Annotated in this window: 100 protein-coding genes, 3 pseudogenes, 1 riboswitch and 1 other annotated feature (2 of these 105 cut by a window edge); of the genes and pseudogenes, 90 read left to right on the top strand and 13 right to left on the bottom strand. The window is 47.9% G+C overall.

Annotated features, from left to right (window positions below):
- The 4 genes from cobD to WMO65_RS09035 all read left to right on the top strand — a co-directional run.
- Positions 1 to 693 carry the 3' portion of a threonine-phosphate decarboxylase CobD gene (cobD, locus tag WMO65_RS09050; RefSeq protein ID WP_148392750.1) on the top strand. 363 nt of this gene lie to the left of the window's left edge, so the window shows 693 of its 1,056 coding nt (coding positions 364-1,056); the start codon falls outside the window, past its left edge; the stop codon is at positions 691 to 693.
- Between the two features lie 38 nt (positions 694 to 731).
- A complete protein-coding gene (locus tag WMO65_RS09045) occupies positions 732 to 2,240 on the top strand; it encodes a cobyric acid synthase (RefSeq protein ID WP_148392749.1) in 1,509 nt (502 codons plus the stop codon).
- Positions 2,241 to 2,395: 155 nt separating this feature from the next.
- Positions 2,396 to 3,046, top strand: coding sequence for a precorrin-8X methylmutase (locus WMO65_RS09040; RefSeq protein WP_054351244.1), 651 nt, complete (start codon positions 2,396 to 2,398; stop codon positions 3,044 to 3,046).
- A gap of 100 nt (positions 3,047 to 3,146) precedes the next feature.
- On the top strand, positions 3,147 to 4,691 hold the full coding sequence (locus WMO65_RS09035; protein ID WP_225305303.1) for an NADase-type glycan-binding domain-containing protein: 1,545 nt from the start codon (positions 3,147 to 3,149) through the stop codon (positions 4,689 to 4,691).
- A gap of 94 nt (positions 4,692 to 4,785) precedes the next feature.
- Here WMO65_RS09035 and WMO65_RS09030 read toward each other — a convergent pair whose 3' ends face one another.
- From WMO65_RS09030 to WMO65_RS09010, 5 genes and pseudogenes are all read right to left on the bottom strand, one after another.
- A complete protein-coding gene (locus WMO65_RS09030) occupies positions 4,786 to 5,574 on the bottom strand; it encodes a sirohydrochlorin cobaltochelatase (RefSeq protein WP_225305384.1) in 789 nt (262 codons plus the stop codon).
- Positions 5,575 to 5,847: 273 nt separating this feature from the next.
- Positions 5,848 to 6,450, bottom strand: a pseudogene (locus WMO65_RS09025) (energy-coupling factor ABC transporter ATP-binding protein); the annotation flags it as partial.
- Positions 6,447 to 7,223, bottom strand: coding sequence for a cobalt ECF transporter T component CbiQ (cbiQ, locus tag WMO65_RS09020; protein ID WP_033141808.1), 777 nt, complete (start codon positions 7,221 to 7,223; stop codon positions 6,447 to 6,449). The gene cbiQ and the pseudogene WMO65_RS09025, both read right to left, overlap by 4 nt.
- Positions 7,224 to 7,252: 29 nt before the next feature.
- A complete protein-coding gene (locus WMO65_RS09015; RefSeq protein ID WP_033141807.1) occupies positions 7,253 to 7,552 on the bottom strand; it encodes an energy-coupling factor ABC transporter substrate-binding protein in 300 nt (99 codons plus the stop codon).
- 1 nt (position 7,553) lies between these two features.
- Positions 7,554 to 8,300 (bottom strand): energy-coupling factor ABC transporter permease, encoded by a 747-nt coding sequence (locus WMO65_RS09010; RefSeq protein WP_033141806.1) that lies wholly within the window; start codon positions 8,298 to 8,300, stop codon positions 7,554 to 7,556.
- Between the two features lie 198 nt (positions 8,301 to 8,498).
- A riboswitch (cobalamin riboswitch) is annotated at positions 8,499 to 8,679 on the bottom strand.
- Positions 8,680 to 8,912: 233 nt separating this feature from the next.
- Between WMO65_RS09010 and hemA the strand changes: the two genes are divergently transcribed.
- From hemA to rnhA, 8 genes and pseudogenes are all read left to right on the top strand, one after another.
- Positions 8,913 to 10,142, top strand: a complete 1,230-nt coding sequence (gene hemA / locus WMO65_RS09005) for a glutamyl-tRNA reductase (protein ID WP_033141805.1) — start codon at positions 8,913 to 8,915, stop codon at positions 10,140 to 10,142.
- Complete coding sequence (locus tag WMO65_RS09000; protein WP_103732053.1) at positions 10,132 to 10,608, top strand: precorrin-2 dehydrogenase/sirohydrochlorin ferrochelatase family protein; 477 nt, start codon at positions 10,132 to 10,134, stop codon at positions 10,606 to 10,608. Before hemA ends, WMO65_RS09000 begins: the two co-directional genes overlap by 11 nt.
- A pseudogene (gene hemC, locus WMO65_RS08995) lies at positions 10,605 to 11,468 on the top strand (hydroxymethylbilane synthase); the annotation flags it as partial. The gene WMO65_RS09000 and the pseudogene hemC, both read left to right, overlap by 4 nt.
- A gap of 30 nt (positions 11,469 to 11,498) precedes the next feature.
- The gene (cobA, locus tag WMO65_RS08990) at positions 11,499 to 13,040 is read left to right on the top strand and encodes a uroporphyrinogen-III C-methyltransferase (RefSeq protein ID WP_243128822.1); all 1,542 of its coding nucleotides are present in this window, start codon (positions 11,499 to 11,501) and stop codon (positions 13,038 to 13,040) included.
- A gap of 25 nt (positions 13,041 to 13,065) precedes the next feature.
- Positions 13,066 to 14,049 carry a porphobilinogen synthase gene (gene hemB, locus WMO65_RS08985; RefSeq protein ID WP_081960389.1) on the top strand — a complete coding sequence of 328 codons (984 nt, stop codon included), beginning with the start codon at positions 13,066 to 13,068 and terminating at the stop codon, positions 14,047 to 14,049.
- A complete protein-coding gene (gene hemL / locus WMO65_RS08980) occupies positions 14,049 to 15,326 on the top strand; it encodes a glutamate-1-semialdehyde 2,1-aminomutase (protein WP_033141802.1) in 1,278 nt (425 codons plus the stop codon). Before hemB ends, hemL begins: the two co-directional genes overlap by 1 nt.
- Before the next feature lie 62 nt (positions 15,327 to 15,388).
- Entirely contained in the window at positions 15,389 to 17,101 is a 1,713-nt protein-coding gene (locus tag WMO65_RS08975) for a MutS-related protein (RefSeq protein WP_148392746.1), read from the top strand.
- Positions 17,091 to 17,564 (top strand): ribonuclease HI, encoded by a 474-nt coding sequence (rnhA, locus tag WMO65_RS08970; protein ID WP_033141800.1) that lies wholly within the window; start codon positions 17,091 to 17,093, stop codon positions 17,562 to 17,564. Before WMO65_RS08975 ends, rnhA begins: the two co-directional genes overlap by 11 nt.
- A gap of 73 nt (positions 17,565 to 17,637) precedes the next feature.
- Here the strand turns inward: rnhA and WMO65_RS08965 are convergent, their stop codons facing one another.
- Both WMO65_RS08965 and WMO65_RS08960 read right to left on the bottom strand, forming a co-directional pair.
- A complete protein-coding gene (locus tag WMO65_RS08965) occupies positions 17,638 to 19,062 on the bottom strand; it encodes an MFS transporter (RefSeq protein WP_033141851.1) in 1,425 nt (474 codons plus the stop codon).
- 267 nt (positions 19,063 to 19,329) lie between these two features.
- The gene (locus WMO65_RS08960) at positions 19,330 to 20,250 is read right to left on the bottom strand and encodes an AraC family transcriptional regulator (RefSeq protein ID WP_148392745.1); all 921 of its coding nucleotides are present in this window, start codon (positions 20,248 to 20,250) and stop codon (positions 19,330 to 19,332) included.
- A gap of 137 nt (positions 20,251 to 20,387) precedes the next feature.
- Between WMO65_RS08960 and WMO65_RS08955 the strand changes: the two genes are divergently transcribed.
- The 5 genes from WMO65_RS08955 (at position 20,388) to WMO65_RS08935 (ending at position 26,411) form a co-directional block, all read left to right on the top strand.
- Positions 20,388 to 21,017, top strand: coding sequence for a YczE/YyaS/YitT family protein (locus WMO65_RS08955; protein WP_103732857.1), 630 nt, complete (start codon positions 20,388 to 20,390; stop codon positions 21,015 to 21,017).
- A gap of 87 nt (positions 21,018 to 21,104) precedes the next feature.
- Positions 21,105 to 23,744, top strand: a complete 2,640-nt coding sequence (gene alaS / locus WMO65_RS08950) for an alanine--tRNA ligase (RefSeq protein ID WP_103732858.1) — start codon at positions 21,105 to 21,107, stop codon at positions 23,742 to 23,744.
- A 145-nt stretch (positions 23,745 to 23,889) separates the two neighbouring features.
- Positions 23,890 to 24,066, top strand: a complete 177-nt coding sequence (gene rpsU, locus WMO65_RS08945; protein ID WP_004222305.1) for a 30S ribosomal protein S21 — start codon at positions 23,890 to 23,892, stop codon at positions 24,064 to 24,066.
- Between the two features lie 75 nt (positions 24,067 to 24,141).
- Entirely contained in the window at positions 24,142 to 25,677 is a 1,536-nt protein-coding gene (cls, locus tag WMO65_RS08940) for a cardiolipin synthase (protein ID WP_033141796.1), read from the top strand.
- A 137-nt stretch (positions 25,678 to 25,814) separates the two neighbouring features.
- Entirely contained in the window at positions 25,815 to 26,411 is a 597-nt protein-coding gene (locus WMO65_RS08935; RefSeq protein WP_181014550.1) for a putative ABC transporter permease, read from the top strand.
- Between the two features lie 164 nt (positions 26,412 to 26,575).
- Here the strand turns inward: WMO65_RS08935 and WMO65_RS08930 are convergent, their stop codons facing one another.
- The gene (locus tag WMO65_RS08930; RefSeq protein ID WP_052099523.1) at positions 26,576 to 26,887 is read right to left on the bottom strand and encodes a hypothetical protein; all 312 of its coding nucleotides are present in this window, start codon (positions 26,885 to 26,887) and stop codon (positions 26,576 to 26,578) included.
- A 176-nt stretch (positions 26,888 to 27,063) separates the two neighbouring features.
- Positions 27,064 to 27,888 carry a GNAT family N-acetyltransferase gene (locus WMO65_RS08925; protein WP_148392744.1) on the bottom strand — a complete coding sequence of 275 codons (825 nt, stop codon included), beginning with the start codon at positions 27,886 to 27,888 and terminating at the stop codon, positions 27,064 to 27,066.
- A gap of 701 nt (positions 27,889 to 28,589) precedes the next feature.
- On the opposite strand from WMO65_RS08925, the gene WMO65_RS08920 reads away from it, so the two are divergent.
- Both WMO65_RS08920 and WMO65_RS08915 read left to right on the top strand, forming a co-directional pair.
- Entirely contained in the window at positions 28,590 to 29,033 is a 444-nt protein-coding gene (locus WMO65_RS08920; RefSeq protein ID WP_148392743.1) for a hypothetical protein, read from the top strand.
- 94 nt (positions 29,034 to 29,127) lie between these two features.
- The gene (locus tag WMO65_RS08915) at positions 29,128 to 29,259 is read left to right on the top strand and encodes a hypothetical protein (RefSeq protein WP_256157745.1); all 132 of its coding nucleotides are present in this window, start codon (positions 29,128 to 29,130) and stop codon (positions 29,257 to 29,259) included.
- 197 nt (positions 29,260 to 29,456) lie between these two features.
- Here the strand turns inward: WMO65_RS08915 and WMO65_RS08910 are convergent, their stop codons facing one another.
- A complete protein-coding gene (locus WMO65_RS08910; RefSeq protein ID WP_148392742.1) occupies positions 29,457 to 29,711 on the bottom strand; it encodes a helix-turn-helix domain-containing protein in 255 nt (84 codons plus the stop codon).
- Between the two features lie 224 nt (positions 29,712 to 29,935).
- Positions 29,936 to 31,261 (bottom strand): annotated as a pseudogene (locus tag WMO65_RS08905) (IS1380 family transposase).
- 245 nt (positions 31,262 to 31,506) lie between these two features.
- Here WMO65_RS08905 and WMO65_RS08900 point away from each other — a divergent pair.
- The 4 genes from WMO65_RS08900 to WMO65_RS08885 all read left to right on the top strand — a co-directional run bounded on the left by WMO65_RS08900 (position 31,507) and on the right by WMO65_RS08885 (position 34,980).
- Complete coding sequence (locus WMO65_RS08900) at positions 31,507 to 31,989, top strand: hypothetical protein (RefSeq protein ID WP_148392741.1); 483 nt, start codon at positions 31,507 to 31,509, stop codon at positions 31,987 to 31,989.
- Positions 31,990 to 32,143: 154 nt separating this feature from the next.
- On the top strand, positions 32,144 to 32,356 hold the full coding sequence (locus tag WMO65_RS08895) for a hypothetical protein (protein ID WP_148392740.1): 213 nt from the start codon (positions 32,144 to 32,146) through the stop codon (positions 32,354 to 32,356).
- 252 nt (positions 32,357 to 32,608) lie between these two features.
- On the top strand, positions 32,609 to 34,072 hold the full coding sequence (locus tag WMO65_RS08890) for a papain-like cysteine protease family protein (protein ID WP_148392739.1): 1,464 nt from the start codon (positions 32,609 to 32,611) through the stop codon (positions 34,070 to 34,072).
- Positions 34,073 to 34,083: 11 nt separating this feature from the next.
- On the top strand, positions 34,084 to 34,980 hold the full coding sequence (locus WMO65_RS08885) for a hypothetical protein (RefSeq protein ID WP_148392738.1): 897 nt from the start codon (positions 34,084 to 34,086) through the stop codon (positions 34,978 to 34,980).
- Positions 34,981 to 35,331: 351 nt separating this feature from the next.
- Here WMO65_RS08885 and WMO65_RS08880 read toward each other — a convergent pair whose 3' ends face one another.
- On the bottom strand, positions 35,332 to 35,823 hold the full coding sequence (locus WMO65_RS08880) for a hypothetical protein (RefSeq protein ID WP_148392737.1): 492 nt from the start codon (positions 35,821 to 35,823) through the stop codon (positions 35,332 to 35,334).
- A 220-nt stretch (positions 35,824 to 36,043) separates the two neighbouring features.
- Here WMO65_RS08880 and WMO65_RS08875 point away from each other — a divergent pair, with 220 nt between their 5' ends.
- From WMO65_RS08875 to rpsA, 47 genes are all read left to right on the top strand, one after another.
- Complete coding sequence (locus tag WMO65_RS08875; RefSeq protein ID WP_033141793.1) at positions 36,044 to 37,207, top strand: D-alanyl-D-alanine carboxypeptidase family protein; 1,164 nt, start codon at positions 36,044 to 36,046, stop codon at positions 37,205 to 37,207.
- 189 nt (positions 37,208 to 37,396) lie between these two features.
- Entirely contained in the window at positions 37,397 to 38,755 is a 1,359-nt protein-coding gene (locus WMO65_RS08870) for an MATE family efflux transporter (protein WP_033141792.1), read from the top strand.
- Between the two features lie 67 nt (positions 38,756 to 38,822).
- Positions 38,823 to 39,674 (top strand): metallophosphoesterase, encoded by an 852-nt coding sequence (locus WMO65_RS08865; protein ID WP_033141791.1) that lies wholly within the window; start codon positions 38,823 to 38,825, stop codon positions 39,672 to 39,674.
- A 1-nt stretch (position 39,675) separates the two neighbouring features.
- On the top strand, positions 39,676 to 40,626 hold the full coding sequence (locus WMO65_RS08860; RefSeq protein WP_033141790.1) for an AAA family ATPase: 951 nt from the start codon (positions 39,676 to 39,678) through the stop codon (positions 40,624 to 40,626).
- The gene (locus tag WMO65_RS08855) at positions 40,623 to 41,747 is read left to right on the top strand and encodes a DUF58 domain-containing protein (protein WP_033141789.1); all 1,125 of its coding nucleotides are present in this window, start codon (positions 40,623 to 40,625) and stop codon (positions 41,745 to 41,747) included. Before WMO65_RS08860 ends, WMO65_RS08855 begins: the two co-directional genes overlap by 4 nt.
- Positions 41,744 to 42,952: a hypothetical protein gene (locus WMO65_RS08850; protein ID WP_103731099.1), complete on the top strand. Its 1,209-nt coding sequence runs from the start codon at positions 41,744 to 41,746 to the stop codon at positions 42,950 to 42,952. Before WMO65_RS08855 ends, WMO65_RS08850 begins: the two co-directional genes overlap by 4 nt.
- Before the next feature lie 122 nt (positions 42,953 to 43,074).
- Complete coding sequence (locus WMO65_RS08845) at positions 43,075 to 43,839, top strand: segregation and condensation protein A (RefSeq protein ID WP_033141787.1); 765 nt, start codon at positions 43,075 to 43,077, stop codon at positions 43,837 to 43,839.
- Complete coding sequence (scpB, locus tag WMO65_RS08840; protein WP_033141786.1) at positions 43,829 to 44,398, top strand: SMC-Scp complex subunit ScpB; 570 nt, start codon at positions 43,829 to 43,831, stop codon at positions 44,396 to 44,398. The genes WMO65_RS08845 and scpB overlap by 11 nt, the downstream gene beginning before the upstream one ends.
- Positions 44,399 to 44,413: 15 nt before the next feature.
- Positions 44,414 to 45,202: a zinc dependent phospholipase C family protein gene (locus WMO65_RS08835; protein WP_148392736.1), complete on the top strand. Its 789-nt coding sequence runs from the start codon at positions 44,414 to 44,416 to the stop codon at positions 45,200 to 45,202.
- 16 nt (positions 45,203 to 45,218) lie between these two features.
- Positions 45,219 to 46,460: an MFS transporter gene (locus WMO65_RS08830; protein ID WP_033141785.1), complete on the top strand. Its 1,242-nt coding sequence runs from the start codon at positions 45,219 to 45,221 to the stop codon at positions 46,458 to 46,460.
- 116 nt (positions 46,461 to 46,576) lie between these two features.
- On the top strand, positions 46,577 to 47,812 hold the full coding sequence (locus tag WMO65_RS08825; RefSeq protein ID WP_033141784.1) for a D-alanyl-D-alanine carboxypeptidase family protein: 1,236 nt from the start codon (positions 46,577 to 46,579) through the stop codon (positions 47,810 to 47,812).
- Between the two features lie 67 nt (positions 47,813 to 47,879).
- Complete coding sequence (locus WMO65_RS08820; protein WP_033141783.1) at positions 47,880 to 48,395, top strand: nitroreductase family protein; 516 nt, start codon at positions 47,880 to 47,882, stop codon at positions 48,393 to 48,395.
- A gap of 69 nt (positions 48,396 to 48,464) precedes the next feature.
- Positions 48,465 to 49,769, top strand: coding sequence for a 4Fe-4S dicluster domain-containing protein (locus tag WMO65_RS08815; protein WP_103731097.1), 1,305 nt, complete (start codon positions 48,465 to 48,467; stop codon positions 49,767 to 49,769).
- Between the two features lie 241 nt (positions 49,770 to 50,010).
- On the top strand, positions 50,011 to 50,463 hold the full coding sequence (locus WMO65_RS08810) for an Hsp20/alpha crystallin family protein (protein ID WP_081960386.1): 453 nt from the start codon (positions 50,011 to 50,013) through the stop codon (positions 50,461 to 50,463).
- Between the two features lie 144 nt (positions 50,464 to 50,607).
- Positions 50,608 to 51,393, top strand: a complete 786-nt coding sequence (locus WMO65_RS08805; protein WP_054351265.1) for an arginase family protein — start codon at positions 50,608 to 50,610, stop codon at positions 51,391 to 51,393.
- Between the two features lie 200 nt (positions 51,394 to 51,593).
- Entirely contained in the window at positions 51,594 to 58,979 is a 7,386-nt protein-coding gene (locus WMO65_RS08800) for a non-ribosomal peptide synthetase (protein ID WP_148392735.1), read from the top strand.
- Between the two features lie 20 nt (positions 58,980 to 58,999).
- The gene (locus WMO65_RS08795; protein WP_033141781.1) at positions 59,000 to 60,820 is read left to right on the top strand and encodes a histidine kinase N-terminal 7TM domain-containing protein; all 1,821 of its coding nucleotides are present in this window, start codon (positions 59,000 to 59,002) and stop codon (positions 60,818 to 60,820) included.
- A 29-nt stretch (positions 60,821 to 60,849) separates the two neighbouring features.
- Positions 60,850 to 62,364: an HD domain-containing response regulator gene (locus WMO65_RS08790; RefSeq protein WP_148392734.1), complete on the top strand. Its 1,515-nt coding sequence runs from the start codon at positions 60,850 to 60,852 to the stop codon at positions 62,362 to 62,364.
- A complete protein-coding gene (locus WMO65_RS08785) occupies positions 62,361 to 64,010 on the top strand; it encodes an AMP-binding protein (RefSeq protein WP_033141779.1) in 1,650 nt (549 codons plus the stop codon). Before WMO65_RS08790 ends, WMO65_RS08785 begins: the two co-directional genes overlap by 4 nt.
- Entirely contained in the window at positions 64,010 to 64,261 is a 252-nt protein-coding gene (locus WMO65_RS08780) for an acyl carrier protein (protein WP_033141778.1), read from the top strand. Before WMO65_RS08785 ends, WMO65_RS08780 begins: the two co-directional genes overlap by 1 nt.
- Before the next feature lie 57 nt (positions 64,262 to 64,318).
- Positions 64,319 to 65,185 carry an NAD(P)-dependent oxidoreductase gene (locus WMO65_RS08775; RefSeq protein ID WP_103731093.1) on the top strand — a complete coding sequence of 289 codons (867 nt, stop codon included), beginning with the start codon at positions 64,319 to 64,321 and terminating at the stop codon, positions 65,183 to 65,185.
- Entirely contained in the window at positions 65,172 to 65,525 is a 354-nt protein-coding gene (locus tag WMO65_RS08770; protein WP_103731092.1) for a hypothetical protein, read from the top strand. Before WMO65_RS08775 ends, WMO65_RS08770 begins: the two co-directional genes overlap by 14 nt.
- Positions 65,522 to 66,811: a vWA domain-containing protein gene (locus tag WMO65_RS08765; protein WP_148392733.1), complete on the top strand. Its 1,290-nt coding sequence runs from the start codon at positions 65,522 to 65,524 to the stop codon at positions 66,809 to 66,811. Before WMO65_RS08770 ends, WMO65_RS08765 begins: the two co-directional genes overlap by 4 nt.
- Positions 66,808 to 68,361 carry an ATP-binding protein gene (locus tag WMO65_RS08760; protein ID WP_148392732.1) on the top strand — a complete coding sequence of 518 codons (1,554 nt, stop codon included), beginning with the start codon at positions 66,808 to 66,810 and terminating at the stop codon, positions 68,359 to 68,361. Before WMO65_RS08765 ends, WMO65_RS08760 begins: the two co-directional genes overlap by 4 nt.
- Before the next feature lie 89 nt (positions 68,362 to 68,450).
- Positions 68,451 to 69,866: an alanine/glycine:cation symporter family protein gene (locus WMO65_RS08755; protein WP_033141844.1), complete on the top strand. Its 1,416-nt coding sequence runs from the start codon at positions 68,451 to 68,453 to the stop codon at positions 69,864 to 69,866.
- A gap of 413 nt (positions 69,867 to 70,279) precedes the next feature.
- Entirely contained in the window at positions 70,280 to 72,163 is a 1,884-nt protein-coding gene (gene cooS / locus WMO65_RS08750) for an anaerobic carbon-monoxide dehydrogenase catalytic subunit (protein WP_033141773.1), read from the top strand.
- A gap of 18 nt (positions 72,164 to 72,181) precedes the next feature.
- Positions 72,182 to 72,628, top strand: a complete 447-nt coding sequence (locus WMO65_RS08745) for a 4Fe-4S dicluster domain-containing protein (protein ID WP_033141772.1) — start codon at positions 72,182 to 72,184, stop codon at positions 72,626 to 72,628.
- A gap of 1 nt (position 72,629) precedes the next feature.
- A complete protein-coding gene (locus WMO65_RS08740) occupies positions 72,630 to 73,856 on the top strand; it encodes an NAD(P)/FAD-dependent oxidoreductase (RefSeq protein ID WP_103732855.1) in 1,227 nt (408 codons plus the stop codon).
- 454 nt (positions 73,857 to 74,310) lie between these two features.
- Positions 74,311 to 75,534, top strand: coding sequence for a tyrosine--tRNA ligase (tyrS, locus tag WMO65_RS08735; protein ID WP_148392731.1), 1,224 nt, complete (start codon positions 74,311 to 74,313; stop codon positions 75,532 to 75,534).
- A gap of 354 nt (positions 75,535 to 75,888) precedes the next feature.
- Positions 75,889 to 77,205: a hypothetical protein gene (locus WMO65_RS08730; RefSeq protein ID WP_033141769.1), complete on the top strand. Its 1,317-nt coding sequence runs from the start codon at positions 75,889 to 75,891 to the stop codon at positions 77,203 to 77,205.
- Between the two features lie 190 nt (positions 77,206 to 77,395).
- Complete coding sequence (locus tag WMO65_RS08725) at positions 77,396 to 77,977, top strand: hypothetical protein (protein ID WP_148392730.1); 582 nt, start codon at positions 77,396 to 77,398, stop codon at positions 77,975 to 77,977.
- A 239-nt stretch (positions 77,978 to 78,216) separates the two neighbouring features.
- Positions 78,217 to 78,505 (top strand) — a binding site (T-box leader).
- Positions 78,506 to 78,580: 75 nt separating this feature from the next.
- On the top strand, positions 78,581 to 80,047 hold the full coding sequence (gene trpE, locus WMO65_RS08720; protein ID WP_148392729.1) for an anthranilate synthase component I: 1,467 nt from the start codon (positions 78,581 to 78,583) through the stop codon (positions 80,045 to 80,047).
- The gene (locus tag WMO65_RS08715; protein WP_148392728.1) at positions 80,044 to 81,648 is read left to right on the top strand and encodes a bifunctional anthranilate synthase component II/anthranilate phosphoribosyltransferase; all 1,605 of its coding nucleotides are present in this window, start codon (positions 80,044 to 80,046) and stop codon (positions 81,646 to 81,648) included. The genes trpE and WMO65_RS08715 overlap by 4 nt, the downstream gene beginning before the upstream one ends.
- Before the next feature lie 16 nt (positions 81,649 to 81,664).
- A complete protein-coding gene (gene trpC / locus WMO65_RS08710; protein WP_033141767.1) occupies positions 81,665 to 82,462 on the top strand; it encodes an indole-3-glycerol phosphate synthase TrpC in 798 nt (265 codons plus the stop codon).
- The gene (locus tag WMO65_RS08705; RefSeq protein WP_052099519.1) at positions 82,452 to 83,111 is read left to right on the top strand and encodes a phosphoribosylanthranilate isomerase; all 660 of its coding nucleotides are present in this window, start codon (positions 82,452 to 82,454) and stop codon (positions 83,109 to 83,111) included. The genes trpC and WMO65_RS08705 overlap by 11 nt, the downstream gene beginning before the upstream one ends.
- Positions 83,112 to 83,171: 60 nt before the next feature.
- Positions 83,172 to 84,356 (top strand): tryptophan synthase subunit beta, encoded by a 1,185-nt coding sequence (gene trpB, locus WMO65_RS08700; RefSeq protein ID WP_033141766.1) that lies wholly within the window; start codon positions 83,172 to 83,174, stop codon positions 84,354 to 84,356.
- Positions 84,349 to 85,131 carry a tryptophan synthase subunit alpha gene (gene trpA, locus WMO65_RS08695; RefSeq protein WP_103732762.1) on the top strand — a complete coding sequence of 261 codons (783 nt, stop codon included), beginning with the start codon at positions 84,349 to 84,351 and terminating at the stop codon, positions 85,129 to 85,131. Before trpB ends, trpA begins: the two co-directional genes overlap by 8 nt.
- Before the next feature lie 298 nt (positions 85,132 to 85,429).
- Complete coding sequence (locus tag WMO65_RS08690; protein WP_033141764.1) at positions 85,430 to 86,866, top strand: acyl-CoA carboxylase subunit beta; 1,437 nt, start codon at positions 85,430 to 85,432, stop codon at positions 86,864 to 86,866.
- Positions 86,867 to 86,880: 14 nt separating this feature from the next.
- Positions 86,881 to 87,648: an OadG family transporter subunit gene (locus tag WMO65_RS08685; protein ID WP_033141763.1), complete on the top strand. Its 768-nt coding sequence runs from the start codon at positions 86,881 to 86,883 to the stop codon at positions 87,646 to 87,648.
- 18 nt (positions 87,649 to 87,666) lie between these two features.
- Positions 87,667 to 88,038: a biotin/lipoyl-binding carrier protein gene (locus WMO65_RS08680; RefSeq protein WP_033141762.1), complete on the top strand. Its 372-nt coding sequence runs from the start codon at positions 87,667 to 87,669 to the stop codon at positions 88,036 to 88,038.
- 116 nt (positions 88,039 to 88,154) lie between these two features.
- Positions 88,155 to 89,312: a sodium ion-translocating decarboxylase subunit beta gene (locus WMO65_RS08675; protein WP_033141761.1), complete on the top strand. Its 1,158-nt coding sequence runs from the start codon at positions 88,155 to 88,157 to the stop codon at positions 89,310 to 89,312.
- A gap of 41 nt (positions 89,313 to 89,353) precedes the next feature.
- On the top strand, positions 89,354 to 90,766 hold the full coding sequence (locus tag WMO65_RS08670; protein ID WP_033141760.1) for an oxaloacetate decarboxylase subunit alpha: 1,413 nt from the start codon (positions 89,354 to 89,356) through the stop codon (positions 90,764 to 90,766).
- Positions 90,767 to 90,933: 167 nt separating this feature from the next.
- Positions 90,934 to 91,857, top strand: coding sequence for a MurR/RpiR family transcriptional regulator (locus tag WMO65_RS08665; protein WP_033141759.1), 924 nt, complete (start codon positions 90,934 to 90,936; stop codon positions 91,855 to 91,857).
- A gap of 24 nt (positions 91,858 to 91,881) precedes the next feature.
- Positions 91,882 to 93,120, top strand: coding sequence for a BaiN/RdsA family NAD(P)/FAD-dependent oxidoreductase (locus tag WMO65_RS08660; protein WP_103732073.1), 1,239 nt, complete (start codon positions 91,882 to 91,884; stop codon positions 93,118 to 93,120).
- 21 nt (positions 93,121 to 93,141) lie between these two features.
- Positions 93,142 to 93,810: a (d)CMP kinase gene (gene cmk, locus WMO65_RS08655; RefSeq protein ID WP_054351280.1), complete on the top strand. Its 669-nt coding sequence runs from the start codon at positions 93,142 to 93,144 to the stop codon at positions 93,808 to 93,810.
- An 11-nt stretch (positions 93,811 to 93,821) separates the two neighbouring features.
- Positions 93,822 to 94,673, top strand: coding sequence for a 4-hydroxy-3-methylbut-2-enyl diphosphate reductase (gene ispH / locus WMO65_RS08650; RefSeq protein ID WP_033141756.1), 852 nt, complete (start codon positions 93,822 to 93,824; stop codon positions 94,671 to 94,673).
- Positions 94,654 to 95,748: a 30S ribosomal protein S1 gene (gene rpsA, locus WMO65_RS08645; protein ID WP_033141755.1), complete on the top strand. Its 1,095-nt coding sequence runs from the start codon at positions 94,654 to 94,656 to the stop codon at positions 95,746 to 95,748. Before ispH ends, rpsA begins: the two co-directional genes overlap by 20 nt.
- Positions 95,749 to 95,852: 104 nt before the next feature.
- On the opposite strand, the gene WMO65_RS08640 is transcribed toward rpsA, so the two are convergent.
- Positions 95,853 to 96,968 carry a ribonuclease H-like domain-containing protein gene (locus WMO65_RS08640; RefSeq protein ID WP_158587289.1) on the bottom strand — a complete coding sequence of 372 codons (1,116 nt, stop codon included), beginning with the start codon at positions 96,966 to 96,968 and terminating at the stop codon, positions 95,853 to 95,855.
- Positions 96,969 to 97,143: 175 nt separating this feature from the next.
- On the opposite strand from WMO65_RS08640, the gene WMO65_RS08635 reads away from it, so the two are divergent.
- The 20 genes from WMO65_RS08635 to WMO65_RS08540 form a co-directional block, all read left to right on the top strand.
- Entirely contained in the window at positions 97,144 to 98,043 is a 900-nt protein-coding gene (locus WMO65_RS08635; protein ID WP_033141754.1) for a putative ABC transporter permease, read from the top strand.
- A 38-nt stretch (positions 98,044 to 98,081) separates the two neighbouring features.
- Entirely contained in the window at positions 98,082 to 99,404 is a 1,323-nt protein-coding gene (rsxC, locus tag WMO65_RS08630) for an electron transport complex subunit RsxC (RefSeq protein ID WP_148392727.1), read from the top strand.
- A gap of 12 nt (positions 99,405 to 99,416) precedes the next feature.
- Positions 99,417 to 100,376, top strand: coding sequence for an RnfABCDGE type electron transport complex subunit D (locus tag WMO65_RS08625; protein ID WP_033141752.1), 960 nt, complete (start codon positions 99,417 to 99,419; stop codon positions 100,374 to 100,376).
- A complete protein-coding gene (locus WMO65_RS08620) occupies positions 100,373 to 100,987 on the top strand; it encodes an RnfABCDGE type electron transport complex subunit G (RefSeq protein WP_033141751.1) in 615 nt (204 codons plus the stop codon). The genes WMO65_RS08625 and WMO65_RS08620 overlap by 4 nt, the downstream gene beginning before the upstream one ends.
- Position 100,988: 1 nt before the next feature.
- Positions 100,989 to 101,690 (top strand): electron transport complex subunit RsxE, encoded by a 702-nt coding sequence (gene rsxE / locus WMO65_RS08615; RefSeq protein WP_033141750.1) that lies wholly within the window; start codon positions 100,989 to 100,991, stop codon positions 101,688 to 101,690.
- Positions 101,691 to 101,702: 12 nt separating this feature from the next.
- Positions 101,703 to 102,284 carry an electron transport complex protein RnfA gene (locus WMO65_RS08610; protein WP_033141749.1) on the top strand — a complete coding sequence of 194 codons (582 nt, stop codon included), beginning with the start codon at positions 101,703 to 101,705 and terminating at the stop codon, positions 102,282 to 102,284.
- Between the two features lie 13 nt (positions 102,285 to 102,297).
- Positions 102,298 to 103,086: an RnfABCDGE type electron transport complex subunit B gene (locus tag WMO65_RS08605; RefSeq protein WP_033141748.1), complete on the top strand. Its 789-nt coding sequence runs from the start codon at positions 102,298 to 102,300 to the stop codon at positions 103,084 to 103,086.
- Positions 103,086 to 104,099 carry an FAD:protein FMN transferase gene (locus WMO65_RS08600; protein ID WP_118593991.1) on the top strand — a complete coding sequence of 338 codons (1,014 nt, stop codon included), beginning with the start codon at positions 103,086 to 103,088 and terminating at the stop codon, positions 104,097 to 104,099. The genes WMO65_RS08605 and WMO65_RS08600 overlap by 1 nt, the downstream gene beginning before the upstream one ends.
- Before the next feature lie 101 nt (positions 104,100 to 104,200).
- Positions 104,201 to 104,572 carry a NusG domain II-containing protein gene (locus WMO65_RS08595; protein ID WP_186971070.1) on the top strand — a complete coding sequence of 124 codons (372 nt, stop codon included), beginning with the start codon at positions 104,201 to 104,203 and terminating at the stop codon, positions 104,570 to 104,572.
- Positions 104,573 to 104,633: 61 nt separating this feature from the next.
- On the top strand, positions 104,634 to 105,125 hold the full coding sequence (locus WMO65_RS08590; protein ID WP_033141838.1) for a Gx transporter family protein: 492 nt from the start codon (positions 104,634 to 104,636) through the stop codon (positions 105,123 to 105,125).
- A complete protein-coding gene (gene ruvA, locus WMO65_RS08585; RefSeq protein WP_054351287.1) occupies positions 105,122 to 105,739 on the top strand; it encodes a Holliday junction branch migration protein RuvA in 618 nt (205 codons plus the stop codon). Before WMO65_RS08590 ends, ruvA begins: the two co-directional genes overlap by 4 nt.
- A gap of 12 nt (positions 105,740 to 105,751) precedes the next feature.
- The gene (gene ruvB / locus WMO65_RS08580) at positions 105,752 to 106,756 is read left to right on the top strand and encodes a Holliday junction branch migration DNA helicase RuvB (protein ID WP_033141745.1); all 1,005 of its coding nucleotides are present in this window, start codon (positions 105,752 to 105,754) and stop codon (positions 106,754 to 106,756) included.
- Positions 106,757 to 106,878: 122 nt separating this feature from the next.
- Entirely contained in the window at positions 106,879 to 107,289 is a 411-nt protein-coding gene (locus tag WMO65_RS08575; RefSeq protein WP_033141744.1) for a cell division protein ZapA, read from the top strand.
- A gap of 102 nt (positions 107,290 to 107,391) precedes the next feature.
- Positions 107,392 to 109,605 carry a U32 family peptidase gene (locus WMO65_RS08570; RefSeq protein ID WP_148392726.1) on the top strand — a complete coding sequence of 738 codons (2,214 nt, stop codon included), beginning with the start codon at positions 107,392 to 107,394 and terminating at the stop codon, positions 109,603 to 109,605.
- An 8-nt stretch (positions 109,606 to 109,613) separates the two neighbouring features.
- The gene (locus WMO65_RS08565) at positions 109,614 to 111,005 is read left to right on the top strand and encodes an FtsW/RodA/SpoVE family cell cycle protein (protein WP_033141742.1); all 1,392 of its coding nucleotides are present in this window, start codon (positions 109,614 to 109,616) and stop codon (positions 111,003 to 111,005) included.
- Positions 110,917 to 112,413, top strand: a complete 1,497-nt coding sequence (locus tag WMO65_RS08560) for a peptidoglycan D,D-transpeptidase FtsI family protein (protein ID WP_148392725.1) — start codon at positions 110,917 to 110,919, stop codon at positions 112,411 to 112,413. Before WMO65_RS08565 ends, WMO65_RS08560 begins: the two co-directional genes overlap by 89 nt.
- Before the next feature lie 279 nt (positions 112,414 to 112,692).
- Positions 112,693 to 113,145, top strand: a complete 453-nt coding sequence (locus tag WMO65_RS08555) for an NUDIX hydrolase (RefSeq protein WP_033141740.1) — start codon at positions 112,693 to 112,695, stop codon at positions 113,143 to 113,145.
- A 118-nt stretch (positions 113,146 to 113,263) separates the two neighbouring features.
- Positions 113,264 to 114,790: a polyphosphate:AMP phosphotransferase gene (gene pap / locus WMO65_RS08550; protein ID WP_103732087.1), complete on the top strand. Its 1,527-nt coding sequence runs from the start codon at positions 113,264 to 113,266 to the stop codon at positions 114,788 to 114,790.
- Between the two features lie 60 nt (positions 114,791 to 114,850).
- Positions 114,851 to 115,189 carry a hypothetical protein gene (locus tag WMO65_RS08545; protein ID WP_033141738.1) on the top strand — a complete coding sequence of 113 codons (339 nt, stop codon included), beginning with the start codon at positions 114,851 to 114,853 and terminating at the stop codon, positions 115,187 to 115,189.
- 14 nt (positions 115,190 to 115,203) lie between these two features.
- Positions 115,204 to 115,343: the beginning of a hypothetical protein gene (locus tag WMO65_RS08540; protein ID WP_148392724.1), read on the top strand. Its footprint extends 904 nt past the window's final position; the window shows 140 of its 1,044 coding nt (coding positions 1-140); it begins with the start codon at positions 115,204 to 115,206; its stop codon lies beyond the right edge, outside the window.

Genomic DNA, 115,343 nt, shown 5'->3' with positions numbered 1-115,343 from the left:
TGCGGATTTTTGGTGGGAAGGGAGTTTTTGGAGTGCATCACAGAAGAACTGGATATGGTTTTTCTGTGCAACCCAAATAACCCTACCGGTGTGCTTATGGAGCAGGATTTTTTACAGGATGTGCTGCGCCGCTGTGAGAAATCCGGCTGTATCCTTATGCTGGATGAATGCTTTGTGGATTTTGTGGAACATCCAAATGTGCATACCATGAAGCCGTATTTGGCAGAGAGTGAAAATCTTTTTATACTCAAGGCATTTACAAAGCGCTATGCCATGGCAGGTGTCAGACTGGGATATGCCCTGTGCGCAGACAGAGAACTGCTTGAAAAAATGCGGATGGTGACCCAGCCGTGGAATGTGTCCATTCTGGCCCAGGAAGCCGGTATTGCGGCACTTTCAGAGCGGGAATATGTGGAGGAATCCATGAAAGCCATACACAGGGAGCGCATCTGGCTTTTGGATGGCATGAAGCGCCTGGGGTATCAGACCTATGCCTCAAGTGCCAATTACATATTTTTTAAAGGACCCGAAGACCTTTACCGGCAATGTCTGGAAAGAGGGATTTTAATCCGGGACTGCAGCAATTACTACGGACTTTCCAGGGGGTACTACAGGATTGCTGTAAGGCTCAGGGAAGAGAATACAAAACTCCTGCATGTGCTTGAAGAGATTCGGGCGCTGCAGGCAGTCTGAATAGAGAAATACACCGGGAGAAAGGAAGGGAACAGGAAATGGCAAAAGCAATAATGGTGCAGGGGACCATGTCCAATGCGGGGAAAAGTCTTCTGACGGCTGGCCTGTGCCGTATATTTAAACAGGACGGATACAAGGTGGCCCCTTTTAAATCGCAGAACATGGCACTCAACTCTTTTATAACAGAGGAGGGTCTGGAGATGGGCCGGGCGCAGGTGATGCAGGCTGAGGCAGCAGGAATCGCGCCCTCTGTCTACATGAATCCAATTTTGTTAAAACCCACCAATGAGACGGGCAGCCAGGTGATTGTAAACGGAGAGGTTCTGGGAACCATGAGCGCAAGGGAATATTTTGCCTACAAAAAGAACCTGATACCGGAAGTTAAGAAAGCTTATGACAAACTGGCATCGGAATATGATATTGTAGTGATCGAAGGCGCAGGCAGTCCTGCGGAGATCAACCTGAAACAGGAAGATATCGTAAATATGGGAATGGCGAAAATAGCAGAAGCGCCGGTGCTTTTGGTAGGCGATATTGACCGTGGCGGTGTGTTCGCACAGTTGATCGGCACGGTGATGCTTCTTGAGGAGGACGAGAAAGAAATCGTCAAGGGTATGATCATCAACAAGTTCCGGGGTGATAAGACCATTCTGGACCCGGGGATTGCAATGCTGGAAGAAAAGAGCGGCATTCCTGTGGTGGGTGTAGCCCCTTATCTGAACATTGAGGTGGAAGATGAAGACAGCCTGACAGAGCGGTTTGACGGGAAACAGGAAGTGGATCTGATCGATATTGCAGTGATCCGCACCCCGCGTATCTCCAACTTTACGGATTTTAATGCGCTGGAGGTGATTCCGGGCGTGTCTGTGCGTTATGTGAAAACCGTACGGGAGCTGAAAAATCCCGATATGATCGTGCTTCCGGGTTCTAAAAACACCATGGAGGATCTTCTCTGGCTGCGCCAGAACGGTCTGGAGGCTGCTGTCTTAAAAAAGGCGGCAGAGGGAAAAATCATTTTCGGTGTATGCGGCGGTTATCAGATGCTGGGAGAAACACTGTCTGATCCGGATCATGTGGAAGCAGGCGGACAGTTAAAGGGCATGGGGCTTCTTCCAATGGATACCATATTCCGGGGCGCCAAGACAAGGACCAGAGTGCAGGGAAGCTTTCCAAAGGTGGAAGGCGTATTAAAAGGCCTGACAGGCGTTAAGCTGGAGGGCTATGAAATCCATATGGGAGTGACAACCCTGAAAGAAGGAGCCAGCCCCTTTGTGAACATCACAGATACGGTGAAGGGCACATCCAAGGAGGACGGAGCCTGTGCAGGAAATGTCTATGGTTCTTATGTGCACGGTATTTTTGACAAAGAGGAAGTGGCCAGGAAGATAGTGGAAGCCATAGGGGAAATAAAAGGCCTGGATGTAAGCCAGATGACAGGTGTGGAATTTGCAGAGTTTAAGGAGACACAGTACGATATTCTGGCAAGTGAGCTGAGAAAGCATCTGGATATGAAAAAGATATATGAAATCCTGGAAGCCGGCATATAGAAAGGTAACAGTTCAGATAAGCTGAACTGTTACGCATCCAGCCATGAAAAATCGCTTCGCGATGGGCTGGATGCCTGCAGGCGCTACCTGTTCATACGGTCAGTGCAGTAAATGCGCAGACCTGTCTGAACTGTTATATAGAAAGGGCAGATGAGATGAAGACAGAATTAGAAAATGTAAAACCAAAAGAGATTGAAACAAGAAGCTTTGAGATTATTACAGAGGAGCTGGGAGACAGAAAACTGATTCCGGGTACAGAGCTGATCGTAAAACGCTGTATTCATACAAGCGCTGATTTTGATTATGCGGAGAATCTCTGCTTTTCCGAGCATGCAGTGGAGAAAGCCATCGATGCCATTAAGAATGGTGCCTGTATTGTGACAGATACACAGATGGCAAAAGCGGGCATTAACAAGAAAGCGCTGGCAAAGTACGGCGGGGAGGTTTTCTGTTTTATGTCTGATGAGGATGTGGCTTTTGCGGCAAAGAGCCAGGGGACGACACGTGCGGTGGCAAGTATGGACAAAGCCGCTTCCATGGGAAAGCCTCTTATATTCGCCATCGGAAATGCGCCCACAGCCCTGGTCCGTCTGTATGAACTGATCAGGGAGGGGAAAATTTCTCCATATCTCATAATAGGGGTTCCCGTAGGCTTTGTAAATGTGGTACAATCTAAGGAAATGATCATGGAAACAGAAGTTCCCTACATTGTGGCAAAGGGAAGAAAGGGCGGCAGCAACATCGCAGCCTGTATCTGCAATGCGCTTCTCTATATGATTGATAATGAGAGGGACTACTGGAAATAAAATTTCTGTTCACTCTGTGTTATGCAGCATAAACTGCGATACACAGAAAAGAGCACTGCAAAACACATCAGAGTGAAATGGCAGAAAGGGGAAGTATAATATGAAGTGTGAAAGATGCGGCCATGAGCTGGACAACGATGATTTATTCTGCTCAAAGTGCGGAAAAGCGGTGTTCGAGGAATACATGGATGAGGACGACATCTGGGAGTTTTATAAAAGCGACGAAGAGCTGAAGGCCATGAAGATGGAGGCTGCCGCAGCAGCGGATAAGGATACAGAGGATTCCGCTCACAGCGTTGCAGCAGCCGCGGCAGCAGGGTATGAAAAGACTGATAAAGTCTATGTTTCCGAGAATCAGAGGGAGGGGAATGGTTCCGGGAATGTGGATGCGAAAGCGGCAGATGCGGTAAAAGCAGATTATGATGCAGGTGCTAAAGCGGCAGACGTGGTACAAGCAGACTATGATGCAGATTCTAAAGCGGCAGACGTGGTACAAGCAGACTATGATGCAGATTCTAAAGCGGCAGATACGCCAAAAGCTGATTATGATGCAGATGTTAAAGCAGCGGATGCTGTAATAGCAGACCATAATATAGATGGCAGCGCAGCAGATTCCGAAAATACGGATCATGAGGAGACAGATTACAAAGCAGCGGACCCCGTAAGCACAGAGGATTCTGACGCAGAATACAGTGATGCAGATATTATGGATTCAGACTCTGCAGACACAGAGGAACTTCCTTTTGAAAATCTGGTCAGTCAGGCACAGAAATCTGCTGCGAACAAGCCAAAAAAAGAAAAACATCGGGGAGAGCCTGAGAATAAGAGTCCCATCTGGCTCATATCCGGTTGTATTTTGATCGTATGTCTTCTGATCGGCATTCTGTGGGGGGTGCGCACCATGCAGCAGATGGATGAGGAGAAGAAGGCATACTATGCCAAGATAGAGCCGGAAGACAAAACGTCCGGTGCGCAGGCGCAGAATACAGAGAATAAGCAGGATGCAGCCAACAAGGACACAGACAGCGGCGAAGAGGCAGATAAAGATGCCGGCAAGAAGGACAGCGGTGCTGCAGATGCTGACAAGAAAGATAAGGACAAAGAGCCGGAGAAGGAAGAAAAGCCTAAGGAAGAAAAAAAGGAAGAGAAGAAAGAGGAAAAGAAACAGGAATATTTTAAACAGGTGGATGCAGACAGCATTGACTTTTCAAAATTCCAGAAGGTTTCCATTGCATCCGCTGACCAGAATTCCCAGCAGTCCTCCGAAAAATATGATTACAGTGCAGCCAGCGCTGTGGATGGTGACACTGCTTCCTCCTGGCAGGAGGGAGAAGACGGACTGGGCGAAGGTACCGGCATCCGGCTGGATTTTGACAAAGCCCGCAAAGTGCGGTACATGGTGCTTTACCTGGGCAACTGGAGAAGTGAAAACATGTGGGAGGCAAATGCCAGACCCGCGTCCCTGACCATCAGCGTGGGCGATTCCCAGAAAAAGGATGTGGAGTTCTCTGATGAGATGAAAGCGTTCTGCCTGTCCTTTGATGAACCCGTGGAAGCTTCCTATGTATCCCTTTATATCAAAAGCGGATATGAAGGAGACAGATGGAATGACAACTGTATCTCCGAAGTTGAGATATATGAATAACAATATAAAAAGGCCATGGAGCAGAAGAGCAGCTTTCTGCTTCATGGCCTTTTTGGCAACAGCTCCGATGCCTGAATGGCTGTCGGAGACATATTTATCTGTCAATCGCACGGATGTGGTCAATAAAGAGACTGCGTATGCCTTCATATTCACCGAGACCTTTTAACACGGTCTTCACTTCATATCCCTCGTCTTTAAACTGGCTGTACCAGGATTCCGGGTCATCTCCTGCCATATCATTTTTCGCGTGGTCCCCTGCCACGATCATAAAGGGAGCCAGAACTACTTCCTTTGGCCGGTAAGCCTTCACCATTTTTTTCAGGCTTTCCATGGAAGGATAGGCTTCCACGGTCCCAAGGAAGAAATTGTGGTAGCCTTTATCCTTGAACGTGTAATCAAGAGCCGCATAGATGGAGTTGGCAAAATGTGTGGTGCCGTGTCCCATGAATACCAGTGCCTGATCCTTTGTAATATGGGAAAATTCCCGGGCGATGGCAGCGATCACTTTATGGCTGTCATCCTCTGTGGTGAGCAGCGGATCTCCGAAAGAAATGGAGTGGAAGGAATCCCGGAAGGAGAGGGCGTCCTCCTTCATTCGGTCATTTTCAATGCCGTTGATCACATGGGTGGGCTGTACCAGCACATCCGTGATGCCGTCGGCTGCCATCTGCTCCATGGCCTCCTTTACTGTGGGGACAATAATGTTGTCACGGTTTTTCAGCTTCCGTATGATCATTTTGCTGGTCCATGCCCGGTAGACAGGGTATTCGGGAAATGCCTGTCTCATGGAATCTTCAATGGCGTCAATGGTGACCTTTCTGGTGTCCTCATGGCTGGTGCCGAAGCTGACTGCCAGGATTGCTTTCTTTGTCTCTGTGTTCACTGGTAATATTCCTCCGTAATGTGTAGTATTCATATTGACATCTGCGATGTATTTTTCCAGAGTCTTCAGATTTTTGGGGACAGGCAGTGTGGGTTTTAAAATGCCCTTCATACACAGACTGTCAAACAGCTCCAGAACAGCAGGCGGTTCCAGGTTCGTCCGGGCGAGGACTGCCTTGTTGCTGAATACATCAGCGGGGGTGCCGTGCATGAGAACCTTTCCCTCATGAAAAAGCATGATCTCATCTGCCCACTCATAAGCATAATTCACATCATGGGTGGCCATGAGAACGGTGATCCCGGCCTCTGTCAGACGATTGACGATGTGGTTGACCATGGTGGTGTGTTTGGGGTCCAGGGCCGCTGCCGGTTCATCTAAAATGATAATATCCGGATGCATAACAAGGATGTCTGCAATCGAGACCTGTTTTTTCTGCCCTCCGCTTAGGGAGTGGGTAGGCTTGTGGCGGAAAGGTGTGATCTCCAGATGATCAATAACCTCCTCCACCTCTTTTTTTGCATCCTCCTCGGACACACCCAGATTCAGGATGCCAAAGGAGATTTCCTGGTATACACTGGCTGAGAAGAGCTGGTTGTCAGGGTCCTGGAATACGATTCCTACCTTGCTGCGCAGTTTTAAGAGTCCCTTCTTGTCATAGGTGACCGGTTCTCCGTCAAAGTACAGGGTACCGGAGGAGGGGCGGTGAATGCCGTTGCAGCATAAAAAGAAAGTGGATTTTCCGGAACCGTTGGAACCCATAAACGCAACTTTTTGTCCGCGTTTGATTTCCAGACTGAGACCGTTTAACGAATGGGAATTTTCATCGTCATAAGAAAAATATAAATTCTCTGCTTTCAGTATAATGTCATTGTTCATGTGAAGAACCTCCTCCAGATCATGATGGAAAATAAAAAGATTTCAAATAAAACAATCCACACAATCACTTTTTTCTTAGGAGGATAGGTTTCATTCAAAACATGGATGGTGCCGTCATAGCAGCGTGCTTCCATGGCACTGTAGAGGGCATTGGAGCGCTTTACTGCCCGAATCATCAAAACAGAGCCAAGGGAGCCGAAGGACTTTAAGCTTGTCCTGTAATCCCTGTTTCCAAGGCGGCTGTTCTGTGATGTGGAAATATAATACGCAGTGTCCAGCAGCACGAAGATGAACCGGTAGATGAGCAGCATAAGCTCGATCATCAGTTTGGGACAGTGGAGCTTTCCCAGTACATTTAAGATGTCCGGCATAGGTGTTGTCATGGACAGAAAATACAGGCAGGAGACTGCGGAAAGTGCCGTCAGGATCAACTGCAGAGCGTAGAGCAGGGCATCCAGACTTCCTGTGAGATATAAGCTCCCGATTGGGATGGCAAACAGGTCCAGCGGTTCGTGCTTTACATTCAGAACAATGGCAATGGTGCTCAGAATCAGGAAAGCCAGCGGCACAGTCATAAAGTGCAGATAGCGGGAAAAAGGGATTCCCCCCTTATAAACGGTGAGAATCCCTGTAACTGCTAAAACAATGCATGCGACCACGATGGAACGACTCATTACACAAAAAAGAAGTGTAATCATCGCAAACGCAAACTTTTCACCGGCATTTTCATATCTAAGCTTGGAAGTATAGCAAAGCTTATCAATGGTTATCATAAGTTACTCCTTTCGCCGGATGAAAAGTATCATTCGCCTTTTCCCAGCTTCTTTCTTTCTACAAAACGTCCCATAAAGAAGGCCAGAATGCCCACTCCGATGGAAGACTGTACGCAGAACAGAAGACTTTCCACTTCGCCCGGAAGCTCGCGGCCAAGCATTTTTTCAAGGAGCGGTTCCGCGATGGGCTGGAAGCCGGAATCCACTTCCTCAACTACCTGGCTGCCGGCATCATCAGAGCCGCCGAATTCTGCATCTTTTAATGCAAAAAGCGGAACAAACGCAATTAAGAGAATCACAACTAATAATCCGATCACTGTTTTTTTCATATTACTTTGCCTCCTTTAAAAAACCGATGGTACGAAGTTCCGGTTTCGCATAGGTTTCAAGACCCATGATAATAAGAACTGTGATGATGCCTTCGATAATTGCCAGAGGTAACTGTGTGGGTGCGAACACCAGCAGGAATTTTCCCATGGCGCCCATGATCGTGGTATCTGCATGATGAGCCAGGGCCATCTGAACAGCAGTAACGCAGTATGTAAATAAATCACCCAGAGTTGCTGCAAGGAAAATGGAAATATGCTTGTTTACCCTGCATTTTTTACATACGAAGAAAATTCCGTAGGATACAAAAGGTCCTGCGATGGCCATGGAAAAAGTATTGGCGCCCAGTGTGGTGAGTCCGCCGTGTGCCAGCAGGATTGCCTGGAAGAGCAGCACGATAATACCCAGAATAGAAACTGCGCTGGGACCGAAAAGGATGGCTCCCAGTCCGGTTCCTGTCATATGGGAACAGCTTCCTGTCACTGACGGGATCTTCAGAGATGAGATAACGAACACGAACGCTCCTGACATTGCCAGCAGGGTGATCAGGTTTCTGTGTTCATTCAGGGTTTTCTTGATGGACATGAATCCTGCGATCAGGAATGGTACGCAGATGACACCCCATGCGATGCAGAACCCTCCGGGAAGATAACCTTCCATGATGTGCATGGCGCTGACGTTGGGCACGATACCAAAGGTCAGTGCGAACATGCTTGCCAGTACAATGATTTTTTTCTGTTTCTTACTCATTTTGTCTTTTCCTCCTTCTGATCGAGTAATAAAGCCTTACCCTTTAACCGGCAAAAGGCCAAAAAGGGTATAAAAAAACCTGGCGGCAGAAATACCGACAGGCCATCAGAAGAACAAACGCGGGGCAGGTGACTTTATACAAAGAATAAATGCCGTATCCGCCTGTTCTTACACAAGGCCATCGTTCGTAACCATTGTGTAAATCGTTTGTGACAGGCAGGTCTTCTGACTCGGGCCTCATCGCTGCATTTTGCCTTCCCAGTTTCCCAGTGACATTATAAAATGCAGCTCTTCCCTCACAGCGGCGTGACCGTGTGAGCTTTTAACTCAACTTTCCTATTCTTCCGCAAAAGCGGACACCTGTGCACACTCAATTCTGTGATTATTGTATCTCCCCGGAAGTTTTTTGTCAATTGAATTCGACAAGAAAAATCAGAAAACTATTATGGCACCAGATCTTCCTGCCGGGTATACGGGGAACAAGATGTTGCACCCGTTTTCATTCTGTGCTAATATGAAAAAACAGCAGGTGCCGTATAAGATTTGGAACAGTCATATTTTATGACCGCGGCATCTAAAAAACGGAAACGAAAGATATGGAGTGTAGGAACTATGAGTATTTCCATGATTGGAATTGATCACAGCAGAGCATCCGTAGATGTCCGGGCCAGATTTTCTTTCACCAAAAAAAATGCGGTGAGCGCTATGGAGCGTCTGAAAGAAGACAGGGACATCTTAGGGTGTATTATTTTGTCGACCTGCAACCGGATGGAGATCTGGGCCAGTGTGCAGGAAGACTGGGAGGGGTCCCTTCTTAGCTTTTTATGCAGAGAAAAAGAAGTTCCCGAGGAGGAATACCGGGAGTATTTTATCACAAGGGAAGGAAGGGAGGCTGTGGAGCATCTGTTTTATCTGACCAGCGGCCTGAAATCCCAGATTCTGGCGGAGGACCAGATCATTACCCAGGTGAAGGACGCACTGACTCTTTCCAGGGATGCCTACTGTACGGACGGTGTGCTGGAGGTGCTTTTTCGGATGGCAGTGACGGCGGCGAAGAAGGTTAAGACAGAAGTGGTATTTTCAAGGGCCAATACCTCTGTCATCCATCAGGCCATTGACAGGCTGGAAAACCAGGGATTTTCCATTCAGGGAAAAACCTGCATGGTCATCGGCAACGGGGAGATGGGAAAGGTGACAGCACTGGCTCTGAAAGAAGCAGGCGCTGATGTGACCGTGACCGTCCGTCAGTACCGGAGCGGCATTGTGACCATTCCCCAGGGGTGTGAGCGTATCAACTACGGCGACAGAATGGAACTGCTGCCAAAATGTGATCTGGTGGTATCCGCCACAGCCAGCCCGAACTGCACCATAACAAAAGAGCTTTTTGAAAACGCAGAGGTTCCCCATCATGTGATACTGATCGACCTGGCTGTGCCAAGAGATATTGACCCGGAGGTGGGAGAGCTGCAGAATGTGACGCTCTATGACATTGACAGCTTCAAGATCGATGCTGCCTCCCCAAGACTCCGGGCCAGCATGCAGAAGGCGGGGGCCATTTTGGATGAGCAGATGTCGGAATTTTATAATTGGTTTTCAGGGCGCGATGTATTTCCGAGAATCCAGGATATCAAGACAGAGGCAGTGGAGGATCTGAACGCGCGGATTCTGAAAATCTTAAAAAAGACGCCCATGGAGGACAGTGACAGGGAAAAACTCCTGAAAGCCATTGACACGGCAGCCGGAAAAGTGGTGAACAAAATGATCTTCGGCCTGCGGGACTCCCTGGAACAGGACGCGTTTATGGAGTGCGTGGCCGGATTGGAGAAGGTTTATGAAGACTGAGAAAAAACTGTTTCCCCTGTATACAGACCTGACACAGAAAAAAGCCGTGGTCATCGGCGGAGGAAAGATCGCTGCCAGAAGGATCACAAGCCTTCTGGGATTTGTGGGGGAGCTGGTGGTGATCGCTCCTCTTGTACAGCCGGAGATCCGGGAGCTTGCAGAGAAGGGGGAGCTTATCTGGAAACAGAAAGAATACCGGCGGGAAGATCTGTATGACGCGGATTTGGCTCTGGCAGCCACAGATGACAGCAGAGTAAATGATGATATTTACAGTGCCTGCAAGTGTCTGGGCATACTGGTGAATACAGCCAGTGACCAGAACAAGTGTGATTTTCATTTCCCGGGACTTATCTGCCATGATGGCGTGGTCATTGGATTTAACGCGGCGGGAAAAGATCATAAAAAGACAAGACAGATGCGGGAAAAAGTGGAAGAATTTTTGAAAACGCCGGGAGGTAGAGCATGAACAGCAGGACAGTGGTAATCGGCAGCCGGGAGAGCCGGCTTGCTGTGATACAGAGCGAAATGGTGAAGGACTACATAGAGAAGAACAATGAGGGACTGAAGGCGGAGCTTCTCACCATGAAGACAACAGGGGATATCATTCTGGACCGAACCCTTGACAAAGTGGGGGGAAAGGGACTGTTTGTAAAAGAACTGGACCGGGCGCTTCTGGACGGAAGAAGTGAACTTTCCGTGCACAGCCTGAAAGATATGCCCATGGAGGTTCCGGATGAACTGCCCCTTCTTGCCTTTTCAAAAAGAGAGGACCCCAGAGATGCGCTGGTGCTCCCGGAGGGAGTGACCGAGCTTGACAGGACAAAGCCCATCGGCTGTTCCAGTCTCAGGCGTACCCTGCAGCTTCGGGAATTATTCCCGGATATGGAGTGCAGGAGTGTCAGAGGAAATGTGCAGACGCGGCTTCGGAAACTGGACAGCGGGGAATACAGCGCGCTGGTGCTGGCAGCGGCGGGCCTTAAAAGGCTGGGGCTTACCCACAGGATTTCCAGATATTTTGAGCCGGAGGAGATGCTTCCGGCAGCAGGACAGGGCATTTTGACCGTGCAGGGCAGAAAAGGGAAGGATTACTCTTATCTGGACGGATACGGGGACGCGGACAGTACCTGTGCGGCTTTGGCAGAGCGCTCTTTTGTAAGGTTTTTGGACGGCGGATGTTCCTCGCCGGTGGCTGCCCACGCGGTGGTGGTCCGGGATGAAATCCTGCTTACCGGACTCTATTACGAGGAAGAGACAGGCGCTTATAAAAAGGGCAGTCTGAAAGGGAAAAGAGAAGAAGCAGAGGAGCTGGGCGTGCGTCTTGCACAGAAACTGAGAGAGGAGTGCAGAAGAGAGAATATGACAGCCAGGGAACAGGAAACAGACAATAGATACTGCAAAGGAAAGGTCTGGCTTGTGGGCGCCGGCCCGGGCGACATCGGACTTTTTACCCTGAAGGGCATGGAGACCTTGAAAAACGCACAGGTGGTAGTATATGACAGCCTGGTGGGGCAGGGGGTATTATCCCGGATTCCGGCCGGCGTGCGCCTGATCAACGTGGGAAAACGTGCCTCCCACCATATTATGCCCCAGGAACAGATCAACCAGGTTCTTGTGGATGAGGCAAAAAAAGGTTACCGGGTGGTGCGTCTAAAGGGCGGGGACCCGTTCCTCTTCGGAAGAGGCGGGGAGGAGCTGGAGCTTCTTACAAAAGAGGGAATCCCCTACGAAGTGGTGCCCGGAGTGACCTCACCTTTGGCAGTCCCCGCGTACAACGGGATTCCCGTGACACACAGGAATTACTGTTCCTCCCTGCACATTATCACAGGCCACAAAAAGCAGGGGGAGGCCTATGACATAGATTTTGACGCGCTTGTGCGCACGAAGGGCACTCTGGTATTTCTTATGGGCGTCACCGCGCTTCCGGATATCTGTAACTCTCTGCTGCAGGCGGGTATGCAAAAAGAGATGCCGGCTGCCATTTTACAGAAGGGAACCACAGCGGGGCAGAAGCGGATCGTGGCCACAGTTGCCACACTTGAGGAGGAAGTAAAGCGCCGGGGAATCGAGACACCGGCGATCATTGTAGTGGGTGAGGTGTGTTCCCTTGCGGATACCTTCGGATGGTATGAAAAGCTGCCTCTTGCAGGGTATAAAGTGCTGGTCACAAGACCCAGGGAAACCATTTCCACCATGTCACAAAAACTGCGTCTGATGGGTGCTGAGGTGCTGGAGCTTCCGGCTATCCGCACAGCTCCCCTTGCAGACCAGAGCGCGCTTCATAACGCATTCGGACAGCTTCACACCTATGACTGGCTGGCATTTACAAGTCCTATCGGTGTAAACGTGTTCTTTGAGGAGATGAAAAAAGCCGGGACAGATGTCCGCAGACTAGGCCGCGCGAAGATTGCCGCCATCGGAAAGGGCACGAAAAAGGCACTGGAAGAGAGAGGTCTGTTCGTGGATCTCATGCCTGAAGTGTTTGACGGGGAATCTCTGGGGAAAGCTCTGTGCAGTGTTTGCAGCGGGAATGAGAAGATCCTTCTTCCGAGAGCCAAGATCGGCGGAAAAGAGATCATCCAGGAGCTGGAGAAAAAGCCGGGACTTTTCATCTGTGATGTGCCCACTTATGACACTTTCTATGAAAAACAGGAAGTGATCGATGAGAAAAAAGCTTTTGAGAGCGGAGAGATCAACTGTGCGGTTTTCACAAGCGCATCCACGGTAAGAGGATTTGCGGAGGCGGTAAAAGGGCTTGACTTTACAAAAGTAACGGCTGCCTGCATTGGAAAACAGACGAAAGCCGCGGCGGATGCCCTGGGTATGAAGACATTTATGGCGAAACAGGCCACCATTGACAGTGTGGTGGATTTGGTTGTAGACTTAAAAAATAGCAGATAACAGAGGATAAAAGGAGTGTAGCAACATGGAAATGACAGTCAGACCGAGAAGGCTTCGGAAAAACGATACCCTGCGCAGAATGGTGCGTGAGACCAGGATGGACAAAAGTTCTCTGATCTATCCCATTTTTGTCCGTGAGGGAGAAAATATGGAGGAGGAAATCCCCTCCATGGAAGGACAGTTCCGATACAGCATTGACAGGCTGCCTTATGCCCTGGAAGGACTTATGAAGGCAGGCGTGGATAAAGTGATGTTCTTCGGGATTCCGGATGAAAAGGACGAGGTGGGAAGCCAGGCGTATGCGGAGGACGGAATTGTACAGAGGGCGCTTCGGGAAGCCAGAAAACAGTTCCCGGAAATGTATCTGATCACAGATGTCTGCATGTGTGAGTACACATCCCACGGCCACTGCGGCGTGCTGTGCGGTCATGATGTGGAAAATGACGCGACACTGGAGCTTTTGGCAAAGACAGCCCTTTCCCACGTGGAGGCAGGAGCCGATATGGTAGCACCCTCAGATATGATGGACGGCAGAGTCAGAGCGATCCGTGAGATCCTGGATACCCATCAGCACAAGGACATACCGATCATGTCCTACGCGGTAAAATATGCCTCTGCCTTTTACGGTCCATTCAGGGAAGCAGCAGGTTCTGCCCCTTCTTTCGGAGACAGAAAGAGCTATCAGATGGATTTTCACAACAAGAGGGAAGGTCTGAAGGAGGCGCTTCTGGATGTACAGGAGGGCGCGGATATCATTATGGTGAAACCGGCGCTTTCCTACCTGGATGTGATCAGTGAGGTGAAACAGAGTATACATCTGCCTGTGGCCGCCTATTCTGTCAGCGGCGAATATGCCATGGTGAAGGCAGGGGCAAAGCTTGGCTACATTGACGAGGAGAAGATCATCTGTGAGATGGCAGTGAGCACCTACCGTGCGGGAGCTGACATTTACCTGACTTATTTTGCAAAAGAGCTGGCCGGATATATGGACGAAGGGAGAATCGGGTAATGACAAGATCAGAAGAATTATTTGAGCGCGCCGTAAAACGGATTCCCGGAGGGGTGAACAGCCCCGTAAGGGCTTACGGTGCCATTGGGGAGACCCCACGCTTTATACAGGGTGCAGTGGGAAGTAAAATATTCGATGTGGACGGCAATTCCTACACGGATTATATCGGGTCCTGGGGACCTATGATCCTGGGACACAACCATCCTGCTATTCGTGAGGCAGTGATCAAAGCCAGTGAAAATGGTCTGAGCTTTGGCTGTGCAACTGCAAAAGAGGTGGAGATGGCTGAATTCATCTGCGAGAGGATTCCCCATGTGGAGATGATCCGTATGGTAAATTCCGGAACAGAGGCCGTCATGAGCGCCATCCGCGTGGCCAGAGGCTTTACGGGGAAAGATAAGATCATCAAATTTGCAGGATGCTATCACGGCCACACGGATGCCATGCTGGTGAGTGCAGGCAGCGGAGTCATGACCAGCGGTGTGCCGGACAGCGCCGGCGTGCCCAAGGGCTGTACGCAGGATACCATGATCGCAGTGTATAATGATCTTGAAAGTGTGGAAGAACTTCTGACAGAGAGCAAAGACCAGGTGGCTGCTGTGATCGTGGAGCCAGTGGGCGCCAATATGGGCGTGGTCCCTCCTGCTGACGGTTTCCTTCAGGGGCTTCGGACCCTTTGTGATGCGCATGGGGCACTGCTGATCTTTGATGAAGTGATCACCGGTTTTCGGCTTAAATTTGACGGGGCTGCGGGATTCTACGGGGTGACACCGGACCTTGTCACCTATGGTAAGATCATTGGCGCCGGAATGCCTGTGGGCGCTTACGGCGGAAGAAAGGAAATCATGGAAAAGGTTTCCCCGGCAGGTCCTGTATACCAGGCAGGAACCTTAAGCGGCAATCCCATCGCCATGGCAGCAGGCCTTGCGCAGCTTAAGATCCTGTATGAAGATCCGGAGATCTATACAAGGCTGTACCAGAAAGGGGAGATGATGTTTGAGGGAATACGCAGGATTTTCCTTGAGAACAATATTCCTTATCAGGTAAACAGTGTGGCATCTCTGGGATGTATCTTCTTTACAGAAAATAAGGTGACAGACTATGCCTCTGCCAAGACATCGGATACAGATGCCTTTGCAAAATATTTTAAATATATGCTGAACCACAGCGTACATCTGGCACCTTCACAGTTTGAGGCCATGTTCCTGTCAGATGCCCATACAAATGAGGATATAGAAGCAGCACTGAAGCTGATAAAAGATTATTTCTGCGCATGAGCGTGTCATAAGATTGCTTTTCGGATACGCTCATAACTGGTAAAAGAAAACGGAGGACAGCTATGAGTGAGACAACCTTGTGGACAGGACTGATCATCATTTTTGTGGCAGTCGTATTTGTGACCATGTTTCAGGAAAACAGGAGAAGACAGCGGGAATTTCTCCAGAAAATAAAAAAGGGCTGGGGACAGATTCCGGATCGGGAATACACCTGGGATAAGCTGGAACAGATCGGGGAGTATTTTCGCAGGAGGAAGGACGGGCGGTTTGTCATTGACGATATTACCTGGAATGATCTGGATATGGACCGTGTGTTTATGCTTATGAACCAGACAATATCCTCACCGGGGGAGGACTATCTGTACTATCTTCTCCGTACTCCTGAATATCAGGAGGAAAAGCTTGCGGAGAGGGAACGGCTGTACACATTTTTTCGGGAACATGAGAAAGAACGCCAGAAGGTCCAGGAGATCCTGGCACACATCAGAAAGCCGCCTTCATCGTCTGTTTACCAGGCTATTCATGTGACAAAAGAGTATGACGCGGGAAAACCGTGGAAGCAGATTCTCATGTGCCTGGCTTTTGTGCTTTCTATTGCTGCGTTCATAGCGGTTCCAAGGTACGGCGTCTTTGCCTTTCTGCTTGTGACCTGTATCAATATGGGAACGTATCTGAAAGACAAGGAGGTCATACAGGTATATCTGACCGGATTTAAGTGCATGCTCCAGCTTATAAACTGTGCAGGTGCTCTGGACAAACTGAAGATAGAGGAACTTCACAGGTATACGGAGCGTCTGAATGCCTGTGAAAAAGGTTTTTCCGGCTTCCGAAACGGGGCAAATCTGGTTTTGGACCGGGATGGATTTGCCAGCGGACCGGAATCCTTTATTCTGGATTATATCAGAATGATGACCCATATCGATCTGATCAAGTTCAATTCCATGATGAAGGCCATGAAGGAGCATAAAGCGGAAGCGGAGGAGATGCTGGAGATATACGGACTTCTGGACGCCTGTATTTCCATTGCATCCTTTCGGGAGGCCATGCCGTATTACTGTGTGCCGGATTTTACGAGGTATCAAAAGGGAAGTGATGTGCGGATGAAGGTGGAAAATCTGTACCATCCGCTGATTCATGAACCTGTGGCAAACAGTATTGATGCGTCCGGCGGCATCCTGGTGACCGGCTCTAATGCCTCCGGAAAATCCACTTTCTTAAAAAATGTGGCGATGAATGCCATTCTCGCGCAGACCGTGTATACCTGTACTGCCACAGAATACGCCGCTCCGTTTTTTAAGATACAGACTTCCATGGCACTTCGGGATGACCTGGAGAGCAAGGAGAGCTACTACATTGTGGAGATCAAGTCCCTGAAGAGAATCCTGGAGGAATCCAAGGAGGAAGCCCCCCTTCTGTGCATCATTGATGAGGTGCTCCGGGGAACAAATACCATTGAGAGAATCGCGGCTTCCTCCAATATTCTGGCGCATTTGAAAAAGCCCCATGTGCTTCCCTTTGCGGCGACACATGATATTGAGCTGTCTTATATGCTGGAGGGAGCGTATACCAACTATCACTTTGAGGAGGAATTCAGGGAGGATGACGTGGAATTTAACTATCTGCTGAAAAAGGGCAGGGTTACCACAAGGAATGCCATCCGCCTGCTCTCCATGGTAGGGTACGACAGAGAAATTGTAGAAGAGTCGGAAGCTGCGGTGGCTGATTTTGAAACCACCGGAATCTGGAAAAAGGTAGGAAATGAAAATGCTTGTTAAAATATATACAGATGGTTCTGCCAGGGGAAACCCGGACGGACCGGGAGGATACGGCTGTGTCCTCCACTATACGGACGCAAAAGGAACGCTGCATGAGCGTGAGTTTTCTCAGGGATATGTGCGCACCACCAACAACCGCATGGAGCTTATGGCAGCCATTGTGGGAATGGAAGCGCTGACAAAGCCGTGTGAGGTGGAGCTGTATTCAGATTCCAAGTATCTGGTGGATGCCTTTAATCAGCACTGGATTGACGGCTGGCTGAAAAAGGGCTGGAAACGGGGAAAAAATGAACCGGTTAAGAATGTGGATCTATGGAAACGGCTCTTGAAGGCAAAAGAGCCGCATAAAGTGACATTTATCTGGGTGAAAGGGCACGACGGACACGAAATGAATGAACGCTGTGACTATCTGGCTACCAGTGCGGCGGATGGTGAAGACCTGCTGGTGGACCCCGGTGTGTAACTGCTTCATTTCAAAAGGGACTGCTGCCCGGCTGAATGGTTTCAGTCGGTGCAGCAGTCCCTTTTCTGTGTAGTTATCTGTTTTGTTTTCTCTTCTCGATTTCTGCGGAATATCCCTCGATATCCTTGCTTGACAGCTTATACCCGAATATCAGAATAAGTGCGCCGATTCCTACTGCAATAGCCGGAATTACGGTAAATCCCATACTGATTCCCCTTGCCAGCTTTTCCGTGACCTCATTGGACTGTACCACTGCAAGTGAAAAACCTGCCATGGCAAGACATGCATTGATCAGGATTCCACGGCTCACTACACCGATCTTCAGGGGGATATTACTCAGTCCCATGATCATACCGGTGGCATTTGTGCCTGTCTTATACTCGCTGTAAATTGCACAGTCTGCGTAGAGTGCCGGTCCGCAGGCGTTGGTCATGGTACAGAAAAACTGTGCAATGCTCACCATGATAAGGACCACCCAGGTACTGTTGTAGAAAAGGAAGCCAAGTACCAGCACCACGACCATACTCAGATAAGCGATGATAACGGTGTTTCTGGCCGAAAATTTTCCGGCTGCCTTTTTCGAGAGATAAGAAGCAGCGACGCCCAGCAGATTGGAAATGAGAATAAAGGTGGCGGTCAGACCGGCATTACCGGCAACATAGGTAAAGTAGTAAACGGCAATACCATTTGCTACAAACATGTAGACATATTTTGCCAGATCCGCAACGATCAGACCCAGAAGATAGGGATTTGATGTGAGGGATTTCAGCATTCCATGTCCTTTTTCTGCATGCTGGTCCTGTTTTGCCTTTTTCTCTCTCTGGAGTCTGGCAATCTCCTCTGCGCCGGTTTCTTCATATCCTTCAAACATTTTGAAATGTGCAAAGTATCCGGCTGCCATCAGAGCACCGAACACGAATGCTGCCGCACCGTATGAATTTTTGGCTCCCACAACGGCAGCCAGTATGGATACGGCACCCGGTCCCACGTAAGAATAAAGAACCATGCCCAGTGCGCCCCATAAAGCTCTCGTTGAGGAGAGGGCCATCCTGTCATCCGGTGTTTTGGAGGCAATATTGATCATTGAAATATTGGCCACAAAAGGAATATTCCAGGCAATATGACTGGTGATCGTAGCCACAATGATTACAACAATACCTGCCGCCCCGTCATTCAGCTTGATGAACTGAAATGCATACAAAAACGGCACCAGCCAGGGAATGACTGCCAGCCAGGAGCGGTAACGTCCCCATTTCATAGGTTTCATGGTATTGAGCAGAACACCGTACACCCAGGACAAGGCCGCGTCCACAAGACTTGTCAGTGTGGCTATCAGAGTTACAACAGGTATTGTATATTTTGCAATATCTGTCAGGAAAAACTGGAAATAATAGGTTTCAATATTCGTCATAAGATTGAAACCAAAATCTCCTACGCCAAAAAAGCGTTTTAACGATTTACTGATTTCCTTGCGCTCATTACTACTGTGATCTTCCATAATCCTTCCTCCCGTGCTGTCCGCCAAAAAAGCGGACTTTGTCATTGGTTACACGTTTTGGCACCTCCTGTCCATTTTTATTTTATGTATTCCGTACATAAGTTTCTGATAGTATTGAGGAGTATTTCTCACAGTTTCAGTTGGAATTTTGTTTTGTATACAAATATAGGCGGTCATCGGATTCTTTTTGAGATAATTATACTGCGGCTGTAAGGTTTATACAATGTTTTGAGGACAAAAATTGAATCTTTGTGACATTTTACAATTTTAGCTGCCGCTTATCAGACTGCGCCTGAACGCGGAAGGAGTGATTCCCTTTACACTTTTAAAAGTTTCCGCATAATAGCTGGAGCCGGAAAAGCCGTGTTTCAGTGCGATTTCCGTGATGGACAGATCTTTTTTCAGAAGATCCGGAATGCTTTGTTCCACGCGGTAGGCGTTCAGATATTCAAAGGGTGTCTGATGCAGGAGACGTTTGCAGATACGTCCGCATTCCCCGGTGCTCAGGGCTGCGGCGCCTGCAATGTCTGCCAGGGAAATTTTCTGTGTATAGTGGTTCCGGATGAATTCCAGAATGGATTTTGCCTTACCTGCAGCCTCCCGGCTCCTGGCAGTAGTTTTCCGGTCAGTGCCTTTTTCCGTGAATACGGCAAAAAGAGCACCCCAGCAGGAGAGAAGACTGGCCTTTACATGCAGCTCCCAGGCCAGGTTCTTTTCCTCATACAGATGCATGCACTGAAGCAGAAGCCCGGGTATGATGTGGCTCGCATCCCTGTTTTCCGACTTCAGAGGATAAGCGGAGAAGGCGGCGCTGTCCAGAATAGGGGAGATGTATTTTTCCCGGATCAGGCTGTCCTCATACCCGTACAGAAAACGGGGATGGAAAATGACAGATAAGGTGGAAGCCTGTTCACTGACTGCGGTACCCATATGCAGGCAGTTGGAGTTGATAAAAAGTCCCTCGCCCTCCTTAATATCATAGACTGTCTCATTGACCTGATAACGCATGGAGCCGGAGAGGACGATCATCAGTTCCGATTCGGGATGCCAGTGGCAGACAAAATAGGAGGGCGCGCCCGTTCCCTCTGCCTGGAAAACTTCACTGTGCACATCCACCGGAAACGCATAATTTCCGTGGGATATCTGTTCCTTTAAATTTTTGTCCACCGCAACAACAGATGATTTCATAAAAACTGCCTCCAAAATAGAAAATGATGATATTGTTATAAAATCTGCCGTAATTCTGATAGAAAATACCGCTTTTTGTCATTATACTAGAGTCCGGAAACAAGTACAAGCTACATAAAGCTTCAGGAGGAACGAAAATGGAAAGAAAAAATAAAAGAATCGGAATGGCATTCATCGGCATTATTCTGACAGCTGTCAGCGTGGGGATCTTCCGCTATGCGGATTTCGGAGTTGACCCTTACTGCGTACTGCTGACAGGGCTGGCAAAAATCTTTCATACCAGCTTTACCATGGCGGCAAATGTGACGTGTGCCCTGCTGCTTCTTTTCGCATGGAAAATGAAAAAAAGCCTGGTGGGGGTATCCACACTATTAAATCTGCTCATATACGGCGTGGTGGCAGATGCGGTATTTGCAGCGCTGAAAAGCGTGTATGAGACACCATCTCTTATTGTCAGGATCGTATGTCTTGTCAGCGCCCTTTTCCTGCTGGCCTTTTCAGGAGCCATGTATTACACGGCAGATCTGGGAGTATCCACATATGATGCCATTGCCCTGATCATGGATGACAGAAAGATCGGAAAGTTCAAATACTGCCGAATCGCTGCTGACCTTACCTGTCTGATCGCCGGTATCCTGGCAGGAGGGGAAATCGGGATCGCAACGGTTATCATTGCCCTGACAGTGGGTCCCCTTATCCAGTATTTCCGCACTAATTTGGCAGAACCTTTCCTGGAAGGCCGCAAAATTCCCGCTTTTCTTTCTTGAAACCTGACAATTCCTGTGCTATTATTAAAAACAGTAATTTATAGCGGTAGCATTCGCGTGCTGCCCAATCATCAGGAGGTATGAACCGTGCAGAAATACGGAGTGAACGAACTTCGGAAAATGTTTTTGGAGTTCTTTGAAGGAAAAGGCCATCTGGCTATGAAGAGTTTTTCTCTTGTTCCCCATAATGATAAGAGTCTATTGTTGATCAATTCCGGTATGGCGCCGCTGAAACCATATTTTACAGGCGCTGAGGTGCCGCCCAGAAAAAGGGTGACGACCTGTCAGAAGTGTATCCGTACCGGTGATATTGAAAATGTAGGTAAGACAGCCCGTCACGGCACATTTTTTGAAATGCTGGGCAATTTCTCCTTTGGAGATTATTTTAAGAAAGAGGCAATCCGCTGGTCATGGGAATTTCTGACCGAGGTGGTAGGACTTGACGCGGACCGTCTGTATCCTTCTGTCTATCTTGACGATGATGAGGCATTTGATATCTGGAATAAAGAGATTGGAATTCCGGCTGACCGTATTTTCCGTTTTGGGAAAGAGGACAACTTCTGGGAGCACGGCGCAGGCCCATGCGGACCATGCTCTGAGATCTACTATGACAGAGGTGAGCGCTATGGATGCGGAGAACCGGGCTGTACTGTGGGCTGTGAATGTGACCGCTACATGGAAGTGTGGAATAATGTATTTACCCAGTTTGAAAATGACGGGGAAGGCCACTATGAAGAACTGCAGCAGAAGAACATCGACACAGGCATGGGCCTGGAGCGTCTGGCTGTAGCTGTGCAGGATGTGGATTCCATTTTTGATATTGACACAATCTGTGCCCTCAGAAACAAAGTCTGTGAGCTGACTCACACAGAATATAAAAAAGATGAAAATGTGGACGTATCTATCCGTCTGATCACAGACCATATCCGTTCCGCTACCTTTATGATCTCTGACGGTATTATGCCCACCAATGAAGGCAGAGGCTATGTACTGCGCCGCCTGATCCGCCGCGCTGCCCGTCACGGACGTCTTCTGGGAGTAAAAGGAAATTTCCTTGCCGCACTCAGCAATACTGTCATTGAGGGCTCCAGAGACGGTTATCCGGAACTGGAAGAGAAGAAAGACTTTATCTTCAATGTACTGACAAAGGAAGAGGAACAGTTCAGCAAGACCATTGACCAGGGACTGCATATTCTGGAAGAGATGGAGGCAGAGATGAAGGCTGCCGGAAGCAGCCAGCTTTCCGGTGAAAATGCATTTAAGTTATATGATACTTACGGATTCCCTCTGGATCTGACCAAGGAAATCCTGGAAGATAAGGGAATCTCCATTGACGAGGCCGGTTTCAAGGCAGCCATGGAAGAGCAGAGAGAAAAGGCCAGGATAGCCCGCGGAGTGACAAACTATATGGGGGCTGACGCCACGGTATATGATGAGATAGACCCGAAAATCACCACAGAGTTTGTGGGATATGACAATCTGTCCCATCCGTCCAGAATCACGGTCCTCACCACAGAGAACGAGATCGTGGATGCCCTGACAGAGGATGAGAAGGGAACCGTATTTGTGGAGGAAACTCCGTTCTATGCTACCATGGGCGGACAGGAAGGCGACAAAGGCGTGATCGAGCTGGGGGATGCCCAGTTCGTTGTGGAGGACACCATTAAGCTGCGCGGCGGCAAAGTGGGCCATGTGGGCAGACTGACAAAAGGCATGTTAAAGACAGGCGATGTGGTAACACTGAAAGTCAGCGCAAAGGACAGGGCAGACACCTGTAAGAACCACAGCGCTACCCATCTTCTGCAGAAAGCCCTGAAGACCGTTCTGGGTTCCCATGTAGAGCAGAAGGGTTCCCTGGTAACTCCGGACAGGCTCCGCTTTGACTTTGCCCATTTCCAGGCCATGACTCAGGAGGAGCTGGATCAGGTGGAAGCAATGGTCAACGAAGAGATCCAGGCAGCGCTTCCTGTGGTAACAGAGATCATGAGTATTGAGGATGCCAAGAAGACAGGAGCCATGGCTCTTTTTGGTGAGAAATACGGGGACAGTGTGCGTGTGGTTTCCATGGGAGACTTTTCCAAGGAGCTGTGCGGCGGTACGCATGTATCCAATACAGGAGTGATCACAACCTTTAAAATCGTATCCGAAGCAGGCATTGCAGCCGGTGTACGCCGGATCGAGGCACTGACCGGTGACGGCGTGTTCAAATACTACAAAGAGATGGAGCAGAAACTGGCCCATATTGCAGCACTTTTAAAAACTACCCCGGCAGAAGCAGCGGACAAGATCGTTCATCTGCAGGCAGAGGTAAAAGAGCTTCACGGAGAAAATGAGTCCCTGAAAGCCAAACTGGCACAAGAGGCAGTGGGCGATGTGATGAACCAGGTAAAAGAGGTGAAAGGCACTAAGCTGCTGGCTGTATCTGTAGCAGATGTGGATATGAACGGACTGCGCGACCTGGGCGACCAGTTAAAAGAAAAGCTGGGTGAAGGTGTGGTAGTTCTCGCCAGCGTTAACGGCGGTAAAGTAAACCTGCTGGCCATGGTGACTGACAGTGCCATGAAAGCCGGTGCCCATGCAGGGAATCTTGTAAAAGGCATGGCTGCAGTAGTAGGCGGAGGCGGCGGCGGACGTCCGAACATGGCTCAGGCCGGTGGAAAGAACCCGGAAAAAGTGCCCGAAGCCCTGGAAAAAGCGGCAGAATTGCTGGAAGGTCAGTTAAAATAAAATTTAAATAAAATATTTTAAAGAAAATAAGTCAAAATAGTTGACGTACGGCAAAAATCTGATATAATATTTGATGTGCAGTAAAAATACCCAGACAGTTGTATTATGCACAATCTACAACTGGAGGGAGGTTAGGTGTGAGACTATGTCAAATGTAATCGTAAAAGAAAACGAAACTTTGGATAGCGCTTTACGTCGTTTCAAGCGTAGCTGTGCAAAAGCAGGCATTCAGCAGGAAATCCGTAAAAGAGAGCATTACGAGAAACCAAGCGTTCGTCGTAAGAAAAAATCTGAAGCAGCTAGAAAACGTAAATATAATTAATGTGCAGTAAAAGCCTCTGGACAATACCAGGGGCTTTTTTACGACTCCGGAGCCAAAAGAGAGGATGGTGAGAAGATGAAAAAGATTATCGATCTGGTGTCCAGCCGGATCTTTGTATTTGTGCTGGCTGTACTGCTGCAGCTTGTGTGGCTGGTGGCGCTGGCCTGGGGTATGAGAAATATTTCCACCACTGTGGGATGGATCATGGATATTTTAAGTCTGTTTCTGGTATTATGGCTGGTCAATAAGAAAATCAATCCCTCTTACAAGCTCGCCTGGACGATTCTGATTCTTGTCATTCCCGTTTTCGGCGCAATTGTGTACCTGCTGTTCGGCGAATCCCGTGTGGCTAAGAAGATGACAAGGGAATCCGAGGCAGTCCTCAATGAAATCGGCAATTATTTCAAGGAAGATCCCAGGACAAGAACAGAACTTCAGGATATGGACCGGGGAGTATCCATCCAGTCTGCCTACATCCGGGATTACGCCGGTTTTCCCCTCCATAAGAATACCACCACAAAGTATTATCCGGTAGGGGATACCATGTTCGTGGATATGCTGGAGGAGATTAAGAAAGCGGAGCATTTTATTTTCCTGGAATATTTTATTATACATGACGGAAGAATGTGGAGAGAAATCCTTCAGGTGCTGGAGGAAAAGGTAAAGGAGGGCGTGGATGTACGCCTGATTTACGATGATATGGGATGTGTGACCACCCTGCCCCACAGATATTATAAAGAACTGCAGAAAAAAGGCATCAAGTGTGCGGCGTTCAATCCGGTGCGGCCTGTGCTGAACATTATCCTCAACAACCGGGACCATAGAAAAATTCTGGTAATCGACGGGCATACAGGGTTCACGGGCGGCATTAATCTTGCCGATGAATATATCAATGAGGATGTGCGGTTTGGGCATTGGAAGGATACCGGTGTCATGCTGCACGGTGAGGGTGTATGGAACCTGACGGTGATGTTTCTGCAGATGTGGGCAGTGATCACCCACACCAGAAGCCATCTGCCGGCGTACGGCCCTTATATCTATCACCCGGAAGAGTTTGAAAATGACGGGTTTGTACAGCCCTATGGGGACAGTCCCCTGGACAATGAGATCGTGGGGGAGAATGTCTATCTGAATATCATCAACCAGGCGAAGCGGTATGTGTACATCTGCACACCATATCTGATCATAGACAATGAGATGATGACAGCCCTGTGCCTGGCCTCCAAAAAGGGTGTGGACGTGCGGATCGTGACGCCGGGAATCCCTGACAAGAAGATGGTATTCCTTCTCACCCAGTCTTACTATGAGCAGCTTCTGGAGGCAGGGGTGAGGATCTTTGAGTACACGCCGGGATTCATCCACTCCAAATCCTTTGTCTGTGACGATGAAATTGCCTCTGTGGGAACCATCAACCTGGATTACAGAAGCCTGTATCTGCATTTTGAGTGTGCAGTCTGGATGTACCGAAGCAGGGCTGTGATGCAGGTGAAGGAGGACATGGAGGATACCTTCCCAAAATGCAGGGAAATCTGTATGAAATTCTGCCGCAGCAGAAATATCTTTGTGCGTATGGCGCAGAGTATTCTGAGACTTTTCGCCCCCATGCTTTAGGAAAAATAATAAAAGCGGCTATGTGTACAGGATTTTTTCTTTACAAGCCGGGGGCTCCCATGATAGAATGGGCACATAAAACTTACTATGAAGACACATGTTACGAGATGCGCCAATGATATAAGGGGAGATTAAGTATGATTTGGACAAAGAGTATGTTTGGTATAGATCTCTACCATGTCACCCAGTGGTTTTTGGTTTACAGTATCCTGGGATGGGTGGTGGAATCTATATACATGTCAATCTGTAACAGGCGGCTTACCAACAGGGGATTTGTGAGAGGGCCATTCTGCCCTATTTACGGAGTGGGAGCGTTGTCTGTGTTTTTTCTGCTGAGGCCGTTCTGCGGCAACCTTCTGCTGTTATATGTGCTGGGCTGTGTGTTTCCCACACTGCTTGAGTATGTGACAGCCAGGGTTATGCTGGCATTGTTCGGTGAAGTATGGTGGGATTATTCGGAGAAACCTTTTAATTACAAAGGTATCCTCTGTCTGGAAAGTACCATTGCCTGGGGGTTCTATACATTGGGCCTGTTTCTGTTTCTCCATGAAGGCGTGGAGCGTTTTGTGGACAGTTATCCGTTTACCGTGGGATACCGGGCCGGATCGCTGATGATCGCATTGTTTACAGCAGATTTTTTACATACCTTATACGAAAAGAAAAAAGACAGTCTGCCTGCCTCCTTGGGTGAGGTGAGAGAAGGGATACGCGCCCTGATTTACGGTAGATTTTAATGTTGAGGGACGCCTGAGGGCGTCCTTTTTAGTTGGTCTTGCGGGAGAAGATTTATGGCAGAGATTTGATCACAGTGCCTCGTGGGAAACGGAGGGAGGATTCCACGTAAATAAAAAAAGTGCAAAGCCATGATAATTCAGCGGGCTTCACACTTATATGGACATTATGCTATTTTGTTTTTCAGTTCGGCAATTTCTTTTTTGAGCTTTTCAACGTCTTCCATCAGATAATTGACTTTAATTTGATAGGCTATTTGCTGGTCAGTAATACTGTTGTTAGCATTGAGTTTTTTGACAAGATTACTGTAATTTTCTGCGAGAAGGGATATGTTTTTGTCACTTACATTTTCAAGATGGAGTCTTATGTCTGTTACCTGATCATCCATGCTGGACATCTTCTCTTCAATTCTCTCAAGATGTGAGTCTGCAGCGGTTACTTTTTGCAGCAACAAGTCAAGCTTTTCATCAACGGTCATTGTATTAACCTCCCTGCTTTATAGTGTATGTATTATACCATATGTATTAGTATGAAGTCTATGTAAACATTGTTTCACTATTTCCTGATAGTATATATAGTAAGGTATATATCAGCACGGGCAGATTTTCGGTTAGATTTTATCAGGAAAAGGATTCCAGATTGCCTTCTCTAGGATCATAAGGGGAGTCTGTATAATGAATATGTATGGTCCAGATAAAATCCCAGTTTTTCTGCCAGTGACCTTGAAGCGGTATTAGTAAACATACAATCCCAATAAGGCTCGCAGCCATCTTCTAATAATTTAGAAACAAATGATTCTGTAGCCATTTGTGAAAACCCTCTTCTTCTGTGATGTTCTAAGGTTTCAATTCCTATGGTATAAGTATTCTGATATACAAAATTGGTGATACAATAACTTACAATCTCTTTATTTTCTATAACACAAAATCCAAAAGCCTGTTCAAAAAAATAATCTAATGAATCCCACCAGCGCAAAATCTCTGATTCAACAAATTCCGGATTAAGTATCTCTGCTGATTGTATTAAATTCAAATCTATTTTTCGTATATCAGTATCTTTACACAGCCCGTTTGTTTTATGGTATTTCCATTTGTCAAAATCTAACTGATAGACGCATTGTCTGGATTTGATTAGTTCTTTGAAATTAAAGATTTTTTCCAGCACGGAATCCCACATAATACAATCGCCGCTAAATTCAAAATGATTCAGTCCGCTTTGTATTATACGGAATCTCAGGTGATTAATAATAAATTCTATTATTTCGGCATTGAATGTATGATTATCTGGATTGCCAATAAAATAAAACCCTTCAATTCCTTTAGACCATAAAAGTGCAGTGGCGGGGGTTTCCAATGAATCTACAAACACCCATCCCGTATTTATACCGCTTAATACAGCCATTATTTCGATATTGTCCCATTGTTTGTGGACTATATCTTTTATACTGCCAAATCGCTCTTTTTTTAGTTCATAAATCATAGGATTCCTCTCTGCTGTTTTAGAAAATAATAATTACATGTCCTTCTCCAGGCTTTTTATTTGTTATTGTATCATGTGGCTCTATGCATGTCTACTTTAGAAAATAATATATCATCTATCTCATCTCCATCAAATAAAAAGTGCATGGGATTGAAAATTTGACTTTGCATTTTAAGGCGCTTTTTATAAGCCGCCTTATATAAATAAAACGAGAAGAGAAGATGATGCAACATTTCGGTCTTTGATTGACACAGTTATATTAGCATAGAGCATTTTACTGTTGAAAAAGGGGGAATTGTTAAATGAGAGTAAGGAAAACAGGAAAAATATTTGTTATATTGGGGAGTCTGCTGCTATTATGCATATTATTTTTATCTGCCAGCGAACAAAAACGGAATGGGTATTACCAAGGAGAGGAAGAGGATGAGAATACAATTACCGGAAAGATTATAGAAGTCCGTGATACTTCGATTCTTTTATTGCACGAGGGAGATGTGAACGAAGGACTCATGGAAGCAGAAATAAAAAATGTCAAAATATATAGTCAAAATAAACAAGAAATAAAAGCAGATACACTGAAACCCGGAATGTATATTCGATTGTCAATTCAGGAAGGCAGTACGGTTATGGAGCGTTATCCCTTGCTGATCAGTGGTGCGCAGGAAATTCATGTTCTGGAACAGGGGAATGATTACATAGGTTTGTATCTGGATATAATAGAGGAGATTTATGGCAGAGATTCCGCCCTAAACGATGGAATGCGGGTTATGGCCCTGGACTTGACTCAGGTGAGAAATCTTTCTGACAGTGAAAAAGAGGCAATCCGGTATTTGCTTGAGCCACTTCTTGAGACCTGGCAAAAAGACAGTATCGGCAGCCCGGGAACTGTGAAGTGTCCGAATCCGAATGTGATTCTTGTAGCGGAGGAGGATTTGATGGAACAAGGGCTGTTAAGTGAAGATGGTTCATATTTTCCAGAGGGAATATTGATTAAAATAAGGACAGTAAGAAACAGAAAAAATAGTTTTACTTTTTCAGCTAAAAAATGGAGTTCCGGTCTTGGGGCAAATGGATATGATGACTGTAAAGCTTCTTTTAAGGAGGGAGCAGGGACATACAAGCTGAATTTTACATGGATTTCCTGAAGATAGCAGCGATAATGAGAAAGAGGCTTTCCGTATTCTATTTTTTATCCCGGTGTAATACAATTCTATAAGAGCATTTCTACGGGAGAGCGGTATGTTTCGGAAAGCATCTGTTTTTCTGGTCTTATTTTTCCTTATTGTCAATATAGCCCTGCCGGTTACGGTGCACGCGGAGGGGGAGGATTTGATCACCGCACCTCATGGGGTTCTGATGGAGACAAGTTGATTACAAGGCTCTTATTGGGCGTTGTGGCGGATTTGTTTGAGCATTCGAGATTTGCATACATAGTGATATTGTGGCTATAAGAGCCGTTTAAAGAGGATCAAGACACTATAAAAGGCATATCAGGTATTGACAAAATACTTGGTATGCCTTATTTTTTACATTTTTAGTTGAGAATGATTTTATAAACATCCAGTGGGCTACTTATTGTAATCAAGCCGCTTAAATATGGTGTTGTAATCGGTGTGCAGTATTTCAGCTAAAGCAATCAATTCACTGATCCTGATATTGTATGTACCGGATTCCATTTGAGAGTAGACGCTCCGGGAAATAGAAAAATTTCGTAGCTGAAGCTGTGAGACAATTTGTTCCTGTGTCATATTTGCTTCATTTCTTAATTTTCTAAGGTTATCACCTATAGAGATATCATCGCTTTGTTTTAACTTTTGAGCCATTATAATCCATACCTTTCGCTTGCATGTTTGAATGTTATTATTGATTCTAGTATAAATATTGAGCCTGAATTATTCATGAGGTCATAATCCTCATCCTATAATTCGTATTTTAAATTTTTGAACCAATTAGCATGATATGTGCATGGAATTTCATCTAAAAAAGGGCAGACTACCCCTATATTAATTCAAATCACATGGTTTGCTGTCAAGGTTCATGGTTACTGCTATTCCAGCTTTAGCTGCAGACTCCGGATGTTTTCCAATGTTTCAAAGAATTCATTTTTGTAGGGGCAGTTGCTACAAAGCTTGAATGTTATATATCTTGCTGAATGCACCACCTTGGCGGCTATTTTCAGCAGTTTCAAACGGATGGTATCAATCTGCTGTTTTCTCATCGATGCAGAAAGTGCCAGTCGTTTAAACCAATTAAATATGTTGTATGCAAATGCATGGATTTGGAGTCGGTTCGCATTCACAAGCTTTGAAGAACTGCTCACAGCAGCAAAATCAAATCCGTTTTTACTTTCTTTGATAAAGTTTTCCATGCTTCCACGTTTACAGTAGAACCTGATTACTTTTTCTGGTTCAGAATCCATATTGGTCACAATGAATGTGTGCATGTGGACGAGCTGTTCCATTGGCTTTTCAACCTTGCACACAACACGGCGCGGATATTCCCATGAGTTTGCCTGATATAAAAATTCACCATAGCAGACTGCATAGGAAACCATGTCATCTCTTGTTTGTTCCGTGAGCTCCTCATCAATATCAGAAGCAAGCTCACGCAGTTTACCATTTTCTTTTAATCGAATGGCATAAGATACACCATTGGCTTCACACTGATGATAAAGCTCCGGTTTAGTAAATCCGCTGTCACCCCTTAGAAGGAGCGGAATATCCGGATAATCAGTACCGAATTCATCCAACAACGGGTGAGGAAAATCCATTACTCCGGCAGAGGATTAATCGGTTCCGTTTCGGAGTTCGATTTTTAAAAGATCACCAGTGATTCCATCATAGCAGACCAGCGGGTGATAACCATGGTTTTGATAATGAAAGTTAAACCCTTCACCCTCCTGATGACCATAAGTATTCAAAAGCGTGGAATCCAAATCCAGAAGAAGCATTTCCGGTCTCTTTATAGAATAAACTACTTTTCAGAAACGATGCATCAAGTTGTAAAACTGATTTAGGGTATTCTCATCCATGCGATTGAAAAGCCTTGAAAGAGTCGGTTGTGAAGCAAGTGCATCTTTTGACAGAATTGCTGTTAGCACCGGATCATTGGTTAGTTCATCGGCACAGTCATCTTCAAAGTAAGTTCCAAGGATTTGGTAGATTACCTGCCAGAAATTTTCATCATCCTTGTGGAAGCGGACAGATGCACCATCCGTGGTTTTGAATTCTGATTTTAACAGTTTTACGAAACCAAGTTTGCAGACAAATTCTTTAATCAGAAGTAAACCTGCATCGGAGGATAAATCACCTCCGTCAAAATTTATTTTCAGATACGTATTGCTTTCTAATGCAGTGTTGTTTAAAATAGTCATTAAGAACTTCTCCTTTGTTTTTATTTGGCTTAGGCACCTAAATTTTAACAAACTTGAAGTTCTTTTTCTATGAAATTTTTTCACCCATTAGATGAAAGCGTAAAATGTCAAAAATACAAGTAACTATGCGGTTTTAACCGCTAAGGAATGAATTATCATTCAGGTTAAATGTTTCATTTATTCTTTTAACATTAGTGGTAGTAAATTTTATATGGGGAGTGCTTGGCGGAGAGCCAACTGAAAAAATGATCAATGCATTGGTGGATTTTAATCCACTGATTAAGCATAGTAGAGAAGCTGGGGTGGTTGATTTTTACTCTACGACCGGAAGAGTGCTACAGGAAGAACAAATTAATTTTCTTAAAAGTGCCAAACGAAATGTAGATATAATGGGATATTGTTTAGGTCTTATTATATTGGCTCATAACTATGATAGTGTAAGAAGTGACATAAGAACGAATGAACAACTATATATTTCATTGCAAAAAAAGGCGAAAAAGAATAACTATAAAGGAAAATTGCAGTATGTAAAGGTTACTAAAGGAATGATACTGAGCTATATTGATAGAGCCGATAATAAAATGATGGTAACGCCATATATGTATACATATAATTCACAAGATGATCCATTACTCAAAATTAATGGAAAAGACACACCATTATTTAAAATGTATGAGCATGAATTTACAGAATTATGGAATGAGAATTGTAATAATATGAAGGAGTAAAATCGCATAGAGTTTCTGGTTCGGTGATTTGAAAAATTGTCCTGATCTGTGGATACATCACCTAGGAGGTTCTGGGACAGCGCCGCCTTTAAAGATAATGTAAACACCCCGGGGTACACCTGTCCTGCTGCCCCTGATTCTTTGTGCCTATCAAATGAACCATGACAACAACATTCAAAATGAACTGACAGAAGGTTATGAATCAGCCATTGAGTCCTTTGAGAATATGGAAAGCACCCTGTCCGACCTCCAGGATACCCTGGCTGACACACTTGGCGACCTCCAGGGTGACATCCGCATCCTTGTCTTCACACTGAGGAGTTGCCTGAAAGCCATCCACCACCTACAAGATGACAGGATAGCATGATACAATAACTGTAGCTTATAGAACCACTAACCAGATCCTCATCCCCACCATCATCCGACCATCTGTATCGGTTCATTAAAAAATGTTAGAAATTTTGTCTTGACAACTAAGTCATTATAGTCAAAAACAGTCCCTTTTTATATAGGTCGAATCGTGTCGAACGTCTTTTGTTGCACAAATATGGATCAACTAGTATAATTGTATTTATAATTTGTTGCGCTACCATATAAAAGTAAGAAAGAGGTAAGTTCTATGAGAAAAAGATTTGTAGCCCTATGTGTATCAACATGCATGTTTGCCACAATGTTTGGGGGAACGATGGTACATGCATCAGAATCTCAGGTAACATCGCCCACACAACAAGAAAAAAAAGAAGATGAAACAACAGTTGACAATGGTGAAAATCAAACAGAAAATAATCCAGATATACAGGAACCGTCCGTACCAAATGAGGTAGAGACTCCTGATATTTCTCCTGATGAAAATAAGCCTGATAAGCCAGAAGAACCAGTAATCAAGCCAGAAGAACCGGGCAAAAATGAAGAGCCTGATAAGAATGAAAAAATTGATGATTATCTTCTGGAGACGGAAACTGACGACGTAGATGATAAGGATACGTGCATTGGTATTGATGGCGAAGAGGAGCCTTATGAAATGGCCGAGTACCTGAGAGCGACAACGGTACCAGGAAAATGGATACAGGCAGCAGATGGTCGCTGGTGGTACAAACATAACGATGGTACATATACAAAAAATGGTTGGGAATATATCAGTGGCAAATGGTATTATTTTGATGGATCTGGTTGGATGAAGACTGGTTGGATAGATTTAGGAGGAAAATGGTACTATCTCAAAGTTAATTCACCGGATAGTGGTTCTATGCTTACGGGTTGGCAACAACTGGGAGGAAAATGGTATTATCTGAAAGCAAGTTCGCCGGATATGGGACTTATGCTAACAGGTTGGCAACAAATTGGTGGAAAGTGGTATTATTTGAAGACAACTTCGCCTGATAGTGGTTCTATGCTTACAGGGTGGCAACAAATAGGAGGGGAGTGGTATTATTTAAAAGAAACTTCACCAGATAGTGGTTCGATGTTAACTGGGTGGTTAAAAAATAGTGGAAAATGGTATTATTTAGAAACTTCTGGAGCAATGATAAGTAATTGTACAAGAACAATAGGAAAAGCAAAATACACATTTAATTCTTCAGGTTCAGTTGTAACTACAGTTTTATCTGTAAGTAGGAAGCAACAAGAAAAGGGTAATTGGTGTTGGGCAGCTTCTGCTCAAATGGTAGGTAAATATAAAAATCCTAGTTCAAGTATAACTCAAACACAAATTGTCCAACACATATATATACTAAACGTTAACTGGGGTGGGACCCATACAGGTGTAAAAAAATCAATTGAATACATTACAAATAAATCAGCTACGGTTCAAAGACAACTTGGAATATCGCAAATAGACAAAGAAATTAATGATCAAAACGATCCGTATGTAATCTATGTCAATTGGAACAATACATCAAGCCAACTTAATGGGCACTATTTAGTAGTTCGTGGTTTAAATAAAAATACGGCTAAAGTTAACATTCTAGACCCAGCAAAAGGATGTACTAAGACAGATCTTTGGTATGATGGTTATAAAATGAGCGGTGCGGTTTCTTATCAATCTGGAACAGGATACTATCAAAATTCCATTACTATTGATTAGGAGGAGTAACAATGAAAAGGAAGAGTAGAATTATTGTACTGGGGTTATTGATTTCAATGCTATTTATAGTTCAAGATGTCATGGCGGGTCCAATAGAAAAACTTAAGGATTCAGAGGATTATGATTCAATATATAATCTTGAAAGTCAAATTGTTCAATTTGTAAATAATGGCCCAACGACATCATCAGGAGGACGACAAATTACAATTGATGATGTTGATATTGATAATGCGGTTAAGGAATACTTAGATACACCTTTAATTGAGGATAAGATTATTGATTATGATGAAGTGATGAATGCTTTAAGCCAAAGCCCATATATGTGGATTGTTTCTATTCGTGCTGATGATATTTTATATGAAGCTTGTGTTACAAGGGAGCGAGATGAAAATGGGCATCAAACTGGGCCATGGGGAGTAGAGGGGGTATATGTATATGAGCCGGGGAATTTAACATTAGAAGAACAACTAAATGCATCTTTAGAAAAAAATGAAATTGGAATGGATGAATATAAATTTCTTTTAGTTGGAGGTGTGGCTCCTATTAGGCAGCCGTTATTCATAGCTCTTGATAATGAGAAAATTTTGTATGTTATTCCAGCGCGTACATCGGCTGCTGCAATGATAACTGACAGCAGTAAAACGCGGAGTAATATGTATGCAGATGAAGAACTTGAGCCTTCAGATCCAGATGGATTTCAGGCATATGATTTTAAAAGTGTAATGCAAGCGGCAGCAAATGTTCCAGATGCGATTGGACAAGGCGGTGGGGCAGCAGTAATAGATATTGGGAAAAAGCCACAGTCGATTGGACTTTATATGATAATAGCAGCAGTGGTTATTATACTTATAATTTTTGTAACAGTCCTTTTCAGGAGGAATAAGTCAAAATACAAATATAGATTGTAATAATTTATATGTTTTAAAGAACACACAGATAATATAAGATGATTTATTTCTAAAAAATATCCCCTTTTGGTAAGAAGCGTTACATTTGATTGCCCAAAGGGGGATATTTATGCCATTATAAAAATTCAGATCACATATTGCAACCCACATCGAGCAGTTGCGAAAATATTTTGGTTGATTAAAAAAATCCCAATGCTTTCCGATGGAATCCACATAAAAATATATGCTAATTAAATGCATAAGATGGATTTTCACCGTAAAATTCTCTGAATTTTCATCGTTCAGGGAGGCATGTCATAGTAAATCCAACTGTTAATAAGAGCAACTTTGCCCCTTACACTTCCTTTCACGTTATTTCAATTTATTTTTTTGCGAACTGCTCGATATGGGTTGCAATCTGGATGGCCCAGGTTCGACCAATTCTTCTTTTATAAAATCAAAATAATCCTTCTGACCTACCAAAACTCCGCCGACTGCTGCTTCAGTTACAAAAATGCTTAACGATTTTTCGACAAGCACATAATTTTCGCCATCAGTGATTATTTCTTCAGAAGGAAATAGCTTTTTCAATTCACTAATGAGATTTTTTTCTGGTATTCCCATAAGCTGCATGTCGTTTAAGCAAACATCTATTTCAGTGTTTACAAACTGTATTGCTATACAAGATTTATTATCCTCATCGTAATATGCGATAAAGTCCCGTGACATGTCCCGCCTGATTTCATCATTTTCTCCAAGAAAATAAGTTTCCTCAAAGTTAGGCATATTCTTGACTACTTCTTCAGGAGACATACCGATAAAGTCTTTTCCTTCATATCCCTTAAAGAGTTTTATATTATACATATAATCCGTCCTGTTCTTCCATCATTTGTTGAGGAGTATAATATCCCTGCCAAATCCAACAATCTTGATTATTGTATCAGATTACATGCTTGATTACAATGAGTAACTTCATCTACTCGACCCTGAAGATAGCAGCGATAATGAGAAAGAGGCTTTCCGTATTCTATTTTTTATCCCGGTGTAATACAATTCTATAAGAGCATTTCTACGGGAGAGCGGTATGTTTCGGAAAGCATCTGTTTTTCTGGTCTTATTTTCCCTTATTGTCAATATAGCCCTGCCGGTTACGGTGCACGCGGAGGGGGAGGATTTGATCACCGCACCTCATGGGGTTCTGATGGAGGCTTCCACAGGGACCATAATCTACGAGAAGGACAAAGACACCAAGGTCTACCCGGCAAGTATTACGAAAATCATGACCCTGGTGCTGATATTTGACGAGATTGCCAAGGGCACCCTACATATGGAGGATGAAGTGACTACAAGTGCCTACGCTAAGTCCATGGGCGGTTCCCAGGTCTATCTGGAGGAGGGCGAGAAGCAGACAGTGGAGACCATGATCAAGTGTATTGTCATTGCCTCCGGAAATGATGCCAGCGTCGCCATGGCGGAACATATAGCCGGAAGCGAAGCGGAGTTTGTCAAACGTATGAATGAGAGGGCAGCAGGACTTAACATGACAGGAACTCATTTTGAGGACTGCTGCGGACTGACGGAGTCCACCAACCATTATACCACCGCATATGACGTAGCCCTTATGTCCAGGGAGCTGGTGACAAAATATCCCAAGGTTCTGGATTTTTCCTCTATCTGGATGGAAAATATCACCCATAACACGGCAAAGGGGAGCAGTGAGTTCGGCCTTACCAATACAAACAAGCTGCTGCGAAGCTATGACGGCTGTGTGGGCTTAAAGACAGGGAGTACCAGCCTGGCAAAATACTGCGTCTCCGAGGTGGCAAAGAGAAACGGGATCACTCTGATAAGCGTGGTGATGACAGCACCTGACTATAAAGTACGGTTTAAAGATGCTGCGGCGATGCTGAATCTGGGTTTTGGCGCCTGTAACCTTTATGTGGATGAAAACAAAGACAGCCTGCCGAAGGTTCCGGTGAAGGGAGCCATTCAGGATAAGGCGTCTGTATCCTATGAAGGGGATTTCCGTTATCTGGATACAAAAGGGGAGGCTCTTGATAATGTGCAGAAGAAAATTAACCTGAAGAAGAGCACAGATGCCCCGGTGAAGAAAGGCAGTAAAGCCGGGACCGCGGATTATTATCTGAACGGGAAGAAAATAGGCAGTGTGAATCTGCTTTTTAGTGAAAAAGTAGAGAAGGCCGGCTACATGGACTATGTGAAAAAAGTATTCAAAACATTTTTCTGAAAAAATAAAATTAGGGTATTGCAGGATAGAAATGTTTGCATTATAATAGCCCGGTAACAAAAAGACGGAGGGTGCCCGCTGGCACCTTCCTTTTTCGTGAAAAAATGACTTGATGGCAGGAAGAAGGCAGAACCTGCGCCTTTTTGCCTGCCGGCGGACACATTGTTTACAGAGAGAATGAGGAGAGGCATGCAGAAAGATATGACGGCCGGCAGCCCGGCAAAAGCGATTGTAGGATTTACAATTCCGGTATTTATCGGAAATATTTTTCAGCAGTTTTACAGTATGGTGGACACCATCATCGTAGGAAAATTCGTGGGTACAAAAGCACTGGCAGCAGTGGGTAGTGTGGGTACCATTAACTTTTTGATCATAGGCTTTATGCTGGGACTGACCGCGGGATTTACGGTACTGACTGCCCAGAGATACGGTGCGGGGGATATGAAGAATATGAGACGGACCGTGGGGTCGGCAGCCGTGCTGTCCCTGATCGTTACTATTGTCATGACTCTGGTGAGTATGCTGGGAATGCATGGGCTGCTGGAATTTATGCATACTCCGGAGGATATTTTCGGTGATGCGTACCGGTATATTATGATCATCTGCGGCGGTATATTTGCCACGGTGCTGTATAATCTGCTGGCAAGTGTCTTGAGGGCGCTGGGAAACAGCCAGGTGCCGCTGTATTTTCTGATCTTGTCGGCACTGCTGAATGTGGTGCTGGACCTGCTGTTTATCATTGTATTTCATTGGGGAGCAGCGGGTGCGGCCTATGCCACTGTGATCTCCCAGGGTGTTTCCGGTGTTCTCTGCTTGGTGTATATAGCGAAGAAAATGCCGGAACTGCGGCTTCAGAAGGAGGATTTTCGTCTGTCAGCCCATATTGTGAAGATGCAGGTGGGAATCGGCATTCCCATGGCGCTCCAGTTTTCCATCACCGCCATTGGTACTATGATGGTGCAGTCCGCGCTGAATATGCTGGGCTCCATGGCTGTAGCTGCCTTTACAGCGGCCAGCAAGGTGGAGCAGATTGCCACACAGGCTTATGTGGCTTTGGGAACCACCATGGCAACCTACTGTGCCCAGAACATGGGTGCAGGCAGAATTGACAGGATCCGTATGGGCTTCCGGGCATCTACCTGGATGGGTGTGGTTTACTCCCTGGTGTTTGGACTTCTGACCGCTTTCTTTGGAAAGTACCTGACCTATCTCTTTGTGTCAAGCGATGTGCAGACACTGATGGGGCAGGTGGATATCTACCTGAAATGCGCCTCCCTGTTTTTCATTGCCCTGAATATTGTAAATGTATACCGAAACGGCATTCAGGGCATGGGATATGGTATACTGCCCATGATGGCAGGCGTGGCGGAGCTTTTTGGCCGCGGTATCGTGGCTCTGGCGGCAGGGCTGAACAGGAGCTACCTGCTTGCCTGCCTGGCAAGTCCGGTTGCCTGGGTATTTGCAGGTGTGCTGCTGCTTTTCATGTACCGTCTGGTTATGAAGCAGCAGGAAAAGGTTTTCGGCAGCAGTTTCAAAAAAAGCAGATAGTCTTACTTTTCTTTTTTCTCTTTATGGGGTAAAATAGAGAGAAAAGAGAGAAGAGCAGGGAATATTTGTGAAGAAATTTGTGACGACTACTTACAGGATAACAACAGATAAGATAAAAAGACATCCGCTGAGATTCGTGATGATTAGTGACCTCCACAATGTGATGTTCGGGGAAAGAAATGAGCCGGTTTTTGAAAAGATCAGGGCTCTTAACCCGGATGCCATATTGATAGCCGGAGACCTGGTGCTGGGAAAAGAAGACGCGTCCCTGAAACCGGCTGCGGCATTTTTAAGCGAGGCCGTTAAACTGGCACCCGTATTATACGGGCCGGGCAATCACGAGCAGCGGATGAAATTATTCACAGAGGAATACGGGGGCCGATTCTCTGCGTTTGAGAAGAAAATGAAACAGATGGGTGTCTCCTATCTGGAAAATGAGCGTGTCGTTTGGCAGATAAAGGGGGAAACCGTGGCGGTGACCGGGCTGGATCTGCCTATTGAATATTATAACAGAGGGCCTCAGAAGGGACCGGGAAGAAAAGAACTGGAAGGGCTGATCGGAAGGCCCGACAAAGATGTATATGAGATCCTGCTTGCCCATACACCCAGGTTTGGGGATGACTATTTTGCATGGGGGGCGGATTTGATTCTGTCCGGGCATTACCACGGGGGAATCATGCGGCTTCCGTTTTTAGGCAGTGTTATCAGCCCTGATTTTCGTCTGTTTCCCCGCTATGCTTACGGGGAATACAGAAAGAAAGACAATACGCCTGCAAAAAGGGCGGGAAGAAGACAAAGAGTAACAGGAAAGGAACAGATCATGATTACAGGTGCGGGACTGGGTGAGCACACACTGCCTCTTCGGATCAACAATCCGAGAGAACTGGTGGTGCTGGAATGTCTGCCGAAAGAGGTGTGAAATGGAAGAGAAAAACGGTATGGTAAAAATACGTGAAAATGTGGGGAAGGTGATTGTGGGAAAAGAAAAGGTGCTGGAGCTTCTTCTCACTGCCCTGACTGCCGGAGGCCATGTCCTTTTGGAGGACGTGCCCGGAACAGGCAAGACGATGATGGCGAAATCCCTGGCCCGCTCCATGGACGGGAAATTCTCCCGCATTCAGTTTACGCCGGATCTGCTGCCCTCTGATGTGACGGGGCTAAACTATTATAACCAGAAGGCAGGGGAGTTTCTATTCAAAGAAGGACCTGCTTTCTGCAACATTCTGCTGGCTGATGAGATCAACCGTGCCACGCCGAGGACTCAGTCAAGCCTTCTGGAGTGTATGGAGGAGCACCAGATTACCATTGACGGGGAAACCAGGACACTTCAGGAGCCTTTTTTTGTCATTGCCACTCAGAATCCGGTGGAGACCACAGGCACATTTCCGCTTCCGGAAGCGCAGATGGACCGTTTTTTTATGCGCCTTTCCATGGGGCTGCCGGACAAGGAGGAGGAGCTGGCCATCCTGGACCGTTTTGAGGACAGACAGCCTCTTTTTGAGCTTTCCTGTGTGTGTACAAAGGAAGAACTTCTAAATGCAAGAGAGGCATACAAAAAGGTATATGTGCACCCGGATCTGAAGTCCTATCTGGTGGAGGTGGTGCAGGCCACCCGAACAGCAGGAGATGTGATCGCAGGTGTAAGTCCAAGGGGTACCCTGGCTCTTTTTAACGGCGCGAAAGCTTATGCCTATGTAAAGGGCAGGGATTATGTGGTGCCGGAGGATATAAAAACCGTGGCGGTTCCCATTCTGGCCCACAGAATGATCATGACCTCCGGATACGGACAGGAGGAGAGCGGCAGCCAGGCAATTCAGCGGATCCTGAATCAGGTCCCTGTACCCACAGAGGAGTGGAAGAGAAAAACATGACAATTTTTTTGCTTTTGCTGGGAGCCGTCCTGCTGCAGTTTTTGGCGGAGTGGTTCTACCGAAAGAATTGGGACAGGCATCTGGAGGTAAATGTAAAATTCCAGGAACAGCCCGTCCACGAAGGGGAGAAGGCATACCTGACGGAAACCATTGAAAACAGAAAATGGCTCCTTCTTCCCATGCTGCAGGCAGCCTTTCGGGTACATAGAAACCTCTTCTTTGAGGAGGAGGAAAATACCAGTATCTCCGACTATACCTATAAAAGAGATATCTTCTCCGTACTGTTTTACCAGAAAATAGAGCGGGAAATCACATTTCTGGCAAGGAAAAGGGGATACTACGAGATTGAGCAGGCAGAGATTCTCACAAGAGGCCTTCTTATGAACCGTGAGATGTATCGGACCATGCCTCTTTCCACCCATCTGTATGTATATCCGAGAACGATTCCCGTCTCCCGCATGGAAATTCCCTTTAAAAAGCTTATGGGACAGGTCTTGGTACGGCAGCGGATGTATGAGGACCCTTTTTCCTTCCGCGGCCTGCGGGAATACCAGCCGGGGGACCCTATGAATAAAATCAACTGGAAGGCCTCCGCAAAAGAAGGCGGTCTTATGGTAAATCTGCTGGATTCCACATCCAGTGCCCAGGTCCTCATCTATCTGGATGTGGAGGATGAGACCATATGGAAATACGAAGAGATCCACGAGGCAGGCATTTCCCTGGCCGTCTCCTTAGCAGAACAGCTTCTGCAGAGAGGCATTGCCACAGGCCTTGTCACCAACGGCAGGGATCACATCACAGAGGCACCCATCGCCGTTTTGCCCGGCACGGGAAGAGGACAGCTTGTAAAACTGTATCAGAATCTGGCAAGACTGGATCTGGACCTTCCCGCCGGAAAGTTTCCCGAACTTTTAAGTGCGCAGCGCCGTCTTTTGTCAGAAGGCCGGGGTATCCCTGTTCTTATTTCCAAAAATCAGGGCCAGCCTCTTTTTACAGAGATGGAAACACTTGCGAAGGCCGGGGGCAGCGCCCTGTGGATTTCCACCCTGTACAAGGATATGGAGTGGAAGCTTCCGTGCTCGCCCCACATGGAGATCATACGCTGGGAGGTGCCGAGATGAAAATAGATCTGCTGGTTGTATACCGCTTTTTTCATACATTTCTTCTGACGGACAGTCTGGCACTTTTGATCCTGTCTTTCGGCGGGGATATCACGCCGATTCAGATGATGAAAAGCCTGCTGCTGTTTGTCCCCATACTGCTCTTATACTGGATACAGCGCCGCTTTCAGAGTCTGCTTCTTTTTGCAGTGTCAGGTGCAGTAAGCCTGGCAGTTCTGTATACTGCCTCTCAAACGGTGTGGGAGAGAGCAGCGTTCATGGTCTGCGGAGCTCTTCTTGTGCTTCTGTACTTCTTTGAGCGGGCGGGAAGCGGAGAGAGCCTTCTTGTGCGGCCTTCCTACGCGGGGCTTCTGATTTTTGCAGGTATCTATATCTATACACTGGCATACCATAAGAGCACTCTGGGAACGGTCATCTGTCTTTTCACAGGGGCTTATTGGCTGCTCACCATTCTTTCGGAAAACCGGCGCTCCCTTCTGAAGCTGTATGCACAGAATGAGAAGCTCCACAGATTCCCGAAAAACAGAATCGCGGAGGGGAACAGGATCGCCCTGGGCGGTTTCTGTGTTCTTGTCACTGCGGGAATGATATTTCTGCCCATGTCCGGCTTTGACAAGGTCTTACAAAGAATTGGGCACCTGCTGGTACGTCTGCTTCGGAGACTTCTGGCAGGTCTTGGCGGGGCGGAGGAGCTGATCCAGGAGGAGCCGGAGATGGCGGAACAGATGCCGTTTTTTCCGGGAGAATTTAAGGAGGCTTCCCCTTTCTGGCAGGCGCTTTTTCAAATACTGGAAAAAGTGTTTGTTTTACTGTTTCTGGCAGCAGTTGTTTATCTTGTCTGCCGTATCCTTTATGATTTATATAAAAAATACCATGAAACCGTTCTTACGGACGGGGACCGCGTGGAGTTTCTTTCCCCCGTGAAGGGAGACCGGAAAGAGGGATTGAAAAAGAGAAAGAGAAGCGGCAGCCTTTTCTCTGCCCGCTCCGCAAATGAGATGATCCGCAGATATTATAAAAAGAAGATAGAGAGCACTGCAAAAAAGACCATCCCTGTGTCATTGGCCCCGGAGGAGATTGAGGAGACAGCAGGGCTGTCGGGTGCCGAGGGGATGGAAGAATTCCATGAGATATATGAGAAGGCAAGATACGGGAAAGAAAGATGCGGACAGGATGAGGTTTTGAGGATGAGAGAGCTGAGGTGACAGTTTGGCCGGTCCGGACCAGACCGGGGAAGATGATGTAAGGAATATTCTGGACTTTTTACTGAAAATAGTGTAGAATGTCGTAAGCGGTATGCCCGATACCATGGAAAGGATGAGAATAAATGGGAATCCCGGTAAAGCTTCCGGTGTTTGAGGGGCCTTTAGACCTGCTTTTACACCTGATTGAGAAGAATAAAGTAAATATTTACGACATTCCCATTGTGGAGATAACGGATCAGTACATGGAGTATATTCACCAGATGGAGAGGGAAGATCTGAATATCATGAGCGAGTTCATGGTCATGGCGGCAACCCTCATTTCTATCAAATGCAGGATGCTTCTCCCAAAAGAAGTCAATGAGGACGGTGAGGAAGAAGATCCCAGAGACGAACTGGTGCGTCAGCTTCTGGAGTATAAGATGTATAAATATATGTCCTATGAACTCAGGGACCGGATGGCAGAAGCGGCAAAAAGTATCTATAAGCTCCCCACCCTTCCAAGGGAAGTGGAGGACTACAGGGAGCCTGTGGATACCAGCGAGCTTCTGGACGGGCTGACACTGGGACGTCTTCACAAAATTTTCCAGGATGTATTAAAACGCCAGGAGGATAAAAAGGACCCCATCCGAAGCAATTTCGGCAAGATTGAGCAGGAGGAGGTCAGTCTTCCGGAGAAAATGACCGACGTGGAGGAGTACGCCAGAAGACACCGGCGTTTCAGCTTTCGTGACCTTCTGGGAAAACAGGCCAGCAAATTCCAGGTGGTGGTTACATTTCTGGCGATCCTGGAGCTGATGAAGACAGGAAAGATATCTATCAGGCAGGAGCATATTTTTGACGATATTCAGATTGAGAGCAAGGAGGCAGGGGACCCGTATGGAAATTGAACATCTGGAAGGCGCTGTTGAGGCGCTTTTGTTTGCTATGGGGGAATCCGTAGAGGTTTCCGCCATTGCCAAGGCTATAGGACATGATACGGAAACCACCAGAAAGATCATTCGGAATATGATGCTGAAATATAATGCCGGGGACCGGGGAATCAAGATCATAGAGCTGGAAAATGCATATCAGATGTGCACAAAGGAAGAGTATTATGACTATCTGGTCAAGCTTGCCCTGCAGCCGAAAAAGGCGGTGCTGACAGACGTTATGCTGGAGACACTCTCCATCATTGCCTATAAACAGCCGGTCACAAAACTTGAAATAGAGAAGATACGCGGTGTCAAGTCTGACCATGCGGTGAACAAACTCATGGAATATAATCTGGTACAGGAGGTCGGCCGTCTGGACGCACCGGGAAGGCCGCTGCTCTTTGGAACCACGGAGGAGTTTTTAAGAAACTTCGGGGTTCAGGGGCTGGATGAGCTGCCGGAGCTGGACCCGGTACAGATAGAAGATTTCAAGGCAGAAGCAGAAGAAGAAATTCAGCTTAAGCTGGATGTATAAACGGGGGAAAGAGACATGCCAACAACTTACACACATGACATTTTCGGCAAGGAGGTATATAAAAGACTTCCTTCTGAGATAAAAGAGGCAATCAGGGAATCCAAAAGTATGTATCTGATCGGCCTGCACGGACCTGATATTTTGTTTTACTATCAGCCCCTGATGAAAAACAGGGTGAGCGGGCTGGGACACCAGGTTCACCAGAGAGAGGCCGCAGAATTTTTCTGCCAGGCTGTTGTAAAATACCAGGAGGAGCCGACTGCGCAGATGTTATCCTATCTGCTGGGATTTGGATGCCACTACATTTTGGACAACACCTGTCATCCCTATGTACGGCGGTTTGAAAAGGAAACCGGTGCGTCCCATTCAGAGATTGAATCTGAGCTTGACCGGTACTATATGCTGCGTGAGGGAAAGGACCCGTTTACCTACAGACCTGCCGTAAATATCTTCCCCACAATGGAGGGCTGCAGGACCATAAGCAGGGCCTTTGGGAAGATCACAGTGAAGCAGGCGGCAAAAGCACTTCACGGTATGAGATTTTACACCGGAGCCCTTGTCTGCAGCAGCAGCCTGAAGAGAAAGGGACTGCTGGGAATCATGAAGCTGTTTGGATGCCGGGACACTCTGGGAGGCCATATCATACCGGCAAAGCCGGACAGAAGATGTGATATGGCAACAGATGTACTGCGTCATCTGTATGAGGAGGCATTGGATGAGGCGGTGGAAGCACTTACAAATCTGTACGGCTGCATGGTAAAGGAAGAGCGGCTGTCGCAGCGCTTCGGCAGAAATTTCGGCTGAGAAGAACGGGGGGCATATGAAGGGATTAACCAAACTGGAGAAACAGTGGGTACTGTATGATGTGGGGAACTCAGCGTTCGTCATGCTGTGTACCACGATCATTCCCATTTATTTTAAGAATATAGCCACAGCGGAGGGGATTTCCCTGGCGGATTCCACAGCGTATCTAAGCTATGCACTGTCTGTGTGTACCATCCTGGTAGCGCTCATGGGTCCGGTGTTCGGAACCCTGGCGGACACAAAAGGGTATAAGAAACCCATGTTCGCCACTTTTTTTGTGATCGGCGTAGTCGGGTGTCTTTCTCTTGCCATACCCAAGGAATGGCTGGCTTTTCTGGTGGTACTGGTGATCGCCAAGACCACATATAGTATGAGCCTGATCTTCTATGATTCCATGCTGGCAGATGTGACTGTGGATGAGAGGATGGACATGGTTTCCTCCCATGGCTATGCGTGGGGGTATATCGGGAGCTGTATTCCCTTTATCGCCTGTCTGCTCCTCATACTTTTTGCAGAGAAGCTGGGTATCTCAGGCGTTACGGCAACCATGATCTCTTTTGGGATCACAGGGATCTGGTGGTTTGCAGTCACGATTCCCCTATTGAAAAATTATAATCAGAAGCATTGGGTGGAGGTAAAGGGCAGCCCGGTAAAGGAGAGCTTTTCCAGACTGAAAAAAGTGCTCTTTAAGATCAATAAGGACAAAAAGGTGCTTTATTTTCTGGGCGCGTTTTTCTTCTATATTGACGGCGTTTACACCATCATCGACCTGGCTACCTCCTACGGAAAGGACGTGGGAATTGATGACACGCATCTTCTTCTGGCACTGCTGCTGACACAGATTGTAGCGTTTCCCTGTTCTCTTTTGTTTGGAAAGTTCTCGGCAAGATTTAAGAGTGAGAAGCTGATCAAAGTATGTATACTGGGATATTTGGGAATCGCACTGTTTGCCCTTCAGCTTGACAGGGCATGGGAATTCTGGTTCTTAGCAGTCTGCGTGGCTGTATTTCAGGGGGCCATCCAGGCGCTTTCCAGATCTTATTTTGCAAGGATCATTCCCAAGGAAAACTCCAGCGAGTATTTCGGGTTTTATGATATATTCGGAAAGGGAGCGGCGTTCATGGGAACCATGCTCATGGGCATTTCCACACAGTTGAGCGGAAGTTCAAGGACAGGAGTGGGAATGCTGGCGGTGATGTTTATCATCGGATTTTTCCTGTTCGGAAAGACAGAGAAAATCAGCCGCAGCGCTGCATGACAAAGAACGGAAGCTGTACTGTAACCGGGGCGGACCGGTTTGGTACAGCTTTTTGTTATAATCCTCCCGGGACAGGCATATAATGTATAAGAAATTTTGTGTGCAGGGATGGAAGCATGAAAAAAATTATAAGCTGGATTTTGGTATGCGCAGTGATAACTGGGTGCTTCGTGGTACATAGAGATACCGTCTGGGCAGAGGAAAATGGACAGGGTGTTGGCAGCCTGTACGCCACCTCAGCGGTACTTATGGATGCGGACTCAGGAAGGATACTCTATGAAAAAAACGGGTTTGAGAAAAGGCCCATGGCCAGTACCACTAAGATCATGACCTGTATTCTGGCTTTGGAGAAGGGCAACGCGGAGGATATTGTGACAGCATCCGCCTATGCGGCATCCAGGCCGAAAGTACATCTGGGAGTGACAGAGGGAGAAACCTTCCGTTTTGGAGACCTTTTGTATTCCCTGATGCTGGAGAGCCACAATGATGCGGCTGTGATGATCGCGGAACATCTGGGAGGAAGTGTGGAGGGATTCGCGGATATGATGAACGCCAAGGCCGGAGAACTGGGGTGTGAGGATACTTATTTTATCACACCCAACGGCCTGGATGCCGCTGTCACAGTGGGGGAGGAACAGAAGGTGCATTCCACAACAGCGGCAGACCTGGCACGTATCATGAAGTATTGTATCAAAGAATCTCCCTGCAGGGAGGAATTTCTTAACGTGACAAGGACGGCCTCCTACAGTTTCTCGGACGCGGAGGGAAAGCGGAGCTTTTCCTGCAACAACCACAATGCTTTTCTGAACATGATGGAGGGTGCCCTCACCGGAAAAACCGGGTTTACGGCAAATGCCGGTTACTGCTATGTAGGTGCCCTCACCAGGGACGGCAGAACATTCATTGTTGCCCTTCTGGCATGCGGATGGCCGAATAACAAGACCTACAAATGGAAGGATACCACAAAACTTATGAATTACGGGCTGGAAAATTACAGTTACCGTTCCTTTTCTGACGCGGCACTTCCCGATATACCGGCAGCCATACCGGTTCAGAACGGACAGAGTGAAACCCTGGGAGATACAGCCCTTACTGAGGTGGAGGCTGAGACAGCTAAGGACTTCGGTATGCTGATGCGCCGGGATGAGGAAATTGAAGTGAGTTATGAGGGAAAAGAGACTTTGAAAGCACCGGTCAAAGCGGGAACGCAGGTGGGAACCATCACTTACCGGGTGGGAGGCCAGACATTTCTCACTTGTCCGGTGAAAATCAGGCAGTCTGTCAAGAAGATAGATTTTCCCTGGTGTCTGGAAAAGACCATGGACAAATGGGCATTCGGCGCAGCGGGCTGATCGCGGGGCACTTTACAATTTTTGACGTTGTGATAAAATAAAAGAAAAAACAAGGAGGAATCAGAACATGAATGCAGTGATGGAAAATATTTTGACCAGAAGAAGTATCCGGGCATTTCAAAATAAGGAAATTCCACGAGAAGAGCTGGAACAGATTATCCGGGCCGGACTCTATGCGCCCAGCGGACAGAACCGTCAGACATGGAAATTTACCGTGGTGACAGACCGGGAGCAGATCGGGAAGCTGGCGGAAGTCATAGGAAGGAAACTGGGAAGAGACGGGTATGACATGTACAGCCCTCAGGTTCTGATCATTCCGTCCAATGAAAAGGAAAATCAGCATTCCATGGAGGACAATGCCTGTGCTCTGGAAAATATGTTTCTGGCGGCTCATTCCTTCGGGATTGGTTCTGTCTGGATCAACCAGATGCGGGATATCTGCGATGAGCCTGAGGTGCGGGAGATGTTAAGGAGCTGGGAGATACCGGATTCCCACAGGGTATTCGGCATGGCTGCCCTTGGATATGCTGCGGCATCAGAGAAAAAAGAAGTGAAAAAAACAGGAGAGGTACATTTTGTGTAACAGCCAGGCAGGTATCCGCATTTTCCGTGCGGACCGTAAGTTACCATATTGTATGACAGGACATTTAGCATGGGACATATAACATCAAAAGACGCATATAAAAATCTGGAAGAAAGAATCAACTGGTTTACCCAGGGAGCGCCGCCTTCGGAGACTTTTTATAAGATCCTCCAGGTGCTCTACACGGAGAAGGAGGCAAAATGGGTGGCACTTCTGCCGGTACGCCCCTTCACTTTGAAAAAGGCTGCCCGTATCTGGGGGACCACGGAGGCAAAGGCGGAAAAAGTGCTGGACCATCTGTGTGAGAAGGCGCTGCTGGTGGATTCCACCTACAGGGGAGTCCGCCGTTTTGTCATGCCGCCGCCCATGGCCGGGTTTATTGAATTTGCCCTGATGAGGACCAGAGGGGATATTGACCAGAAGTATCTCAGCGAACTGTATTATCAGTATATGAATGTGGAGGAGGACTTTGTAAAAGACCTTTTCTATGCCACGGAGACAAAGCTGGGCCGTGTCTACGTGCAGGAACCGGTGCTTACCACGGAAAATACCCTGCATATCCTGGACCATGAGCGGGCCAGCCACATTGTGGAGGAGGCAGAGTACATTGGCCTGGGAACCTGTTACTGCAGACATAAGGCATATCACGCGGGGCATCCCTGTGAGATTGATGCTCCCTGGGATGTATGCCTGACTTTCGGCAATGTGGCCCGCTCCCTGGCAGAGCACGGCGGACATGCCCGGCTTATCTCCAAGGAAGAAGCCATGGACGCTCTGGAACGCTCCTACGATGCGGGACTGGTGCAGATCGGGGAGAATGTCAGAGAGGACCCGGCGTTTATCTGTAACTGCTGCGGATGCTGTTGTGAGGCTCTGCAGGCTGCCAGAAAATTCTCTCCCATGCAGCCGGTGGCAACCACCAATTATATCCCGTCGGTGGAGGAGAAGACCTGTATCGGATGCGGAAAGTGTGAGAAGGCATGTCCCATTTTTGCCATTTCCATGGAGACGGTCCCGGAGGACGGGAAAAAGAAAAGACGTCCCGTGGTGGATACGGATATCTGCCTGGGCTGCGGTGTGTGCGCATCCAGATGTCCCAACGGTTCCCTGAAACTGGAGCGGCGTCCGGTACAGGTGATAACGCCTGTGAACAGTACGCACAGGTTTGTGCTCCAGGCCATAGAAAAAGGAACGCTTCAGAACCTCGTATTCGACAATCAGGCATTTGCCAACCACAGAGCCATGGCTGCCGTGTTTGGAGTGATCTTAAATCTGCCTCCGCTGAAACAGGCACTGGCAAGTAAGCAGTTTAAATCTGTATATCTGGATAAACTTTTGTCAAGTGCTGTGAATAAAAGCAGGAATAAAAAATAAACGGAAAAAGGATCTTTCGCTATCTTGCGCTGCATAAGGCCGCGGTGCATAGAAAACGGAAGATTCTTTTTTTGATATATCAAACAACGAAGGTAAAATGTGAAAAAAGTGTGAAATTAGCACTCGCCTATTGACAGTGCTAATAATGCGTGCTATATTACAATTAGAACAAGGGAAAAGAAAGAATCCCCTGCCAAATGTAACAATTCATTGATTGATATATAGGAAAGGAGAATGACTTATGAGAATGATGCCCAGTATTTTTGGAGAAGATTTATTTGATGAATGGATGGATTTTCCTTTTGAGAAGGAGTTCTTCGGAAGGAAGAATCCGCTGTACGGAAAGAATGAGAAGAATCTGATGAAGACCGACGTAAAAGAGACGGAAGATTCCTTTGAAATTGACATTGACCTGCCGGGCTTCAAGAAAGAGAATGTAACGGCCAGACTGGAGAACGGATATCTCACCATCCAGGCATCCAAAGGACTTGACAAGGATAAAGAGGATAAGGAAGGAAAATATATCCGCAGAGAACGCTACGCGGGAAGCTGCTCCAGAAGCTTCTATATCGGCGAAGGCGTTACCCAGGATGAGATTCGGGCCAGATTTGAGGACGGAATCCTTCGTCTCACGGTACCTAAGAAAGACAAAAAACAGGTGGAAGAAAATAAATATATCTCCATTGAAGGATAAGCTTCTTTGTTACCCCTCCTTTGAGGACCGCCGCTTCGTCTGTAAGCGGCGGTCCTTTTTGGCTTGCCGGGAGACAGACAGCAGCAGTTTACAAGATCTGTCTCTCTGTGCTATGGTAAGAGAAAAAACAGGAGATATTTTAGGATGAAGACAGTTATCATGAATTTTTCCGGTGTGTACCCGGAGGAAGATTTTTATAGACAAAAGGCCGGTGATTATGAGATGGTGGATTTTACCCATGCGGAAGGGGTCAATTGTTACTGTACCTCGGAGGCAGAACAGGAGATAAAGGAAAGGATTCGGGCATATGGCCCCTGCGGCATCCATTTTCTGGATTCCGGCAATTATCACTATTTATCAAAATTTTGGATGGAGATGATTGACACTCCTTTTTCCCTTCTTCTTTTTGACAATCACACAGACATGCAGGAATCCGCATTCTTTGGCCTTCTGTCCTGCGGAAGCTGGGTGAGAGAAGCTATGCTGTCCAATCCCCTGCTGAAAAGTGTGTGTATCATAGGGCCAAAGGAGGCAGATTTTCAAAGGGATATACCGTCAAAACAGGTGACCTGGGTATCTGCCGAGGATCTGCAGGAGGGCAGACTACAGAAGTTCAGAGAATTTTTGGAGGGGGAATCCTGTCCCTTATATCTCTCTGTGGACAAGGATATTCTCCGGGGCAGGGATGCAGTCACAAACTGGGACCAGGGAGAGATGAAACTGGACTGCCTTCTGGGCCTGATCGAGGAGGCGGCAGCGGCAAGGAAATGTATCGGAGGGGACATCTGTGGGGAAAATCCACCCGAGAGTGGTTTCTGTGAAAATAGGGAATTACACATAAACAGTCAGACAAATGAAAGATTAAAAGAGGTAATGGCTAAAGTGATGGTAAATTCTACCAATAATAGTAATTCTTATCAGAAAGATTGACACGGGGAATTGTATGCCTGTATAATAAAAAACAAATTGCAAATGTCGAAATTTGTAGAACAGGAAAAGGGAATCTGAGGGGAGAAAAAGACGCGAAAAGTCATGGGACGGGAATGCCGTGGAAGTCTGCACATATGTGCGGAGGGCCGGGCAGTTCGGGGCCTGTGTTTTATTATGTATACGGAGGAAAAAGGGAAAGAATGGAAGAGAGAGCACAAGAGACAAAAGACATCAGGGAATTTCTGCCATTGTCAAACAGCCAGCAGAACATATGGAATCTGGAGATGGCCCATCCGGGTACGCCGATCAATACCATATGCACCGTACTGCGCATTGACGGTAATTTTCATGTGGAGTATCTGCAGGAATGTATCAGGCTTTGTTATGAGGACTATCCTGTTCTGCGCACCAGGATCACACTTCGGGAGGGAGAGGTGTGCCAGTATATTGATCCGCATATACAAAGAAATGTTCCGTTTCTGGATTTTTCCAGGACAAACAAAAAGGGCGCGGATATCTGGGATGTTTCCGTGGCACGGGAGCATATTACGCTTCTGGATTCCCCCCTGTGTCAGATGATACTTTTTAAGAGGGCGGAAAATACAGGCGGAATTCTGACAAAAGTGCATCATATCATAGCGGATGCCTGGTCCCAGACGGTTGTGACCAACCGGATCATTCACAACTATTTCCGCATGTTAAAGGGGGAGGCGCCGGACAGAGAGCCTATGCCGGACTATGCGCTGCATATTGAGCTTGAGAATAAGTATCTCGCCTCAAAAAGCTTTGAACGTGACAGGGAATACTGGAAGTCCATGCTGAAGGATATACAGCCGGCAGCAGCAAAAGAACATCCCTACGCCCAGGTCAGCCCTGTGGGAATCCGCAGGTCTTTTGCAGTCTCCAACCGGATGAACCGTATGATCGCAGGCTTCTGCAGGGAAAAGAAGGTATCCCCTTTTGCCGTGTTTTATATGGCTTTGGCGATCTATCTGCGCAGGATCAAAGGGCAGGAGCGGTTCTGCATCGGTGTCCCCACCATTAACCGTCTGAATTTCAAGGAAAAACAGATGGCAGGCATGTTTGTAAATACTCTGCCCTTTGTCAATGAGCTGGATGCATCCATTTCCTTTCAGGAATTTAATGAAAAGCTGCAGACAGACTGGTACCAGCTTCTCTATCACCAGAGAATGCCGTTTTCGGAGATAAAAAAGCTGGCTGCCCGGAATCAAGAGGGAGCCGCACCGGATCAGCTCTTCGGAATTGTACTGTCCTACCAGAACGGGCAGATCCACCATCTGCAGGGCGCCCAGGTGACCCTGGAAGGGCGCTGGCTCTACAGTGGCTACCAGGCAGAACCTCTGTGTATTCATTTGAGCAGCAGAGATGAGGATAACCGGTTTCAGGTGGATTATGATTATCAGACACAGCTTTTTTCCGAGCGTGAGATCACGACTCTGCATCAGCATTTGATGGACATTCTGCACAGTGCCCTGCTGCATCCCAAGACACCCATAAAAGAACTGTCTGTCATCAGTGAGGAGGAGGAAGAGCGCCTCATCTTTGACTTTAACCAGACAGATACCTGGTATCCGAGAAAACAGAATATAGCCGACCATCTGCGGGAACAGGCAGTCATGAATCCAAAAAGGGCAGCTGTCATATTCAGAAATGAGAGGCTTACCTATGAAAGATTCATAAGGGAGGCAGAGCAGCTTGCAGGGAAAATTGCCTGTTTCTGTCCTGAAGGAGGAAGAAATGTAGCTGTCCTAATGGAGCGCAGTGACAGGCTTCTGGTTGTTATGGCTGCTGTGGCGTTTTCCGGTAATGCATGGCTGCTTATAGACTGCCGCCAGCCGGCTGCGCGTATCAGCGAACTGCTGGAGGGAAGTGAGGCGGTTCTTGTTGTCTCGGACGGGACAGCGGAGATTTTAAATCCCGCCGTACCGGTCTTAACGGAGGAAATGCTTGCAAAGGGAAAGAGTGCCGCCTGTGTTGCTGCAGGACCTGATGACCTGGCCTATCTTGTCTATACATCCGGAAGTACGGGAACACCGAAGGCTGTGGAGGTGGAGCAGCACAGTGTGCTGAATCTGGCGGCTGCCATGGCACCTCTTTATCCCAAAGGGGCGGTTCTGTCCATCTGCAATGTGGGTTTTGATGCCTTTTTGCTGGAGAGCATCAGCGCGCTGTTAAACGGCAGGACCATTGTGATGGCGGAGGAGGCCGTTTGTAACCGGCCTGCAGGTCTGGCAGATCTCATTAACGGTTACGACGCCGGATTTATGGCTTTAACGCCCTCCAGGCTTCTGGAATATCTGAAGGACCCGGCATTTGGAAAGGCCATGTCTCATATAGAATGCGTTGTATGCGGAGGAGAAAGTATGCCTCCGGAGCTTTACCATGCTCTGCGTTTCTGTTCTTCTGTTCAATTATATAACCAATACGGTCCGTCTGAGGCCACTGTGGCAGTGAGTCACAGCGCGGTTACCGGCAATGAGATGATTTCCATCGGGAAACCTCTCGGCAACTGCAGAATTTATATACTGGACGAATCCATGCGTCCCCTGCCTGTGGGTGCTGCCGGTGAGCTTTATATCGGCGGGGACTGCCTGGCCAGGGGGTATCATGGAGATGAGGAACTCACCAGGAAAAAGTTCGTGGAGGACCCCTATATTCCCGGTGAACGTCTGTACCGGACAGGTGATATGGGATACTGGACGCAGGACGGTGAGATCATATTTACGGGCAGGAAAGACGGACAGTTAAAAATCCTGGGGCACAGAATGGAGCCTGCGGAGATTGAGGAAAAACTGGTGTCGCATCCAAAAGTAAATATGGCTGCAGTGAAAGCTTTTGACAATCTTCTGATTGCCTATTATACCTCCGGGGAAGGGCTTGAGGGAGAAGAACTTCTCTCTTACGCGGCATTTTATCTGCCAAGATATCAGGTGCCTGCAATGGCGGTGCTTCTGGAAGAAATGCCGGTCACTGCCAGCGGAAAAGTGGATTATAAAAAGCTTCCGAAACCGTATATGCCTGATGTACAGGAGGCACCTGCCGACGAACTGGAAGAAAAACTGCTGGAAATATGGAGGAAATCCCTGCAGCAGCCCGGGCTGAGCATTCATTCCGATTATTTTCTAAGCGGCGGGGATTCCCTGAACGCGGTTGCCATGCTGACGGAAGTGGAACGGGAGTTTTCTGTCCTTCCTGAGCTGACCAGCCTGTATGCCTGCCGGACTGTACGGCGCTTTGCCAATCTGCTGCGCGGCAGCAAGGCAGATGCGTCCTCTTACCACACAGAGATACCAAAGGCCCCTGACGGTGATACATATCCGCTGACGGCTGCCCAGAGAAGCTTTTATGTGCTGGAGCAGACAGATGAGACAAAGACAGGCTATCACATGCCCGGGATTTTTCTCGTGGAGGGTAATCTGGACAGGGAAACACTGACTCGTGCGTTTCACAGAATCATAGAGGAGGATGAGACCTTCAGGACAGGATTTGAGATATCCGGTTCCAGGGTACAGGCCCGTGTGCACAGGCAGGTGGAGTTTGAGCTGGAGGAAGTGCAGGGGCGGAATATAAAAGAGGCGGCCGCCGGTTTTATACGGCCGTTTTCCCTTGACAGACCGCCGCTTATGCGGGCCGGATTTTTCACGGAGGGGGAAAAGAAATATCTGCTTCTGGATATACATCACCTGATCTCCGATGGCATGAGCAGCCAGCTTGTTTTTGAACGGCTTCACAGAGCGTGCCTGGGGGAAGAGACGGAAATGCCGAATACTACTTACAGGGATTATGCCTGGTGGGTGGATAAAAGACCGGAAAAACTGCAGAAACGCCAGGAGGATTACTGGAGGGCCAGGCTTTTAGAAGACCGGGAGGAGCTTCGTCTTCCCACAGACAGGATACGCCCCGGTGTGTTTGACGGGCGGGGGGCCAGATATTATTTCCATATGCCGCATGAGATGGAGGAAGCGGGAAGAAAATTTTGTGCCCAGCAGCAGGTGACCCCTTACATGCTGCTTCTGTCCGCATTCGGCATATTGCTCTTCGGCGTGTGCGGACAGGAAAAAATCGTTGTGGGGACTCCTGTTTCAGGCCGGCGCCACGGGGATCTGAGCCGGGTGACAGGTGTGTTCGTGAATACCCTTCCTGTATTTTTGGAGCCGGAGAGAAAGAAAAACTATCTGGAATATCTGCATCAGGTGCGGGAACGTGTGCTGGAAATGCTGGACAATCAGGATACACCCCTGGAAGATATCGTAGCCATGTCAAATGCAGAGCGGAACAGGGACAGGAATCCCCTGTATCAGGTGCTGTTTTCCCTGACCGCAGCGCAGACCGAAAATCTGCCTCTGGGAGATGCGAAACTCTCCATGGTGCAGATGGAAGAAGTATCTGTGAAGATGGATCTTCATCTGGAAGTGATCCAAAGCGGAGAGGAAAGCCGTTTTTGTTTTGAGTACGCGAAATCTCTTTTTGACAGTGTGACCATTGCGTTTTACAGCCGCTGTTATCTGGAAATCTTAAGACAGATCCTGGAGCTTCCCCATCAGGAGATCGGCAGCATCAGTCTGTTGGAGGACAGTGACAGAATCCGCCTGCTGGAGGAACCGAATTTTGTGAGAATGCCTTATGACGGTACTCTGATCGACCGGTTGATCGACCGGCAGGCACGTCTCTATCCGTCACGCACGGCTGTATGCTGGGGCAGTAATAAGACATATACGTTCGGGGAATTAAAAGAAAAGTCAGATGGTCTGGCAGCGTATCTGATCAGCAGGAATATTCAGCATGGAGACAGAGTGGCCTTTCTTTTAAAACGGGATGGGGATATGCTGGCAGCCATGCTGGGAATTTTAAAAGCAGGAGCTGTCTATCTTCCCCTGGACCCTGCACTTCCGAAAGAACGGATCTGCTATATGCTGGAAAATGCGGAGGCAAAGCTGCTTCTGTGCAGCAATGAAGTGAAATTGCCCGGGGAGATCCCCTGTCCGGTGCTTCCCCCTGTCTTTGATGGTGACAGGGCAAAACTGCCTGTAAAGGGACGCAGCGGCGGGGATGTGCTGAATGTGATATATACCTCAGGAACAACAGGACAGCCCAAGGGCGTTATGATGGTACACAAAGCAATTTCAAACCTGGCGGCACATGCAGATGCTATTCTCGGAAGGGAGAATAGCTGTGTGCTCTGTGCGTCCAACTGCGTATTTGATGTGTTTACCATAGAGACGCTGCTGGCCCTTGCCAGAGGAAGGCGTGTCAGTGTGGCGGATGAGGAGGAAATGCTTCTCCCCTGGAAGATGGCGGAGCGGATGAGAAAGGACGGCGCTGCGGTGCTGCAGCTCACGCCTTCCAGAATACAGATGTGTCTGCAGGAGGCTTCCTTTGCGGAAGTTCTTGCACAGACGGAGGTATTGATCCTCATGGGAGAGCCGTGGACACTGGCACTGAAGGAGAGAATCAGGAAGCTTACCAATGCCCGGATCTTTAATATCTATGGTCCCACAGAGACATCTGTTTACAACTGCCAGGGGGATATTACGGATGACAATGCCATCCACATAGGAAAGCCCATCGGCAACTGCCGCTATTATCTTCTGGACCGGGAGATGCGGCAGGTGATGCCTACCGGGACAGGTGAGATTTACATAGCCGGGGAATGCCTTGCAAAAGGGTATATCAACAGGGATGATCTTACGGAACAGGCATTTCTGCCGGACCCCTTCTTTGCGGGTGAGTTCATGTATAAAACAGGTGATCTGGGACGCCTTCGGGCTGACGGGAACTGGCAGTGCCTGGGAAGAGTGGATTCTCAGCTAAAGCTCAACGGACACAGGATTGAGCCTGAAGAAATCGAGGCACAGATGCTGCAGTCCGGTCTTGTAAAAGAGGCGGCAGTGGTGCCTGTGAAAAGAGAGGGAACCGTATCAGCGCTCTGTGCTTTTGCTGTGCCCCAGGCCGGATTTTCGGAAGGATCCGTAAGAGATTTTCTGGCAGAGAGGCTGCCTGACTATATGGTACCCGGTCAGGTGAGAACTCTTGCGCAGATGCCCAGGACCTCCAGCGGAAAAGCGGACAGGAAGGCTCTGGAAGGAATGGCATGTATTTCGGATACAAAAGAGAAAAACGCACAGGCTGCGGAGGACGAGCATTTCGATGAAACAGTTATCGCACCGAAGGACGAACATTCCGATGAAACGGTTATCGCACCGGAGGAAATCTGGCGTGAAGTTCTGGGCCAGGAGCCGGATCTGGATAAGAGCTTTTTTGTACAGGGAGGAACTTCTCTGACTGCTATTGTGGTCCTGAGCCACTATTACAGCCGGCATTGGGATTTTTCACTCAACGATTTTTACCGGCATCCCACTTTGCGGGAACAGATACAGATGATTGGAAAGAGCGCGGATCATGTCTCCGAAAAAGAGGAGAAAACAGAGGGGCTCGAGTCAAAGCCGGCCGCAGCGGAGGAACGTCTGCCAAGATATGTATGCAGTCTTTCCGAGAAAGCAGATACAGGGAAAAATTTACTGCTGACAGGCGCTGCCGGTTATCTGGGAGCACATCTTCTTCGAGAACTGACGGCAGATGATCAGAAAACCATATATTGTCTTTTGAGAAAAGGCAGAGAGGCAAAGCTTACGCAGGTGCTTTCCTTCTATTTCGGAAAAAGCGGTGCAGACAAAATAAAAAGACAGGTCAGGATACTGGAGGGAGATATTACCCTTCCGGATCTGGGACTTGACAGGGAGATATATGAAAACCTCACAGATACCATAGAAACCGTAATCCATGCGGCAGCGGATGTCCGTCATTATGCACCCATGGAGGAACTGCTTCTGACAAATGTGGAGGGGACAAAGCATATGGTTTCCCTGGCTGAGAAAGCGGACGCGCTGTATATTCATATCTCCACAGTCAGTGTTTCGGGAGAATTTTTAAAGGATGCACCGAAGCTGCCGGCAGTATTCTCGGAGAGAGATCTGGATATGGGGCAGAACTGGGAGGAGAATCCCTACGTGAAAAGCAAGATCCTGGCTGAGGCGTGGGTCTGCCGGGCCATGGACAGGGGATTGAAGGCCGGTATTTTCCGGGTTGGACGCCTCATAGGCAGAAAGAGCGACGGGGTGTTCCAGATAAATCCGGAGACCAACGCGTTTTACCGTCTGGTAAAAGGTATTCTGGAACTTGGGCAGATGCCGGAAGAATTTTACCGCATGCTGCTTGAGGTCACACCTGTAGACCAGTGTGCCCGGGCCGTCTGCAGTCTGATGGGACAGCCGGGCGGTGCCTGGCATATTGTGAACCCGGATGAGGTGTCTTTGGGTGCCCTTCTGGAAGAATGCGGGCAGGTAGAGTGTGTATCTGACCAGGTATTTGAGGAAAATTTGAGAAAACAGGCGTCAGCGTCCAGTTCACCCTATATACAGGCTGCAGCGGAAACTTATTTTTCAGGCAGGGCACAGAGAACTGCCATTTATGTGGATGCGAGAAGGACGGTGTGTGAACTGAAACGTGTGCAGTTTGACTGGGACCATACGGACTTATATCAGGCAGTGCGCTGTTTTAGAAGCTGAGAGGAAAGCAGGGAGATTTTATGGAACGAATCATGACACATCTGGTGGATGTAGCGGTCACTATTCTGATTTTCTTTCTTTACAGCTGTATCCGGAAGGGCAGACTGCCGCTGCTGCAGAGGCTCTACGTGGCGGCATCGGCGTTTCTCCTTATCTGGCTTCTGGCGATTGCCGGAATCCTGGGGGGTGCTGACAGCAGTATGCAGGTGCTCACCATACTGGACGCTATCACCTGCGGTGCCTGCGCGCTGATGGTGGTCACTGTGCTGCTTTTGACAATTGCGTTTATATACAATTATGAAAAGCTTCCAAGGATATTTTATTTTCTCTATATCCTGCCGGTGGTGACCTCCCTGATTGTATTTACAAATCCATGGCATCATCTTTTTTATAAACAGTTTTCCATCTATGCCTCAGAGGTGAAATTCGGACCGTTGTTCATCCTGTCAGGCAGTCAGTATTATATTTACTGTATTCTGTCCATTGTGCTGGCCTTAAGGAACGGCATCAGGAAGAGAAATAACAGCGCAGTGTGGCAGTCCATTTTATTTGCATGGGGGCTGATCGTGCCGGTGTGTGTCAATCTTTTAGCAACCCTGAAGATTGTCAATCTGTCCATCGCGGCAACTCCCATTGCTTTCATGTTCACGATCATCTGCCACGGAATAGCAATTTATTATCTGAATTTTTTAAACATCAAGCCCATCGCACTGCAGAATATAATTGACAATATTTCGGATGGTTATGTGATCATTTCCTCAGACAGCCAGATCATCAATATGAATGATGCCTTCCGGGAGAATTTCGGGGAAAGCTACGGTATGAAAAATAACGTATATCTGGACCGGCAGGTGGAAGTTCTGGATGAACAGAAAAGGGATGTGATCTACAATCTGTTAAGTTTTTTTGATATCTGCAGACAGACGGTGAGCGTGATCACCTATGAGCAGGCAGTGATAAAAGACGACAAAAAGATTTATTATTCCGTGGAGCTGACTCCGGTATTCGGAAAACAGAGAATGATGGGCGTGGTGGCGCTTTTCAAGGACGTGACACAGGTAAAAGAGGAGATTCGGCAGCAGCAGCAGAAACTGAGCCAGGAGATGGAGCGGGAGCGGCTGGCTTCCCTGGGACAGATGATCGGAGGCATTTCCCATAACTTAAAAACACCGATCATGTCTGTCTCAGGCAGTGTGGAGTCTCTGGAAAAACTGGTGGATGAATATACGATCAGTCTTGGGGATGAAGATGTGACGGTGGAGGATTATCAGGAAATTGCGGGGGATATGAGAGCGTGGCTTGGAAAAATCAGGGAGAGCTGTGCTTACATGTCTGATATCATCACCACAGTGAAGGGACTGGCTACGAATATGAACACCAACAATATTGTGGAATTTACAGTGGATGAAGTGTTCAGAAGAGTGTTTCTGCTGATGAAGCACAGTCTTGCCAAGCACGGCTGTGTTTTATCCATGGAAAATGAACTGCCCGGGGATGCTGTTTTAAAGGGGGATATCAACAATCTGGTACAGGTGGTCAACAATCTGGTGGACAATGCCATGGATGCCATGAAGGAGGAAGGCGGGAAGATCACCCTCTGCGCGGAAAAGAAAAACGGGAATATTCTGATCAAGGTGAAGGACAGCGGACCGGGAATTGCCCCGGAGGTTATGGAACGGCTGTTTCACTCCATGGTGACGACGAAAGGGGCAATGGGAACCGGCCTGGGGCTTTACAGTTCCGCAGGTTTGATACGGGGTAAGTTCAGCGGAAGAATGTGGGCTGAAAATCTGCCGGAGGGCGGAGCTGTCTTCTGCGTGGAACTGCCCCTGCAAAGTTAAGAGAAAAGATTATTTGAGGTGAAGAAGGTATGCGAAAAAATAAGGCAGGACAGCAGAAAAATGGCTTCACCATGCTGGTTCTGGATGACGACAAGAATATTACGGACGCACTGTATTCCTATTTTGAATCCTCCGGCTATACTGTAGAGACGGAAAACGATCCGCTGGGCGCTCTGGAGAAGATGAAGAACAAATCCTATGATATTCTTTTGCTGGATTTTATCATGTACCCCATCTGCGGGGATCAGGTGGTGGCACGTCTGCGGCAGTTTGATACCAGAATTTTTGTGATCATGCTTACCGGGCACAGGGAGGTGGCACCGCCTCTGAACACGATCCGGGAGCTGGATATTCAGGGGTATTTTGAGAAAAGCGACCGTTTTGACCAGCTTGAACTCTTAGTGGAAAGCTGTGTCAAGTCCATCCGGCAGATGCGCACGGTCTACCGTTACCAGGACGGGCTGGGATCCATCTTAGGCTCCATACCCAGTATACATCAGCTTCTCTCCCTGGATGTGGTACTTGGAAGGATTCTGGGACAGATGCTGCTTTTGGGGGATAATAGGCACGGATTTGCCTGGATCAAGCCCAAAAGAATCATATCATCCATGCCTGTGGAAAATCTGCCGGATGATATTTTCCAGGGAAGCGGAAAATATGAAAAAAAACTGGAACAGTTTTTAAAAGAGGATTATCCGCAGCTTGAAAATGCTGTGCAGAAGGCGGGCAGCAGCGGGGATATTCAGGAGTTTGACGGACTTTTCCTGGTTCCGCTCAAGGCAAACCATGATATCTTTCTGGGAGTTTTGGGAATCGGACGGGATTCCGCCTATTCTGATGTGCAGCAGCGTCTTCTGGCTGTCTACGGGGAACAGGTCACCACAGCGCTTCACAACACGATCCTTCACATGCTTCTGAATATTAACAACAGAAAACTCAGTCTGACGTATTCCCGGCTGAAAGAGAGCTATATGCAGACCGTGGAGGCCCTTCGGCTTCTGGTGGATGCCAAGGATGATTACACCCGGGGGCATTCTGACAGGGTCTCCATGTACGCAGAGAAAATAGCCAAGAAGACAGGGATGGAAGAATCCCAGACAGAATGTGTCAGGTGCGCCGGACTGCTCCACGATATCGGAAAAGTAGGAGTCTCTGACGCAATTTTGTGCAAAGAGGATAAACTGACAGAGGAAGAGTTTGCCGTGATACGAAGACATCCGGAAATCGGAGGGAAGATTCTCTCCTGCATAGACATGTTTCACAATCTGGGAGAGATCGTGCGGGCGCACCACGAACGGATAGACGGCCGCGGATATCCGGACGGCCTGAGAGGGGAACAGATTCCCCCGGAAACGCGGATGATCTCCATTGCCGATGCTTTTGATGCCATGATGTCGGACCGTCATTACAGAAAACGACTTTCCCTGGCAAAAGCAAAAGAGGAGCTGGAAGCGGGGAAGGGCACACAATTTGACGCAGGGCTGGTGGAGGTTTTTCTGGAGCTGATAGCAAATGGTGAGCTGGGAGAACTGGAGGGGACATGAGACTGGATTATCCTTTAAACAATGTAAATACATATGAGACAGTCGGGGAATTTCTGCAGAAGGCAGAGTCACGCTTTGGGGACAGACCGGCGGTCACTGTCTATGACTGGGAGGGAAAGGAACACTGCTATACCTACCGGATGCTTGCAAGGGATGCAAAGGCGCTTGCGCTGGTGCTCCTGGATATGGGTATCGCAGGGAAACATCTGGCGATCGCAGGGGAGAACGGCTATGAGTGGCTTGTGATGTTTTTGGCCTGCTGTTCTGTGGGCGCTGTGGCGCTTCCTGTGGATGTGGAGCAGCAGGATGAGAAAATCCTGCAGTGCATCCGTTACGGTGACTCCTGCATGGCTGCCGTTTCCCGGGAATATGAATTTCTGTTTCAGGATTTTCCCGGTTGCCCTGTGCTCTGCCTGTGGGATGCTCACAGTGACAACAGCTTTCCCTCTCTTCTTTTAAGGGGATACGAGGCGCTTAAGAGCAGGGAGGAAGAGCTGAACCTTGCAATGGATAAAGTACAGGCAGATGAGACGGCTGTCATCATCTACACCTCCGGTACTTTAAGCAGTCCGAAACCGGTCATGCTCAGCCACGGCAATATTATGTTCAATGCCTGCCATGCCCAGGCACTGGTGGAGGCAGGGGATAAGGCATATACCTGCCTGCCTTTATATCATGCGTATTCCCTTGTGTGCGGTGCGTTAAATGTCCTGACACAGGGGCAGCATCTGGGATTGAACGGAAGTGTGAAGAACTGGATGCGGGACCTGCGCCTGTTTTGCCCGGAGATGATACTTCTGGTTCCCATGATGATGGAATCCCTGATCCGCAGCATCCGTCTGGAACAGAAGCGGGACGGCACGCGGGAGGAGGCAAAAAAGGCATTGAAAAGGTACCAAAGCCGGAAAAAATATCATCTGTCCTGCAGTCCTTTTGTGCACGATGCGTTAACCCGCGTTCTCGGGGATTCTGTCTCCCTTATCATCTGCGGAGGTGCTCAGCAGAACGAGCGGCTGGCCCAGGAGTTTGGCTGCTACGGAATCTGCGTGCTGCAGGGATACGGGGTTACGGAGTGCGGTCCTCTTATTTCCGTAAACAGAAACCGCAGACACAGGGAAAATTCCGTGGGCGTGCTGCTTCCAGAGACCAGAGTGAAGATCCGGGACGGGGAGATTCTGGTTAAGGGTCCGTCAGTCTTTAAAGGTTATTATAAAGCGGACGGGGAGACAAAAAAAGCATTTTCGGATGGCTGGTTCTGTACCGGAGATCTGGGATATATGGACAGGAAAGGGTTTCTCTACATTACGGGGAGAAAAAAGAATCTGGTGGTGTTCAGCAACGGTAAAAAAGTGGTGCCCGAGGAGTTGGAGGAGCTCATACTGCAGATCCCTCTTGTCAGGGAAGTGATGGTATATGGAGCCAGTAACGGGCAGACAGCCGATGATGTGAAGCTCTCCGCGGTCATTTACGCGGATCCGCAGAAGACCCGGGGCATGACAAGCTATGAAGTGCTGGAGCGGATTCAGGAGGAGATTTATGAGCTGAATAAAAAACTGCCTTTTCATAAAAGAATCCAGCTTATCCGCATGACAGAAGCGGAGTTTAAGAAGACATCCATCTATAAAATAAAAAGGGGGCGTTTTTGATGCGCAGTGAAGCTTACCTGTCTGTTATTGAAGAACTTGTTTATCAGGTGACCGGAATCAGCGAACTGACCCCCGATACGGATTTTATCAGGGATTTGGCGCTGAATTCTCTGGATGTGGCAAACCTTGTCTGTGCCTTTGAGGACAGGTTTCAGGTGGAAATCCCTGTGCGGGATGTATGGCAGTTGTCCCAGGTGCGGGATGTAATAGAATATATGCAGAAAAAAGCAATGCATAAAAAACAGGTGTAAATTTCCCGGAATTATGGTAAACTGTTATAAGTGAAAACCGAGAAGAGGTGTAAAAGAATGAAAAAAATAGGTTTTATCGGTGTGGGAGTCATGGGTAAATCCATGGTCCGCAACCTGATGAAAGCAGGATACGAACTGTCTATCTATACGAGAACCAAAGAGAAGGTGCTGGATATCATCGAGGAGGGAGCCGTATGGTGTGATACCGTAGCACAGTGCGTCAGAGACAGGGAGGCTGTCATCACCATGGTTGGCTATCCCGAAGACGTATGGGAGGTCTATTTTGGCGAGGCCGGAATCATAGCAAATGCCAGACCAGGAACCTATGTCATTGATATGACCACCACCAGCCCGAAGCTTTCCGTGGAGATTTATGAGAGAGCAAGGGATGCAGGGATTTACGCTGTGGATGCTCCGGTATCCGGCGGGGATGTGGGTGCAAGGCATGGCACCTTATCCATTATGGCCGGCGGGGATGAGGAAGCGTTTGAAGCCTGCCTGGAGCTGTTCAAATCCATGGGCAAGACTATTATCTACGAGGGAAAAGCCGGCAACGGACAGCACACAAAAGCTGCCAACCAGATTGCGCTTGGCGGTGTGATCGCAGGTGTGTGTGAGGCCATCACCTATGCCCGCGCCGCAGGCCTTGATGTACAGACTATGCTGGACAGTATCAGTCAGGGCGCAGCGGGAAGCTGGCAGATGAATAATATGGCACCCCGCATGATCAAAGAGGACTATGATCCGGGATTTTTCATCAAACATTACATCAAGGATATGAAGATCGCCCTGGAGGAGTCCGATGCCAGAAAGCTGACACTCCCTATTCTCATGGAAGTACTGGATATGTACAAGAAGCTGGATGAAAAAGGATTGGGTGACCTGGGCACCCAGGCTCTGATAAAATATTATGAAGAACAGTAGCAGGGAACAGGATGAGAAGTTCCTGTCAAGCAGGCAGGAGAACATCCGCCTTGCAATTGCTCTGGAGCGTTTTTTTGAATTATGCCCTGAGGACGGCCTTTTATATGAGCGGTACAGGGAATATCTGAAGAAGCGTTTCCGTCCTGCCATGGAAAAACTGATGAAAGCCAGGGAGACAGAGAAAGTAAAAGTTCTTTTTGGTTTGGATACAGTGACACCGGTGCAGATGGATGAACTTCTGGCACTGGCGCAGAAGTATGGAAGTACGGAAAGTGTTTTATGGCTTCTGTCAAAAAAAGAGGAGCAGTTCGGATTTGGCGGAAAGGATATGGAATTATGAGACAGGCAGAGGAAATTGCACAGGAAATCTGGGCATTGGCCAAGCAGGAAATTTCCTGCGCCTGTCCTTTTTTTGTGCTGGCATGCAGTTATCTGAAAACGGCAGCAGATGAAACATGTGCCTGCACCTGTACAGACGGCAGGGTGCTCCATTATTCTCCCAAAGCTGTTCTGACTGATTTTGCGGAAAAGGGCAGGAAATACATAAACAGAGTGTATCTGCACAGCCTGTTCCATTGCCTCTACCTGCACCCCGCAGACCGTGAGGAACGAGATGAGGAGCTGTGGAATTTGGCCTGTGACATAGTGGCAGAATATACGGTGGATTGCCTTGGCATGCCCTTCCTTACAGGGGAAGCCGGAAAAGAAAAAACGGAAGTTTACCGCCTGTTCTGGAAGGGGAAAAAATCCAGGACCGCAGCACAGATTTATGACATGCTGCGGGAGGGGGAGTTTGGAAAGAGCTGTACAGATGCCTGGAGAAGTCTGTTTTTTACGGACGGGCACAGTCTCTGGAGAATGCTTTCCAAGGGAGAGCTTGCCGGTATCCGGGATGTATGGGAAAAGGCAGCGGCATATACCAGCAGGGATGCGGGAAATGCCGGTAAGAGGGCAGGAAGTGAAAAAGGGAATAGGCAGGAATGGTATGAGCTGCAGCAAAAAAGAAGGTATGATTACCGGAAATTTCTGCGGCGTTTTGCTGTGCAGAGAGAGGAAGTCCAGCTCGATATGGAAAGTTTTGATTATATTTCCTATTGCCTTGGACTGTCTATGTATGGTAACATGCCACTGGTGGAGCCTCTGGAATATACAGAGGCATGCAAGCTTGAGGAAATCGTCATAGCCATTGATACGTCCAGCTCCTGTTCCCGGGAAATGGTACAGCGTTTTTTGGAAGAGACGTATTCCATGCTCAGTGAGAGAGAAAATTTTTTCAGGAAAATGAATGTCCACGTCATACAGTGTGACTGCTACATCCAGGAGGATGTGACCCTGTGCTGCGAGGAGGACTGGCGGGCTTATATGAAGCAGATTCGGATCCAGGGAAGGGGCGGCACGGATTTCCGCCCGGTATTTACTTATGTGGACAGGCTGATCAGAGAGAAAAAGATCAGAAATTTAAAAGGGCTTCTGTATTTTACGGACGGGGACGGCATCTATCCCGCCGGGAAGCCGGACTATGAGACAGCATTTATTTTAATAAAGGAGCCTCCGGGAAATGTGAAAATCCCTTCGTGGGCTATCCGTCTGTATCTGGATGAGAGAAAGGCAGGATCAGGAGTATGAATATCGGGCAGGCAAAACAGGAAATAGAAAATACCGTGCGGGCCTACACAAAAAAGAAGGCTGACGGAACTTACGCCATACCGGCTGTGCACCAGCGTCCGGTGCTTTTGATCGGTCCTCCGGGAATCGGCAAGACAGCTATAATGGAACAGGCTGCAGAAAGCCTGCAGATCGGCCTTGTGGCCTACACCATTACCCACCATACAAGGCAGAGTGCCATCGGACTGCCGGTCATTGAAAAAAGGCAGTTTGACGGAAAAGAATATACGGTGACAGAATATACCATGAGTGAAATTGTGGCGTCTGTTTACCGGTGCATGGAGCGGACGGGGTGCAGAGAGGGCATCTTGTTTATTGACGAGATCAACTGTGTCTCAGAAACGCTTGCACCCACCATGCTCCAGTTTCTTCAGTGCAAGACTTTTGGGAGCCATAAGATACCGGAGGGCTGGGTCATAGTGGCAGCGGGAAATCCTCCTGAGTACAACAAATCCGTAAGGGAATTTGACATGGTCACCCTGGACAGGATCAAGCGGATCGAGGTGACAGAGGATTACGGCGTATGGAAATGCTATGCCAGAGAACATGGGATACATGCATCCATTCCCGCATACCTGGATGTGCGGAGGGAGAATTTCTACCGCACCGAGGCAAATGCGGAGGGGCATTATTTTGTCACGGCCAGGGGCTGGGAGGATCTATCGCGGATGATGTATGTGTATGAGGAGCTTGGGATTCCTGTCACAGACGAGTTCGTGTTCCAATATATCCAGCAGCCGGAAGTAGCAAAGGATTTTACGGGATTTTACGGACTCTGCAGAAAATATCAGGAAGATTATGCGTTTTCTTCGCTTTTGGACGGGACTATGGATGATGCTGCGGTAAAGGAGAAAGAGGAACGGCTGAAAAGATCCGGTTATGATGAACGTATGGCGGTGATCAGTCTTCTTTTGGGAGCCGTGCATACAGCGCTTGCCCGGTATGATGCCGGTGAACGGGAGACAAAGGCCCTTTATGAGGAAGCCCGCAGACTGAAGAACGGTCTGGATGTTCAGGAGCCGGAAGAGGCGGCCCGGATGCTGGATCATGAAATGGAAAAGCGGCAGCGCGCACTGGAGATAAAAAAGGAAGCGGGACTGTACCGGGAGGATGAAGCGTATCTTGCCCGGTATGTGACAGACTGGGTAAGGCGTTATCTGTATGAGTGGAAAAAGGTGAGCAGCCGGCAGGAATGCACGGCTTCCTCTGTATTAAAAGAGATGTTTGAACAGGAAAAGAAAAAACTGGATGATGCAAGAGCAGATGTGCAGCGGCTTTTGGAGCGGGCTTTTGCCTTTGCCGGTGAGGCTTTTTCAGGCGGACAGGAGATGGCTGTGTTCACAGAGGAGATTTCCAGGGATGAGACAGTGATGAAGTTCATCTTGGAAAATGGCTGTAAGGCGTACCGGGAAGCAGGAAAGATCCTGCAGACAGAGAAGAGAGAGCGTGAACTGAAGGAGGAAATCCGGGAGTTGTCGGATTGTCTTCAGACAGGAGAAAACATTTTGTGATTTCATAAATATCCAAAAAAAGAAGATACTAAGTAACAATGCATTACCGTAAAGACGGACGGGCAAAGAACTGGAAAGGACAAAACAATATGCTGAATAATATTTTGACTCGTGTGAACGATTTTATGTACACCTACCCGTTATTGATACTGCTTGTGGGTGCCGGTGTGTATTTTACCGTGCGGACCCGCTTTGTACAGGGACGCCTGCTTGGCGAAGCTTTTCGCGTGCTGCTTGAAAAAGCGGAGGTGAAAGACGGCAAAAAACAGGTATCCTCTTTTCAGGCATTGATGATATCCACTGCCTCCAGAGTGGGAACCGGCAACATTGCCGGAATTGCCACAGCCATTGCTGCCGGAGGCCCCGGCGCTGTGTTCTGGATGTGGGTGATGGCTGTGATCGGCAGTGCATCCGCCTTTATTGAGAGTACCCTGGCACAGGTGTACAAGGTGAAAGATGGAAAAGACTTCAGAGGCGGACCTTCTTATTATATGGAGAAGGCGCTTGGGAAGAGATATCTCGGAATTATATTTTCGGTACTGCTGATCATCTGTTTTGCCTACGGGTTTAACGGGCTGCAGTCTTTTAATATGTCCTCTTCCCTGGAATATTATATTCCGGGGTATGCGGACAGTGTTTATCCGGCTGTTATAGGCGCCGTGCTGGCGGCAGCTACGGCTTTTGTTATTTTCGGCGGGGTCCACAGGATCGGATTTATCACTTCTGTGATCGTGCCGGTGATGGCGGGCGGCTACCTGCTCATGGGGCTTGCCACCATGGTGATGAATGCGGGAAGGATTCCTGAAGTCTTTGCGCTGATCTTCAGGGAAGCCTTTGACGGAAGGGCGATTTTCGGAGGGTTTGCGGGCAGCGCTGTGGTGATCGGGATCAAGAGGGGACTTTTTTCCAATGAGGCCGGTATGGGAAGCGCACCAAATGCTTCTGCCAGCGCAGCGGTGAGTCATCCGGCAAAACAAGGGCTGGTGCAGGTGCTCTCCGTGTTTATTGATACGCTGCTTATCTGTTCCGCCACTGCCATGATGCTGCTGCTTTCCGGTGTGGAAGGAAAGTCAGGGGTTTTGGATGGGATTCCCTATGTGCAGCAGGCTATTTCTGCAAATGTGGGGACGTGGGGGATTCATTTTATCACGTTTTCCATTTTTACGTTTGCGTTTTCCAGTCTGGTGGGGAATTATTATTATGCGGAGTCGAATATTAAGTTTATCAAGGATGATAAGAGGCTTTTGTTTGTGTTCCGGGTGAGTTGTCTGCTGGCAGTGTTTTTGGGGGCGCAGGCGGATTTTTCAGTCATCTGGAATGTGGCGGATATTACTATGGGGGGAATGGCTGTGCTGAATATTGTGGTGATACTGCTGCTTGGGGGGACGGCTGTTAAGGTGCTTCGGGATTATGAGGAGCAGAAGAAGAGAGGGGTTGAGCCGGTTTTCAGGGCTGAGGAATTGGGGATTGGGAATACGGAGTGTTGGGGGGAGGAGGGACTTTAAAATAGGGTGGCTGATGCCGGATATGGCTGATGCCGGACGCCGGACCTGGCCGCAGGTTTCCCTGTACGGACGAGAGCAGAGAACTTTCAAGCTAACACGTAAGCCGCACTAAGTTCATCGCCTTAGGGCTCTTCACTAAGTGCTTGCTAACGTGTGGATCTTGAGAGATTCTCTAAACGCTCTTAAACGTCCGTACAGGGAAACCTGCGGCCAGGTCCGGCTGTTTTTCTGGGATGGGACATATTGAAAAAATTGGGCGGCAGGTTTAGTAGTACGGATAAAAAGTGAGAAGAAAAATTTTTTACGGTTATACTTGACTAATTTTATCTAGATTGTTATAATATTAACAGTCAAGGAAATATTTAGGTAAAAGGATAGTTATTTAATTATTTATTTTTAGGAGGATATTTAAGATGAATCAGTGTTTTGGTTGTAACACATGTGCAAGTGCGGATAAGAAGCTGGAGGGGTATATCCGGGAGCTGCCGATGGAGACTTCGCATCACAGGGTGGAAGGACAGAGTACGAAGTGCGGGTTTGGTCTGCAGGGTGTCTGCTGCAGGCTTTGTGCAAATGGGCCTTGCAGGATCACACCTAAGGCGCCGAGAGGAATCTGTGGTGCTACGGCAGATGTGATCGTGGCTCGTAACTTCCTGAGGGCTGTGGCAAGCGGGTCAGGGTGTTATATACATATTGTGGAAAATACGGCGCTGAATGTGAAGAAGACAGCTATGGCAAAAGGGGAGATCAAAGGAGAAAAATCCCTGAAGAGGCTGGCTGAGATTTTCGGTGTGGAAGGCAAAGATAAATGGGAGACTGCGCAGATCGTTGCCCAAAAGGTGCTGGATGATCTGTATAAACCGGAATATGAGAAGATGGAGCTGGTTGAGAAGATGGCTTACGCTCCCAGATTCCAGAGATGGCAGGAGCTTGGAATCCTGCCGGGCGGCGCGAAAGGCGAGGTGTTCCATGGAGTTGTAAAATGCTCTACTAACCTGAACTCAGATCCGGTGGATATGCTGACAGATTGTCTGAAGCTGGGTATTTCCACAGGTATTTACGGACTGACACTGACGAATCTTCTGAATGATGTGCTGCTGGGTGAGCCGGAGCTCAGACTGGCGCCTGTGGGACTCAGGGTGATCGATCCGGATTATATTAATATTATGATCACAGGACATCAGCACACGATCTTTGTGGATCTGCAGGAGAGGCTGACTTCAAAGGAAGCTGTGGAGAAGGCAAAAGCTGCCGGTGCGAAAGGATTTAAGCTGGTTGGATGTACCTGTGTGGGACAGGATCTGCAGCTTCGCGGGGCGCATTACACAGAGGTGTTTGACGGTCATGCGGGAAACAACTACAGCAGTGAGGCTGTGCTGGCTACAGGCGGTATTGATGCGGTGCTCTCTGAGTTTAACTGTACACTTCCCGGCATTGAGCCTATCTGTGAGGAGCTGAAGATCAAACAGATCTGTCTGGATGATGTGGCGAAGAAGGCAAATGCAGAGCTGAAACCTTATGTGTTTGAAGAGAGAGAAAAACAGAGTGAAGAGATCATAGATGAGATCGTTGCGGCTTATAAAGCAAGAAGAGGCAGTGTGCCCATGAATCTTCTGCCGGAACATGGAAATGACAACACCCTTACAGGTGTCAGCGAAGTGTCCTTAAAGGAATTCCTGGGTGGTAACTGGAAGCCGCTGATCGATCTGATCGTTTCGGGTGATATCAAGGGTATTGCCGGTGTGGTTGGATGTTCCAATCTGACAGCGGGCGGCCATGATGTGCTGACAGTGGAAATGACAAAAGAGCTGATCGCAAAGGATATTCTGGTACTGACAGCAGGCTGTTCTTCAGGAGGTATTGAGAACTGCGGACTGATGACTCCGGAGGCTGCGAAATATGCAGGTCCGAAGCTGCGCGCTGTATGTGAGAAACTGAATATTCCTCCGGTATTGAACTTTGGACCATGTCTTGCGATCGGACGTCTGGAGATTGTTGCTACAGAGCTGGCAGAGGCAATCGGTGTTGATATTCCGAAGCTTCCTCTGGTACTGTCTGCTGCACAGTGGCTTGAGGAGCAGGCTCTGGCGGATGGATGCTTTGGCCTGGCTCTGGGACTGCCGCTGCATCTGGGACTGCCGCCTTTTGTGACAGGAAGCAAAGTGGTGACAAAAGTGCTGACAGAGGATATGAAATCCCTCACAGGCGGGCAGGTTATTATCAATGGTGATGCAAAAGAGAGCGCTGAGATTCTGGATAAAATTATCGAGGAAAAACGTGCAGGCTTAAATATCTGATACAGGGGGGATGCGGTTATGAAGAGAATTATGGTGGATGCCAGCAAATGTGACGGCTGTAAAAGCTGCTCCCTGGCCTGCATGCAGGCGCACCGGGAAACACCGGGGACAATTTACGACCTGGACGTGACAGACATTTCCAACGAGACCAGAAACTTTATATATAAAAATCCGCAGGGCGGCTATACTCCTATTTTCTGCCGCCACTGTGATCAGCCGGAGTGTGTGATGTCCTGTATGAGCGGGGCACTTACAAAGGATGAGAAGACCGGGCATGTGCTGTACAATGAGGAAAAATGCGGTTCCTGTTTCATGTGTGTCATGAACTGTCCGTACGGAGTTTTAAAACCGGATGAAAAGACGCATTTAAAAGTAATCAAATGTGATTTCTGCATTGACAAAGGCGAGGAACCCAGTTGTGTAAAAGCCTGTCCAAAAGAGGCTATCTGGGTAGAGGAGGTGTAGCATGGGATATGTGATTTTAGGCGTGGGTGCTGCGGGCATTACTGCGGCAAAGACCATCCGGAAAGCAGAGAAAGAGGCGGAGATCACCATGATCTCCACGGACCGACAGGTACATTCCCGCTGTATGCTGCACAAATATTTGAGCCATGAGCGGACAGCCGAAAAGCTGAGCTTTGTACCGGAAGATTTTTTTGAGACCAACAGGATTCACTGGATAAAAGGAAAAACCGTTACAGGTCTCGATACCGCCAAAAAGAAAGTTATATTGGAAGACGGCGGGGAAGTTCCCTATGATAAGCTGCTGATCGCCACAGGCGCTGAGAGCTTTATCCCTCCTGTGGGAAATCTGCGGGAAGCTGCCAATGTATTCGGGCTGCGCCATCTGCACGATGCGGAAGCAATTGATAAAATGGCAGAAAGCGCAGAGCAGATCGTCATCATCGGTTCCGGCCTGGTGGGGCTGGATGCGGCTTACGGTCTGATGGAAACAGGAAAGAAGGTATCCATTGTGGAGATGGCAGATCAGATCCTGCCTATTCAGCTTGATAAAACGGGTGCTCTCGAATATCAGAAACGTTTTGAGGCGGCAGGTGCTTCCTTTTACCTGGGAAGAAAAGCTGCTGAGACAAAAATGGATGAAAACGGCAGAATCACGGAGGTGATTCTTGACAATGGAGAGTCACTGCCGTGTGATATGGTGATCGTGGCGGCGGGTGTGAGAAGTGCCACCGCAGGTCTTGACGGTGAAGGAATCGTGGTTGACAGAGGCATGAAGGTCAATGATTATCTGCAGACCGGTGCTGCCGATGTCTATGCTGCCGGGGATGTGACAGGGCTTTCCGGTATCTGGCCCAATGCCCAGAAACAGGGAGAGACGGCTGCCCTCAATATGATGGGGGGAAATGTGGAATATGAGGATCGGTTTGCAATCAAGAATACCATTAATTTCTTTGGGCTGGTATCTCTCTGTGTAGGTCTGATCGTTCCGGAAACTACCGATGTGGTGATCGCCAGAGAAGATGCAAGCAATTATAAACGCGTGATAATCCGTGGCGGAAAAGTAGTGGGTGTGCTTCTTCAGGGAGATATTTCCCATGCAGGTATCTGGCAGTATCTCATTAAAAATGAGATTTCCATTTCAGGGATTGAAAAGGATATCTTTGATCTGAATTTCGGTGATTTTTACGGAATCAGAGATAATGGGGAATATACCTGGCGCACAGCGTGATGATGACCTGTGATTTTTATAAAAAAGGGCTTGACAAACTGAAGTTTTAACGGGTATACTTGGTGACATATACAGAAATGCTGTGATGGGAACAAGTAATCCCCGTGGGCTTCCACAGAAAGCTGCCGGCTGATGAGAGGCGCGGAAGGAAGCGGACGATGAATACCTCCCTGAGCTTCACACCGAACAGTGGTTATGCTGCGGACAACAGTGTAAGGCTTAAGTAGGCTGTGACGGAGTGGCACACGTTATCGTGCAGATGAGTATCGCCTTGTCAAAAGGCCGTACTTACTGAGGCAGACGATGTGAATCGTCTGTGAAAAAAGGTGGTAACACGGAAGCAGATACAGCTCCCGTCCTTTGTAAAGAGGACGGGAGCTTTTTATTGTGCGCAGGTGTGCGGATACCGCTTTCGTCCGGTTAGAATTTACAGATAAGTAAAGGAGAAAACACTATGAAAATCTATGAAGAACTGACTGCCAGAGGCTTGATCGCACAGGTGACAGATGAAGAAGAGATCCGTGAGCTGGTGAACAATGGAAAAGCAACATTTTACATCGGTTTTGACCCTACAGCCGACAGTCTGCATGTGGGACATTTTATGGCTCTGTGCCTGATGAAGCGTCTGCAGATGGCAGGCAACAAGCCGATCGCCTTACTCGGCGGCGGTACCGGCATGATCGGAGACCCTTCTGGGAGAAGCGACATGCGCCAGATGATGACAGAGGAGACGATCCAGTATAACTGTGACTGTTTCAGAAAACAGATGAGCCGTTTTATTGATTTTTCAGAGGGAAAAGCCCTTATGGTAAATAATGCAGACTGGCTTCTGGACCTCAATTATGTGGAGATGTTGAGAGAAGTGGGCGCTCATTTTTCCGTAAACAATATGCTTCGCGCAGAGTGCTACAAACAGCGCATGGAAAAGGGACTGAGTTTCTTTGAATTTAACTACATGATCATGCAGAGCTATGACTTTTATATGCTGTACAAGAACTACGGCTGTAATATGCAGTTCGGCGGGGATGACCAGTGGAGCAACATGCTGGGCGGTACAGAGCTGATCCGCCGTAAGCTTGGAAAAGACGCCTATGCTATGACCATTACCCTGCTTCTGAACTCAGAGGGCAAGAAGATGGGCAAAACCCAGTCAGGAGCTGTCTGGCTGGATCCCAATAAGACATCACCTTTTGACTTTTATCAGTATTGGAGAAATGTCAGCGACGCAGATGTGCTGAAATGTCTGCGCATGCTTACATTCCTGCCTTTAGAGCAGATTGATGAGATGGACAAATGGGAGGGCAGCCAGCTCAATACAGCAAAAGAGATTCTGGCTTATGAGCTGACCAGCCTGGTACATGGCGAGGAAGAGGCCGGAAAATCCCAGGAGGCAGCAAGAGCTTTATTTACCAGCGGAAATGCAGCAGATATGCCGTCAGCCGTCATTGAACAGTCAGATCTGCAGGACGGAAATATTGACCTTATTTCACTTCTGCACAAGAGCGGATTGGTGGGCAGCCGTTCCGAGGGAAGAAGAGCCATCGAACAGGGCGGCGTTGCCATTGACGGTGAGAAGATCACAGATGTAAAATATCTGGTTCCGGGAGAAAAACTGGACGGGGACGGAATCGTCCTGAAACGAGGAAAGAAAAATTTCCGGAAAGTGACAATGAAATAAAACTATAACGATTCGGTCAACAGAGCCGCAGCAGGTATTCGTCTTATAATGGGGAGGAAATCTGCTGCGAACTGTGTTGGCCGTTACGTTTTGTGCAAAATCATCAAATTATTTTTTCTTTGTTAATGCCATTGCATTTTAACTCAGAATATGGTAATCTGGATTTACGAAAAGGTCAGCGCTGAACAATCGAAAACGCGCAGAAAACAATTCTAAAATTAAGACAATATGACACACATTTCCAAATTCTATGGAATTCCCATATTATTTCCAATTATAAAGATTCAGAGCAAAGGAATACCAACATTGTTTTTCTGATTGCGAAGCGCCTGCCGGAACAGAGAGGTTATGAGAATGAACAAAAAAGGAATGATATTTGAAGGGCTGAAAGTGCGCAATGAGATTAAAAAGGCAATGTATCAGGAGGAAAATCTGCCGGACCGCATACAGGAGGAGAACCGTTACCTGACAGAAGCGGAAGGCGAGGACACAGGTAAAAGTGTGCTTAAATGTGAGCGGGAACTGACACGTGTTCTGGAAAAGCTGATGAATGAGGATGGGGAGGAAATCTGCCTTGATGTGACCTATTTTCTGGTTTTTGCAGCAGCGCAGAATCCTGTCTGCCAGGAAGAACTGAAGACACTTACACCGGAGCAGATTCTTGAATATCAGAAGATTTTTTTGGACAATGGGTATCATGGAGAGTATTTCTTGTCCTGCCTGGGCTATGAGGAATATTATTATGCACAGGTGCTCTTTGGCATGCTGGAAGTGATGCGGGAGGGAAGCAGAGAGAAAGCGGAGGATGCTTACAGGCTGTTTATGGGGCTTATCCGCAAAGGCTGGCACAGTGCCAGAAAGGAACTTTTTAAAGAAGAGACCCTGGAGTTTCAGTGTATACAGGAATGGGCAGAACCTTATACAGAACAGCCGGCCATGGGAATGAGCCAGATATGTGTTATTTATCTGCTGGCAGAAGCCTGTCATGTGGAGATAAGGAAGAATGTGAATTATTACCTGATACTGGAGTGTATGATTGACAGAAATACGATCTGGGACAGCAAAAAAGAGGAGATTCTGGAATATGAGGTCTGGGGAAGGCAGGGATATGCGGACAGCAGTTTCAGCAGAATGCTGGCGGAGACTGTACGGAATCCGTTTCAGGCAGCGCTGGGATTTCAGGTGGAAGGATATGAAGAGTTCGATTGTTACCTCCAGAATCTTTTCCATTTGGGAGGCATTGACAGAAATGTGCTTGGCGGGGAAGTGCTGGATGAGAGGACACGTGAGATTCTTCTGGAGATTGGTGAATTTGAAGAAAAATCCGGTTTGGAGAAGTACATTTACTCCCTTTACATTGTTTTGCTGTCCGGTTATGTAAAAAAATGCCTGGATAAGATCCTTGAAAATAATCCGGCCAGATGGCAGAGGTGCGTAGACCGGGAGGCAGAAGAAAAAGATACTTTAAAAAAACAGATCAATGAGCTGGAAGTATACTGCAGAAGCGTAAAGAAGAGAAACCGTGAACTGGAAGAAAAATTGGAGCAGGCAGAACGAACCGTACGCCGCAAAGAGAACCAGATGCAGCGCGCAGTAAAGCAGCACCAGTCTGAAAAACAGGAATTGATAAAGCTGAGAGAGCGCCAATATAATACCGGAAAAGCGGGCTGATGACTTTTGCATAATAGTCTGCAAAAGGGCAATGCTGTAAATTGCGAAAGCAATATTTTTAGCAGAATTAACAAAATATTATATGCAAAAATAGGCACTATTTTTTAACGGTATAAATGGATTTTATCAGCAAAGTATGATATACTTTGAATACAAGAAAGGTCAGTAAAACAATATGAGAGAAAACCAATTGTTAGAGTTAATATATGAGGAATTGACTGTCGTAAAAAATAATACGGAATCTATGAAAGAGGACATTGTTACATTAAATGAAAATGTCAGTATTTTGAAAGAGGATGTAAATGCCCTGAAGAAAGATGTCAGTGTCTTAAAAGAAGACGTCAGTGTCTTAAAAGAAGACGTCAGTGAGTTAAAAGAAGATGTCAGCGTCCTGAAGGAAGACGTCAGTGAGTTAAAAGAAGATGTCAGCGTTCTGAAGGAAGACGTCAGTGAGTTAAAAGAAGATGTCAGTGTCCTGAAGGAAGACGTAAATGGATTAAAAGAAGATGTCAGCGTCCTGAAGGAAGACGTAAATGGATTAAAAGAAGATGTTAGTGTCCTGAAAGAAGATGTAAATGGGTTAAAAGAAGATGTCAGTGTCTTGAAAGAAGATGTCAACGGTTTAAAGGAGGATGTCGGAATCCTGAAAGTAGATGTCAGCGGATTAAAAGAGGACGTGATTCTTCTGAAAAAGGACGTCAATCATTTAAAGGAGGAAGTCACCAGAATAAAAGCAGCGCAGGCCCGTACGGACCGCCGGATTAAGAATTGAAAAATATGGATGATGCCATATTGGGAGAGGTTGAAAGAGTACATGAAATCCTGGACCGCCATGCAGCGGACGGGAGTAAACATTTCGCATAATTTACACGTGCACTTCTAAACGGGCAGTGTTTCATTATTCTATGAAATGCTGCCCGTTGTCTCTGCTCTCTGCAGAAAATTAAAATCAACTATTGACAAATAAAACACATGGCATTATAATTGAGAAAAAGTTGAATTGATTAACACTTTAAACCGATGAACAAGAGGAGTAGGTAAGAATATTTACTTCCAGAGAGCCGTTGCTGGTGGGAATGCGGCAGTAAGAGTTTTTACTGAATGGACTTGTGAGGGCAGCTTGAAACCTTTGTGATCCGAATAGGATTTGGGAGAAGGAAGTAGACGCTGACGGGGAGCTTATCCGTTATCAAGGAGCAGTGTATGATAGTACATGAAAGAGCGGTTCATATTACGTAAAGTATATGAGCAATATGGGTGGTACCGCAGGAGTTTTGAATTTACAGCTCTTGTCCCATTGGAGAAATCTGATGGGGCAGGAGCTTTTTTATTTACAGAAAAACCTGATCTCGCTCTTTGGAAAGGGAGGAAAAACATGACAATTACACCAGACTGCAACACAATCCTGAAACTGGCAGAAAAATATTCCATTGTACCTGTATGCAGAGAAATCTATGCGGATGTTACAACACCTATTACGCTGCTCCGCAAACTTACAGGGTTTTCGAAAAGATACTATCTTCTGGAGAGTATCGAGGGCGGGGAGACTTGGGGAAGATATTCCTTTTTGGGATATGACCCGGTCATGCGGGTAACCTGCAGGGACCGCAAAGTATATATAGAAAAGCAGGGGAAGACAGAAACTGTGGAGACAGAAAAGCCTCTGCATGTACTGAGAGAAATCATGAAAGATTACAAGTCTCCGAGGCTTTCCGGTATGCCTCCGTTTACCGGCGGTTTTGTGGGATATTTCGCATATTCCATGGTGGGCTATGCGGAACCGGTACTCAATATTAAAAAAGGCACATTTCCGGATTATGATGTGATGCTTTTTGACAAGGTGATCGCCTATGACCATCTGAAACAGAAAATCTGTATCATTGTCAATATGCGGACTGATAAAGTGATGGAGAATTATGGGGAAGCCACAGCGGAGATCGCCAGAATAGCCGGACTGATCAAAAGTGCACCGGTGCCTGCCATAGCCGGTGAACCGGAGCAGATAGATTTCACCTGCAATGTAAGCAGAGAAGAATACTGCAGCATTGTGGAGAAAACGAAAGAATACATAAGAGACGGAGATATCTTCCAGGCTGTCATTTCCAGACAGTTCAGCAGCCCTATGAAGGGAAGTCTCCTGAATGCCTACCGGGTCCTGCGCACCACGAACCCGTCCCCATACATGGTATATCTCCACTTTGATGAGGAGGAGCTGATGAGTACCTCACCGGAAACACTGGTCCGTCTTCAGGATGGCAGACTGACAACCTTCCCGGTGGCAGGCTCCAGACCAAGGGGCATGGATGCAGAGGAGGATGAAGCTCTTGAGAGGGACCTTCTGCAGGACGAAAAGGAGCTGTCAGAGCACAATATGCTGGTGGATCTGGGAAGAAACGACCTGGGACGTATCAGCCGGTTTGGCTCTGTGGAAGTGACGAAATACATGATGATTCACCGCTACTCGAAAATTATGCACATCTGTTCCCAGGTGGAAGGTTCCATCCGGGAGGATAAGGATGCACTGGATGCCATTGAGGCTGTGCTTCCGGCAGGAACTCTTTCCGGAGCTCCGAAAATCAGAGCCTGTGAGATCATTGAGGAGCTGGAAAGCATAGAGAGAGGTGTATATGGCGGTGCCATCGGTTATTTGGATTTTGCCGGCAATCTGGACACCTGCATTGCCATCCGCATGGCAGTCAAAAAGGACGGAAAGGTCTATGTGCAGGCCGGCGGCGGAATTGTGGCAGACAGTGTACCGGAGCTTGAATATGAAGAATCGGCAAATAAAGCGGCAGCGGTTATGCAGGCCATCCAAAATGCCGGGGAGGTGGATGAGTTATGATAGCATTGATTGACAATTACGACAGTTTTACTTACAACCTGGTACAGATGATAGGAACTATTAACCCTGACATCCGCGTGATCCGGAATGATGAGATGACAGTGGAGGAAATCGCCGCATTACAGCCTTCCCACATCATCCTCTCACCGGGACCCGGATACCCAAAAGATGCAGGCGTATGTGAAGCCGTCATTCAGAGACTGCAGGGCAGAGTTCCCATTCTGGGGGTCTGCCTGGGACATCAGGCAATCTGTGAGGTGTATGGTGCCAGGATCAGCCATGCCAGACATCTGATGCACGGCAAAAAAAGCAGGGTGCGCATTCAGACGGAAAGCCCTGTCTTCGCAGGCATGGAGGAGGAGATTGACGCAGCCAGGTACCATTCCCTCATAGCAGAAGACGGTACCATCCCTGACTGTCTGCAGGTATTATCCACAGATGTGGAGAACGGGGAAATCATGGCAGTGGGCCACAGGGAATATCCGGTGTACGGACTCCAGTTCCATCCGGAATCCATACTCACACCAAAAGGAAAAAGCATATTGGAGAATTTTTTAAATATAAAAGCCGGAAGAGGAGATAAGATCATGATCAAAGAGGCAATTCACACACTGATGGACGGTAAGGATTTAAGCTATGAAGTGGCAAAGGCAGTTATGCACGAAATGATGGACGGCATTGCCACACAGGCCCAGATGGGAGCTTTTCTGGCTGCGCTGCGCATGCAGGGCGAGAGTATTGACGAGATCACGGCATTTGCTGAGGTCATGAGGGAAAAAGGAATTAAGATAAAGCCGGAGAGAGAGGTCATAGATATTGTGGGAACCGGCGGAGATGAGGCGGGAACATTCAATATTTCCACAACTGCCGCATTTGTGGTTGCAGCAGGCGGTGTACCCGTGGCAAAACACGGAAACCGCAGCGTATCCAGTAAAAGCGGTGCTGCGGATGTTCTGGAACATCTGGGCGCCAATGTGGCTCTGGATGCAAAGCAGAATGAGACGATCCTCAATAAGACCGGCATGTGCTTCATGTTTGCGCCTGTTTACCACTCCTCCATGAAATATGCAGCTCCGGTCAGAAAGGAGATGGGGGTCCGTACAGTCTTCAATATTTTGGGCCCTCTGTCCAATCCGGCAGCTGCCACCATGCAGCTTCTGGGTGTATATGACAAAAACCTGGTGGAGCCGCTGGCTAAGGTGCTGGGCAATCTGGGCGTGACAAGAGGTGTGGCCGTGTGCGGCGAAGATGGCCTGGATGAGATCACCCTGACCGGGGAAACTACAGTCTGCGAAATACGTTTCGGCGAGACTTCCTGCTACACCATTTCACCGGAACAGTTTGGCATGGAGCGCTGTGAGCTGGCCCAACTGGTGGGTGGTTCCCCTGCAGACAATGCCCAGATCACAAGAGACATTTTATCAGGCCGTGAGACCGGTCCAAAGCGCGACGTGGTTCTTTTAAACGCGGGTATGAGTCTCTATCTGGGAATTGACGGCATTACTCTGCAGGAGGGTATTAATATGGCAAGAGGGTTGATAGAAAGCGGAAAAGCGCAGGCGAAATTCGATGAGTTTGTTAAGGCCACAAGAGAACAGTAAAGGAGGGGACTGCAAAATGATTCTGGAGCAGATAGCAAGAGATACAAAGATCCGCGTGACAAATCAGAAAAAGAAGGTTCCCCTCGGAACACTGAAAAAAGCCGCATACAACATGGAGACAGAGACAGGATTTCCTTTTGAAAAAGCACTGGCAAAAGAAGGTCTCAGTTTCATTTGCGAGGTGAAAAAAGCGTCTCCCTCAAAGGGAATCATTGCAGAGGATTTTCCTTATCTGGATATTGCCAGGGAATATGAGGCAGCTGGGGCAGACGCCATTTCCTGTCTGACAGAGCCGAAATATTTTCTGGGCCGTGACAGCTATCTGAAGGAAATCGCGGAAACTGTAAAGATCCCGGTTCTCAGGAAAGATTTTGTGGTGGAGGAATACCAGATTTATGAGGCAAAGGTCCTGGGAGCCGGCGCTGTGCTCCTGATCTGCGCCCTCATAGAACCGGAGCTTTTAAAGCGTTATATCCAGGTGTGCGACACCCTGGGGCTTTCCGCTTTGGTGGAGGCCCACGACGAGAAGGAAATCTCCCATGCTGTGTGGGCGGGAGCCAGAGTCATTGGCGTAAATAACCGCAACCTGAAAGATTTTAGTGTAGATGTGGGAAACAGCACAAAGCTTCGCGCTCTGGCGCCGAAAGAAGTCCTGTTCGTGGCAGAGAGCGGTATCAAGGGACCTGAGGACATTGCTCGTTTAAAAGAAAATGAAGTGGATGCGGTGCTGATCGGTGAGACACTGATGAAGAGCAGAGACAAGAAAAAAATGCTCTCTTACCTAAAAGGGGAGGGAACATCCGATGGGCAGTAAAGTGAAGATCTGCGGTCTTGTAAGGCCGGAGGATATTGAAACGGCAAATCTGTGCCGGCCGGATTATATCGGATTCGTCTTTGCGGACAGCCGGCGCCGGGTTTCGATAGAGCAGGCGGAGTGTTTGAGAGCAGGACTGGCGGACGGGATTCTGGCAGTCGGTGTCTTTGTAAACGCCCCGGCACAGGAAGCGGCCCGGATCGCCGAAAAGGGGATCATAGATATCATTCAGCTTCATGGAGATGAGGATGAAGCCTATATTCGAACTATAAAAAAATATACCCGGAAACCGGTCATAAAAGCTGTCCGTGTACAGAGCCGAGAACAGATTCTAAAGGCCGAAGAACTGCCCTGTGAATATCTGCTTCTCGATACATATACAAAGGGGCAGTATGGCGGAAGCGGAAAAGGGTTTGACCTGTCCCTGATTCCAAGCCTCAAAAGACCTTTTTTTCTGGCCGGCGGCCTGAATGCTGAAAATGTATCAGGTGCACTGAGAGAAAGCGGCGCGTTTGCCGCAGATGTAAGCAGTGCGGTTGAGACAGGAGGATATAAGGACAGGGAAAAGGTTGAGGCATTTATCCGGGCAGTACGGGAGCAGCAGACAGATACCTGCCGCCACTATTCTTTTGCACGGTCAGCGCAGTAAATGCGCAGACCTGACTGAACAGTTACAAAGGATCAATCATATAAGGAAGAGGATGAAGAGATGAGTAAAGGAAGATTTGGTAATTACGGAGGGCAGTACATTCCGGAGACACTTATGAACGCAGTACATGAACTGGAGGAGGCATATGAAAAATACAGCAAAGACCCGGAGTTTAACAGGGAACTGGACGATCTGCTGAAAAATTATGCCGGACGTCCTTCCCTGCTGTATTATGCAGAGAAGATGACAAAAGATCTGGGAGGCGCTAAGATCTATCTGAAGCGGGAGGATTTAAATCACACAGGTTCCCACAAGATCAACAATGTCCTGGGACAGGTGCTCCTTGCCAAAAAGATGGGCAAAACAAGAGTCATCGCTGAGACGGGAGCAGGACAGCACGGGGTTGCCACAGCTACGGCAGCAGCACTTATGGGGCTTGAATGTGAAGTCTTCATGGGACGCGAGGACACGGACCGCCAGGCTTTGAATGTATACCGCATGGAACTTCTGGGGGCGAAGGTACACCCTGTTGACAGCGGCACCGCGACTTTGAAGGATGCGGTAAATGAGACCATGAGGGAATGGACCAGAAGGATGGATGACACCCTGTATGTGCTGGGGTCTGTTATGGGGCCTCACCCCTTCCCCATGATTGTCCGCGATTTCCAGAAAATCATCGGAAAAGAGATCAAGGAGCAGCTGCAGGAAAAGGAAGGCAGACTTCCGGATGCTGTGATCGCCTGTGTGGGCGGCGGCAGCAATGCCATGGGAGCCTTTTATGAATTTATCCGGGAGGAGCAGGTACAGCTTATCGGATGTGAAGCGGCAGGCCTTGGCGTGGATACAGAAAAGCATGCTGCCACCATCGCCAGAGGTTCAGAAGGTGTCTTCCACGGCATGAAATCCCTGTTCTGCCAGGATGCGTACGGACAGATCGCGCCGGTATATTCCATCTCCGCGGGGCTTGATTACCCCGGCATCGGACCGGAACACGCCAATTTGAATGAGACAGGCAGAGCAGAATATGTGCCGATCACAGACGTGGAGGCAGTGGAGGCATTTGAATACCTCTCAAGGACCGAGGGCATTATCCCGGCCATAGAAAGCGCCCATGCAGTGGCATACGCAAGAAAACTGGCACCGACTATGGACAAAGATAAAATCATTGTTGTAAATATTTCCGGCAGAGGCGATAAGGATGTGGCTGCCATAGCACGATACAGAGGAGTGGAGATCTATGAATAAAATACAGCAGGCATTTGAAAACAAAAAAGCATTTATTCCCTTTATCACAGGCGGGGACCCCACGCTTGACGTGACAGAGCAGCTTCTGTACGCCATGGAGTCGGCAGGGGCTGACCTGATCGAGATCGGCATACCGTTTTCCGATCCCACAGCGGAAGGCCCTGTGATCCAGGAGGCCAACGAGAGAGCTCTGAAAGCGGGATGCACCACAGATAAATTGTTTGACATGATACAAAGGGCGAGAAAGAAAGTCACTGTGCCTATCGTATTTCTGACTTACGTGAATCCTATTTTTACATACGGCAAGGAGCGCTTCATGAAAAGATGTGTGGAGTGCGGGATAGACGGCATCATTGTTCCGGATATGCCCTATGAGGAAAGACAGGAGCTGGCACCTGCCTGCGACGCCTACGGGATTGATATCATCCCCCTCATAGCGCCCACGTCAAAGGACCGCATCACCATGATCGCAAAGGCAGCAAAAGGCTATATCTACTGTGTCTCCTCCTTGGGAGTGACCGGGGTGAGAAGTGAGATCAGGACAGACATCGGTGCCATGGTGGAGCTGGTCCGTCAGGCTACGGATGTACCGTGCGCAGTGGGGTTCGGAATATCTACCCCCGAGCAGGCGTATCACATGGCAAAGGTTTCAGACGGAGCCATCGTGGGTTCTGCAATTGTTAAAATTGTGGCAAAATACGGAAAAGATTGTGTGCCTTATGTGGCTCAGTATGTAAAAGAAATGAAGGCGGCAGTGGACCGGGCAAAGGGTTGAAAACAGCGGAGGATGGGCAGTTCCATCCTCCCTTTTTATGCAGAAAAATCCATATGGCGGAACATTACCTGCGCGTATTATGCAAGTCTGACAAAAAACATACACAATAATTAAATATTTCACAAATTCTTGTTGAAAAATTCCCGGAAAAAGGGTACAATTATAATCGGCAGAAATTGGTTTTGTCTTTTAACTCAACAAAGTAAAACCAGGAGGCGATTTCTGCATGAAAGCCGGATTATCACGCAGATTTTTCGTGCAGAATCCAGGTAAATAATAAAAAATGGAGGGCTGATAAATGAGTAATACAGCACAAAGCTTGGCAAGTAAAAGAATTGCTTCTTTACTTGATGAGAACAGTTTTGTTGAAATCGGCGGCTGTGTCACAGCCAGAAACACAGATTTCAACTTATCTGAAAAGGAAACACCGGCAGACGGTGTCATCACCGGTTACGGTGTCATTGACGGCAGCCTGGTGTATGTGTACAGCCAGGATGCTTCCGTTCTGAACGGAACCATCGGTGAAATGCATGCCAAAAAGATTGTCAGACTTTACGACCTGGCAATGAAGACAGGCGCTCCGGTGATCGGACTTGTGGACTGTGCAGGTCTGAGACTGCAGGAAGCTACAGACGCACTGAATGCTTTTGGCGAAATTTACACCAAACAGGTTATGGCGTCAGGTGTGATTCCGCAGATCACAGGTATCTTCGGGACCTGCGGCGGCGGTCTTGCAATCGTTCCGGCTCTTACCGATTTCACCTTCATGGAGGAGAAGAGCGGTAAACTGTTTGTAAACTCCCCCAACGCTTTAGAGGGAAATGAAATTTCCAAATGTGATACATCCAGCGCAAAATACCAGAGCGAAGAGGCTGGCCTGGTAGATGTTCTGGGAAGTGAGGAGGAAATCCTTGCACAGATGAGACTGCTGATATCTATGCTGCCTTCCAACTACGAAGACAATTCTTCCTATGAAGACTGCACTGATGATCTGAACCGTGTATGCCCGGAACTGGAAAACTGTGTTGGTGATACTGCCATTGCTCTTTCCCAGATCGCGGACAACAATGAGTTCTTTGAGGTAAAAGCTGCATACGCAAAAGACATGGTGACAGGCTTCATCCGTCTGAACGGCGCTACTGTGGGCTGCGTTGCCAACAGAAGCGAGGTTTACAACGATGAAGGGGAGAAGACAGAGTCCTTTGACAAGGTTCTCTCTGTAAGAGGATGCAAGAAAGCAGCAGATTTCGTTAAATTCTGTGACGCTTTTGAAATTCCGGTACTGTCTCTGACAAATGTAAAAGGCTACAAAGCTACAAAATGCTCAGAAGCCAACATTGCCAAGGCAGCGGCACAGCTTACTTACGCATTTACAAATGCAACCGTACCGAAGGTGAACATCGTGATCGGTGAAGCGTTCGGAAGTGCATATCTGGCAATGAACAGCAAATCCACAGGAGCGGACATGGTATTTGCATGGCCGGGCGCTCAGATCGGTATGATGGACGCGCGTCTTGCAGCTAAGATCATGTATGCAGACAGCGATGCTGCTACGATCAATGAAAAGGCCGCTGAATATGCTGACTTACAGTCAAGCGCAATGGCTGCTGCCAAGAGAGGTTATGTGGATTCCATCATCGAGGCAGAAGATACAAGAAAATATGTGATTGGTGCTTTTGAAATGTTATTCACAAAGAGAGAAGATCGTCCCAGCAAGAAACACGGCACGGTTTAGGCGAGGTGAATCATATGAAGCAGACATGGAAAAAATTAATTGGTTTAATCCTGATCGGAGTATGCGTCCTGGCTATGACAGCCTGCGGCAGCAGCAAAGACTCCACAGGCGGTTTGAAAAAGCTGGACGATGCCACCGTTGACTCTCTGGTGGAGAGCTTCGGAAGTGTTGTCGGCAACATTGCCAATCTGGATGAGGAATCCATCGCAAGCCTGATGGAAGGTGACGATGCCTTCAGTGCTTCCGCAGCCAGCGCATGGGACGGAGCCGGAGAAGATCTGGGAACATATGTTGAGACAACCAAGGGCGAGGTGGAGGACAAAGACGGCAGCTATATTCTTACGCTGACCTGTACTTTTGAGAAACGCAGTGCAGACTGCATCTTTACTTTGGACAAAAACGGCAATCCTCTCAGCGTGACTATTGACCCGCAGTACTCAATGGGCGAAAAAATGGCACAGGCAGGACAGAATACACTTCTGGGTGTTGGTACTGTTTTTGTAATGCTTATCTTCCTGTGCTTTGTTATTTCCTTAATGAAATACATTCCGGGCTTTGTAGAGTCCTTTGGCAAGAAGAAAGCTGTTCCGGAAGAGATTCAAGTTCCGGCTGCCCCGGCTGCTCCTGTTATTCCTGAAGCAGCGGAAGAAGAGGTTGTGGATGACGGTGAGCTGATTGCAGTCATTGCAGCGGCGATCGCAGCATCTGAAAATACATCTACAGACAGTTTTGTAGTTCGTTCCATCAGAAAATCAACAAAAAGAAATTGGCAGAGAGCCTAATCACAGGAGGAAATGGTTATGAAATCTTATACAATTACAGTTAATGGCGTTGCATACGATGTAACAGTGGAAGAGGGCGCAGGAAACGCAGCAGCTCCTGCGGCAGCACCGAAGGCTGCTCCCAAGGCAGCACCGAAAGCAGCTCCGGCAGCAAAACCTGCAGCATCTGCAGCAGGCGCAGTGGCAGTTACCGCATCTGTTCCGGGTAAAGTATTCAAAGTGGAAGCAAGTGTGGGACAGGCAGTAAAAGCCGGCGATAACATTGTCATCCTGGAAGCCATGAAAATGGAAATTCCGGTTGTTGCTCCGCAGGACGGTACCATTGCAAGTATTGACGTGGCAGTTGGTGATTCCGTAGAAAACGGCGATACACTGGCATCCATGAACTAGAATTTGCAAGCATTTGTAAATTCCCGACAGCTAAGAGATAAATCTTGCTGATACAATAGAAAGCACACATCGAGAACTTTCTATTGTCACGAATACGAACAATGGGAGGTAATATAATGTCTAACGTTACAGATACACTGTCTAACCTGCTCCACCAGACAGCGTTTTTCAATCTGACATGGGGAAATTACCTTATGATTTTAGTTGCCTTTGTTTTCCTTTTCCTGGCAATTAAAAAAGGATTTGAACCGCTTCTTCTGGTGCCGATTGCTTTCGGTATGCTGTTGGTTAATATCTATCCTGATATTATGGCACAGCCATACACGGATGCAGCAGGAATCGAGCACGCAGGTGGACTTCTTCACTATTTTTATCTGATGGATGAATGGAGTATTCTTCCGTCCCTGATCTTCATGGGTGTTGGTGCCATGACAGACTTTGGCCCGCTGATCGCAAACCCCAAGAGCTTTCTTATGGGTGCGGCAGCACAGCTGGGTATCTACATGGCGTACTTCCTGGCTATCTTCATGGGATTCAACGGAAAGGCAGCAGCAGCTATCTCCATTATCGGCGGTGCTGACGGCCCGACCTCCATCTTCCTGGCAGGTAAACTGGGGCAGACAATGCTCATGGGACCCATTGCGGTGGCGGCATATTCCTATATGTCCCTGGTTCCGATCATCCAGCCGCCGATCATGAAACTTCTCACAACAGAGAAGGAGCGCAAGATCAAAATGGAACAGCTCCGTCCGGTTTCCAAACTGGAAAAGATCCTGTTCCCGATCATCATCACCGTTGTTGTTTGTCTGATTCTTCCTACAACAGCTCCGCTGGTTGGTATGTTAATGCTTGGTAATCTGTTCCGCGAATCAGGTGTTGTAAAACAGCTGAGCGAGACAGCTTCCAATGCCCTTATGTATATTGTAGTTATCTTACTGGGAACTTCCGTAGGTGCTTCCACAAGCGCTGAGGCATTCCTGAAACTGGACACTCTGAAAATCGTCGTATTAGGTCTGGTCGCATTCGCAGTCGGTACGGCAGGCGGTGTGCTCCTCGGTAAGTTAATGTGCAAACTGTCCGGCGGCAAGATCAACCCGTTGATCGGTTCTGCCGGTGTATCTGCTGTTCCTATGGCAGCCCGTGTATCCCAGAAGGTCGGTGCTGAGGCGGACCCCACCAACTTCCTGCTGATGCATGCAATGGGCCCGAACGTTGCAGGTGTTATCGGTACTGCGGTAGCGGCCGGTACCTTCATGGCAATTTTCGGTGTTTAACAGTATGAAAACATGTTTTAAAAATTTAGGAGGAAATTAAGATGGCAGAGGTAGTAAAAAAACCGATTAAGATTACTGAAACAATCTTACGTGATGCACATCAGTCCCTGATTGCGACCAGAATGTCCACAGAGCAGATGCTGCCCATCGTAGATAAACTGGATAAAGTGGGTTACCACTCCGTAGAATGCTGGGGCGGTGCCACCTTTGACGCGTCCCTTCGTTTCTTAAAAGAAGATCCGTGGGAGAGACTGCGTAAGTTCCGTGACGGTTTCAAGAACACGAAACTGCAGATGCTGTTCCGCGGCCAGAATATTCTGGGATACCGTCCTTATGCAGATGACGTGGTAGAGTATTTCGTACAGAAATCCGTTGCAAACGGTATTGATATCATCCGTATTTTTGACTGTCTCAACGATTTAAGAAACCTGCAGACAGCCGTAAAAGCATCCAACAAGGAAAAAGGACATGCACAGGTTGCCCTGTCCTATACCCTGGGCGATGCTTATACCCTGGACTACTGGGTAGATATGGCAAAAAGAGTAGAGGATATGGGTGCGAATTCCATCTGTATCAAGGATATGGCAGGCCTGCTTGTTCCGTACAAGGCAACTGAGCTGGTAACTGCTCTGAAAGCTGCTGTAGATATTCCGATTCAGCTTCACACACACTACACCTCAGGTGTGGCTTCCATGACCTACTTAAAAGCAGTAGAGGCAGGCGTTGACGTAATTGACACCGCTATGTCTCCTTTCGCTCTGGGAACTTCCCAGCCGGCTACAGAGGTTATGGTTGAGACCTTTAAAGGAACACCTTACGATACAGGATTTGACCAGAACCTTCTGGCGGAGATTGCTGACTACTTCCGTCCGATCCGTGACGAAGCACTGGACAGCGGCCTGCTGAATCCCAAGAACCTGGGTGTTAACATTAAGACTCTGCTGTATCAGGTACCGGGCGGTATGCTCTCCAACCTGACCAGCCAGTTAAAGGAACAGCACGCAGAAGACAAATTCTACGATGTTCTGGAAGAAGTGCCGAGAGTGCGTAAGGACCTGGGCGAGCCGCCTCTGGTTACACCGTCCTCACAGATCGTTGGTACACAGGCTGTATTCAACGTGATCATGGGCGAGCGCTACAAAATGGTTACAAAAGAGACAAAAGACGTTCTCAGCGGAAAATACGGTGCTACAGTAAAACCGTTCAATCCTGAAGTACAGAAGAAATGTATCGGTGACACAGAGCCGATCACATGCCGTCCGGCTGATTTGATCCCGGATGAGCTGGATACTTTAAGAAGTGAAATGGCACAGTGGTCCGAGCAGGAAGAGGACGTATTGTCTTATGCATTATTCCCGCAGGTTGCTACCGAGTTCTTTAAGTACAGAGAAGCACAGGAGACGAAGGTAGATCCGAAAGCTGCGGATACAGAGAACGGGGCTTATCCTGTTTAATGTTCAGCATAGAAAGGCGAAGGTGCCGTGACTGACGGTGCCTTTGGCCTTTTTTTCTTTTTTTAGTGAAAAATCATCGGATTTGTGATATTATAACCCATGTATGGGCAAAAACCGCTCATAAATTACGAAATACCCTACGGGTATGTTTTGAAGAGGGGACAGACATGGGTAATGCGGAAAATTTACTCAGTAAGATGAATAAACAGTACCAGAGCTTCAGCAAGGGGCAGAAAAAACTGGCCACATACATCAATGACAATTACGACAAGGCTGCTTTTCTGACTGCCGCCAGGCTGGGAGAGACCGTCGGGGTCAGTGAGTCTACGGTGGTGCGGTTTGCTATCCATCTGGGGTATAAAGGGTATCCGGAGTTCCAGAAGGCTTTAGAGGAGCTGGTGAGGAATAAGCTGAACTCCATACAGCGGATGGAAGTGACTTACGGCAGGGTTCCCCAGTCGGAGATCCTGGATACGGTGCTGCATTCGGATATTGATAAGATCAAGCTGACAATGGAGCATATAGACCACAGTGCCTTTGAACTGGCTGTGGAGACAATCCTCAAAGCGAAAAGTATTTATATTGTAGGGATACGAAGCTGTGCTCCACTGGCAAGCTTTCTGGGATTTTATTTTAATCTTTTGTTTGATCACGTACATCTGATGCATACGAACAGCTCCAGTGAGCTGTTTGAACAGATGATCCATATCAGCGGGGATGATGTTATCATCGGAATCAGTTTTCCGAGGTATTCCATGCGGACTTTGAAAGCCCTGGAATTCGCCAATAACAGGAGTGCCAAGGTGATCACCCTGACAGACAGTATCCATTCTCCGATGAATCTGTATTCCTCCTGTAACCTGATCGCCAGAAGTGATATGGCTTCTATTGTGGACTCGCTGGTGGCGCCGCTGAGTGTGATCAATGCACTGGTGGTTGCGCTCTGTATGAGAAAGCAGAAGGAAGTGGTGGCAACTTTGGAGGATCTGGAGAAGATTTGGGACGAATATCAGGTTTATAATAATGACGAGATCAATATGGCTGACGGACAGGACATAGAACTGAAAAATCCGGGCGGCATGGAGGATTAGATTACGCGAATAAAGGAGCCCGCAATGGCAAAAATAATCATTATCGGCGGCGGAGCTGCCGGCATGTTCACATCTGTGTTTCTGGCTGAGAAAGGTCATCAGGTGCATGTGTTTGAAAAAAATGAAAAATTAGGCAAAAAGCTTTTTATTACCGGAAAAGGACGCTGTAATGTCACAAATGACTGTGACCCGGAGACGTTCTTTGAATCCGTGGTATCCAATCCGAAATTTTTGTACAGCGCCTACTATGGGTATACCAGCCAGGATGTGACTGCATTTTTTTCTTCCCTGGGTGTTAAGCTGAAGACGGAAAGGGGAAACAGGGTATTTCCCCTATCGGACCACTCCTCGGATATTATCCGGGCACTGGAGGCCAGGATGCGCGAGGCGGGTGTGAAAGTACATCTGCATGCTGAGGCGGCAGGACTTCTCCTCAAGGACGGCTGCGCTGTGGGAATCAGGCTTTCGGACGGAGCAGAGATTTTGGGAGATAAGGTGATCGTGGCATGCGGAGGATATTCTTATCAGGCCACCGGCTCCACCGGGGACGGCTACCGCTTTGCAAAAGAGGCAGGGCATACGGTTACGGAACTGTTTCCCGCTCTGGTACCTCTGGAGGTCAGGGAGGCTTATGCAGGCCGGATGCAGGGGCTGGCGCTTAAAAATGTCCGTTTTACGGTGAAGGACGGGAAAAAGGTGCTCTATGATGAGTTCGGGGAACTTCTTTTTACACATTTCGGCATCTCCGGACCTTTGGTGTTGACAGCCAGCTCAAAGATCGCGAAAAGGCTGAAAAAGAAAGAGCTGCAGGGATATATTGACGTAAAGGCGGCACTGTCCGAGGAACAGCTCGATGCCAGAATCCTGCGGGATTTTGAAGAGAACAGGAATCGGCAGTTTAAAAACTCCATAGGAGGTCTGTTTCCGGCTAAAATGGAGCCTGTTATGCTGGAGCTTTCCGGGATACCTCCGGAAAAGAAAGTCAATGAGATCACCAGGGAGGAGAGGCGGCATTTTGTCTCTCTGATCAAGGCACTGCCGCTGACCATAACAGGGCTGCGGGATTTTAAGGAAGCGATCATCACCCAGGGCGGTGTGAAGACCGGGGAGATTTCCCCGGGAAGCATGGAGTCAAAAAAAGTTAAGGGTCTTTATTTTATCGGAGAGGTTCTGGACCTGGATGCGGTGACAGGCGGATTCAATCTGCAGATTGCCTGGTCCACGGCATTCGCGGCGGCTTCCTCCATAAATGAGAGTATATAAACAAAGGAGATTTAAAATAAGATGGCATTTAACATTGCGATTGACGGTCCGGCAGGTGCCGGTAAAAGCACCATAGCCAGGGCGCTTGCAAAAAGGCTTTCCTACATCTATGTGGATACAGGGGCCATGTACCGCGCTATGGCGCTTTACTTGCTGAGAGAGGGCATATCCGCAGAGGACAGCGGCAGGATAGAAGAGGCCTGTGAACGTGTGGATATCTCTATTATATATGAGGACAATGTTCAGAAGGTGCTTTTGAACGGCGAGGACGTAAGCAGCCTGATACGCAGCGAGGAGGTTGGGAATATGGCCTCCAAAAGCGCGCAGAACGGCAGAGTCCGGGAGAAGCTGGTAGAGCTGCAGAGACAGCTGGCGGCTAAGACAGATGTGGTGATGGACGGCAGAGACATCGGCACCTGTGTACTGCCCGGGGCAGATGTGAAAATATATCTGACGGCCAGTGTCCACACGAGGGCGGTAAGGCGTTATAAAGAATATCTGGAAAAGGGTATGGAAGCGGATTTGGCTCAGATTGAAGAAGATATCGAGAAGCGGGATCATCAGGATATGAACCGGGAGATCTCGCCGCTTAAGAAGGCAGAGGATGCGGTCCTTCTGGATTCTTCCGACATGACAATTGAGGAAGTTTTGGATGCCATGACCGCTGTCTGTGAAAAGAATAAGAGCTGAAGGAGCTGGGAATGGAAGTAAAAACAGCGAAAAGCGCCGGCTTCTGTTTTGGTGTGAAGCGGGCAGTGGAAAAAGCATATGAGGTTGCCGGGGAGAAAAAATCCGGTGTGTATACCTATGGGTCTATCATTCACAATGAAGAAGTGGTGGGAGATCTGGAAAAGAGAGGTGTCTCGGTTCTGAACAGTGAAGAGGAGCTTAAGGCCCTCTCCGAAGGAACTGTTATCATCCGATCCCATGGAGTGCCGAGAAGGATTTACGAGGTACTCAGGGAAAAAGGACTGGACTATGTGGATGTGACCTGTCCCTTTGTGCTGAAGATCCACAGGATCGTGGAGCGGGAAAGCCGTGCAGGACGTCATATTGTCATCATCGGAAATAAAGACCACCCTGAGGTGGAAGCGACACGGGGCTGGTGTGAAGGTCCTTCCACGGTCATTGAAACAAGGGAAGAGGCCGAAAAATTCCTTCTGGAAGGCCATGAAAAGGTATGTATTGTATCGCAGACGACATTTAATTACAAGAATTTTCAAGAACTAGTTGAAATTTTAGCCAAAAAGAGGTATGATAGACTTGTTTTAAATACGATTTGCAATGCAACCAATGAGCGACAGGCAGAAGCGGCAGAGATTGCAAAGACAGTAGACGCCATGATTGTCATAGGAGGCAAACATAGTTCGAACACCCAAAAGCTGTTCGAGATATGTAAAGGCGTATGTAAAAACACATACTATATACAGACACTTGCTGACTTGGATTCTGATAGTTTTCGATCCATTCAATGTGTAGGTATTACAGCAGGGGCTTCAACCCCAAATAAAATAATTGAGGAGGTTTCAAAACATGTCAGAATTAAGTTTTGAACAGATGTTAGACGAATCATTTAAGACAATCAGAAATGGGGAGGTAGTCGAAGGTACTGTCATCGGTGTTAAAGAAGATGAGATTATCCTGAACATTGGCTATAAAGCAGATGGTATCATCACAAGAAACGAATATTCCAACGATTCTAATCTTGACCTGACTACAGTAGTTTCCGTAGGAGACACCATGGAGGCAAAGGTTCTGAAAGTCAACGACGGCGAAGGACAGGTTCTCTTGACATACAAGAGACTGGCAGCTGAGAAAGGCAATAAGAGACTGGAGGAAGCTTTTGAAAATAAAGAAGTCCTGACAGCAAAAGTAACACAGGTTCTGGACGGCGGTTTAAGTGTTGTCTTAGATGAGGCAAGAGTGTTCATTCCGGCAAGTCTGGTATCCGATTCTTATGAAAAAGACCTGACAAAATATCAGGATCAGGAAATTGACTTTGTGATCACAGAGTTCAACCCGAGAAGACGCCGTATCATCGGTGACCGCAAACAGCTTCTGATGGCTAAAAAAGCTGAGATGCAGAAAGAGCTGTTCGAGAGAATCCATCCGGGTGATGTGGTTGAGGGAACAATCAAAAACGTAACAGATTTCGGTGCTTTCATTGATTTAGGCGGAGCTGACGGCCTGCTTCACATCTCTGAGATGTCCTGGGGCAGAGTGGAGAACCCGAAAAAGGTATTCAAAGCCGGTGAGCCGATCAAAGTGCTGATCAAAGATATCAACGGTGATAAGATCGCCCTGAGCCTGAAATTCGAGGATCAGAACCCATGGCTGGATGCAGCAGAAAAATACGCTGCAGGCAACATCGTGGAAGGCAGAATCGCACGTATGACAGATTTCGGTGCATTCATTGAGCTGGAGCCCGGTGTAGATGCTTTACTGCATGTATCCCAGATTTCCAGAGCACACGTGGACAAACCGTCTGATGTATTATCCGTAGGACAGATCGTTACAGCAAAAGTTGTAGACTTCAACGGAGAAGAGAAAAAGATCAGCCTGAGTATGAAAGCTCTGGAGCCGGCTTCTGAAGACAGAGAAGAAGCTGCTTACGACACAGAGGAATAAGAAACAGAAATAAAAAAGGCGGGAGTGCTGTGCGCATTCTCTGCCCTGTAACATAAAAGGCCGGCAGCGAAGCACATTCGCTGCCGGCCTTATTTCCTTTTTTATCAGACACGTATCTGGCTTTTCAGATATTCAGACAGAAAAGAAATCTGCATTTCCGGATTTCTGAGAAAGCTGTCTGTCCACTGGATATAGCAGTCGCCGGATTCATAGGAGGATTTTAAAAGAGGGATTTGGGGAGCGCCGAAAGCCCGGAGAAAATAACCGCTCACCCTTTTGCAGCAGTTGGAGGCTTTGGCTTTTTCCCGGCAGGCCGGGTCCACGTATACGCCCACACTTTTGTGGACTGCTTCATCTTCCAGTGGAAGATAGTAATAATTCTTATAGTCAGGATAATAATATTTTAAAGTGCCTTCCAAAAGAGGCATTTTCATTTTGCAGCAGTCCTTTTCCAGAGTAACATAAGCGCAGGGCAGTGAAAAAGAGAGCCGGGTGGGAAAGGAGAGCGGAAGCTTCACAGTAAAGAGGACTTCCTGAAGGAGGCTTCCGTCCATGGCCCTGTCTGTCACTGCCGTTATATCCCGCATCCGGAAATTCCCCCTGAGAAGGGCCAGAAGGGCGCCGAAGGCTAAAAGGCAGCCCATGCCCTCCACGTCATCATGATTGTGAAGGAACAGGAGGTTTAAAAGTGTCTGCCCGCCTGTTTTGGCATAGGTGCGGTAGACCTTGATCAGTTCCTTTCCGTCCATAGCGTCCTGCCGTCTGTACCCTGCCAGCGGCTCTAAGGATTTCTGGCGGAAATTTTCGGTCTGCAGGATCGTGCGCAGGGGGCGGAGTGTCCGGTACAGATCCACAGACACAGCGTCTTTGAAGGGCAATGTAAGCCGGTAGCTTTGATATTTGTGCTGCAGGTAGGGAATATCAAAGGTGCTGCCGTTAAAGTGCAGGAAACAGCGTTTCCGGGCGCACAGAGACTGAAAGGCTTCCAGCACGGCGTATTCCTCCTTCTCATTCTCCTTTTGGGCGAGAAACTGTATCATTTCCCATTTCCCGTCTGTACAAAGAGCAGCACCGATCAGATACACCCGGCTGTTTCTATGGCTCAGACCGGTGGTCTCAATATCAAAAAATAAAATGTCATCTTCTTCAATATCTGCGGGAAGAAAGAGTTTAGCACTTTCTGGCATAAATTGATAATTAAATATCTTGTTTGTTAGCATTTTAACAATAACCTTTCTGATTGTATCAAAAATAATACGAAAAATAGCCAAATCATTGTAGCAGTTTTTTGAAAATAATGTTATATTATATAAAGACGTAATAAATACCCAATGGGGCATCTCTGACTTATGTATAGCAAATATGCCCCTGAAGGGACATAAGAAGGAGGCGTCTATGGATTTTAAAGTTGCAGGAATCTCTCTGTATTATATCATAAACTGGTTTTTTATCTATAGTTTTTTAGGATGGGTGTGGGAATCCTGTTACGTTTCTGTAAAATCAAAAAAACCTGTGAACAGAGGCTTTATCAACGGTCCGTTCTGTACCATTTACGGGTTCGGCGCTGTCAGCGTCTATCTGATTCTGAAAGACTTTGATCAGAATCTTCTGGTGCTCTACATAGGAGGCGTGGTGGTTGCCACTGTGCTGGAATATATAACCGGATGGCTCATGGAGACAATCTTCCATACCAGATGGTGGGATTACAGCAAAAAAAAGTGCAACCTGCACGGGTATATCTGTCTCGGTTCTTCCCTTGCCTGGGGTGTCTTCACCGTTCTGCTCTTTGAGGTGTTCCATCCTTTTGTGGAATGGCTGACCAATCTTTACCCTGTTTCCATCGGAAAGATTGCCGTGAGCGTTGTGGCGGTTCTGTACAGTGCGGATTTTGTTACCTCTGCAGTGGCAGCATTCGGCATCAGCAAGAAATTAGCAAAACTGGAGGATATGATGGAGGAGCTGACCGCATACCTGCAGACTACAAAACTATATGAGACAAAAGAAGAAATCAGCGACAGACTGGAAGAAATCAGAGCTTTCAACCTGGCCGAGGCTGCGGAAAAAATCGGTACAAAGAAAGCAGAGTTCTCAAAACTGTTGGAGGAGCGCTTTTCTCTTTCTGAAAATTATCTGGAAAAGAAAGCGGAGCTTGAGAGACGTATGGATGAATTCTCAGAAAAATACTTATCTGCAAGGAAAAAATCCAACATTGTCGGAAAACGTATGATCCATGCTTATCCTGGACTGCGTGCAGAGTTCCGGCGCTATAAAGAAAGAAAAGCCAAAAAACATTAACTGGCTTCTTAATTATTCAATTAAAGGAGGGACTACACATGGCGTTTTTAACCTTTAAGGGCGGCGTACACCCTTATGATGGAAAAGAACTGTCAAAAGACAAGCCTATCACGGATTACCTGCCGAAACAAGAGCTGGTCTATCCGCTATCACAGCACATAGGCGCACCTGCAAAGGCCATTGTGGCAAAAGGTGACCATGTACTGGCCGGGCAGAAAATTGCTGAGACGGGAGGTTTTGTTTCCTCACCCATTCACGCATCCGTTTCCGGTACCGTAACTGCAGTTGGCAAAGTGCGGAACAATATGGGGAACATGGTGGATGCTGTTACTGTGGAGAATGACGGGAAATACGAGAGTATTGAAATGCAGAAAGTGGACTCTCTGGATGCACTTTCCAAAGAGGAGATCATCAAAAGGATTCAGGACGGCGGTGTTGTAGGTATGGGCGGAGCTGGTTTCCCTACCCATGTGAAGCTGTCTCCGAAGGAACCGGACAAAATTGAGTATGTTCTGGTAAACGGAGCGGAATGTGAGCCGTATCTGACCTCAGATTACCGCAGGATGATGGAACAGCCTGAACTGGTAGTGGGAGGGCTGAAATGCATACTGAAGCTTTTTGACAATGCAAAGGGATGTATCTGCATTGAGGACAACAAACCGGATTGTGTCGCAAAGATGACAGAGATCGTAAAGGATGAGCCGCGCATAGAGGTAAAGACCCTCAAGACAAAATACCCTCAGGGCGCTGAGCGCTGTCTGATCAATGCCGTCACGGAGCGGGAGCTGAATTCATCCATGCTTCCTGCGGACGTGGGCTGCGTGGTGGACAATGTGGATACGGTCTGCGCCATCTGCAGGGCTGTCATGGAGGGACGCCCCGTAATAGAGAAGATCGTCACTGTGACAGGGGACGGTATTGCAAATCCCCAGAACTTCCGGGTAAAGACCGGCACCAGTTTCGCGGAACTGATCGAGGCAGCCGGGGGCTTTAAAGGCTCTGTGGAGAAAGTGATCTCCGGCGGCCCCATGATGGGCTTTGCCATGTTTGATTACCATGTGCCCATTGTGAAGACTTCATCTGCCATTCTGTGTCTGACAAAAGACGTGGTGGCAGCCAATGAGGAGTCGGCCTGTATCAACTGCGGGCGCTGCGTCAGCGGATGTCCCGCAAGGCTTGTTCCGTCCCGTCTGGCAACATATGCCGAGGAGAGACAGGAAGAACTTTTTGTGAAATTCAATGGTATGGAGTGTGTGGAGTGCGGATGCTGCAGTTTTGTCTGTCCGGCAAAGAGGCCTCTGACCCAGTCTGTCCGGTCCATGAGAAAAATGGTTCTTGCCAACAGGAAAAAGCCAAAGTAGGAGGAGAATAACATGAGTGACTTATTACATATTTCATCTTCGCCTCATGTGCGGTCGAAGGTGAGCACCAGCGGCATTATGGGCACGGTACTGCTCGCGCTGCTGCCGGCAGCTTTATTTGGTATCTATAATTTCGGGCCTCACGCGCTTCTGCTGATTCTCATATCCATGGCGACCTGCGTGGCTACAGAGGCCGTGTATGAACACTTCATGCACAAAAAACTGACGATCAAAGACTACAGTGCAGCTGTGACCGGCCTTCTTCTGGCCCTGAACCTGCCGCCGTCCGCACCCTGGTGGATTCCGGTCATCGGCGGTGTGTTTGCGGTCTTAGTGGTAAAACAGCTCTTCGGCGGACTGGGACAGAACTTTATGAACCCGGCTCTGGCGGCAAGATGCTTCCTTTTGATCTCTTTTACAGGCAGGATGACAAACTTTGCCGTACCTGAAAGTGCCTGGGGAAATGTGGTGGATACCGTGTCAGGTGCCACCCCTCTGGCAGCTTTAAAGGCAGGGGAGAGTGTTGATATCATGAGCCTGTTTCTGGGCAATGTACAGGGAACCATTGGTGAGACTTCTGCCCTGGCTATTTTGGTCGGCGCGGCCATTCTGCTGGGAACAAAAGTGATTGACTGCAGGATCCCGCTCACCTATATCGGTACCTTTGCCGTATTTGTGCTGCTGTTCGGCGGACACGGCTTTGATATAAACTATCTTGCGGCGCATCTCTTCGGCGGCGGTCTGATGCTGGGTGCCTGGTTCATGGCAACGGATTACGTGACCACACCGATCACGAAAAAGGGACAGTTGGTGTACGGTGTCTGTCTCGGCGTATTTACCGGACTTTTCCGTATTTTCGGCGGTTCAGCGGAAGGTGTTTCCTACGCCATCATTTTCTGCAACCTTCTGGTGCCTCTCATTGAGCGTGTCACCATGCCGGTTGCATTCGGAAAAGGAGGTAAGAAAGCATGAAAAAGAACACGATTTTAAAAGATACGCTGATTCTTACCGTCATAACCCTGATTTCCGGCCTGCTTTTGGGTCTGGTCTATCAGATCACAATAGATCCGATCGCTGAGCAGAAGGAGAAAGAAAAACAGGAGGCTTATATGGCTGTTTTCGCGGACGCAGACTCCTTTGAGCTGTGTGTTCCGGCGGAAGATGCGGATCTGGCAGCTTATCTGTCAGAGAACGGCTACACAGCCCAGACAGTCAACGAAGTGATGAAAGCTCTGGACGCACAGGGCGAAGTGCTGGGATATGCCATCAATATGACCACATCCGAAGGATACGGCGGAGATATTACCTTTTCCATGGGAATCCAGAATGACGGCACCATGAACGGGATTGAAATCCTGGAGATCGGCGAGACTGCCGGCCTTGGCATGAATGCTCAGAAAGATGATTTCAAGAATCAGTTTAAAGATAAAAAAGTCGATAAATTTGAAGTGACCAAAACCGGATCGCAGTCAGACAGCCAGATTGATGCCTTAAGCGGCGCAACCATCACATCCAAGGCTATGACAGGCGGCGTCAATGCCGGTCTGTGTGCATTCCAGTATGTAGTAGAGGAGGCTAAATAGGATGAGAGAAAATTCACCTGCGGAGCGTTTATATAACGGTATCATCAAAGAAAATCCTACCTTTGTCCTGGTACTGGGTATGTGTCCGACTCTGGCAGTTACAACGGCAGCCATCAATGGTATCGGCATGGGCCTTACCACTACCGTGGTGCTCATGATGTCCAATCTGTTCATTTCCCTTCTTCGGAATATCATTCCGGATAAGGTGCGTATGCCCGCTTACATTGTGATCGTGGCATCCTTTGTTACTGTGGTACAGCTTTTGCTGGAAGGATTCATCCCTTCCCTCTATGATTCCCTGGGAATCTATATTCCCCTTATCGTAGTAAACTGTATCATTCTGGGAAGAGCGGAATCTTTCGCTTCCAAGAATACTCCTGTGGCTTCCATCTTCGACGGTATCGGCATGGGTCTTGGCTTTACCCTTTCCATTACCATCCTGGCAGCTTTCCGTGAACTGATCGGTGCGGGAACCGTGTTCGGATTCCAGGTTATGCCGGGCGCTTATGAGCCGGCAACGATTTTCATCCTGGCACCGGGAGCCTTTTTCGTACTGGCATTTCTGGCAGCCCTGCGCGCCAGAATACAGGATAAGAAGCCAAAAGAAGAACAGCATCCTGTACACTGTATGGAAGGTGGCTGTGCAACCTGCGGCAACAAATCCTGCAGCGGCAAATTTTACGACAACACGGAGAAGAAATAGGAGGATAGGAGCATGAAAGAATTATTGATTATTGCGGTCGGCGCTGCAGTAGTAAACAACGTTGTGCTGAGCCAATTCCTGGGATTGTGTCCGTTCTTCGGCGTTTCCAAGAAAATTGAGACCGCAGCGGGTATGGGCGGAGCAGTTGTCTTTGTTATCACACTGTCCTCCCTGGTCACCAGTCTGATTTATAAGTATCTGCTGGCAAATCCACATGTGAATATGCAGTTCCTGCAGACCATTGTCTTTATTCTGGTCATTGCAGCCCTGGTACAGTTCGTGGAGATGTTCCTGAAAAAGTCCATGCAGGCCCTTTATCAGAGTCTGGGTGTGTATCTGCCTTTGATCACCACCAACTGCGCGGTTCTCGGCGTAGCGGTCATCAATGTGCAGAAGGAGTACAACGTGCTTCAGAGTACCGTAAATGGTTTTGCCACAGCCGTTGGCTTCACCATCTCCATTGTACTTATGGCGGGTCTGCGTGAGAAGATGGAATACAATGATATTCCGAAATATTTCCAGGGATTTCCCATGGTACTGTTGACAGCCGGTCTGATGGCCATTGCTTTCTTTGGCTTCTCCGGCATAATCTAAGGAGGCGCGAGATATGGTTACAGGAATTGTAATTGCGGCGGTTTTGGTAGGCGGTGTAGGCCTCTTTATCGGAGTGTTCCTGGGAGTAGCAGGAAAGAAATTTGCCGTAGAAGTAGATGAAAAAGAAATATTAGTCAGGGAAGAGCTTCCGGGCAACAACTGCGGCGGCTGTGGATATCCGGGCTGCGACGGCCTTGCAGCAGCGATCGCAAAAGGCGAGGCGCCTGTGAACGCCTGTCCCGTAGGCGGTGCGCCTGTGGCAGCCAAGATCGGTGCAGTCATGGGAGAAGAAGTGGGAGAGACAGTGCGCATGACTGCATTCGTAAAATGTGCCGGTGACTGTGAAAAGACGACGGAATTATACGAATATACAGGCGTTTCGGATTGTAAAATGATCTCCCAGATGCAGAACGGCGGAGCAAAATCCTGCAGCTTTGGCTGTCTGGGTTCCGGAAGTTGTGTCAAGGTTTGTCCTTTTGACGCGATACATATAGTGAACGGCATTGCTCTTGTGGACAAGGAAAAATGTAAAGCCTGCGGAAAATGTGTGGCAGCCTGTCCAAGACATCTGATCGAGCTGATCCCTTATGAGCAGAAGCACGCGGTCGCCTGCAGCTCCAAAGAAAAAGGAAAAGCAGTCATGAATGCCTGCAAGGTGGGCTGTATCGCCTGCAAAAAATGTGAGCGAGAATGTCCGGCACAGGCCATCACCATTGAGGACAATCTGGCGCACATTGATTCTGAAAAATGCACCAACTGCGGCAAGTGTCAGGAAACCTGCCCGAGAAAGATTATCTGCTGATGAATAAGAAACAAATATTTATTTTCATATGTCTGACTGCAGTCTGCCTTTTGGTGGGCGGCTGCGGTCAGAAAAAAAGGGACATGGTGTCAAAAAAGGGATTCTTTTTTGACACCATGATTTCTGTTTCCATCCTTTGTGAGGAGCAGGAGCAGGGAGAGCGTGTGCTGGATGAGGCATTTGCCAAATGTGCTGAATATGAGGATATATTCAGCCGGACAAAAGAAAACAGTGAGCTTTACCGTCTGAATCACAGAACAGAGAGCGAGGCAGTGGTGTCCGAGGATTTATATGCGCTGCTCTCCTGTGCGAAGGAGTATTATGAGGTGACAGGCGGAAGATTTGATATCTCAGTGGCGCCGCTGTCGGATCTGTGGGATTTTAAAAATGAAGATCCAAAGGTTCCCGATGAGGAGGAGATAAAAAAGACACTTGAAAAAGTGGGGTATTCCCGGGTGCATCTGGAAGCAGGGGATAAAGTGAAATTTGATGATCCGAATACCATGCTGGATTTGGGCGCGCTGGCCAAGGGGTATATTGCGGACAGGCTGAAGGAGTATCTGGTATCAGAGGGAATCGAGAGCGGGTATATCAATCTGGGGGGGAATGTGCTGACCATCGGGGAAAAAGAGGATGGGAGTCCCTGGGAGATTGGGATACAGAAGCCTTTTGCCGAGAGGAATGAGATTGTGGCTTATGTGGATGCGGCGGGGAGTTCCGTGGTGTCGTCAGGGATTTATGAGAGGTACTTTGAAGCTGACGGAGAGTTGTATTACCATGTGCTGGACCCGGAAACAGGATATCCGGTGGAGACGGATCTGGCGCAGGTGACGATTTTGTCAAAGAGTTCGCTTGAGGGGGATGCGCTTAGTACCAGTTGTCTGATACTTGGGTATGAGAAAGGGAGGAAATTGATTGAGAATACGGCGGGGGTTGAGGCTGTGTTTGTGAGGAAAGATGGGAAGGTGGAGGCTACGGATGGGGTGGAGCTTAAAGGGGATGGAAAAGACTGACACCCCGCCCTCCCCGTCTTATCCCGTCCCCATTGCCACCAAAATCCCCCTCTTGCGAACGTATATTTGCATTTTGGTTCTTCTTATGTTAGAATGTTAAAATGAAAATGAAAAAAAGAGATATAGGACTGATTGGCATTGTATTGCTGATCGCTTTTTTATGCTGGTTTATTCCCTATGTACGGGGGCAGTTTACATATGAAAAGGCACAGCTTCGTATTACCGTGGACGGGGAAGAGTATGGGGTGTTTTCGCTGGAGGAAGACCAGGTCATCCGTATAGGGGATACGAATGTGTGTGAGATAAAGGATGGGTATGTGACGATGACGGAGGCGGACTGTCCGGATCATCTCTGTATGAAGCAGAAGAGGATTTCAAAGACCGGCGGTACGATTGTCTGTCTGCCTAACCGGGTAGTGTTGGAGATTGTAAGCAGGGAGTCCTCGGAGGGGCCAGATGTGGTGGCGTCATAGAGAGAGGATAAGATTCAAGGGCAGCGGTGTAAGACTGTTGAGGATGCAGGGAGATAAGGATATGAAGAAGACAGCGTATATGGGGCTGTTTGCAGCGGTTGCCATTATATTTGGGTATGTGGAGACCCTGCTGCCTGTTTTTGCGGGCATTCCCGGGATTAAGCTGGGGCTGGCAAATCTGGTCACTGTGATTCTGCTGTACCTTTTCGGATGGAGAGAGGCGGCAGTTGTCTCTTTTATCAGAATACTGGTGATTGGGTTTATGTTTGGAAATCTGTTTTCCATATTGTTCAGTCTGGCAGGGGCGGGGCTGAGCCTGCTGGTCATGGTGCTCTTGAAAAAGAACGGCGGTTTTTCCGTGGCAGGTGTGAGTATTGCCGGCGGTGTGACACACAATATCGGACAGATTCTGATCGCAGTCTGCGTGGTGGAGAATGTGAATCTTTTTTACTATCTTCCTGTACTTCTCATAGCAGGGCTTCTGACCGGACTGCTGATTGGTATTCTGTCCGGTGAGATTATGAAACGAATACCTGGAAAGGACTTGACATGATTGCATACTTAAAAGGCGAAGTAGTTGAAATAGAAGAGGAAAAACTGATTCTGGAGTGCGGAAATATAGGATATAATATCTCCATGCCCGCCTCCGCCCTGGACGGAACCCTGCGTCCGGGACAGGAAGTGAAAATACATACACATCTCCATGTGCGGGAGGATGCCATGCAGTTGTATGGCTTTCTCACGCGGGATGATCTGAAAATGTTCCGGATGCTTCTTGGTGTCAGCGGGATCGGGCCGAAGGCGGCTCTTGGGATTCTCTCCGGGCTGTCCGCAGATGAGCTGCGTTTTGCAGTGCTTTCGGATGATGTGAAGACGATTTCCAGAGCGCCCGGTGTGGGGAAGAAGACAGCGCAGAAGATGATCCTGGAACTGAAGGACAAGCTGGACCTACAAGAGGCGTTTGATACGAAGACCATGCATGTGCAGGAAGCCTCCCAGACGGAGACCGGGGACCTTGTGGATGCCAAAAAGGAAGCTGTGCAGGCCCTCACCGCGCTTGGGTATTCCGGCAGCGAGGCTTTGCGGGCTGTGAAGCAGGTGGATGTGACTTCCCACATGAACGTGGAGGAGATACTGAAACTGGCATTGAAAAAAATGAATTTTTAGCGGGATGAGAGCATGGATAAAAAAAGAGTGATTACCACAGACGTAATAGAAGAAGACTTGAAAATAGAGGGAAATCTGCGCCCGCAGTACCTGGATGACTATATCGGCCAGGAGAAGGCAAAGAATAACCTGAAGGTATACATAGAAGCTGCAAAACAGAGAAATGATGCGCTGGACCATGTGCTGTTCTACGGCCCTCCGGGACTGGGCAAGACCACACTGGCAGGTATCATAGCTAATGAGCTGGGTGTACATATGAAAGTGACCAGCGGTCCGGCCATTGAAAAGCCCGGGGAGATGGCGGCGATCCTCAATAACCTGCAGGAGCATGATGTGCTTTTTGTAGATGAGATCCACAGGCTGAACCGACAGGTGGAAGAAGTGCTCTATCCGGCCATGGAGGACTATGCCATTGACATTATGATAGGAAAGGGCACGGCTGCCCGTTCCATCCGTCTGGACCTTCCGAAATTTACACTGGTGGGGGCCACCACCAGGGCAGGTCTTCTGACTGCGCCTCTTCGTGACCGGTTCGGGGTGGTACATCACCTGGAATTTTACACGGAAGAGGAGTTGAAGACCATTATACTGCATTCTGCAAATGTGCTTGGAGTGGAGATTGACGAGGAGGGGGCCTGGGAGATGGCAAAACGTTCCCGTGGGACCCCGAGGCTTGCAAACCGGCTTTTAAAGAGAGTCAGAGACTTTGCCCAGGTGCGGTATGACGGGAAGATCACAAAAGAGGTTGCTGATTTTGCCATGGACCTTCTGGAGGTGGACAGATATGGGCTTGACCAGACAGACCGGCTTCTGCTCACCACTGTGATTCAGCGTTTTTCCGGCGGACCTGTGGGTCTGGATACTCTTGCCGCGGCTATCGGTGAGGATTCCGGCACCATTGAGGACGTCTACGAACCTTATCTGATCAAGAATGGATTTCTGCTCCGTACCCCCAGAGGAAGGGTGGCAAGCGAGCTGGCATACCACCATTTGGGGCTGAATCAGACAGGGGAATGAGAAAAAGGTTGTTTTTCTGCATATTTCGATTATAATAGACAGTGGAAATAAAATGCAGATGATGGAAAGGGCGCTTTGCGGACTTTCTGTTGTCATGAATGAAAATCGGGAGGAGCCCTTGAATGGCAGTAAAGAATACTACACAGGTTTTAATCGGAGGCAAGATTATTACCCTGAGCGGATATGAAAGTGAAGAATACCTGCAGAAGGTTGCATCTTATATGAATAATAAAATGACGGAACTGGGACAGCTCCCAGGTTACAGCCGTCAGTCCGTGGAGACAAAACACACACTTTTGAGCCTGAATGTGGCAGATGATTACTTTAAGGCCAAACGTCAGGCGGAGATTTTCGAGGAGGACCTGGAGGCAAAGGACAGAGAAATGTATGATCTGAAGCATGACCTGATCACCAGCCAGGTACAGCTTGAGAATGCCAGAAAAGACGTGGCGCTGAAGAATGAGCAGATGGATAAGCTGCAGAACAGAATAGAGGAACTGGAAAAAGAACTGGAAGAATTTTTAAAACAATAGTGAGCATGCTTAAAACTTCCGGAACACAGAATGATAGGGCGCGCTTCGGACAGAAGTAACACGCCCTTTTTCTATCAACAGGAATTTTGGAGGAGACAGATTATGAGAGCAGAACTGCTGGCACCTGCCGGTTCTTATGAGGGGCTTCGTGCCGCTGTCCAAGCGGGGGCGGATGCGGTCTATATTGGAGGTCAGATGTTCGGGGCCAGGGCGTACGCCAACAACCCGGACACAGACGAACTGCTTGAAGCCATTGATTTTACCCACCTGCACGGAAAGAAAATATATATGACCGTGAATACTCTGCTTAAAAACAGAGAGCTGAAAGAACAGTTGTACACCTATCTGGCTCCTTATTATGAACAGGGCGTGGACGCTGTCATTGTACAGGACTATGGCGTTCTCTCTTTTATCAGAAGGGAATTTCCCGGGCTGCCCATCCATGTGAGTACCCAGATGGCGGTGACCGGGCCGAAGGGGGCAGCTCTTATGAAGGAGGCAGGGGTATCCAGAATCGTGACTGCCCGTGAGCTGTCCCTTCAGGAGATTCGTGAGATCTATCAGGAGACGGGGATGGAGATCGAGAGCTTTATTCACGGCGCACTCTGTTACTCCTATTCCGGTATGTGCCTGTTCTCCAGTATGCTGGGAGGAAGAAGCGGCAACAGGGGAAGATGTGCACAGCCCTGCAGGCTTCCCTATGAAGTGTACGACGGAGAGAAAAGGCTGGGAAGTAAGAAGGAGGAATATCCTCTGAGTCCAAAAGATATGTGCACCATTGACATTCTGCCGGAGATCTTGGACGCGGGAGTCTATTCCCTGAAAATAGAGGGGCGCATGAAAAAGCCGGAATATGCGGCAGGCGTCACAAGGATTTACCGAAAATATCTGGATCTGTATAAAGAGAACCCCAAAAGCTTTCGTGTCCTGGACAGCGACAGGCAGGAGCTTTTAAAGTTATACCAGAGAGATGGGTTCAACGAGGGCTATTATAAACAGCACAATGGCAGAAATATGATGGCTGTGCAGAATCTAAAGGCCAGGGACAGCCGGGAAAAGGGACCGGGAAAACGGGATGAAGACTTATTTTCGCAATTGAAAGTTCAATATGTTGACAAGAAATTGCAAGAAAAAATTTACGGAAATGTAATCCTCTTTTGCGGCAGCCCTGCTATACTGGATTTGGAGTACGGAAACCGCCACGTACAGGTGGAAGGGGAAACCGTACAGGAAGCCAGGAAGCAGCCCCTTGACGCAGAACGGGTGAAAAAGCAGATTGAGAAGACAGGGAACACCCCGTTTGTATTTGAACACTTGGATGTGCAGACAGATGAGCAGGGATTTCTGCCCATGCAGAGTCTGAATGAATTGCGCAGAAAAGGCCTGGAAGCGCTGGAAAAAGAGTGCCTGCAGCCCTTCAGACGCGTGCTGGATGTACGGAGGATGGATGGCGGGGAGAAGAAAACATCCCCAAAACCGGAAAAAAGCAGGGGGTCCAAAAAGTTTTACGTGTCTGTGGAGACATGGGAACAAATGGAGGAGGCCTTGAGACGGCCGGAAGTGGATGGTATTTACTGCAGCATATCCATGTTCTGGGGCGATAGTTTTGAGGAAAAGACCAGGTATGCCGTGGAGTATATAAAGGAATTCGGCAAGGAGTGTTATCTGGCATTTCCCTATATCCAGAGAGAAAAAAATCTGGAGAGCAAAGAGGCAGAACTTATGAATCTGGCGGGGTGTCTGGATGGGTTCCTGGTGCGGAATCTGGAAGAGCTGGGGTATGTAAAGAGTCTGGGACTTGCAGAGAAAGCGGTGTGTGATCACTCTTTATATGCGTTTAATGACGCGTCAAAAGCTTTTCTGGAAGACCGGGGTGTGCTGCGCACCACGGTTCCTTTGGAGCAGAACGGCGGGGAGATACGCCGCAGAGATAATGCGGGCAGCGAGTGGATTGTCTACGGGTATTACCCTATGATGATATCCGCCCAGTGTCTGAAGAAGACATATAACGCCTGTGATAAAAAGAGCGGAACTGTGCGTCTGAAAGACAGGTACGGGAATTATTTTACCGCCCAGTGCGTGTGTGATTTCTGTTATAATGTGATTTACAACAGCGTTCCCACAGGTCTTTTAAAGGAGGCAGAGCAGATAAAAGCCTTATCTGTTTCGGCATTCCGTATGAACTTTACGATAGAAGGGAAAGCTGAAACTGGAAGACTGCTCGATTTGTTTCTGGATGTTTACAAGAAAAATAAAGACGTGCCGGATCAGGTGCCTGAATTTACAAAAGGGCATTTTAAACGGGGCGTGGAGTAGGTGAAGATTTGATTAATTTAATTGTAGAACTTTCAAAATATCTGCTGCTTATACTGGCGGCTCTCTATACGCTGGAGAGTTTCAGTGTGTTTAAATACAAGGCTGAGGATGATAAGCGGTATATTTTAAGAAAACAGCTTATTGTGATCTTCTTTATGGATTTTGTGGCTTTTCTTGTTATTTTCCTGAAGACGGAGAAGATGGAGGTCATATATTTCTTTGGAGCACAGCTTTTGTATTTTATTGTGGTTCAGGTACTTTACCGAATCTTTTACAAGAAGGCGTCATTGCTTTTGCTGAACCATATGTGCATGCTGCTCTCTGTGGGCTTTATCATGCTGGCAAGGCTGGATACGGAATCTGCGGTGCGGCAGTTTCAGATCGTGGTGATCGCTACGGTTATTGCCATGGTGATACCGGTCATGATAAGAAAACTGACCTTTTTAAATAAGTGGACCTGGTTCTATGCCGGGGCGGGCATGCTGCTGCTTTTGGTAGTTCTGGTCCTGGGCAAGAATGTCAACGGGGCGAAGATCAATATTTCTCTGGGCGGATTCGCGTTCCAGCCTTCGGAGTTTGTGAAGATCATCTTTGTGTTTTTTGTTGCCTGCAGGCTGTACAGGAAAAGAGCTACGTTTCAGGATCATGTGATCACAACGGCAGTGGCTGCCGCTTATGTGCTGGTACTGGTCATATCCAAGGACCTTGGAAGTGCTCTGGTTTTTTTCATCACATACGTGGTCATGCTGTATGTGGCTACCAAAAAGCCTCTGTATCTGCTGGCGGGGCTTGGCTCCGGCTGCGTGGCGGCTGTGGGCGCCTACTTCCTCTTCGGACATGTGCGCCAGAGGGTAGTTGCCTGGAAAAATCCCTTCTCTGTCTATGAAGGGGCGGGATATCAAATTGTGCAGGGGCTGTTTGCCATCGGTACAGGAAGTCTGTTTGGCATGGGGCTTTGCCAGGGTTCCCCCAATATGATTCCCTTTGTTAAGCAGGACTATATGTTTGCTGCGATCTGTGAGGAGATGGGGGTTCTCTTTGCCATGTGCCTGATCCTGATCTGTATGAGTATGTTTCTGCTGGTGGTGAATATCTCCCTGCAGATCAAGAAACCGTTTTATAAACTGATCGCGCTGGGACTGGGAACGGAATATGCGTTTCAGGTGTTTCTTACCATCGGCGGTGTGACAAAATTTATCCCCATGACGGGAATCACCCTTCCCCTTGTCAGCTACGGCGGAAGCTCTGTGTTAAGCACGATCATCATGCTGGCGATTATCCAGGGGTTATATATTTTGAGAGAAGACGAGGATGAAGAACTTGAAAAGCAGAAAGAAAAAAGAAGAGAAGCGTCTCTTAAAGGAAGAGAAGGCGTTAGAGAAAAAAGAATTAAAGGCTAAGAAGGCCCGGAACCGGGAATATGCCATAGTCAGTTATTTTTTCGTATGCATCTTTATTTCTTTGATTGGCTATATGGTTTATTTCCAGGTGGTGAAGCGGGAGGGCGTGATCAGCAGTCCCTATAACACCAGGCAGGACCAGTTCGAGGACCGGGTGGTCCGCGGCAGCATCCTGTCCTCTGACGGACAGACTCTGGCCTATACACAGGTAAATGACGACGGTTCGGAAACCAGGGTATATCCCTACAGCAATGTGTTTGCCCATGTGGTTGGATATGATGCCAACGGTAAAAACGGCTTGGAATCCCTGGCGAATTTCCAGCTCATGACTTCCCATGACGGCTATCTCTCACAGGCGGCTAATGAACTGAAAAGTGAAAAGAACCTGGGAGACAATGTGGTCAGCACCCTGAATGCCTCCCTGCAGCAGACAGCCTATAATGCTCTGGGAGACAACAGAGGCGCTGTTGTGGTCATGGACCCTCGAACAGGAGCGGTTCTGGCATCTGTGAGCAAGCCGGATTTCAATCCCAATACTGTGGCCCAAGACTGGGATTATCTGGTCAGCGACAACTCAAACAGCAGCCTGCTGAACCGGGCAACACAGGGCGCTTATCCGCCGGGGTCCACATTCAAGATCGTCACAGCCCTGGCCTACCTGAAAGCCCACGGCAGCATAGACGGCTATTATTATAACTGTGACGGCAGCATTACCATGGATGACCATACTATCACCTGCTATGACGGGGAAGTGCATGGGGAGGAGGATTTCACCACGGCTTTCGCGGAATCCTGCAACAGTGCCTTTGCCAGCATCGGTGTGGATCTGGGGAAATCAAAGCTGACACAGACGGCGGAGAGCCTTTTATTTAACAGCAAGCTCCCCGTTCCCATTGAATACAACAAGAGCAGATTCGACTTGGGTGAGCATCCGGGCAACCCGCTCCTTATGCAGACTTCCATCGGTCAGGGAAACACCCTGGTCTCTCCCATGCATATGGCCATGATCGTCAGTGCCATTGCCAATGACGGCGTGCTGATGAAACCGTATTATGTGGACCATGTAGAGAATGTGAACGGGGATGTGGTGAAGTCCACCAAGCCGGCGGAATACAAGCAGCTTATGGAGAGCAGTGAGGCCCGTGTGATGCAGAACCTCATGGAAGAGGTGGTAAACAGAGGAACCGCGTCCTCCTTAAGCGGCGAGAACTACAGCGCCGCCGGCAAGACAGGATCCGCGGAGTATTACGGCGCAGACGGGGACATAAAGACCCATTCCTGGTTTGTAGGATACTCCACCATGGGAGATGCCCAGATCGCCATCGCAGTCATAGCAGAAGGCGCCGGAACCGGCAGCTCCGTAGCAGTCCCCATTGCCCATGAGGTCTTCAATGAATTTTATTATTAGATTTATATAACTTTCCGCCCTGCACCCTTATTTTACCCACTATGAAACGCATACGGGAAAGCTAAAAACCAGGAAGAGGGAGGGAGCAGGTTAGCTCCGTAGCAGCGCAACGCTTCGCTCACAGACATTCATCCCCGCTCCCTCCCTCTTCCGTCCGCCTTAATTCCCCCCCATTGCAGTTTCCATTTATCCCTTGCACAGGTATCCAAAAAGAGGTATACTGATAACAACGAAACACAACGCTGGCCCGGAAAAGGGTCGTACAGGAGGACTTGCACTATGATTGAAGCAACGAGCTGTGGCGGGGTGGTAATATATCGGGGAAAGATACTGACCCTGTACAAATCCTATAAGCACAAATATGAGGGCTGGGTTTTGCCAAAGGGTACAGTAGAGGAAGGCGAAGACTATAAGGATACGGCACTGCGCGAAGTGAAGGAGGAGGCAGGTGTAGCAGCTAATATCATCAAATATGTAGGAAAAAGCCAGTATAGTTTTTGTGTGCCGGAAGATACTGTGGAAAAGGATGTCTACTGGTATCTCATGGCCGCCAGCAGCTATTACAGCCGGCCCCAGAGAGACGAATATTTTGTAGATTCCGGTTTTTACAAGTTCCATGAAGCTTACCATCTATTACGGTTTTCCAACGAAAAGCAGATTCTGGAAAAGGCTTATAATGAATACCTGGATTTGAAAAAATCAAATCTGTGGGGAAACAAAAAGTATTTTTAGTTATTCAGCTGATGAGAAGGGACTGGTTTTTCCAGCCCCTTTTTGTACTTTTACAGGTGTAGATTCAGACAGTAACTATTAACAGCCGCGCTTTCATAAAAATGGAGGAGGTAGCCAGATGTTAGAACAGATTGATTTGACAAAAGAGATGGGGAAAGAAGAGTACAAAGAAAAGATGGAGGCTCTGGAAGGGACACTTTCGCGTCTGCAGAGGGAATGCAGGGATTTGGGAATCCCGGTCATGATTCTCTTTGAAGGGTTTGGGGCAGCGGGAAAGGGCGTGCAGATCAATAAACTGATACATCCGCTGGATCCCAGGGGGTTTAAAGTTTTTGCTATCAAACAGGAGTCAAAAGAGGAGCGCATGTACCCGTTTTTGTGGCGTTTCTGGACTAAGACGCCGGAAAAAGGCAGGATCGCCATTTTTGATACAAGCTGGTACAGGAGAGTTTCCGTGGACAGGTTTGAGGAGAAGATTTCACCGGAAGAGCTTATGTATGCCTATCAGGAGATCAATACATTTGAGAAGACGCTGACAGATGACGGCGCTGTGCTGATCAAGTTCTTTATGCACATCAGCAGAAAGGAACAGAAAAAGCGTTTTGACGGACTTCTGGATAATAAAGAGACAGCGTGGAGAGTCAGCAAGGCTGATTTGAAGCGCAACGAGGAGTATGGCACCTATAAAGCCATGCTGGAGGAAATGCTGGAGAAGACAGAGACAGAGTGTGCCCCCTGGACCATTATCGAGGCCACGGACCGCCGCTTTGCCACGGTGAAGATTCTCTCCTCTGTTATCGAGAGTCTGACAGAGAAGATAGAGGAAGTTAAGACGGAAAAGCTGGCGAAAGAAGAGGCGCGTAAGGCGGAGGCCGGTGCGGGTGAAGCCGTGAAGGAATACGAACCACTGTCCAGGAAAGTCCTGGAATCCTCCACCCTCAGCAAAGCTGATCTGACACTGTCCTACACAAAGGAAGAATATAAGAAGAAATTAAAAAATCTGCAGGACCGCATGGCAATCCTCCACAGTGAGCTGTACAGCCGCAGAATCCCCGTTGTGCTGGGATTTGAGGGATGGGATGCGGGAGGCAAGGGCGGCGCCATCAAGCGTCTTACAGAGGCCATGGATCCCAGAGGATATGTGGTGAATCCCACGGCGGCTCCCTCTGCTGTGGAGAAGAACCACCATTATCTGTGGCGTTTCTGGAAGGACATGCCAAAGGCAGGCCATGTTGCCATATTTGACCGGACCTGGTACGGAAGGGTGATGGTTGAGCGGATCGAGGGATTCTGCACCAAAGAAGAATGGCAGCGGGCCTACAAGGAGATCAATGATATGGAAGCCCATCTGGCCCATTCCGGAGCGATCGTGCTGAAATTCTGGATGCATATTGACAAGGATGAGCAGGAGCGGAGATTCAAAGAGCGCATGGAAAATCCGGAAAAACAGTGGAAGATCACAGACGAAGACTGGAGAAACCGGGAAAAATGGGACCAGTACGAGGAGGCAGTCAACGAGATGGTCATCCGTACGTCAACCTCCTATGCACCATGGATCATCGTGGAGGGCAATGACAAATATTATGCCCGTATCAAAGTGCTGGAATCTGTTGTGAATGCAATTGAAAGAAGGCTGAAAGAATAGGAATCCGCAGCCATTCCGCTGGCCGGAACGCTGCAGGACTCTGATTAAGGATGGAAATTTATGCTAAACTGGTATAAGAATCTGTATGTTGGCGATAATGCAAAAAAGAAACAAAAAAAGCTGATACGGAAGATCAATCAGGGTGCAGGGGTCATTGATATTTATCTGGTGACCCTTGCAGTCAACCCGGCAAATTCCCTGGAAATTATATCTGCAAATTATTTGCTGCAGAAGCCGATCAGGAGAAATTGTCCCATGATCGTGGGACTCTGTTCGGGATATTACGAGGCTGTGGAGCTGGTGGAACAGATTGCAGAAGAAGTCTATGAGGAGACAGGCGCCATGGATATCCGCGGCTGGCTTCTTGAAAAAGCAGCCCGGGTGAAAAAAAGAGACTGACAGGTGAGAAGATGATGCTGATACATATAATTTTGGGTATACTAAAAATAATCGGAATTCTGCTGCTGGTGATATTGTGTCTGCTTCTTCTCCTTCTGCTGTCGCTGGTCTTTGTACCGGTGCGCTACTACGGAAGCGCTTTCCGGGAGGAGGG

It is taken from the genome of Blautia caccae (genome assembly GCF_040095955.1).
Lineage (GTDB): Bacteria > Bacillota > Clostridia > Lachnospirales > Lachnospiraceae > Blautia > Blautia celeris.
This window is presented reverse-complemented; position numbering and strand designations above follow the sequence as displayed.

What these genes read in the sequence shown, in the direction of transcription:
- WMO65_RS09045 (WP_148392749.1), top strand. Translation starts at nt 732, where the DNA reads ATGGCAAAAGCAATAATGGTGCAGGGGACCATGTCCAATGCGGGGAAA.
- WMO65_RS09040 (WP_054351244.1), top strand. Translation starts at nt 2,396, where the DNA reads ATGAAGACAGAATTAGAAAATGTAAAACCAAAAGAGATTGAAACAAGA.
- WMO65_RS09035 (WP_225305303.1), top strand. Translation starts at nt 3,147, where the DNA reads ATGAAGTGTGAAAGATGCGGCCATGAGCTGGACAACGATGATTTATTC.
- cbiQ (WP_033141808.1), bottom strand. Translation starts at nt 7,223, where the DNA reads ATGATAACCATTGATAAGCTTTGCTATACTTCCAAGCTTAGATATGAA.
- WMO65_RS09015 (WP_033141807.1), bottom strand. Translation starts at nt 7,552, where the DNA reads ATGAAAAAAACAGTGATCGGATTATTAGTTGTGATTCTCTTAATTGCG.
- WMO65_RS09010 (WP_033141806.1), bottom strand. Translation starts at nt 8,300, where the DNA reads ATGAGTAAGAAACAGAAAAAAATCATTGTACTGGCAAGCATGTTCGCA.
- hemA (WP_033141805.1), top strand. Translation starts at nt 8,913, where the DNA reads ATGAGTATTTCCATGATTGGAATTGATCACAGCAGAGCATCCGTAGAT.
- WMO65_RS09000 (WP_103732053.1), top strand. Translation starts at nt 10,132, where the DNA reads ATGAAGACTGAGAAAAAACTGTTTCCCCTGTATACAGACCTGACACAG.
- cobA (WP_243128822.1), top strand. Translation starts at nt 11,499, where the DNA reads ATGACAGCCAGGGAACAGGAAACAGACAATAGATACTGCAAAGGAAAG.
- hemB (WP_081960389.1), top strand. Translation starts at nt 13,066, where the DNA reads ATGGAAATGACAGTCAGACCGAGAAGGCTTCGGAAAAACGATACCCTG.
- hemL (WP_033141802.1), top strand. Translation starts at nt 14,049, where the DNA reads ATGACAAGATCAGAAGAATTATTTGAGCGCGCCGTAAAACGGATTCCC.
- WMO65_RS08975 (WP_148392746.1), top strand. Translation starts at nt 15,389, where the DNA reads ATGAGTGAGACAACCTTGTGGACAGGACTGATCATCATTTTTGTGGCA.
- rnhA (WP_033141800.1), top strand. Translation starts at nt 17,091, where the DNA reads ATGCTTGTTAAAATATATACAGATGGTTCTGCCAGGGGAAACCCGGAC.
- WMO65_RS08965 (WP_033141851.1), bottom strand. Translation starts at nt 19,062, where the DNA reads ATGGAAGATCACAGTAGTAATGAGCGCAAGGAAATCAGTAAATCGTTA.
- WMO65_RS08960 (WP_148392745.1), bottom strand. Translation starts at nt 20,250, where the DNA reads ATGAAATCATCTGTTGTTGCGGTGGACAAAAATTTAAAGGAACAGATA.
- WMO65_RS08955 (WP_103732857.1), top strand. Translation starts at nt 20,388, where the DNA reads ATGGAAAGAAAAAATAAAAGAATCGGAATGGCATTCATCGGCATTATT.
- rpsU (WP_004222305.1), top strand. Translation starts at nt 23,890, where the DNA reads ATGTCAAATGTAATCGTAAAAGAAAACGAAACTTTGGATAGCGCTTTA.
- cls (WP_033141796.1), top strand. Translation starts at nt 24,142, where the DNA reads ATGAAAAAGATTATCGATCTGGTGTCCAGCCGGATCTTTGTATTTGTG.
- WMO65_RS08935 (WP_181014550.1), top strand. Translation starts at nt 25,815, where the DNA reads ATGATTTGGACAAAGAGTATGTTTGGTATAGATCTCTACCATGTCACC.
- WMO65_RS08930 (WP_052099523.1), bottom strand. Translation starts at nt 26,887, where the DNA reads ATGACCGTTGATGAAAAGCTTGACTTGTTGCTGCAAAAAGTAACCGCT.
- WMO65_RS08925 (WP_148392744.1), bottom strand. Translation starts at nt 27,888, where the DNA reads ATGATTTATGAACTAAAAAAAGAGCGATTTGGCAGTATAAAAGATATA.
- WMO65_RS08915 (WP_256157745.1), top strand. Translation starts at nt 29,128, where the DNA reads ATGTTTCGGAAAGCATCTGTTTTTCTGGTCTTATTTTTCCTTATTGTC.
- WMO65_RS08910 (WP_148392742.1), bottom strand. Translation starts at nt 29,711, where the DNA reads ATGGCTCAAAAGTTAAAACAAAGCGATGATATCTCTATAGGTGATAAC.
- WMO65_RS08900 (WP_148392741.1), top strand. Translation starts at nt 31,507, where the DNA reads ATGATCAATGCATTGGTGGATTTTAATCCACTGATTAAGCATAGTAGA.
- WMO65_RS08895 (WP_148392740.1), top strand. Translation starts at nt 32,144, where the DNA reads ATGAACCATGACAACAACATTCAAAATGAACTGACAGAAGGTTATGAA.
- WMO65_RS08890 (WP_148392739.1), top strand. Translation starts at nt 32,609, where the DNA reads ATGAGAAAAAGATTTGTAGCCCTATGTGTATCAACATGCATGTTTGCC.
- WMO65_RS08885 (WP_148392738.1), top strand. Translation starts at nt 34,084, where the DNA reads ATGAAAAGGAAGAGTAGAATTATTGTACTGGGGTTATTGATTTCAATG.
- WMO65_RS08880 (WP_148392737.1), bottom strand. Translation starts at nt 35,823, where the DNA reads ATGTATAATATAAAACTCTTTAAGGGATATGAAGGAAAAGACTTTATC.
- WMO65_RS08875 (WP_033141793.1), top strand. Translation starts at nt 36,044, where the DNA reads ATGTTTCGGAAAGCATCTGTTTTTCTGGTCTTATTTTCCCTTATTGTC.
- WMO65_RS08870 (WP_033141792.1), top strand. Translation starts at nt 37,397, where the DNA reads ATGCAGAAAGATATGACGGCCGGCAGCCCGGCAAAAGCGATTGTAGGA.
- WMO65_RS08860 (WP_033141790.1), top strand. Translation starts at nt 39,676, where the DNA reads ATGGAAGAGAAAAACGGTATGGTAAAAATACGTGAAAATGTGGGGAAG.
- WMO65_RS08855 (WP_033141789.1), top strand. Translation starts at nt 40,623, where the DNA reads ATGACAATTTTTTTGCTTTTGCTGGGAGCCGTCCTGCTGCAGTTTTTG.
- WMO65_RS08850 (WP_103731099.1), top strand. Translation starts at nt 41,744, where the DNA reads ATGAAAATAGATCTGCTGGTTGTATACCGCTTTTTTCATACATTTCTT.
- WMO65_RS08845 (WP_033141787.1), top strand. Translation starts at nt 43,075, where the DNA reads ATGGGAATCCCGGTAAAGCTTCCGGTGTTTGAGGGGCCTTTAGACCTG.
- scpB (WP_033141786.1), top strand. Translation starts at nt 43,829, where the DNA reads ATGGAAATTGAACATCTGGAAGGCGCTGTTGAGGCGCTTTTGTTTGCT.
- WMO65_RS08835 (WP_148392736.1), top strand. Translation starts at nt 44,414, where the DNA reads ATGCCAACAACTTACACACATGACATTTTCGGCAAGGAGGTATATAAA.
- WMO65_RS08830 (WP_033141785.1), top strand. Translation starts at nt 45,219, where the DNA reads ATGAAGGGATTAACCAAACTGGAGAAACAGTGGGTACTGTATGATGTG.
- WMO65_RS08825 (WP_033141784.1), top strand. Translation starts at nt 46,577, where the DNA reads ATGAAAAAAATTATAAGCTGGATTTTGGTATGCGCAGTGATAACTGGG.
- WMO65_RS08820 (WP_033141783.1), top strand. Translation starts at nt 47,880, where the DNA reads ATGAATGCAGTGATGGAAAATATTTTGACCAGAAGAAGTATCCGGGCA.
- WMO65_RS08815 (WP_103731097.1), top strand. Translation starts at nt 48,465, where the DNA reads ATGGGACATATAACATCAAAAGACGCATATAAAAATCTGGAAGAAAGA.
- WMO65_RS08810 (WP_081960386.1), top strand. Translation starts at nt 50,011, where the DNA reads ATGAGAATGATGCCCAGTATTTTTGGAGAAGATTTATTTGATGAATGG.
- WMO65_RS08805 (WP_054351265.1), top strand. Translation starts at nt 50,608, where the DNA reads ATGAAGACAGTTATCATGAATTTTTCCGGTGTGTACCCGGAGGAAGAT.
- WMO65_RS08800 (WP_148392735.1), top strand. Translation starts at nt 51,594, where the DNA reads ATGGAAGAGAGAGCACAAGAGACAAAAGACATCAGGGAATTTCTGCCA.
- WMO65_RS08795 (WP_033141781.1), top strand. Translation starts at nt 59,000, where the DNA reads ATGGAACGAATCATGACACATCTGGTGGATGTAGCGGTCACTATTCTG.
- WMO65_RS08790 (WP_148392734.1), top strand. Translation starts at nt 60,850, where the DNA reads ATGCGAAAAAATAAGGCAGGACAGCAGAAAAATGGCTTCACCATGCTG.
- WMO65_RS08785 (WP_033141779.1), top strand. Translation starts at nt 62,361, where the DNA reads ATGAGACTGGATTATCCTTTAAACAATGTAAATACATATGAGACAGTC.
- WMO65_RS08780 (WP_033141778.1), top strand. Translation starts at nt 64,010, where the DNA reads ATGCGCAGTGAAGCTTACCTGTCTGTTATTGAAGAACTTGTTTATCAG.
- WMO65_RS08775 (WP_103731093.1), top strand. Translation starts at nt 64,319, where the DNA reads ATGAAAAAAATAGGTTTTATCGGTGTGGGAGTCATGGGTAAATCCATG.
- WMO65_RS08770 (WP_103731092.1), top strand. Translation starts at nt 65,172, where the DNA reads ATGAAGAACAGTAGCAGGGAACAGGATGAGAAGTTCCTGTCAAGCAGG.
- WMO65_RS08765 (WP_148392733.1), top strand. Translation starts at nt 65,522, where the DNA reads ATGAGACAGGCAGAGGAAATTGCACAGGAAATCTGGGCATTGGCCAAG.
- WMO65_RS08760 (WP_148392732.1), top strand. Translation starts at nt 66,808, where the DNA reads ATGAATATCGGGCAGGCAAAACAGGAAATAGAAAATACCGTGCGGGCC.
- WMO65_RS08755 (WP_033141844.1), top strand. Translation starts at nt 68,451, where the DNA reads ATGCTGAATAATATTTTGACTCGTGTGAACGATTTTATGTACACCTAC.
- cooS (WP_033141773.1), top strand. Translation starts at nt 70,280, where the DNA reads ATGAATCAGTGTTTTGGTTGTAACACATGTGCAAGTGCGGATAAGAAG.
- WMO65_RS08745 (WP_033141772.1), top strand. Translation starts at nt 72,182, where the DNA reads ATGAAGAGAATTATGGTGGATGCCAGCAAATGTGACGGCTGTAAAAGC.
- WMO65_RS08740 (WP_103732855.1), top strand. Translation starts at nt 72,630, where the DNA reads ATGGGATATGTGATTTTAGGCGTGGGTGCTGCGGGCATTACTGCGGCA.
- tyrS (WP_148392731.1), top strand. Translation starts at nt 74,311, where the DNA reads ATGAAAATCTATGAAGAACTGACTGCCAGAGGCTTGATCGCACAGGTG.
- WMO65_RS08730 (WP_033141769.1), top strand. Translation starts at nt 75,889, where the DNA reads ATGAACAAAAAAGGAATGATATTTGAAGGGCTGAAAGTGCGCAATGAG.
- trpE (WP_148392729.1), top strand. Translation starts at nt 78,581, where the DNA reads ATGACAATTACACCAGACTGCAACACAATCCTGAAACTGGCAGAAAAA.
- WMO65_RS08715 (WP_148392728.1), top strand. Translation starts at nt 80,044, where the DNA reads ATGATAGCATTGATTGACAATTACGACAGTTTTACTTACAACCTGGTA.
- trpC (WP_033141767.1), top strand. Translation starts at nt 81,665, where the DNA reads ATGATTCTGGAGCAGATAGCAAGAGATACAAAGATCCGCGTGACAAAT.
- WMO65_RS08705 (WP_052099519.1), top strand. Translation starts at nt 82,452, where the DNA reads ATGGGCAGTAAAGTGAAGATCTGCGGTCTTGTAAGGCCGGAGGATATT.
- trpB (WP_033141766.1), top strand. Translation starts at nt 83,172, where the DNA reads ATGAGTAAAGGAAGATTTGGTAATTACGGAGGGCAGTACATTCCGGAG.
- trpA (WP_103732762.1), top strand. Translation starts at nt 84,349, where the DNA reads ATGAATAAAATACAGCAGGCATTTGAAAACAAAAAAGCATTTATTCCC.
- WMO65_RS08690 (WP_033141764.1), top strand. Translation starts at nt 85,430, where the DNA reads ATGAGTAATACAGCACAAAGCTTGGCAAGTAAAAGAATTGCTTCTTTA.
- WMO65_RS08685 (WP_033141763.1), top strand. Translation starts at nt 86,881, where the DNA reads ATGAAGCAGACATGGAAAAAATTAATTGGTTTAATCCTGATCGGAGTA.
- WMO65_RS08680 (WP_033141762.1), top strand. Translation starts at nt 87,667, where the DNA reads ATGAAATCTTATACAATTACAGTTAATGGCGTTGCATACGATGTAACA.
- WMO65_RS08675 (WP_033141761.1), top strand. Translation starts at nt 88,155, where the DNA reads ATGTCTAACGTTACAGATACACTGTCTAACCTGCTCCACCAGACAGCG.
- WMO65_RS08670 (WP_033141760.1), top strand. Translation starts at nt 89,354, where the DNA reads ATGGCAGAGGTAGTAAAAAAACCGATTAAGATTACTGAAACAATCTTA.
- WMO65_RS08665 (WP_033141759.1), top strand. Translation starts at nt 90,934, where the DNA reads ATGGGTAATGCGGAAAATTTACTCAGTAAGATGAATAAACAGTACCAG.
- WMO65_RS08660 (WP_103732073.1), top strand. Translation starts at nt 91,882, where the DNA reads ATGGCAAAAATAATCATTATCGGCGGCGGAGCTGCCGGCATGTTCACA.
- cmk (WP_054351280.1), top strand. Translation starts at nt 93,142, where the DNA reads ATGGCATTTAACATTGCGATTGACGGTCCGGCAGGTGCCGGTAAAAGC.
- ispH (WP_033141756.1), top strand. Translation starts at nt 93,822, where the DNA reads ATGGAAGTAAAAACAGCGAAAAGCGCCGGCTTCTGTTTTGGTGTGAAG.
- rpsA (WP_033141755.1), top strand. Translation starts at nt 94,654, where the DNA reads ATGTCAGAATTAAGTTTTGAACAGATGTTAGACGAATCATTTAAGACA.
- WMO65_RS08640 (WP_158587289.1), bottom strand. Translation starts at nt 96,968, where the DNA reads ATGCTAACAAACAAGATATTTAATTATCAATTTATGCCAGAAAGTGCT.
- WMO65_RS08635 (WP_033141754.1), top strand. Translation starts at nt 97,144, where the DNA reads ATGGATTTTAAAGTTGCAGGAATCTCTCTGTATTATATCATAAACTGG.
- rsxC (WP_148392727.1), top strand. Translation starts at nt 98,082, where the DNA reads ATGGCGTTTTTAACCTTTAAGGGCGGCGTACACCCTTATGATGGAAAA.
- WMO65_RS08625 (WP_033141752.1), top strand. Translation starts at nt 99,417, where the DNA reads ATGAGTGACTTATTACATATTTCATCTTCGCCTCATGTGCGGTCGAAG.
- WMO65_RS08620 (WP_033141751.1), top strand. Translation starts at nt 100,373, where the DNA reads ATGAAAAAGAACACGATTTTAAAAGATACGCTGATTCTTACCGTCATA.
- rsxE (WP_033141750.1), top strand. Translation starts at nt 100,989, where the DNA reads ATGAGAGAAAATTCACCTGCGGAGCGTTTATATAACGGTATCATCAAA.
- WMO65_RS08610 (WP_033141749.1), top strand. Translation starts at nt 101,703, where the DNA reads ATGAAAGAATTATTGATTATTGCGGTCGGCGCTGCAGTAGTAAACAAC.
- WMO65_RS08605 (WP_033141748.1), top strand. Translation starts at nt 102,298, where the DNA reads ATGGTTACAGGAATTGTAATTGCGGCGGTTTTGGTAGGCGGTGTAGGC.
- WMO65_RS08600 (WP_118593991.1), top strand. Translation starts at nt 103,086, where the DNA reads ATGAATAAGAAACAAATATTTATTTTCATATGTCTGACTGCAGTCTGC.
- WMO65_RS08595 (WP_186971070.1), top strand. Translation starts at nt 104,201, where the DNA reads ATGAAAATGAAAAAAAGAGATATAGGACTGATTGGCATTGTATTGCTG.
- WMO65_RS08590 (WP_033141838.1), top strand. Translation starts at nt 104,634, where the DNA reads ATGAAGAAGACAGCGTATATGGGGCTGTTTGCAGCGGTTGCCATTATA.
- ruvA (WP_054351287.1), top strand. Translation starts at nt 105,122, where the DNA reads ATGATTGCATACTTAAAAGGCGAAGTAGTTGAAATAGAAGAGGAAAAA.
- ruvB (WP_033141745.1), top strand. Translation starts at nt 105,752, where the DNA reads ATGGATAAAAAAAGAGTGATTACCACAGACGTAATAGAAGAAGACTTG.
- WMO65_RS08575 (WP_033141744.1), top strand. Translation starts at nt 106,879, where the DNA reads ATGGCAGTAAAGAATACTACACAGGTTTTAATCGGAGGCAAGATTATT.
- WMO65_RS08570 (WP_148392726.1), top strand. Translation starts at nt 107,392, where the DNA reads ATGAGAGCAGAACTGCTGGCACCTGCCGGTTCTTATGAGGGGCTTCGT.
- WMO65_RS08560 (WP_148392725.1), top strand. Translation starts at nt 110,917, where the DNA reads ATGAAGAACTTGAAAAGCAGAAAGAAAAAAGAAGAGAAGCGTCTCTTA.
- WMO65_RS08555 (WP_033141740.1), top strand. Translation starts at nt 112,693, where the DNA reads ATGATTGAAGCAACGAGCTGTGGCGGGGTGGTAATATATCGGGGAAAG.
- pap (WP_103732087.1), top strand. Translation starts at nt 113,264, where the DNA reads ATGTTAGAACAGATTGATTTGACAAAAGAGATGGGGAAAGAAGAGTAC.
- WMO65_RS08545 (WP_033141738.1), top strand. Translation starts at nt 114,851, where the DNA reads ATGCTAAACTGGTATAAGAATCTGTATGTTGGCGATAATGCAAAAAAG.